77 protein-coding genes and 6 pseudogenes (1 of these 83 cut by a window edge) are annotated in these 103,575 nt (G+C 70.3%); 34 read left to right on the top strand and 49 right to left on the bottom strand.

Annotated features, from left to right (window positions below; all coding sequences use genetic code 11):
* Positions 1-148: 148 nt before the first annotated feature.
* From AB0K36_RS06825 to AB0K36_RS06810, 4 genes are all read right to left on the bottom strand, one after another.
* Complete coding sequence (locus AB0K36_RS06825; RefSeq protein ID WP_364589264.1) at positions 149-457, bottom strand: SCO5918 family protein; 309 nt, start codon at positions 455-457, stop codon at positions 149-151.
* A gap of 52 nt (positions 458-509) precedes the next feature.
* Positions 510-815, bottom strand: a complete 306-nt coding sequence (locus AB0K36_RS06820; RefSeq protein ID WP_364589261.1) for a CBS domain-containing protein — start codon at positions 813-815, stop codon at positions 510-512.
* Between the two features lie 54 nt (positions 816-869).
* The gene (locus tag AB0K36_RS06815; RefSeq protein WP_364589258.1) at positions 870-2,378 is read right to left on the bottom strand and encodes a DEAD/DEAH box helicase; all 1,509 of its coding nucleotides are present in this window, start codon (positions 2,376-2,378) and stop codon (positions 870-872) included.
* A 353-nt stretch (positions 2,379-2,731) separates the two neighbouring features.
* Positions 2,732-2,935 carry a cold-shock protein gene (locus AB0K36_RS06810; RefSeq protein WP_005310809.1) on the bottom strand — a complete coding sequence of 68 codons (204 nt, stop codon included), beginning with the start codon at positions 2,933-2,935 and terminating at the stop codon, positions 2,732-2,734.
* A 661-nt stretch (positions 2,936-3,596) separates the two neighbouring features.
* On the opposite strand from AB0K36_RS06810, the gene AB0K36_RS06805 reads away from it, so the two are divergent.
* The 4 genes from AB0K36_RS06805 (at position 3,597) to AB0K36_RS06790 (ending at position 9,708) form a co-directional block, all read left to right on the top strand.
* Entirely contained in the window at positions 3,597-6,971 is a 3,375-nt protein-coding gene (locus AB0K36_RS06805; RefSeq protein ID WP_364589255.1) for a pyruvate carboxylase, read from the top strand.
* 306 nt (positions 6,972-7,277) lie between these two features.
* Positions 7,278-7,880 (top strand): hypothetical protein, encoded by a 603-nt coding sequence (locus AB0K36_RS06800; RefSeq protein WP_189475784.1) that lies wholly within the window; start codon positions 7,278-7,280, stop codon positions 7,878-7,880.
* Entirely contained in the window at positions 7,877-8,704 is an 828-nt protein-coding gene (locus tag AB0K36_RS06795; protein ID WP_364589252.1) for an inositol monophosphatase family protein, read from the top strand. Before AB0K36_RS06800 ends, AB0K36_RS06795 begins: the two co-directional genes overlap by 4 nt.
* Positions 8,705-8,736: 32 nt before the next feature.
* Positions 8,737-9,708, top strand: a complete 972-nt coding sequence (locus AB0K36_RS06790) for a glycosyltransferase family 2 protein (RefSeq protein WP_364589249.1) — start codon at positions 8,737-8,739, stop codon at positions 9,706-9,708.
* 32 nt (positions 9,709-9,740) lie between these two features.
* On the opposite strand, the gene AB0K36_RS06785 is transcribed toward AB0K36_RS06790, so the two are convergent.
* Entirely contained in the window at positions 9,741-10,727 is a 987-nt protein-coding gene (locus AB0K36_RS06785) for a helix-turn-helix transcriptional regulator (protein ID WP_364589246.1), read from the bottom strand.
* A gap of 271 nt (positions 10,728-10,998) precedes the next feature.
* Between AB0K36_RS06785 and AB0K36_RS06780 the strand changes: the two genes are divergently transcribed.
* Together AB0K36_RS06780 and AB0K36_RS06775 are read left to right on the top strand one after the other, a co-directional pair.
* A complete protein-coding gene (locus AB0K36_RS06780) occupies positions 10,999-11,706 on the top strand; it encodes an NIPSNAP family protein (RefSeq protein WP_364589291.1) in 708 nt (235 codons plus the stop codon).
* Positions 11,707-11,968: 262 nt separating this feature from the next.
* Positions 11,969-13,480, top strand: a complete 1,512-nt coding sequence (locus AB0K36_RS06775; protein WP_364589243.1) for a carboxylesterase/lipase family protein — start codon at positions 11,969-11,971, stop codon at positions 13,478-13,480.
* 97 nt (positions 13,481-13,577) lie between these two features.
* Here AB0K36_RS06775 and AB0K36_RS06770 read toward each other — a convergent pair whose 3' ends face one another.
* Positions 13,578-14,648, bottom strand: a complete 1,071-nt coding sequence (locus tag AB0K36_RS06770) for a glycoside hydrolase family 43 protein (RefSeq protein ID WP_364589240.1) — start codon at positions 14,646-14,648, stop codon at positions 13,578-13,580.
* 388 nt (positions 14,649-15,036) lie between these two features.
* Between AB0K36_RS06770 and AB0K36_RS06765 the strand changes: the two genes are divergently transcribed.
* Positions 15,037-17,319, top strand: coding sequence for an AbfB domain-containing protein (locus AB0K36_RS06765; RefSeq protein ID WP_364589288.1), 2,283 nt, complete (start codon positions 15,037-15,039; stop codon positions 17,317-17,319).
* Between the two features lie 128 nt (positions 17,320-17,447).
* Here the strand turns inward: AB0K36_RS06765 and AB0K36_RS06760 are convergent, their stop codons facing one another.
* Positions 17,448-18,506, bottom strand: a complete 1,059-nt coding sequence (locus AB0K36_RS06760) for a vWA domain-containing protein (RefSeq protein WP_189475812.1) — start codon at positions 18,504-18,506, stop codon at positions 17,448-17,450.
* A 273-nt stretch (positions 18,507-18,779) separates the two neighbouring features.
* On the opposite strand from AB0K36_RS06760, the gene AB0K36_RS06755 reads away from it, so the two are divergent.
* On the top strand, positions 18,780-19,334 hold the full coding sequence (locus AB0K36_RS06755) for a hypothetical protein (RefSeq protein ID WP_364589237.1): 555 nt from the start codon (positions 18,780-18,782) through the stop codon (positions 19,332-19,334).
* Between the two features lie 293 nt (positions 19,335-19,627).
* On the opposite strand, the gene AB0K36_RS06750 is transcribed toward AB0K36_RS06755, so the two are convergent.
* The 3 genes from AB0K36_RS06750 to AB0K36_RS06735 all read right to left on the bottom strand — a co-directional run bounded on the left by AB0K36_RS06750 (position 19,628) and on the right by AB0K36_RS06735 (position 22,936).
* Positions 19,628-20,353 carry an endo-1,4-beta-xylanase XynA gene (locus AB0K36_RS06750; RefSeq protein WP_364589234.1) on the bottom strand — a complete coding sequence of 242 codons (726 nt, stop codon included), beginning with the start codon at positions 20,351-20,353 and terminating at the stop codon, positions 19,628-19,630.
* A gap of 695 nt (positions 20,354-21,048) precedes the next feature.
* Positions 21,049-21,519: an ArsI/CadI family heavy metal resistance metalloenzyme gene (locus tag AB0K36_RS06740; RefSeq protein WP_364589231.1), complete on the bottom strand. Its 471-nt coding sequence runs from the start codon at positions 21,517-21,519 to the stop codon at positions 21,049-21,051.
* 40 nt (positions 21,520-21,559) lie between these two features.
* Entirely contained in the window at positions 21,560-22,936 is a 1,377-nt protein-coding gene (locus tag AB0K36_RS06735) for an NAD(P)-binding domain-containing protein (protein ID WP_364589228.1), read from the bottom strand.
* A 104-nt stretch (positions 22,937-23,040) separates the two neighbouring features.
* On the opposite strand from AB0K36_RS06735, the pseudogene AB0K36_RS06730 reads away from it, so the two are divergent.
* Together AB0K36_RS06730 and AB0K36_RS06725 are read left to right on the top strand one after the other, a co-directional pair.
* Positions 23,041-23,487 (top strand): annotated as a pseudogene (locus AB0K36_RS06730) (NAD(P)-binding domain-containing protein); the annotation flags it as partial.
* 13 nt (positions 23,488-23,500) lie between these two features.
* Positions 23,501-23,734 (top strand): annotated as a pseudogene (locus tag AB0K36_RS06725) (hypothetical protein); the annotation flags it as partial.
* On the opposite strand, the gene AB0K36_RS06720 reads toward AB0K36_RS06725, so the two are convergent.
* A complete protein-coding gene (locus tag AB0K36_RS06720) occupies positions 23,686-24,666 on the bottom strand; it encodes an ArsR/SmtB family transcription factor (RefSeq protein ID WP_364589225.1) in 981 nt (326 codons plus the stop codon). The pseudogene AB0K36_RS06725 and the gene AB0K36_RS06720 overlap by 49 nt on opposite strands.
* An 89-nt stretch (positions 24,667-24,755) precedes the next feature.
* Here AB0K36_RS06720 and AB0K36_RS06715 point away from each other — a divergent pair, with 89 nt between their 5' ends.
* Both AB0K36_RS06715 and AB0K36_RS06710 read left to right on the top strand, forming a co-directional pair.
* Entirely contained in the window at positions 24,756-26,072 is a 1,317-nt protein-coding gene (locus AB0K36_RS06715; RefSeq protein ID WP_364589222.1) for an MFS transporter, read from the top strand.
* Positions 26,073-26,250: 178 nt separating this feature from the next.
* Positions 26,251-26,835 carry a DinB family protein gene (locus tag AB0K36_RS06710; RefSeq protein WP_364589219.1) on the top strand — a complete coding sequence of 195 codons (585 nt, stop codon included), beginning with the start codon at positions 26,251-26,253 and terminating at the stop codon, positions 26,833-26,835.
* A gap of 107 nt (positions 26,836-26,942) precedes the next feature.
* Here the strand turns inward: AB0K36_RS06710 and AB0K36_RS34700 are convergent.
* Positions 26,943-27,266, bottom strand: a pseudogene (locus AB0K36_RS34700) (Tn3 family transposase); the annotation flags it as partial.
* A gap of 110 nt (positions 27,267-27,376) precedes the next feature.
* Between AB0K36_RS34700 and AB0K36_RS06700 the strand changes: the two are divergent.
* Together AB0K36_RS06700 and AB0K36_RS06695 are read left to right on the top strand one after the other, a co-directional pair.
* Positions 27,377-27,739, top strand: coding sequence for an ArsR/SmtB family transcription factor (locus tag AB0K36_RS06700; protein WP_364589216.1), 363 nt, complete (start codon positions 27,377-27,379; stop codon positions 27,737-27,739).
* Positions 27,736-28,236: a GNAT family N-acetyltransferase gene (locus AB0K36_RS06695; RefSeq protein WP_364589213.1), complete on the top strand. Its 501-nt coding sequence runs from the start codon at positions 27,736-27,738 to the stop codon at positions 28,234-28,236. The genes AB0K36_RS06700 and AB0K36_RS06695 overlap by 4 nt, the downstream gene beginning before the upstream one ends.
* Positions 28,237-28,565: 329 nt before the next feature.
* Here AB0K36_RS06695 and AB0K36_RS06690 read toward each other — a convergent pair whose 3' ends face one another.
* The 3 genes from AB0K36_RS06690 to AB0K36_RS06680 form a co-directional block, all read right to left on the bottom strand.
* Positions 28,566-29,621, bottom strand: a complete 1,056-nt coding sequence (locus tag AB0K36_RS06690) for an ArsO family NAD(P)H-dependent flavin-containing monooxygenase (RefSeq protein ID WP_364589210.1) — start codon at positions 29,619-29,621, stop codon at positions 28,566-28,568.
* Positions 29,622-29,693: 72 nt separating this feature from the next.
* The gene (gene arsB / locus AB0K36_RS06685; protein ID WP_364589207.1) at positions 29,694-30,776 is read right to left on the bottom strand and encodes an ACR3 family arsenite efflux transporter; all 1,083 of its coding nucleotides are present in this window, start codon (positions 30,774-30,776) and stop codon (positions 29,694-29,696) included.
* A complete protein-coding gene (locus tag AB0K36_RS06680) occupies positions 30,773-31,081 on the bottom strand; it encodes an ArsR/SmtB family transcription factor (RefSeq protein ID WP_364589204.1) in 309 nt (102 codons plus the stop codon). The genes arsB and AB0K36_RS06680 overlap by 4 nt, the downstream gene beginning before the upstream one ends.
* 110 nt (positions 31,082-31,191) lie before the next feature.
* Between AB0K36_RS06680 and AB0K36_RS06675 the strand changes: the two genes are divergently transcribed.
* The 7 genes and pseudogenes from AB0K36_RS06675 (at position 31,192) to AB0K36_RS06645 (ending at position 48,368) form a co-directional block, all read left to right on the top strand.
* Positions 31,192-31,611 (top strand): arsenate reductase ArsC, encoded by a 420-nt coding sequence (locus AB0K36_RS06675; RefSeq protein WP_364589201.1) that lies wholly within the window; start codon positions 31,192-31,194, stop codon positions 31,609-31,611.
* 808 nt (positions 31,612-32,419) lie between these two features.
* Positions 32,420-32,911: pseudogene (locus tag AB0K36_RS06670) on the top strand (protein kinase domain-containing protein); the annotation flags it as partial.
* 208 nt (positions 32,912-33,119) lie between these two features.
* Positions 33,120-38,780 (top strand): DEAD/DEAH box helicase, encoded by a 5,661-nt coding sequence (locus AB0K36_RS06665; RefSeq protein ID WP_364589198.1) that lies wholly within the window; start codon positions 33,120-33,122, stop codon positions 38,778-38,780.
* 56 nt (positions 38,781-38,836) lie between these two features.
* Positions 38,837-41,805 (top strand): annotated as a pseudogene (locus tag AB0K36_RS06660) (DEAD/DEAH box helicase).
* The gene (locus AB0K36_RS06655) at positions 41,805-45,926 is read left to right on the top strand and encodes an Eco57I restriction-modification methylase domain-containing protein (RefSeq protein ID WP_364589195.1); all 4,122 of its coding nucleotides are present in this window, start codon (positions 41,805-41,807) and stop codon (positions 45,924-45,926) included. Before AB0K36_RS06660 ends, AB0K36_RS06655 begins: the two are co-directional and overlap by 1 nt.
* Positions 45,927-46,003: 77 nt before the next feature.
* Positions 46,004-46,519, top strand: coding sequence for a hypothetical protein (locus AB0K36_RS06650; protein ID WP_364589192.1), 516 nt, complete (start codon positions 46,004-46,006; stop codon positions 46,517-46,519).
* A 202-nt stretch (positions 46,520-46,721) separates the two neighbouring features.
* On the top strand, positions 46,722-48,368 hold the full coding sequence (locus AB0K36_RS06645; protein ID WP_364589189.1) for a hypothetical protein: 1,647 nt from the start codon (positions 46,722-46,724) through the stop codon (positions 48,366-48,368).
* A gap of 100 nt (positions 48,369-48,468) precedes the next feature.
* Here AB0K36_RS06645 and AB0K36_RS06640 read toward each other — a convergent pair whose 3' ends face one another.
* Together AB0K36_RS06640 and AB0K36_RS06635 are read right to left on the bottom strand one after the other, a co-directional pair.
* On the bottom strand, positions 48,469-48,660 hold the full coding sequence (locus tag AB0K36_RS06640) for a DUF397 domain-containing protein (protein ID WP_364589186.1): 192 nt from the start codon (positions 48,658-48,660) through the stop codon (positions 48,469-48,471).
* Complete coding sequence (locus AB0K36_RS06635; RefSeq protein ID WP_364589183.1) at positions 48,657-49,538, bottom strand: helix-turn-helix domain-containing protein; 882 nt, start codon at positions 49,536-49,538, stop codon at positions 48,657-48,659. The genes AB0K36_RS06640 and AB0K36_RS06635 overlap by 4 nt, the downstream gene beginning before the upstream one ends.
* A gap of 165 nt (positions 49,539-49,703) precedes the next feature.
* Here AB0K36_RS06635 and AB0K36_RS06630 point away from each other — a divergent pair, with 165 nt between their 5' ends.
* Positions 49,704-50,150: an ATP-binding protein gene (locus AB0K36_RS06630; protein ID WP_364589180.1), complete on the top strand. Its 447-nt coding sequence runs from the start codon at positions 49,704-49,706 to the stop codon at positions 50,148-50,150.
* A 53-nt stretch (positions 50,151-50,203) separates the two neighbouring features.
* On the opposite strand, the gene AB0K36_RS06625 is transcribed toward AB0K36_RS06630, so the two are convergent.
* The 9 genes from AB0K36_RS06625 to AB0K36_RS06585 all read right to left on the bottom strand — a co-directional run bounded on the left by AB0K36_RS06625 (position 50,204) and on the right by AB0K36_RS06585 (position 64,094).
* Positions 50,204-51,382, bottom strand: a complete 1,179-nt coding sequence (locus AB0K36_RS06625; RefSeq protein WP_364589177.1) for a restriction endonuclease — start codon at positions 51,380-51,382, stop codon at positions 50,204-50,206.
* A 251-nt stretch (positions 51,383-51,633) separates the two neighbouring features.
* Positions 51,634-52,740: a hypothetical protein gene (locus AB0K36_RS06620; RefSeq protein WP_364589174.1), complete on the bottom strand. Its 1,107-nt coding sequence runs from the start codon at positions 52,738-52,740 to the stop codon at positions 51,634-51,636.
* Positions 52,741-52,971: 231 nt separating this feature from the next.
* Positions 52,972-54,291, bottom strand: coding sequence for a hypothetical protein (locus tag AB0K36_RS06615; RefSeq protein WP_364589171.1), 1,320 nt, complete (start codon positions 54,289-54,291; stop codon positions 52,972-52,974).
* Positions 54,292-54,528: 237 nt separating this feature from the next.
* A complete protein-coding gene (locus AB0K36_RS06610) occupies positions 54,529-55,095 on the bottom strand; it encodes a PIN domain-containing protein (protein WP_494517653.1) in 567 nt (188 codons plus the stop codon).
* Complete coding sequence (locus AB0K36_RS06605) at positions 55,092-56,282, bottom strand: ImmA/IrrE family metallo-endopeptidase (RefSeq protein ID WP_364589165.1); 1,191 nt, start codon at positions 56,280-56,282, stop codon at positions 55,092-55,094. The genes AB0K36_RS06610 and AB0K36_RS06605 overlap by 4 nt, the downstream gene beginning before the upstream one ends.
* 95 nt (positions 56,283-56,377) lie before the next feature.
* The gene (locus AB0K36_RS06600; protein WP_364589162.1) at positions 56,378-57,490 is read right to left on the bottom strand and encodes a DEAD/DEAH box helicase; all 1,113 of its coding nucleotides are present in this window, start codon (positions 57,488-57,490) and stop codon (positions 56,378-56,380) included.
* A 5-nt stretch (positions 57,491-57,495) separates the two neighbouring features.
* Positions 57,496-59,370: a DrmB family protein gene (drmB, locus tag AB0K36_RS06595; protein ID WP_364589159.1), complete on the bottom strand. Its 1,875-nt coding sequence runs from the start codon at positions 59,368-59,370 to the stop codon at positions 57,496-57,498.
* On the bottom strand, positions 59,367-62,516 hold the full coding sequence (locus tag AB0K36_RS06590; RefSeq protein WP_364589156.1) for a helicase-related protein: 3,150 nt from the start codon (positions 62,514-62,516) through the stop codon (positions 59,367-59,369). The genes drmB and AB0K36_RS06590 overlap by 4 nt, the downstream gene beginning before the upstream one ends.
* 69 nt (positions 62,517-62,585) lie before the next feature.
* A complete protein-coding gene (locus AB0K36_RS06585; protein WP_364589153.1) occupies positions 62,586-64,094 on the bottom strand; it encodes a sigma-70 family RNA polymerase sigma factor in 1,509 nt (502 codons plus the stop codon).
* A 193-nt stretch (positions 64,095-64,287) separates the two neighbouring features.
* Between AB0K36_RS06585 and AB0K36_RS06580 the strand changes: the two genes are divergently transcribed.
* The 3 genes and pseudogenes from AB0K36_RS06580 (at position 64,288) to AB0K36_RS06570 (ending at position 69,522) form a co-directional block, all read left to right on the top strand.
* Entirely contained in the window at positions 64,288-66,105 is a 1,818-nt protein-coding gene (locus AB0K36_RS06580) for a DUF4357 domain-containing protein (protein WP_364589150.1), read from the top strand.
* On the top strand, positions 66,102-67,349 hold the full coding sequence (locus tag AB0K36_RS06575) for an McrC family protein (RefSeq protein ID WP_364589147.1): 1,248 nt from the start codon (positions 66,102-66,104) through the stop codon (positions 67,347-67,349). Before AB0K36_RS06580 ends, AB0K36_RS06575 begins: the two co-directional genes overlap by 4 nt.
* A gap of 36 nt (positions 67,350-67,385) precedes the next feature.
* Positions 67,386-69,522 (top strand): annotated as a pseudogene (locus tag AB0K36_RS06570) (UvrD-helicase domain-containing protein).
* Between the two features lie 53 nt (positions 69,523-69,575).
* Here AB0K36_RS06570 and AB0K36_RS06565 read toward each other — a convergent pair.
* The 3 genes from AB0K36_RS06565 to AB0K36_RS06555 form a co-directional block, all read right to left on the bottom strand.
* A complete protein-coding gene (locus AB0K36_RS06565) occupies positions 69,576-71,231 on the bottom strand; it encodes an N-6 DNA methylase (protein WP_364589144.1) in 1,656 nt (551 codons plus the stop codon).
* A 270-nt stretch (positions 71,232-71,501) separates the two neighbouring features.
* Positions 71,502-72,830 (bottom strand): class I SAM-dependent RNA methyltransferase, encoded by a 1,329-nt coding sequence (locus tag AB0K36_RS06560; RefSeq protein WP_364589141.1) that lies wholly within the window; start codon positions 72,828-72,830, stop codon positions 71,502-71,504.
* 125 nt (positions 72,831-72,955) lie between these two features.
* A complete protein-coding gene (locus tag AB0K36_RS06555; RefSeq protein WP_364589138.1) occupies positions 72,956-75,004 on the bottom strand; it encodes an APC family permease in 2,049 nt (682 codons plus the stop codon).
* A gap of 186 nt (positions 75,005-75,190) precedes the next feature.
* Between AB0K36_RS06555 and AB0K36_RS06550 the strand changes: the two genes are divergently transcribed.
* Positions 75,191-75,859, top strand: coding sequence for a potassium channel family protein (locus tag AB0K36_RS06550; RefSeq protein ID WP_159686004.1), 669 nt, complete (start codon positions 75,191-75,193; stop codon positions 75,857-75,859).
* A complete protein-coding gene (locus AB0K36_RS06545; protein WP_189474752.1) occupies positions 75,859-76,536 on the top strand; it encodes a potassium channel family protein in 678 nt (225 codons plus the stop codon). The genes AB0K36_RS06550 and AB0K36_RS06545 overlap by 1 nt, the downstream gene beginning before the upstream one ends.
* A 102-nt stretch (positions 76,537-76,638) precedes the next feature.
* On the opposite strand, the gene AB0K36_RS06540 is transcribed toward AB0K36_RS06545, so the two are convergent.
* The 8 genes from AB0K36_RS06540 to AB0K36_RS06505 all read right to left on the bottom strand — a co-directional run bounded on the left by AB0K36_RS06540 (position 76,639) and on the right by AB0K36_RS06505 (position 84,165).
* Positions 76,639-77,376: a DUF3159 domain-containing protein gene (locus AB0K36_RS06540; RefSeq protein ID WP_005310938.1), complete on the bottom strand. Its 738-nt coding sequence runs from the start codon at positions 77,374-77,376 to the stop codon at positions 76,639-76,641.
* Between the two features lie 3 nt (positions 77,377-77,379).
* Positions 77,380-77,805, bottom strand: a complete 426-nt coding sequence (locus AB0K36_RS06535; RefSeq protein ID WP_364589133.1) for an OB-fold nucleic acid binding domain-containing protein — start codon at positions 77,803-77,805, stop codon at positions 77,380-77,382.
* A gap of 33 nt (positions 77,806-77,838) precedes the next feature.
* Positions 77,839-78,522 (bottom strand): response regulator, encoded by a 684-nt coding sequence (locus tag AB0K36_RS06530; RefSeq protein WP_189474745.1) that lies wholly within the window; start codon positions 78,520-78,522, stop codon positions 77,839-77,841.
* Between the two features lie 68 nt (positions 78,523-78,590).
* Positions 78,591-81,134 (bottom strand): DUF4118 domain-containing protein, encoded by a 2,544-nt coding sequence (locus tag AB0K36_RS06525; RefSeq protein ID WP_364589130.1) that lies wholly within the window; start codon positions 81,132-81,134, stop codon positions 78,591-78,593.
* A 215-nt stretch (positions 81,135-81,349) separates the two neighbouring features.
* Positions 81,350-82,078 carry an ABC transporter ATP-binding protein gene (locus tag AB0K36_RS06520; RefSeq protein WP_364589127.1) on the bottom strand — a complete coding sequence of 243 codons (729 nt, stop codon included), beginning with the start codon at positions 82,076-82,078 and terminating at the stop codon, positions 81,350-81,352.
* 173 nt (positions 82,079-82,251) lie between these two features.
* Positions 82,252-83,031: a DUF3710 domain-containing protein gene (locus tag AB0K36_RS06515; protein WP_364589124.1), complete on the bottom strand. Its 780-nt coding sequence runs from the start codon at positions 83,029-83,031 to the stop codon at positions 82,252-82,254.
* A gap of 1 nt (position 83,032) precedes the next feature.
* Positions 83,033-83,545, bottom strand: a complete 513-nt coding sequence (dut, locus tag AB0K36_RS06510) for a dUTP diphosphatase (protein ID WP_037773579.1) — start codon at positions 83,543-83,545, stop codon at positions 83,033-83,035.
* A complete protein-coding gene (locus AB0K36_RS06505) occupies positions 83,545-84,165 on the bottom strand; it encodes a PaaI family thioesterase (RefSeq protein WP_189474737.1) in 621 nt (206 codons plus the stop codon). The genes dut and AB0K36_RS06505 overlap by 1 nt, the downstream gene beginning before the upstream one ends.
* A 58-nt stretch (positions 84,166-84,223) precedes the next feature.
* Here AB0K36_RS06505 and AB0K36_RS06500 point away from each other — a divergent pair, with 58 nt between their 5' ends.
* Positions 84,224-84,682 carry a DUF3093 domain-containing protein gene (locus tag AB0K36_RS06500; RefSeq protein ID WP_364589120.1) on the top strand — a complete coding sequence of 153 codons (459 nt, stop codon included), beginning with the start codon at positions 84,224-84,226 and terminating at the stop codon, positions 84,680-84,682.
* 18 nt (positions 84,683-84,700) lie between these two features.
* Here AB0K36_RS06500 and AB0K36_RS06495 read toward each other — a convergent pair whose 3' ends face one another.
* The 4 genes from AB0K36_RS06495 to AB0K36_RS06480 form a co-directional block, all read right to left on the bottom strand.
* Positions 84,701-85,687 (bottom strand): hypothetical protein, encoded by a 987-nt coding sequence (locus tag AB0K36_RS06495; protein WP_364589117.1) that lies wholly within the window; start codon positions 85,685-85,687, stop codon positions 84,701-84,703.
* Between the two features lie 13 nt (positions 85,688-85,700).
* Entirely contained in the window at positions 85,701-85,997 is a 297-nt protein-coding gene (locus AB0K36_RS06490) for a DUF4193 domain-containing protein (RefSeq protein WP_005310959.1), read from the bottom strand.
* A 380-nt stretch (positions 85,998-86,377) separates the two neighbouring features.
* On the bottom strand, positions 86,378-87,610 hold the full coding sequence (locus AB0K36_RS06485; protein ID WP_189474731.1) for a sensor histidine kinase: 1,233 nt from the start codon (positions 87,608-87,610) through the stop codon (positions 86,378-86,380).
* Positions 87,611-87,614: 4 nt separating this feature from the next.
* Positions 87,615-88,268, bottom strand: a complete 654-nt coding sequence (locus tag AB0K36_RS06480; protein ID WP_189474730.1) for a response regulator transcription factor — start codon at positions 88,266-88,268, stop codon at positions 87,615-87,617.
* 300 nt (positions 88,269-88,568) lie between these two features.
* Between AB0K36_RS06480 and AB0K36_RS06475 the strand changes: the two genes are divergently transcribed.
* Positions 88,569-88,736: a hypothetical protein gene (locus tag AB0K36_RS06475; protein WP_167306803.1), complete on the top strand. Its 168-nt coding sequence runs from the start codon at positions 88,569-88,571 to the stop codon at positions 88,734-88,736.
* A 331-nt stretch (positions 88,737-89,067) separates the two neighbouring features.
* Here the strand turns inward: AB0K36_RS06475 and AB0K36_RS06470 are convergent, their stop codons facing one another.
* Together AB0K36_RS06470 and AB0K36_RS06465 are read right to left on the bottom strand one after the other, a co-directional pair.
* The gene (locus tag AB0K36_RS06470; protein WP_364589112.1) at positions 89,068-89,868 is read right to left on the bottom strand and encodes an inositol monophosphatase family protein; all 801 of its coding nucleotides are present in this window, start codon (positions 89,866-89,868) and stop codon (positions 89,068-89,070) included.
* Positions 89,869-89,879: 11 nt separating this feature from the next.
* Complete coding sequence (locus tag AB0K36_RS06465) at positions 89,880-91,007, bottom strand: ferrochelatase (RefSeq protein ID WP_364589109.1); 1,128 nt, start codon at positions 91,005-91,007, stop codon at positions 89,880-89,882.
* Between the two features lie 108 nt (positions 91,008-91,115).
* Between AB0K36_RS06465 and AB0K36_RS06460 the strand changes: the two genes are divergently transcribed.
* From AB0K36_RS06460 to sepH, 3 genes are all read left to right on the top strand, one after another.
* Positions 91,116-92,366, top strand: a complete 1,251-nt coding sequence (locus AB0K36_RS06460) for an MFS transporter (RefSeq protein WP_189474727.1) — start codon at positions 91,116-91,118, stop codon at positions 92,364-92,366.
* Complete coding sequence (locus AB0K36_RS06455) at positions 92,317-93,645, top strand: D-arabinono-1,4-lactone oxidase (RefSeq protein WP_435877799.1); 1,329 nt, start codon at positions 92,317-92,319, stop codon at positions 93,643-93,645. The genes AB0K36_RS06460 and AB0K36_RS06455 overlap by 50 nt, the downstream gene beginning before the upstream one ends.
* Before the next feature lie 569 nt (positions 93,646-94,214).
* Positions 94,215-95,258, top strand: coding sequence for a septation protein SepH (gene sepH, locus AB0K36_RS06450; RefSeq protein ID WP_189474726.1), 1,044 nt, complete (start codon positions 94,215-94,217; stop codon positions 95,256-95,258).
* A gap of 54 nt (positions 95,259-95,312) precedes the next feature.
* On the opposite strand, the gene AB0K36_RS06445 is transcribed toward sepH, so the two are convergent.
* Positions 95,313-96,143: a sulfurtransferase gene (locus AB0K36_RS06445; protein ID WP_364589105.1), complete on the bottom strand. Its 831-nt coding sequence runs from the start codon at positions 96,141-96,143 to the stop codon at positions 95,313-95,315.
* Positions 96,144-96,380: 237 nt separating this feature from the next.
* Here AB0K36_RS06445 and AB0K36_RS06440 point away from each other — a divergent pair, with 237 nt between their 5' ends.
* On the top strand, positions 96,381-97,151 hold the full coding sequence (locus AB0K36_RS06440) for a VOC family protein (protein WP_364589102.1): 771 nt from the start codon (positions 96,381-96,383) through the stop codon (positions 97,149-97,151).
* On the opposite strand, the gene AB0K36_RS06435 is transcribed toward AB0K36_RS06440, so the two are convergent.
* From AB0K36_RS06435 to AB0K36_RS06420, 4 genes are read right to left on the bottom strand one after another with little or no spacing between them, the layout of a single operon-like run.
* Positions 97,123-97,833: a thymidine kinase gene (locus AB0K36_RS06435; protein WP_364589099.1), complete on the bottom strand. Its 711-nt coding sequence runs from the start codon at positions 97,831-97,833 to the stop codon at positions 97,123-97,125. The two genes, AB0K36_RS06440 and AB0K36_RS06435, sit on opposite strands and share 29 nt — an antisense overlap.
* Positions 97,834-97,870: 37 nt before the next feature.
* Entirely contained in the window at positions 97,871-99,064 is a 1,194-nt protein-coding gene (locus AB0K36_RS06430) for an alkaline phosphatase family protein (RefSeq protein WP_364589096.1), read from the bottom strand.
* Complete coding sequence (locus AB0K36_RS06425; protein WP_307708671.1) at positions 99,064-99,648, bottom strand: DUF5998 family protein; 585 nt, start codon at positions 99,646-99,648, stop codon at positions 99,064-99,066. The genes AB0K36_RS06430 and AB0K36_RS06425 overlap by 1 nt, the downstream gene beginning before the upstream one ends.
* Positions 99,649-99,685: 37 nt before the next feature.
* Positions 99,686-102,613: a bifunctional acetate--CoA ligase family protein/GNAT family N-acetyltransferase gene (locus tag AB0K36_RS06420; protein WP_364589093.1), complete on the bottom strand. Its 2,928-nt coding sequence runs from the start codon at positions 102,611-102,613 to the stop codon at positions 99,686-99,688.
* 163 nt (positions 102,614-102,776) lie between these two features.
* Between AB0K36_RS06420 and AB0K36_RS06415 the strand changes: the two genes are divergently transcribed.
* Complete coding sequence (locus AB0K36_RS06415; RefSeq protein ID WP_364589090.1) at positions 102,777-103,058, top strand: HPr family phosphocarrier protein; 282 nt, start codon at positions 102,777-102,779, stop codon at positions 103,056-103,058.
* A gap of 177 nt (positions 103,059-103,235) precedes the next feature.
* On the opposite strand, the gene AB0K36_RS06410 is transcribed toward AB0K36_RS06415, so the two are convergent.
* Positions 103,236-103,575 carry the 3' portion of a GntR family transcriptional regulator gene (locus AB0K36_RS06410; protein ID WP_189474712.1) on the bottom strand. Its footprint extends 338 nt past the window's final position, so the window shows 340 of its 678 coding nt (coding positions 339-678); its start codon lies beyond the right edge, outside the window; it ends in the stop codon at positions 103,236-103,238.

Here is a 103,575-nt window from a genome sequence, read left to right as displayed (position 1 = left end):
CGTTCCCATTGCTCACGCGTCAGCGCGTACTCGACGTCCCCCAGCTCGGAGCCCTCGATCTGCTCCGGCCACTCCTCGAAGAAGGTGCGGACGAATCTTCGTTCTTTGCTCTCCGGTGCCCTGTCGGGCCCGGAGGGTTGCCCTTAGGTCAGCCGGACACCGTGCTGCCGAGCGAGGCGTGCGCCTGCTGGAGCGGGGTGAGCACGCTCACGGGCGCTGCCTGGACGTGTGACCGGCAGGTGAAGCCGAGCCCCGTCATCGCCCGGACGACCTCGCCCGCGCTGAAGTCACGGCGGTCCTGCCGGGTGATGACCGCGCCCACCTGCTTGACGGGGTACTGACGGCGGCCGATGACCACGAAGTCACCGGTGATCGGCTCGGGCTTGACGCCCTTCATCGATTCCAGCACGCCACTCTTGGTCAGATCGAAGGGGAAGCGAGCGATGACGCAGCGCATGAGACCTCACAGGGAGAAGTGGGGAGGCGGAAGGGGAGTCCGCAAGGGGTGTTCAACGGGAGAGAGCGGCGACATCGCTCAGTCGCACCGTATCCGTGCGGACGGCGCTGTCGCGTACGGCGACGAGCTGCGCCAGGGTGACGGATCCGGTGCACTGGTCGTCCGCGTCGCAGATGAGCAGATGCCCGGCGCGGGCGCCGGCCATCACGGACAGCGCCACCTCCACGGTCATGTCGCCCCAGACCTTCACGGTCGTGTCGCCACGGACCTGCGGTCCGGCCGCCGCCACGAGGCCGGCCGCCGTCCTGCTGCCGGACGTCGTGCCGACCGGACGGAGCTTCAGCTGAACCGGTGCCAAGAGTGCCTCCTGCGACGATGGGTAAGGACCTTGATCGATGCCGTCCTGGCCGGCTCAGGCCGCCGTGCCGACGGCCGGCTGCCGTCGGGGAGCGCGGCGCGGCGCCTGCGACGAGCGGCTGCGCCGGGCTCGGGAGCCGGCGCTGCGCGCGGGGCGCTCGGTCACCGGTGCGGTGATGACGACCGGCGTGCCGGACGGGGCCTGAGCGCCGGTGATGCGGTTCAACTCGGACCCGCCCGACCTGACCTGAGTGGTCATCGGTCGGACACCGGCGTGCGACAGGAGGCGTGCCATGTCGCGGCGCTGGTTCGGGGTCACCAGGGTGACGACGCTGCCGGACTCGCCGGCCCGGGCGGTACGACCGCCGCGGTGCAGGTAGTCCTTGGGGTCGGTCGGCGGGTCGACGTTGACGACGAGGTCGAGGTTGTCGACGTGGATGCCGCGGGCGGCGACGTTCGTGGCGACGAGGACGGTGACATGCCCGGTCTTGAACTGCGCCAGCGTGCGGTTCCGCTGCGGCTGGGACTTGCCGCCGTGCAGTCCCGCGGCCCGTACGCCGCAGCTGAGCAGGTCCTTCGTCAGCCGGTCCACCGCGTGCTTGGTGTCCAGGAACATGATCACCCTGCCGTCGCGGGCGGCGATCTCCGTCGTGGTGGCCTGCTTGTCGGCGCTGTCGACGTGCAGCACGTGGTGCTCCATCGTCGTGACGGCGCCGGCCGACGGGTCGACGGAGTGCACGACCGGATCGTTCAGGTAACGGCGGACCAGCAGGTCGACGTTGCGGTCGAGGGTGGCGGAGAACAGCATCCGCTGACCGTCCGGGCGGACCTGGTCGAGAAGGGCGGTGACCTGGGGCATGAAGCCCATGTCGGCCATCTGGTCGGCCTCGTCGAGGACGGTGACGGCGACCTGGTCGAGTCGGCAGTCGCCGCGCTGGATCAGGTCCTTCAGCCGTCCGGGCGTCGCCACGACGACCTCGGCGCCGCTGCGCAGCGCACCGGCCTGCCTGCCGATCGACATCCCGCCGACGACCGTGGCCATCCGCAGCTTCAGCGACCGGGCGTAGGGGGTGAGCGCGTCGGTGACCTGCTGGGCCAGCTCGCGGGTCGGGACGAGGACCAGCGCGAGCGGAAGGCGCGGCTCGGCGCGCTTCCCGGCGGTACCGGCCAGCATGGCCAGGCCGAAGGCGAGGGTCTTGCCGGAGCCGGTGCGGCCGCGGCCGAGCACGTCACGGCCGGCGAGGGTGTTGGGGAGCGTCGCGCCCTGGATGGGGAACGGCACGGTGACGCCCTGGGAAGCCAGCGCCGCGAGCAGCTGCTCGGGCATGTCGAGGTCGGCGAACCGCTCGACGGCGGGCAGGGCGGGGGTCACGGTGACGGGGAGGGCGAACTCGCCCTGTGCCGCGGCGGGCCGGCGGCCGTAACCACCGGAGCGGCCACCTCCACCGGACCGGCCGGAACCACCCGAGCGGGTGGGGGCCGGCGAACCGAAACGGCTGCCGCGGCCGGAGCCACCGCCGCTACGGGTGCGGGAATAACGGTCATCGGTACGTGTGCGGTTCATACGGAACCTTCCTCGATGTGGCACGTATCAAGGAATTACCGCAGCAGAAGAGCAGCACGGAGAATCGCGAGAACGAGCCAGGCAGAAAGCGAAAACGAAAGCGAATCGGGCCGCTCGTGAGAAACCCCGGCAGGTCACCGGGCGGGCAGATCGATTCGGACGTCAAGGCCGGAATGAGTCCCTGCCGAATATTCGTCCGGAGGCGGGAGGGACATCCGCCACGCGAGAGAAGTCGCGATCTCCGGAGAGGGGCCGCGGCACGTCGGGCCGCGGTGTCGGGGCAGAGCCCCGCAACTGCAACGAGCCGGGACCCGCACCCCAAGGTGCGGGCCCCGGCTCGATCACGCCAAGCGTCAGGCCGGAACGATGTTCTCGGCGGTCGGGCCCTTCTGGCCCTGCGCGATGTCGAAGTTCACCTTCTGGCCTTCCAGCAGCTCACGGAAGCCCTGGGCGGCGATGTTCGAGTAGTGGGCGAACACGTCAGGGCCGCCACCGTCCTGCTCGATGAAGCCGAAGCCCTTTTCCGCGTTGAACCACTTCACGACGCCAGATGCCATGTCAAATCTCCTTCAGGGGCAGTACCCGGAGTCCACACCGTGCGGTCTCCGTGTCGCCGCAATGATCACCCCGTCCGGAAATGACCGGATACACAAAAGCGCTCACAACGACCTGAGGGGCCGCCGGGGCACTTGGATTTTTCGGGAACCACAACTGCAACTGATAACGACAGTAGCACGGTGAGATCGACCCCGCGCTGCAAGTAATTCTTTTCCGCCTGTTGCACGAGATACCCTCACCGCGCGTTGCGCTGATTTCTCACTCGGCGGTCACAGATATTCGCTCGCCCCGGACTGATCTCTGTGCCGGACGACGGCCGTCCACCTCACCGCGTGAGGGCGCCCGCCCCGGCGGGGGCCCGGATCCTGGCCGTCGCGCCCCGGCGGCGAACGGGCGAACCGCCCCGCCCGGCACCCGGCCGGTCCCGGCCCAGGTCACGTGTCGCAGATCACCGAGGAGCGGCGGTCCCCGCAGTGACGCAGGCCATCGTCTGCGTCCGCGATCTCTGGGAAGGTCTCCGATACGGTGACGAGCGCTTCGGGCCCAAGGCCCCCCGGCACATCGTCGCCGCCCACATGACCACCGGATGCCGGCACCGGCGTCCCGTGCGACATCGCCCGTCCTGAGGCCGCCCGGCCCGCGACACGACTGGGGAGTTTGATGTTCGGCAAGGTATTGGTCGCCAACCGCGGCGAGATCGCGATCCGCGCGTTCCGCGCAGCGTTCGAGCTCGGAATCTCCACAGTGGCGGTGTTCCCCTACGAGGACCGCAACTCCCTACACCGGGCCAAGGCCGACGAGGCGTACCAGATCGGTGAGCCCGGCCACCCCGTGCGGGCCTACCTCTCCGTGGACGAGGTGATCAAGGCGGCCCGGAAGGCCGGGGCCGACGCCATCTACCCGGGCTACGGCTTCCTGTCGGAGAACCCCGATCTCGCCGCCGCGTGCGCCGAGGCCGGTATCGCCTTCGTCGGACCGCCTGCGTCGGTACTGCACCTGACCGGGAACAAGTCCCGGGCGGTCGCGGCCGCACGGGAGGCGGGCGTACCGGTGCTGAAGTCCTCCGAACCGTCCGAGGACGTCGACGCGCTCGTCGCCGCCTCCGAGGACATCGGCTTCCCCGTCTTCGTCAAGGCCGTCGCGGGCGGCGGCGGACGCGGCATGCGCCGGGTCGCCGAGCCCGGGGAACTGCGCGAGGCCATCGACGCGGCCATGCGCGAGGCACGCTCCGCCTTCGGTGACGCGACGGTCTTCCTGGAGCAGGCGGTGGTCAACCCCCGCCACATCGAGGTGCAGATCCTCGCCGACGCCGAGGGCAATGTCGTCCACCTCTACGAGCGGGACTGCTCGGTGCAGCGCCGCCACCAGAAGGTCGTCGAGATCGCGCCCGCGCCGAACCTCGACCCGGAACTGCGGGCGCGGATCTGCGCCGACGCCGTCGCCTTCGCACGCCACATCGGCTATGTGAACGCGGGCACCGTCGAATTCCTCGTCGACGAGCGCGGCAACCATGTCTTCATCGAGATGAACCCGCGCATCCAGGTCGAGCACACCGTCACCGAACAGGTCACCGGACGCGACCTCGTCATCGGACAGCTGCGCATCGCCGCCGGCATGACGCTGCCCGAACTGCGCCTCACACAGGACGACATCGTCCTCAACGGCTCCGCCCTGCAGTGCCGCATCACCACCGAGGACCCGGCCAACGGCTTCCGGCCGGACACGGGCACCATCTCCGCCTACCGCTCCCCCGGCGGGCCCGGTGTCCGGCTCGACGGCGGCACCGTCCACACCGGCGCCGAGGTCTCCGCCCACTTCGACTCGATGCTCGTCAAGCTCACCTGCCACGGGCACGACTTCGCCAACGCGGCCCGCCGCGCGCGCCGTGCCATCGCCGAGTTCCGCATCCGCGGCGTGGCCACCAACCTGCCCTTCCTGGGCGCCGTGCTGGACCACCCCGCGTTCCGGGCCGGCCGCATCACCACCAGCTTCATCGACGAACACCCGGAGCTGATGCGGGCGCGTCCGTCGGCCGACCGCGGCAGCCGCATGCTCAGCTACCTCGCCGAGATCACCGTCAACCAGCCGTACGGTCCGCGCCCCGACGTCATCGACCCGGCGGACAAGCTGCCCGCCGTGCCGCTCGGAGAGCCGCCCGCCGGGTCGCGCCAGCGCCTCGCCGCCCTAGGGCCGGAGGCGTTCGCCGCCGAACTGCGTGCCCAGTCGGCCGTCGCCGTCACCGACACGACGTTCCGCGACGCCCACCAGTCGCTGCTGGCGACGCGGGTCCGGACCCGCGACCTGCTGGCCGTCGCACCGCACGTCGCCCGCAGCGCACCGCAGCTGCTGAGTCTCGAATGCTGGGGAGGCGCCACCTACGACGTGGCGCTGCGTTTCCTCGCAGAGGACCCGTGGGAGCGGCTGGCCAAGATCCGGGAGGCCGTGCCCAACATCTGCACCCAGATGCTGCTGCGCGGACGCAACACCGTCGGCTACACGCCCTATCCCACCGAGGTCACCGAGGCGTTCGTCGCCGAGGCCGCGAAGACCGGGATGGACATCTTCCGGATCTTCGACGCCCTCAACGACGTGTCCCAGATGCGCCCGGCCATCGACGCCGTACGTGCCACCGGCACCTCGGTCGCCGAGGTCGCCCTCTGCTACACCGCCGACCTCTCCGACCCCCGCGAGAGCCTCTACACGCTGGACTACTACCTGCGTCTCGCCGAGCAGATCGTGGACGCGGGCGCCCATGTCCTCGCCATCAAGGACATGGCCGGGCTGCTGCGCCCGCCCGCTGCCCGCACCCTCGTCACCGCGCTGCGCGAACGGTTCGACCTGCCCGTGCACCTGCACACCCACGACACGGCGGGCGGGCAGCTCGGCACCCTGATCGCCGCCATCGACGCGGGAGTCGACGCCGTCGACGCCGCGGTCGCCTCCATGGCCGGCACCACCAGCCAGCCTCCGCTGTCCGCGCTGGTCGCCGCCACCGACCATACGGAGCGTGCGACCGGCCTGTCCCTCCAGGCCGTCGGCGACCTGGAGCCCTACTGGGAGGCGACCCGCAAGGTGTACGCCCCCTTCGAGTCCGGTCTCGCCTCGCCCACCGGCCGGATCTACCACCACGAGATCCCCGGCGGGCAGCTGTCCAACCTGCGTCAGCAGGCCATCGCCCTCGGACTGGGCGACCGCTTCGAACTCATCGAGGACTGCTACGCCGCGGCCGACCGCATGCTCGGCCGGCTGGTGAAGGTGACGCCGTCGTCGAAGGTGGTCGGCGACCTGGCGCTGCACCTGGTGGGCGCCGGGGTCTCGGCGTCGGACTTCGAGTCCGACCCGGGCAAGTTCGACGTACCGGACTCGGTGATCGGCTTCCTGCGCGGTGAGCTGGGCGACCCGCCCGGCGGCTGGCCGGAGCCGTTCCGCACCCGCGCGCTCCAGGGCCGCCCGGCGAAGGCCGAGACGCCGCAGCTGTCGGACGAGGACCGCGAGGGCCTGGCGCGGTCGCCGCGCGCGACCTTGAACCGGCTGCTCTTCCCCGGCCCCACCAAGGAGTTCAACGCCCACCGCGAGGCGTACGGCGACACCTCCGTCCTGCCGACTCGGGACTTCCTGTACGGACTGGAGACGGAGACCGAGCACACCGTCACACTCGAGCCGGGCGTCACGCTGCTCATCGAACTGGAGGCCGTCTCCGACGCCGACGAGCGCGGCTACCGCAGCGTACTGGCCACGCTCAACGGGCAGTTGCGGCCGGTGTCGGTACGCGACAAGTCCGTCGCCACCGAGGTCAAGGCGGCGGAGAAGGCCGACCGCGGCAACGAGGGCCACGTCGCGGCACCGTTCGCCGGAGTGGTCACGCTCCAGGTGGAGGAGGGCGCGTCGGTGTCGGCCGGCCAGACCGTCGCCACCATCGAGGCGATGAAGATGGAGGCGTCGATCACCGCCCAGGCCTCGGGCACGGTGCGCCGTCTCGCGATCGGCAGGATCCAGCAGGTCGAGGCGGGCGATCTGCTCATCGAGATCGGCTGACCGACCCGTCCGGGACAGAACGGAAGGGCCGGGCCCGGTGCTTCGGCGCCGGGCCCGGCCCTTCTCCCGTCCCTCGTGAGGGACAGGGCGGCCGGAACTCGCAGGACGGGTTCACGGCGGACGTCAAGACATCGCAAAGTGTCGGACATACACCCATGATCGATTTTTGCGCGCAGATACCCTACGCCTGTCTTTCTGCGAGATTCACGCGACATGTCTCACCGAGTTCCCTGTGCACAAATCTTCCGATCGGTGGCACCGCGCCCTTCGTGAAGCACACAGATTGGGGCCAGCCCTGTGCCGGACATGAATTCCGCGATGACCGTGGGCGGCCTGGTCGTAGGGCTGGCCGGCGTGCTCCTCACCATCTTCTACGCACGAAAAGCGGAGCGCTTGAACAGCATCCGCAAGCGCCTGGACTGGTCCGACCTGCAGGCCGCGGCCTCCGATCTCTCACAGAAGATCAGGGCGGACTTCACACCGACAGCGGTCGTGACGCCGGGCCTGACGGGAGCCACCTTCGCGAACCTCCTCGTCACGGACCTCCCGAACCAGCCACCCGTCTATGTCGGCATACGGACCTGGAAGGAAGCGGCCCACTCCGCCGGGTACACCTCCGATTCCTTCCGGATCGAGACCAAGAAGTGGATCGTCGAGATCCCCGCATCCGTGTCGGCCCTCATAGAGAGTCAGGGCGACATACTCATCGTCGACGACTTCGCCATGTCCGGTGATTTCCTGGAGATGCTGAGGACAGAACTGGTCGCAGCGGGGTTCCAGAAGGAACAGATCCACTCGTGCTCGCTCGCGGTGACCAAGGTGGCCATCAAGAATCACAAGGCCCCTGACTACTACTGGTGGATCGCCGACGACGACGACTTTTACTTCCCCTGGGGGAAAGCACGATGACCCGGAGCGAAGATTTCTTCGCCATCTGCGAAGAGGTGGTCAGGACCGTGGAGAGCGAGGCCTCGCGTGTCCCTGACTACAGCACCTGCCACAGGAATCCACGGCAGGTTCAGACGAAGACGTCCATCGGCGACGTGATCACCCAGCTCGACCGGACCATAGAGACCAGCCTCATCGAACGCCTGACGGACATCCTTCCCGGTTCCCAGGTGATCGGCGAAGAGTCGGGCAAGCACGGCGAAGGGCTGCTGAACTGGGTCATCGACCCCATCGACGGATCGACGAACGTCCTGCACGGCATGCCGCACGCGGCCGTTTCCGTCGCCCTGTGCGAAGGGGCGATCCCCAGGGTCGGCGTGGTGCACAACCCCTTCACCGGAGAGAGCTACTACGCGGTGGCCGGTGCGGGCGCGTTCTCGCGCACCCGGCAGGGGGACGCCTCGCACAAACCCGTCGAGGTGTCACCGAACACACAACTGGAGCAGTCCCTGCTCGGGTTCGGGCTCCCCTACGACCGGAGCAAAGCACCCAGGATCTTCTCCGTCGCGGAACGCGCCTTCGCCCGGTGCCAGGACCTGAGGCGACGCGGCAGCGCCGCGCTGGACCTGGTCTCCGTCGCCACCGGGGAGCTCGACGGCTACTTCGAGTTGGATCTGCGCGTGTGGGACGTCGCCGCCGCCGGTCTCATCCTCCAGGAAGCGGGCGGCGCCCTCAGCTCCTGGGACGGCGCGGCCCTCCAATGGGATTCTCCGGAGAGAAAACTGGACGTTCTCGCGACCAACGGCGCGATCCACAACGCCATGCGGGGTTTCCTGCGGGAGTGACGGGGGCCGAAGTCACACTGCGAAGCGGGGGAATGATTGTGTCAGCGCGCATCAGCATCGTGGTCCCGACCTCTTTCCGCACGGACAAGGTGCGGAAGTCCGTCCGGTCGGTGCTCGCCCAGTCCATGCCCGACCTGGAACTGATCGTGGTGAACAACGGGCAGCCGCCGGCTGTCGCGTCGTCCATCCTGGGCGACATCACCGATGCTCGTCTACGCGTCGTCACCCTCCACCGGAACTCCTTCTTCTGTGCTCCCGTGAACCACGGCGTGTCGGTTTCCTCCGCGCCCTATGTGGCCACGCTGAACGACGACGCCTGGCTGGCCGGCGATTGGGCCGAGAACGTCCTTTCCACGTTCGAGAGAAACCCTGACGCAGGGTCCGTCGCCTCGCTGATCATCCAGGCGAACGACCCGACGCTGATCGACTCGGCAGGCAGCCACGTCGACCTCTGGGGGCGTGCGTCCAATCTCCTGTGGGGCGCACCACTGGCGTCCACCCCCGGCAGCCCGTCACCGGTCTTCTCCGTGTCGAGTTGCTGTGCGGCCTATCGCCGCGCGTCATGGGACGCGGCCGGCGGACTGGACGAGGACTTCACCGCGTACCTGGAGGACGTCGACCTGGGCTTCCGGATGCAGCTGATGGGTATGACCTGCCTTTTCGAGCCGGGCTGCCGCGCGTACCACTACGGCTCGGGCACGCCTACGCCGTCGGCCTACAAGGCGTTCCTCATAGAGCGCAACCACGTGTGGAACGTGGTCAAGAACTTCCCGAGCGCCTTACTGAGGCGGCGTGCACTGCCGATCATGAAGGCCCACTCCCGTCCTGTGGTCCTGCAGAACGGGAGTTCACTGGGTTCGTTCCTGTCCGGCAAAGCGGCAGCGGCCGTGCTGTCCCGGAGAATGCTGCGGAAACGGGAGACCGTCCAGCGGTCCCGGCGCATTTCCGTGTCGGCTCTGGAGGCCCTTCTGATGCCGACCGCGCCTCCGGTCTGCAAGCTCTGATCGCCGGGAAGCGGGACGGGAGCGCCGCGCGGTCAGCGCCCGTGGGCGACCCCGTAGGCGCGGGCGAGTGCGCCCACCGTGGTGGCCATCGCCTCGCGGAGTCCGGCCGGCGCGACGACCTCGACGTCCGTGCCGAGACGTAGCAGCTCGCCGCACGCGTGCTCGGTGCTCTCGGTCGGTACGACCGCCTCGATCCATCCCTCGTCGTCCGCGGCGGTCGCGGTGGAGTCGACCGCCTGCACCACCTCCGGCGGGACGTTGTCGGGCAGGCGCCGGCGTCCCCGCGGGGACAGACGGATGGTTGCCGTGCCGGTGTAGCGGCGGGCCTCGAAGTCGGCGAGGTAGGCGGCCCAGTACGTGGCCAGGTCGAAGCCCTCGGGCCGGTCGAACCGCTCGTCGCTCAGCGCCGCGTCGAGGACCTGGGTGACCCGATAGGTCGCGATCCGACTCCGCCCGGCGGCCACGAGGTACCAGACGCCGGACTTGAGGACCAGGCCGTAGGGGCGCAGGCGGCGATCCACCTCCTGCGGCGCGCGCCATCGCCGGTAGCGCACGTCCACCGCACGCCGGGTGAGCACCGCGTCGACGAACAGGGGCAGATGCGGCGTCCGTTCGGGCTCCCGGTACCAGCCGGGAGCGTCGAGGTGGAACACCGCCGCGGTCCGCGACGCCTCCTCCCGCAGTCCCGCCGGAAGCGCGGCCAGCAGCTTCAGCCGGACTGTCGTCATCTCCGCCGCGAGCCCCAGGTCGGCGGCCGGGCCGGGCAGTCCGGCGAAGAACAGCGCGCGTGCCTCGCCCTCGCTCATCCCGGTGAGACGGGTGCGATAGCCGTCCAGCAGTTGGTATCCGCCCCCGGGGCCGGGCTCCGCGTAGACCGGGACCCCGGCGGCCTGGAGCCGGGCCAGGTCGCGGTAGGCGGTCCGTACGGACACTCCCAGGTCGCCGGCGATCGCGCGCGCGGACATGCGCCCACGGGATTGCAGCAACAGCAGTACCGACAGCAGTCGTCCGGCAGACATGGAGGCATTCTCCTCGGAAACACTGACAGCCCCTGGCACACGGCATGCCTACCGTCGGTCCTGCCCGGCTCCGACCGGAGGACGGGCCGCGACTCCGTACCCGGAGATCGAAGCGAACAGGAGTTCCGCCGTGCTTGCCACCGATCCCATCGACCCCGCCGACCCCGCCGAATCCGCCGAATCCGCCGCTCCGACGGGTCCCGCCGGCGCCGTCGGTCCCACCGAATCCGCCGGTCCCACCGATCCCGCCGACGCCGTCGGCCGTCCCGCCGTGCTCGAGCTTCGCCGGTACACCCTGCGTCCCGGCCGGCGCGAGGAGCTCATCGAACTGTTCGACCGGGAGTTCGTCGAGACCCAGGAGGAGACCGGGATGGCCGTGCTCGGCCAGTTCCGGGATCTCGACGATCCGGATCGCTTCGTCTGGCTGCGAGGGTTCCGGGACATGGCGGCACGACACCGCGCGCTGACGGCCTTCTACGGCGGCCCCGTCTGGGCCGAGCACGGTCCGCGGGCGAACGCCACGATGGTCGACTCGGACGACGTCCACCTGCTGCGCCCGCTGTCGGCCGGCACCGGCTTCACCGTCTCGTCGTCCCGGCGGCCCCCGGCCGGCGCTCCGGCACCGGACCGATTCGTGACCGCCACCGTGTGGTCCTTCCCTCCGGGACGAGACGACGGCCTCGCACTCGTCCGGGACGGTCTCCTCCCCGTGCTCCACGGGACGGGACCCGCGCCACTCGCCGTCCTGACCACCGAGACGGCGCGCAACACGTTCCCCGCGCTGCCCGTCCACACGGGGACGAACGTCGCCGCGGTCTTCTCCTCGTATCCCGACGAGAGTGCGTATCGCCGGCATCTCGCCGCCGTACGGGCCCTTCCCAGCGCGCGGGACGAGATCCTGCCGGGCATCGAGCGGGAACAGACCGCGGCTCCCCGAACTCTGCGGCTGGCACCCACCGGCCGCTCGCTCATCTCCTGACCTGCACCGACGCCTCGGGAGCGAGGGTTGCCCACCGGGCGGCCCGTACCAGGGCGACGTCAAGACCGGTGATTTGCACGATGCCCGCGGGTGCGGTGTGCGGCGAAACTCCCCTGGAGTTCTCCGTCCCCTTCTCCACGGAGGTTGCACGATGTCCGGTCCGCTCACTCTGCTCACGCTTTGCCTGGCGAGAAGTCGCCGGCGATTATCACGCAGGCGACGCATACGTTCGCGACGCGTCGGGGCGCTGTACGGCGTCCTGGTGCTGTCGATCACCGCCACGGCCTTCGTGCCCGCCGCCGCCACGGCGGCCGAAGGACCGACCGTCACCACGCGGTACGGGCAGGTGCGAGGGAAGGCGGGCGAGACCGCGAACTCCTACCTCGGCATCCCGTACGCCGCACCGCCGGTCGGGTCCCAGCGGTGGAAGCCGCCGGCCGCGCCCGAGCGCTGGCCGGGCGTGCGGGACGCCACCGCGCCCGGCAACCCCTGTATGCAGGCTGCCGGGTCCAGCCCCTGGGGGGATCTCGCGGGGCCCGGCACGCCCAGCGAGGACTGCCTGTACCTGAACGTCCACACGCCCGCGCAACGGTCGCTCCAGAAGCGGCCGGTGATGGTGTGGATCCACGGCGGCGGCTTCACGGTCGGCTCCGGGACGTTCTACGACGGCAGCAAACTGGCGGCCAAGGGCGACGTCGTCAACGTCACCTTCAACTACCGGCTCGGCGCGTTCGGTTACCTGGCCCACCCCGGACTGGCCGAGGAGTCGTCGCACGGGTTGTCCGGCAACTACGGTCTGCTCGACCAGCAGGCCGCCCTGCGCTGGGTGCAGGAGAACATCGCGGCCTTCGGCGGCGACCCCGACAACGTCACGGTCTTCGGCGAGTCGGCGGGCGGCGGCAGCGTCTGCCAGAACCTGGTCTCGCCCCGCGCGATCGGCCTGTTCGACCGGGCCGTCGCCCAGTCGGGCTGCGGGTTCCCGCTGCCCGCCCAGGAGTCGCAGCAGAAGAACGGCACGGCCTGGGCGGACTCCCTCGGCTGCGCCGACGTGGCCTGCCTGCGCACGACGCCCGCCGCCGAGGTGCTCAGGGCCTCGCTGAGCCCCACCGCCCGCTGGACGCCCAACGTCGACGGCAAGGTCCTGCCGCTCCAGGTGCCGGACGCTCTTGAACGCGGCCGGTTCCACCGGGTCCCCGTCCTCCAGGGCACCACCGCCGACGAGGGCCGGCTCACCGTTGCGACGACGTACGACCTGGCCGGCAGGCAACTCACGGCGGCGGGCTACCCGGTCGCGGTCCGGGCGCTCTACGGCGAACGGGCGGACGAGATCCTGGCCCGCTACCCGCTGTCGGACCACGGCACGCCCGCGGAGGCCCTGGGCGCCGTCTTCACGGACTCCCAGTTCGCGTGCCTCCAGTCGCGGACGGCGAGCCTGATGGCCGCGCACACCCGGTCCTACCAGTACGAGTTCGCCGACCGTCACGCCATGGACTATCTGAACCTGCCGATCAGCTTCCCGATCGGCGCTCCGCACGGTTCGGAGATCAGGTACGTCTTCGGCAGCGTCTCCGGTACCCCGGCGCAGAACGCCCTGGCGGACACGATGCTCGGCTACTGGACCAACTTCGCGAAGACCGGCGTCCCGTACGCCGCGGACGCACCGCGCTGGAACGTCTTCCCGAAGGTGCAGACCCTGGCCCCCGAGGCGATCACGGGGAGGACGACCTTCCCCGAGGACCACAAGTGCGACCTGTGGAACCGGCCCGCCTCCTGACCCCTGGGTGACGACCGCTCGTGTGGTGCGACGGCCACGGCCGTCGCACCACTGCTCCGTTCTCCTTCCGCTGCTCGAACGACTCGCGCTGTTCGGGCTACTCGAAGAACTTCAGGCTCCAGCCCGTGTCGGTGTTCGGGCCGGGAACGTTCGCGCGGCTGTAGGTGGTGTTGCCCCACCAGCAGAACGTGCCGGTGTACCAGTACCGGTTCTCCCACGCGTAGGGCGTTCCCTTCGGAACCGCGTGGAACATCAGGGGAAACCTCGGTCCGGCGGGCGGGCTCGTGTCGATGTCACCGTCGAGCAGGACGAAACTGTGGTGGCCGGGGCCGTTGACGTGCAGCGTCGGGTCCCAGCCCCGCATCATCGTGGCCGAGTCGGACCCGAACAGGCAGCCGTTCGACTTGTACCAGTCCCATACGTACGTCGGGTCGCCACCGGCCCGCAGCCGCAGGTCGGCCAGACAGTACTGCTCGCTCCAGCTTCCGTTGGCCGAGTACACGATGTGCAGCCGGCCGTTCGGGTCCTTGATCGCCTCAGGGGCCTCGTTGATGAACGGGTTGCCGACCACCCGCTCCCAGCTCTCCCTCGGCTGCGAGATGACGTGCCGTGCGCCGGTCGGCGTGGTGGGGCTGCTCATCCGGGCGATGTAGAGGTTCTGCTCGACGTTGGTGTCGCCGGCCCAGCCCGACCAGACGAACCAGCGCTGCCCGTCGAAGGTGAACAGCGTCCCGTCGATGGCCCACTTGTCGTCGGGCAGAGCCAGCTTCGTCTCCGCGGTGTATCCGCTGTCGGGGGCGGCGGAGCTGATCACGTACATCCGGTGGGCCGCTCCACGGCCCGCCGCGAAGTAGATGTAGTAGCGGCTGCCGTCCCGCACGATCTCCGGGGCCCAGACCTCTCCGAGATCGCGGGAGTCCGACCAGACCTGCTGGGCGGGGGCCGAGGCCAGACCTGCCGTCGACGGGGCCTGCCGCACGGCGATGCCGCCGCCGGTCGACTGCACCGAGATGTAGGTGCCACCGACCCGCAGGACGCTGGGGTCCGCGGCCCGCAGACCGGTCTGACCGGCTTGGGCAGGCTCGGCGGACGTCAAGGACATCACGGCGGCGAGGACGCCGGCCAGCACGAAGGCCGCCGCGCCGGTAAGACAGCGGGAGAGTCTCATGTACCTGCACTTCCATGCCGGGTCACATCGTGAGAGCGCTCTCGCAGCATCCTGGCGAGTAGTGGACATGTCAATCCCATGGAAGGAAGAAGCGCATCCCCCAAGGGCTTTACATCAGCCTTTCAACGATGTAAAACCCCTGCGAGGGTGCCCCGCCGGGTGACCCCCGGCCGCTCAGTGGAGGCTCCTCAGCGCTGCTCCACCCGTCCGTCGCCCGTTCGGGACGACGTTTCCCCGCACACTCGACAGAGGAGCACTGATGCGTTCGTCGTTACCCTCCTGGCCGTCCTCACGGCCGCCCGCGTGGCCTTCGTCGCGGCCGTCCTCACGGCCGTCCTCGTCGTCCCGGCGGTGGCGCCGCGTGACCGCACTGCTGGCCGCGCCGCTGATGCTGTGCGCGGGCCTGCTGCTGTCAGGCGGCCCGTCACAGGCAGCGAATGCCTCGGCAGCCGCCTGGACACCGAAACCCGCGCCCATGACCACGCCCTGGACGAACCAGGTCCCCGTGGACAAGCCGCTGAACGAGTACCCGCGTCCGCAACTGACCCGCTCCGACTGGCTCAACCTCAACGGGATCTGGGACTTCGCGGTCACCGGCGCGGACGCCGGGCAACCGGCCGTGTTCCCCGAGCAGATCCGGGTGCCCTTCCCCGCGGAGTCGGCCCTCTCCGGGATCCAGCGCAAGGTCACCCAGCACGACAAGCTCTGGTACAAGCGCGCCTTCACCGTGCCGGCCGGCTGGAACGGCCGGCGGGTGCAGCTCAATTTCGGGGCGAGTGACTGGCGTACGACGGTGTGGGTCAACGGCCGGCAGGCGGGAGCGCTCCACAGCGGTGGCTTCGACGCCTTCTCCTACGACATCACACCGCTGCTGAACGGCGGTACGAACACGATCGTCGTCTCCGTCTTCGACCCGACCGAGACCGGGAGCCAGGCGGTCGGCAAGCAGCGCATCCGGGAGACCACTCCCCGGCCCGGCGGCGGCATCTTCTACACCGCCGCCTCGGGCATCTGGCAGACGGTGTGGCTGGAGCCCACGGCTCCGGCTCACATCACCCGGCTCGACATGGTGCCGAACCTCACGAACAACACCCTGAAGGTCACCGTGCACGGTGCGGGCGCCGGTGGTCATCAAGCACGCGTGACCGTCTCCACCGGCGGCGGCACTGTGGGCAGCGCGACCGGCCCGGTCGGCTCCCAGTTCACCGTACCGATACCGAACCCGCGCCTGTGGACCCCGGAGGACCCCTTCCTGTACGACGTGAGGACCGAACTCCTCAGCGGATCCACGGTCGTCGACTCCGTCGGGAGCTACACCGGCATGCGCTCCGTCTCCGTCGGAAACGTGGGTGGCGTGCAGCGCCTGCTCCTCAACGGCAAGTTCGTGTTCCACAACGGCACCCTCGACCAGGGGTACTGGCCCGACGGGATCTACACCGCACCCACCGACGAGGCCCTCCGCTTCGATCTGCAGAAGCACAAGGACCTCGGCTTCAACATGGTCCGCAAGCACATCAAGGTCGAGCCGCAGCGATGGTTCTACTGGGCCGACAGACTCGGACTGCTGGTGTGGCAGGACATGCCCTCCATGGACCTGCGCACCCCGGACACGGCGGCCCGCGTGCAGTGGGAGGCCGAGTACGACCGCGTCATCGACCAGCACCGCAGTTCCCCGTCCCTGGTGATGTGGGTCAACCAGAACGAGGGCTGGGGCCAGTACGACCAGGCCCGTATCGCCGACGAGGTCAAGGCGTACGACCCGTCCCGCCTCGTCGACAACATGAGCGGCGTCAACTGCTGCGGCTCGGTCGACGGCGGCAACGGCGACGTGATCGACCACCACGTCTACGTCGGCCCCGGCGTCACCCGCCCGTCCGGCAACAGGGCCGCCGTCCTGGGCGAGTTCGGCGGGCTCGGCATCCGCGTCGCCGGCCACGAGTGGTACCCGGGCGGTGGCTTCTCCTACGAGAACCAGCCCACTCTCGCGCACCTCAACGACCGGTACATCGGCCTGATCGACGCCATGCGCGAGACTCAGATGCCCCTCGGACTCTCCGCCTCCGTCTACACCGAGATCACCGACGTGGAGAACGAGGTGAACGGCCTGCTGACCTACGACCGTCAGGTCGTCAAGGTCGACCAGGCACGCGTCAGGGCCGCCAACCAGGCCCTCATCAATGCCTCCAGGACCCCGACGGCTCCCGTGACGCTGCCGAGCGGCCAGAACCGGTCGCTGCGCGTCACCACTCCCGGCTTCACCGACCGGTACCTGCGCCACCAGGACGGCCTGGGCTTCACCGAGGTCGTCAACTCCGCCAGCAGCGCCCTGCTGAAGAACGACGCCACCTGGAAGATCGTCCCCGGCCTCGCCGACGACAAGTGCTACTCCTTCGAGTCGCGCAACTACCCGGGTCAGTACCTCCGCCACCGCGACTTCCGCATCTACAAGGAAGGCGGCGACGGAGCGCTGTTCCGCGCCGACGCCACCTGGTGCACGACGCGCGGCGACGGAGGCGTGCGGCTGGCCTCCTACAACTTCCCCGACCAGTACCTGCGCCACTACCGGTCCGAGCTCTGGCTCGCCACCCCCGGCGGCACCCACGCATGGGACAACCCCGACCGCTTCCGCGAGGACACCGTCTGGGCGGTCGAGAGCCCCTGGGCAACGTGACGCGTCCCTGTTCCGGGGCGTCCGCGCCCCGGAACAGGCCCCCGGCCGCGCCCGCCGCCGAAGGTCCGTGACCGGCCGACGCTCGCGGCTGATCACGGACAACCCCCTCTTCGCTCTCTCCTTGTGTTTCAGAGCATGATGAGCAGACGTGTCTGCGGCTTCAGCTTCCTGTTCACGGAACGGCTCTGCACATACACCTCCAGCTTGGGATTGTTCCCCGCCTTCACGGAGACGGTCCCCTGGATACCCGTTCCGAACAGAAGGCTGCGTGCGGCGTCGCCCGTATACGCGCGATCGGTGTCCTTCTCGACCACGATGACTTCCTTGTTGGGCTGAACCTGAGCCCGCGTGCCCAACTGGTAGTAACACGCGCCGCGTTCGTACGTCACGCCCGGATGCGAATCGACGAAGGGGCGAATTTCGATCTCCTTGTCGACCTTCAGGAGTCGGTACTTGTCGGCCGGAATCGGTTCGAGATTGGCCCGAACCTCGTCGATCGATATGTCCTGGCCGACGGCGAACAGGTTCTTCGTGCCGCGCACGCCTTTCTCGCGGCCCCGGAGGAAGCTGGTGGCGGCAGCGCGCACGGTACCGATCGCTTCCTCGACACCCTCCTGCGAATCCGCGTCCCAGATGGCGATGTTTCCGGCCGGGAAGCCGTAATTCTGGGCGGTGCGCTTCGCCAGGGAGTTGGGGACGAGGATCGCGGACGTCCAGTGGCCCGGAAGCCCGCCCATCTTCGCCGCGATCTTGTCGAGCCAGGGTCCGAGAATGGCCATGTCGCCGTCGTGGCGCCTGTCGCCGCCGGACGCGTTTTCCTCGCCGTCCGTCACCACGATCTGGAGGAAGCTGTGCTCGCCGTATTCCTCCCAGATGTGACCCAGGTCGTCCAGGGACTTCAGCGAAGCCTCGATAAGGGCCGTAGCGCCATTGTTGACCTTGTACAGGCCGCGCATGGACGGCAGATGCTTCACGTCCATGTCCCAGACCAGGTTCTCCACCTTGTGGTCGAAGGAATAGAGGCTGATCCGGGTCTCATGGCCGAGGCTGTCCGATTCGGCTTTCAGGCCCGCTACGAATTCGTCCACGACACGGATGAGCTGACTCTGGTGCTGACGCATGGAACCCGAACAGTCCACTACCAGCGCGACGTGATTCACCTTGTGCTGGATCTTGTTGGCGGACATGCTTCTGCTCCTTCTCCGAGGCTCCCCGAGTGATAGTTGAACTCTATGGGCAGGCACTGACAACGGCGTTTGACGCAGGATCACCAGACGGCTCCTGGTGAGGTGTTCGGTACCGCGGCCCCGGAGGCCGGCCGCGAGGCTGAGCACTTGGGCGACGGTTCGGCCGAAGGCCGGGGGCGGAGCGTTGCGGAACCTCGAGCGGGCCCGACGCCGGGACCATCTGCGCAGCTACGCTTCCACGGTGCAGCCGACACTGAGCAGAACCGGGGGATCGTGAACCGACCACTGCTGTTCCTCGACGTCGACGGGCCGCTCAACCCCTATGCGGCCAAGCCGGAGAGGCGCCCTGACGGTTACACCACGCTCCGAGTGCCTCGGGACAGCGGCACCTCGGAGGACCAGACCGGACTCTCGGCCCGGCGGCGACCGTTGCGGGTCTGGCTCAATCCGGAGCACGGGCGGGCCCTGCTCGGGCTCGGCTATGAACTCTGCTGGGCCACCACGTGGATGGACACCGCAAACCGGTGGATCGCCCCGGTGCTCGGCCTTCCCGAACTCCCTTTCGTCGACTTCGGCCACGCCCTGTTCCAGGACCGCCCCGACGGTGTCCATTGGAAGACCGGCCCCTTGGTCGCCTACGCCGACGGCCGTCCCTTCGCCTGGGTGGACGACGAACAGAGCGACCTGGACAACGCGTACGTGACTGCCCACCACCGCGGGCCCGGGCTTCTGCACCACGTCAACCCGCGGATCGGTCTGCGCGGGGACGACTTCCGGATGCTCACCGACTTCGCCCGGTCCCTGGACATGTCACCAGCCGCCGACTGAGCCGGCTCCGGCCGGGTCCCGTGATCGTCACCCCCACCGCCACGCCGACCGACGCCTCCGGGCGGCCTCACCAAGGCGATGGCCAAGCCTCTACGAGTTGCCGGGCACGGCCGCCCCGGCCGCCCCACGATTGATCTTGGGGTCCTGCGCGGCCAGGGGTGGGATGTGGGCGATCGCTGTGTGGAGGTGCTGGCCGTCGAAGCGGTCGCCCCGTCCCGTGGTGGCGAGTTCGCCACGGTTGCGGGACCCGCCACGAGGACGGAGCCCGCAGCCGGGTGTTCGCCGGACAGAGGTCAGCCGCTGACCGTGATGTTCGAGCTTCCGCTGCTTTGGTAACCCTCGGTGGCCATGATCATGTAGTACCTGAACTGGCCCATGTTCATGCCCGCGCGCGCCCAGGCGTCGAAGTGGTTGCCGGTGGTGATGGTGCCGGAGCCGCTGGTCACCTTCGACTGCCGGACGCTCCAGTACTGGTCGAAGGTGCGGGTGCCCTCGACGGAGGGGGCGTTGTACCGCGTCGTCTTGTAGATGTCGTAGGTACCGCCGTCGCTGTAGACGGTGCCCTTGTACTGGCCGGTTGGCCGGTAGCTGCCCCAGTTGTCGACGATGTAGTACTCCACCAGCGGATTCGACGTCCAGCCGTAGAGACAGCCGTAGCCGTTGCCCGACGGGTTGAAGTAGCCGGTGTAGCGGACCGTCCTGCGGCCGCCTGTGTTCCAGCCCTTGCCGGCGACGAAGTTGCCGCAGTTGGTCCACCGGGTGCTGTAACTGCCGCCGCCGTTGAGCGTCATGGAGACGGAGCCCCCGCCGTCGGTCCAGAACGAGTAGTACATGCCGTCGTAGCCGGTCTGGTTGGTGGTGATGGTGGTGGCGGCGTGGGCGGTGCCGGGCAGCAGCAGTCCGGACGCGGTGGCGAGCGCGACGGTGCCGGCGCCGCCGAGGAAACCTCGTCGGCTCAAGCCGCTGAAGGGGGCTGGGTTCTGCTGGATCTGGTTCTGCTGCGTGCCGTCCTGCTGCATGCGTCCTCCCGATGAAGGCTGGTGGGGGCGGGCAGCTTCTGCTGCCCGCGGCCTTGCATGGAACACGACGGGGGTCGCCCGCCGTCGTGCCGCAACGACCGACCGCCGTCCCCGGTCACATGACGCGAGGGGAACGACGGTCTCCTGTCGTTCGGTGGCCACAGTTTTGGTAAAGCGTCATGACCGTGTCAACGCTTTCGACAACCTTTCGGAAACATTTCCATCGCACGAATAGACCCTGGCGAGTACGCCTTGGCTGGTCAAGCCACCTCTCGCACGAACCGTTGCGAGGGATGGAAGAAGATATGGAAGGGGCGTAACGCAAGCATGTGCCCAGCGTTCGAAACTTTCGGACCCGCCCACACCGACGGGACACCCCAGGCGGTCGTACGCAGTCGGCCCTTCCTGCTACCGGCCCTCGCGTTCACGTTCTCGGCGTTCGCGATGTACGCCGTCGTCACCCTCGTCCCCTCTTACTCGGACGCGGCTACACCAGCCAGGCAGCCTGGGCCCTCGGGCATGGCGAATCCGGCCAGTGCCCGTCCGGCGAAGAACACCGGCAGATTCGGGGCGAGGGTCAGGTCAACAGGCCCAAGGTCCCTGCTGCCGAGCCCATGGTCATGACGTGCGGGGGCCGCGACCGGTCCCCGGTTCCGGTCGCGGCCTCGCGAGGGTGAAGGTGGGTCATCGGGCGATCAGCAACAGCCACCGGCGGTGGCCGTGACCGGTTCACCCGCCGGGACGGCAGCGGTGGCCGAGGTGGAACAGCATGGGCTCGCCGGACGCTTGGCCAGGGTGTCGGCGTCGGCCTTGACGACGTACACCTCCCACGGTTCACGGCCAGGGCCGTGGACCCACACTTTGTCCTGGAGGGCGTAGCAGCAGGTGGTGTCGTTCTCCTCGGTGGTGACGAGACCTTCCTGGGCCAGCCGGGTGGTGGCGGCGTGGACGGCGTCGGTGCTGTCGACCTCGACACCGAGGTGGTCCAGGCGGGTGTCCTCGCTCTCGTCGCCTTCGATGAGGACGAGCTTGAGTGGCGGTTCGGCGATGGCGAAGTTGGCGTAGCCGTCGCGGAGTTTGGCCGGTTCGGTGCCGAACAGCCTGCTGTAGAAGGCGACGGATGCCGCCAGGTCAGGGACGCGCAGGGCGAGCTGTACACGAGACATGAGGGTCCTCCTGCTGTGAGTTGTGATCCGTGCAGGCGGGTCAGCAGCCCCCGGAGGTTGCCGGGGAGCCGACGCCGAGTGGGATGAGAGCGGGAGCCGGGGCGCAGCAACCGCCCTCGGCCGCGTCGTCGTTCTGGGGCTGGTCGAAGAGGCCGGCGCCGCCGCACACCCCGGTCTCGGGAAGCACGAGTTCGACACGCTCGGCCGACTCCCGGTCGCCGGCGATCGCCGCGACGACGGAGCGGACCTGCTCGTAACCGGTGAGCGCGAGGAACGTGGGCGCGCGGCCGTACGACTTCATGCCGACCAGGTACACCCCCTCCTCGGGGTGCGACAGCTCCTTCACGCCGTGCGGGTAGACCGTGCCGCAGGAGTGCTGGTTCGGGTCGATCAGCGGAGCCAGCTCGACCGGGGCCTGGAGCCGCTCGTCCAGGCCGAGGCGGAGCTCGTCGAGGAAGGACAGGTCGGGGCGGAAGCCGGTCAGGACGATCACCTCGTCGACCGGGTCGAGCCGGCGCCCGTCCTCGGCGACCAGGACCAGCCGTTCGCCGTCGGGTTCGACGGCCTGGGTGCGGAAGCCGGTCACGGCGTCGGCGTGACCCTCGTCGACCGCGGCCTTCGCGGCGAGGCCCAGTGCGCCGCGGGCAGGGAGCTGGTCGGCCGTACCGCCGCCGAAGGTCGAGCCGGAGATGCCCCGGCGCAGGATCCAGGTGGCGTGCGTGCCCGAGCTGTCCTCGGACTTCGCCAGGTCGGCGAGGGACGCGAGAGCCGTGAAGGCGGAGGCCCCGGAGCCGATGACAGCGGTGCGCCTGCCCGCGTAACGGGCCCGGACGGCAGGGTCGTCGAGATCGGGGACGCGGTAGGAGATCCGGTCGGCCGCCGCGCGCTCCCCGATGGCGTGGAGACCGTCACCGCCGGCCGGGCTCGGGACGGCCCAGGTTCCGGAGGCATCGACGACGGCGCCGGCAAGGATCCGCTCCTCGCGGCCGTCGGAGTACTGGACGTGGACACTGAAGGGCTGAGACTCACGGTCGGCGTCGACGATCCGGTCCCGGCCCGAGCGCGAGACGCCCGTGACGCGTGCGCCGGTCCGCACCGTGTCGCCCAGGACCTCGGCGAGAGGCTGCAGGTACCGCGCCGCCCAGTCGCCACCGGTCGGGTAGGTCTTCGCGTCCGGCTTCACCCAGCCCGTCGGGGCGAGGAGCTTCTCGGCCACCTGGTCGGTGACCTCGCCCCAGGTGGAGAAGAGCCGCACGTGCGCCCACTCGCGCACCGCCGCACCCGCCTGCGCACCGGCCTCCAGGACCAGCGGCTCCAGGCCCCGGTCGACGAGGTGGGCGGCAGCGGCCAGACCGGCGGGCCCGGCCCCGATGACCACGACGGGCAACTGCTCGGTGGCGGTGGCGGTGGCGTTCATGACGATTCCCCTTGTGTTTCGACGTCCGTCGATCTCTTGCGTCTTCAGCATTGCACCTGTATCGATAGGCGTCAACATAGACATTCATCGAAACGGAGTGGTTCATGGAGCACGTCGACGTCGCCGTCATCGGGGGCGGCCAGTCCGGCCTGGCTGCGGCGCGCAGCCTGATGAACGAGGGCCTTCGGCCCGTAGTCCTGGAAGCGTCGGAGCAGGCGGCCGGGTCGTGGCCCAGGTACTACGAAAGCCTCACTCTGTTCTCGCCGGCCCGGTACAGCTCACTGCCGGGTCTACCGTTCGGCGGAGACCCGGACCGGTATCCGCACCGGGACGAGGTGGTGGCCTACCTGCTCCGGTACGCCGAGCGACTGGACGCCGACATCCGTGCACGACAGCGGGTTGCCGCAGTGCGTGCGGCCGGAGAGAGCTTCGAGCTCGACCTCGCGGACGGACAACGGTTGGGCGCACGGGCGGTGGTCACGGCGACGGGCGGCTTCGGCCGGCCGCACCGCCCGACGCTGCCCGGCCGAGATACCTTCACCGGCACGGTGCGGTACCGCACTCACCGAGCACGCAAGCGGCCTGGGCAAGAACCGCTGGGTCGTCGAAGCGGCCTTCGCACTTCTGCGCCGGCTCCGCCGACTGCGTATCCGCTGGGAAATCCGCGCCGACAGCCACCAGGCCTTCCTCACCCTCGGCTGCGCAATCATCTGCTGGCGGCACCTCGAAAACAGTGCTGATCCGCGCCCTCAGCCCGAACCGGCGACCAGTGCCTCGCCGAGCGGGGTGCGCCGGTAGAGCACCGACCGTCCGGACCGGGCGCGGACGAGCAGCCCCGCGCCTCGCAGGATGGCGAGGTGGTCTCCTACCGCGCCAGGTGCCATGGTGAGGCTTCGGGCGAGGTGACTGGTACTGGCCGGGGCGTCCAGCGCCACAAGCAGCCGGGCTCGGGCCCGGCCGACCAGAGCGGTCAGCGCGTCCGGTTGGGAGACAGTCTCCTGTTCGTCCCACAGGGCGGCGGTGCCGCGGGCAGGATAGACCAAGGTCCTGGGCCAGGGGGCTTCCAGGTGGGCGGCGATATTCCCGACGAAGACCGAAGGGATCAGCAACAGCCCGTCGCCGGCGAGGCGGACTGTTCCGACTTGGGCGAAGTGGCCGATCTCGATACCGCCGGCTTGCCAGGCGATGCTCGGGTGCAGGCTCTCGATGGTCGTGGCCCAGCCGTGTTCGCCGATCACCCCCACCCGGTGCACGACATCACGCTCACAGATCGCGCGCAGTTGCGGCCAGTCAGCGGCGAGCAGCTCGTGCCACGCCTGGTCCATCGCCTCGGCGATCCTGGAGACGGCGTCCGGCGACTCCAGCACCGCTCGTACGCGGGGATCACGTGCGGACGGGCCGGTCGCGTTGGTGGCGATTTCGTGGCGGGCCGCCTCCAGCGGTGCCGCCCGGATCATGGCCAGGTCGTCTGCCCAGGTCTGGCTGAGGCCGCGCGGGGGCGGGGCGACGAAGTCCGGTCCGGATCGCGTGGTGTGCAGGGCGATGACGGCGTTCAGTTCGGTCTCGCGGCGAAGCCGTTCAAAGGCCGGCATGAGCCGGGTGGCCCAGGCTCGCGGCAGCGGCCGGTCTTGGCCGGCGAGCGAGCGCAGAAGTAGGCAGAGGTCCAGCGCGGGCGACAGCGCGAAGCGGCTGCGCAACAGGTCCTCGACGGAGATCTCGAAGCGCAGCACCCTGCGAGGCTACCGCGGCACGTCAGTTCCGATTCGTCGAGCGACGAATCATTGGTGAGTGGCGTGGGCGCACGCCGAGGCTGGGCGCCATGACCCCGACCGCCGGACCCGCGCAGGGCAATCACCGTGCCACCTACCGGGAGGTGCTGGCCGAGCCTCGATTCCGGCTGCTCTTCTCGACCCGCACCGTCGCGATCACTGCGGACGCGCTGCGGATCACCACGTTCTCGGTTCTGGTCTTCTCGGCCACCGGCTCCGCGCTGCTGAGCGCACTGGCCTTCGGCATCGGCTTCATCCCGCAACTGTTCGGCTCGCTGCTGCTGGGTTCGCTGGCCGACCGGCTGCCGCCCCGCGCGCTCATCACCGGCGGCTACGCCTTGACGTGCGCCGCCGCCCTGCTGCTCGCCCTGGTGCGGATGCCGATCGCGGCAAGCCTCGGTGTCGTGGCCTTGGTCGCCGTCGCCACACCGGTGTTCCACGGCGCGTCGAATCGGCTGGTCGCGCAGTCGCTGGAGGGCGACGCCTATGTATTGGGCCGTTCACTGAACAACATCGCTTCCTCCGGCGCGCAATTGTTCGGTCTGGCGCTGGGAGGTGCGGCCGTCGCGGCACTCGGCCCGCGCCGGGCGCTCGCGGTCAGCGCCGCCCTTTACCTCGGCTGCGCGCTTGCTGTCCGCATCCGGCTACCCCGGCTGCAGCCGGCAGAGTTCGGCGGCACACCCGGCAGCGCTCAGGGCGATGGCGGGGCCGTTCGGGCGAGCCTGCACGGTGCCGGCCTGCTGCTGCGCGGACATGCGGTGCGACGGCTGATGCTTGCCCAGTGGCTCCCGCCCGCGTTCGTAGCGGGCGCGGAAGGCCTGATCGTCGCCTACGCGGGAGGACGCCACTTCACGCCCGGCTGGTACGCGGTGCTGATGGGCTGTCTGCCGGTCGGCATGCTGGTCGGTGACCTGCTGGTGGGTCGACTGCTACGGCCACCCACCCGGGAGCGACTGGTAGTCCCGCTGACCGCGCTGATGGGACTGCCACTGCTCGGCTTCGCCACCGAGCCCGGAGTGGGCGTCTCGTCCTGTCTGCTGTTGCTCTGCGGCTTCGGATTCGCCTACGGTCTTGGCCTGCAACGGCCGTTCCTGGACGCCCTGCCTCAGGATGGCCAGGGCCAGGCCTTCGGTCTGCTCGGCTCCGGCAGCATGACGCTGCAGGGCGTCGGGCCGGCCTGCTTCGGCTCGGTGGCCGCAGGCATCGGAACAGGTGGCGCAATCGCCCTGGCAGGCGGCGCGGCGTTGCTTACCGCCGGCTGGATTCTCACCTGGCACCCGCCCACCTCCCCGGTCCCCGTCCCGGACTACTCAACAGGATCAGAGAACGGCACTGCACAGCATGCGTGCAGTTTTCCTGCGCAGTAACCGTCGAGGTCGGGTCGGCCGCGAGCCGTCACGCACCCCACCCCCCACGTCTCTCTGACCGGCAGTCAAATCCCGATAGCTCCTCGTGTCAGGACTTCCAAGCCTCGGCTCTGGCAGCCGTTGCGGACCGCGTACGGGATCTTGAAACCACGAACAGCCCATGGAAGGTTCATGCCGCATGATCGATGAATTCGCGAAGGACAACCTGCACGGGAGACTGCGGCGGGACCGCGAGGCGCTGCTCTGGAAACTCGACGGCTTGTCCGAGTACGACGCCCGCCGGCCTTTGACAGCGACCGGGACCAACCTCCTCGGCCTGGTCAAACACGTGGCCACCGTCGAGGCCAGGTACTTCGGTGAGGTCTTCGACCGCCCTTCCCCGGAACCGCTGTCCCGGTGGCAGGACTCCGACGGCAGCGATCAGTGGGCGACCGAGGACGAGACCCGCGATCAGATCATCGGGTTCTACCGGCGCACGTGGGAACACTCGGACGCGACGATCAACGAGCTTCCCCTCGACGCCCCCGGCCACGTGCCGTGGTGGCCTGAGCCTTCTCCCAACACGAACCTGTTCGCCGTCATGGTCCATGTCCTCGGCGAGTCCGTCCGGCATGCCGGGCACGCCGATATCCTGCGCGAGGGCCTCGACGGCCGGACCGGGCTGCGCGCCGAACACGAGAAGCAGATCGACGAACAAGCCCGTGCCGCCTACCGCGCGAAGATCGAGCAGGCCGCCAGGTCGGCCGCGTCGATCAAGGCTTAGTCGGCCGTACCAGGCGGCCTGACAGCCTGACATCAGCTCCCCTGCCGGCGCTCGCGACTTCCGAGCACCCGGCCACCTGATACGCCCGCGTCACCCGATGTGGGCGTTCAGTCCGCGCCTGCGTCGTCCTCGTCCGGCTCGAGCGCGTCCGCGTCGCTCAGCGGGCGCAGGGCGCCGGCGGCCGGGGGCGAGGCGGTGAGGTTGTAGCGGCCGAGCAGCTTCAAGTTGCGGTGCTTGGGGATGTCCTCCTCGCGGATAGCGTGGCCCTCTGCCTGGTCGCCGGGCGACGGCGACGTAACGGGTCGTCCAGAGCACGACGATGCCGAGGACCAGGCTGAGCGAGCCGTGCCGGCCTCCACGCCGTCCCGGTACGCCTGGTGGATGGTGCCGCGCTTGCCGTGGCGCACGTCCCGGGCCAGCTTGTGGCGGGAGATCGCTGGCCGAGAACGATCAATCTCAGCGGCACCTTCTGTACCGCGGCTACTCACATCCGCGTTCCCAGCCCCTGGGTGACTGGTTAGACATGTGTCAACATAGACGTATGTCGAATGTGAAGGTGCTGCCTCTCCTGGAGCCCGCCGTCGAGCCCTGCTGCCCCCCGCTGAGCGAGCGGCCGCTGACAGCGGAGGAGGCCGAGCGGACCGCCGTCATGTTCAAGGCGCTCGGTGACCCGGTACGGCTGCGGCTCTTCTCCGCCGTCGCTTCGCACGAGGGCGGAGAGGCGTGCGTCTGCGACATCTCCGACGTCGGCGTCTCGCAGCCCACGGTCTCCCACCACCTGAAGAAGCTGAAGGAGGCCGGGCTGCTCTCCTCCGAGCGGCGCGGCACCTGGGTCTACTACCGCGTCGAGCCCGCCGTGCTTGCCGCCATGGGACAGCTGCTGACGAAGGCGGCCGCCGCGTGACCGCCTCCGCCCTGGTGGTGCCGCTCACCGCCGCACACGCCGCCGAAGTGATCGCGATCTACCAGGCCGGCATCGACGAGGGCGACGCCACCTTCGAGACCACCGCCCCCCCCTGGGGACAGTTCGACGCGGCCAAGCTGCCCGAGCACCGCTTCGCCGCCGTCGACGAGACCGGCCGGGTCCTCGGCTGGGTCGCCGCGACCAAGGTCTCCGACCGGTGCGCGTACGCGGGTGTCGTCGAGCACTCGGTCTACGTGCACCCCGACGCCCGTGGCCGGGGCGTCGCCTCCGCCCTTCTCAAGGCGCTCATCGACTCCACCGAGGCGGCCGGGATCTGGACCATTCAGTCCGGCATCTTCCCGGAGAACGCGGCAAGCCTGGCCGTGCACGAGCGGGCCGGGTTCCGGGCGATCGGCACCCGCGAGCGCATCGGCCGCCACCACGGCGTGTGGCGGGACGTGGTTCTCGTCGAACGGCGCAGCAGCACTCTGGCCTGAGCCCCGACGTTGAAACTGCGCCCCGCTGCCGGTGCCTTTCCCCGAAGGTGGAGCCGGCCATGGCGGGCGGCGTGTGAGGCGACGAAGGATCCTAGCCATGCCCGTGGACAGGACCTCGTCCCGACGTCGACACACTCGGCTTCGCCGCGCTGTCGGCCGTGATCCTCAACAAGGCGATGAGCCTGATGGTGCTCCTCGTGGCGCTGCCCGCCCAGCCTGTGGCTGCTGGTGTCCCCGCCGACCAAGGTGGTCGCGTTCGCCCGCGCGTGGTCCTGCTCGCCTCCGCCGTCAAGGTCGCCCGGCACGCCTGGACGCGACGAAGCCCGCTGTCATCCGAGAAGATCCGCGATCTGTCGGACGGCATCGCGGGCCGGGCGCCCGACGCCGATGAGGGTGGCGGAGGCGGGACCGGTCCAGTCGCCGTAGCCGAGGAGGTGCAGGTGCGGCTCGCCGAGGGCCTGCGTCCCGGCCGTGGGGACGTGGCCGCGGGGGCCGCGCAGGCCCAGTGGGGCGAGGTGGGAGAGAGCGGGGCGGAAGCCGGTGCACCAGATGATCACGTCCGCCTCCGCGGTCGTGCCGTCCCCCCAGGCCACCCCGGTCGCGGTGATGCGGTCGAACATCGGCTGGGCCTTGAGCAGGCCCGCGTCGCGGGCGGACCGGACGGGTGGAACAGCGACGATGTCACCGAGGGAGGCGACGCCACCGGTGTCGGTGCGGCCCTCGTCGAGGGCACGACGGCGGGCGGTCGCCGCGTCGAAGAGGACGCGGCCGTCGACGTCGTCGGCGAGGTAGCGCGGTTCGCGCAAGGTGACCCAGGTCGTTTCCGTGTCGTACGCGAGGTCAGCGGCGATCTGGGCGCCGGAGTTGCCGCCTCCGACCACGACGACCTTCTGGCCTGCGAAGTCGGCGGGGCTGCGGTACTCCACGGTGTGGAGCTGGGCGCCCCGGAACTTCGTACGACCGGGGACGGCGGGGACGAAGGGCCGTGACCAGGTGCCGGTGGCGCTGATGACCGCCCGGGCCCGCCACGTACCGGAGTCGCTCTCGATCCGCAGGAGTTCGCCGTCGCGGTGGACACCGGCCACGCGGACAGGGCGGTGGACCGGGAGTTCGTACCGCTTCTCGTAGTCGGTCAGGTACGAGACGACGTGGCCGGCATCCGGATAGGTCTCGCCCTGCTGGGAGGGCATGAGCCGGCCGGGCAGGGACGAGTACGCGGCCGGGGAGAACAGGTGAAGGGAGTCCCAGGTGTGCTGCCAAGCACCGCCCGGCGTGGGCTGCGCGTCGAGTACGGCGAACTCCAGGCCCGCGCGGCGTAGGTGGTAGCCGGCCGAGAGCCCGGCCTGGCCGCCGCCGATCACCACGACGTCGAGCGGTCCGCGCATACGGCATCCCTTTCGTACACGGGTGCCCCGTCCCGCGGAGGGACGGGGCACCGATCGATGACGCTGCCGCTTCTACTGCTGTGCGGCGGCGAACTTCTTGCGCCAGGCCAGCGACACGTACACCAGGGCCACCAGGACGGGGACCTCGATGAGGGGTCCGACGACGCCGGAGAGGGCCTGGCCGGAGGTGACGCCGAAGGTGGCGATGGCGACGGCGATGGCGAGCTCGAAGTTGTTGCCGGCGGCGGTGAACGCGAGGGTGGCGGTGCGGTCGTAGTTCAGGCCGATCGCCTTGCCGAGCGCGAAGGTGCCGAACCACATGACGGCGAAGTAGGCGAGCAGCGGGAGCGCGATCCGGGCGACGTCCAGCGGCTGCGACGTGATCGTCTTCCCCTGGAGGGCGAAGAGGATGACGATCGTGAAGAGCAGGCCGTAGAGGGCCCACGGGCCGATCCTCGGCAGGAACTTCGCCTCGTACGACTCGCGGCCCATCTTCTTCTCACCGATCCGGCGCGTCAGGAAGCCGGCGAGGAGCGGCACACCGAGGAAGATGACGACGTTGAGCGCGATCTCCCCCATCGAGATGTCGAGCGTCTCCCCCTCGCCGAGGCCCAGCCAGCCGGGCAGGAGGTCGAGGTAGAACCAGCCGAGCAGGCCGAACGCGATGACCTGGAAGACCGAGTTCAGGGCGACCAGGACAGCGGCGGCTTCGCGGTCGCCGCAGGCCAGGTCGTTCCAGATGATGACCATGGCGATGCAGCGGGCGAGGCCGACGATGATCAGACCGGTGCGGTACTCGGGCAGGTCCGGAAGGAAGATCCAGGCCAGGGCGAACATGAGCGCCGGGCCGAGGACCCAGTTGACGACCAGCGAGGAGACCATCAGCCTGCGGTCCCCGGTGACGGCGTCGAGCTTGTCGTAACGGACCTTGGCGAGGACCGGGTACATCATGATCAGCAGGCCGACCGCGATCGGCAGGGAGATCCCGCCGGTCTCGACCTTGGCGAGCGCGTCGTCCAGCCCGGGAACGAGTCGGCCGAGCCCCAGGCCGAGACCCATGGCCAGGAGGATCCAGACGGCGAGGAAGCGGTCGAGCGTCGACAGCTTCGCGACGACCGAAGGCTCCTCGGTCGTCGCAGGAGCGGTGGGGGTCACGGACAGGCCCTCTTGTTCTCGGCGGCGGTACGGGCGGTGGCGGCCAGGTCGGCGAACTGGCCGGCGAGCTGTTCGATGACGTCCGGGAGGAGCTTGTAGTACGTGAAGCGTCCGCACGGCTCGGTCTCCACGACCCCGGCCTCGCGCAGCACTCTCAGATGGTTGGAGAGGTTGGTCTGCTTGGCGCCGGTCTCCTCCACCAGGTGGGTGGTGCACAGCGTCTCGCGGGCGAGCAGGGTCACGATCTGAAGCCTGAGCGGGTCTGCGAGAACCCGGATCAGGTCAGTGTCGACTGACGTCATCATGGGCTGATACTGTCACATCACCCAAGACTGATACCAGTTCGGGCTGATCTCACGTGAACCCGTCGAAGGGTGCGCGCTCCGCGCCGGACCCTGACGTGAAGGAAGAACGCATGTCCTCCTCCCCGCTCGCCTCCGTGCTCTTCGTCTGCGTCCACAACGCCGGCCGCTCCCAGATGGCCGCCGGATTCCTGCGCCACCTGGCCGGCGACCGGGTCGAGGTCCGCTCCGCCGGCTCGGTCCCGGGCGACCGGGTCAACCCCTCCGCCGTGGCGGCCATGGCCGAGCTCGGCATCGACATCGCCGACCAGAAGCCGAAGGTCCTGACCACCGAGGCCGTCCAGGCGTCCGACTACGTCATCACCATGGGCTGCGGTGACGCCTGCCCGATCTTCCCCGGCAAGAAGTACCTCGACTGGGCCCTCGAAGACCCGGCCGGCAAGGGCGTCGAGTCCGTCCGCCCCATCCGCGACGAGATCAAGGCCCGCATCGAGGCGCTTGTCGCGGAGATCGACGCTCAGCAGGGGGCGTGAGCGCCGCGACGAAGCCCTGCCCCAGCCGTACAACTCCCTGGTTGCGGACAGGTGTTGAGCGTGCATTTGCATGCCCGTCCGTACCGGTTCGACGAGATCCCGGACCGGCGCTTCCGCGCTTGCTCGACGCGGTCGGTCGAACGGCGGCATGAACCTGCCGCTGCGGACGGACGGCGTGCACCGCCGCCGCGCGACGGTTCCTGCTCACCCTCATCGACTCGACTACACGCGCTTCGAGGGCCGCGAGTACTCGCTGCGCCCCCGCGTGCTCGAGATCGGGCGCCCCCACCCCTCGAGCTGCGCCTGCCCGACGTGGCGCTCCCCCGCCTTGAACAGCTCGCCTCCGAGGTCCGTGAGACCACCTCACTGACCATGCTCGACGGCGACGAGGTCGTCCACGTCGCCCGCACAGCTTCCGCATCCAGGCGGTTTCGATCGCCGTCCGAACCCGCTGCTCCGCGTACGCGTCCTCCACCGGCCGCGTCCTGCCCGCCGGCGTGGAACAGAGCGAACTCCACGCCCACCTCTCCGCCTGGGCCCCCTGCCCGCCGAGCGGGGGCAGCGTGACGGACCTACTCACCGATGACGGCATCACAGCGGGCCGTCTCAACGCCTTGTCGTCGAGACGGCGGCCGCATATGCGTTGACACTGTAAACAATAAGTTGTCACTCTGACTGAGCGACCAAGGTGTACGCTGCCTGGGGGATTTACCCATCTTGCACGTGACGGGCGAAACGGGGAGGGCAAGTGGGCCTGGAGACGGTGGACGGACGGTTCCGGATCACGGGAATCGTCGGGCGCGGGAACATGGGCGAGGTGCACCGGGCCGAGGACCTCCAGGCCGCTCCCGACTCCCCGCACCGCGCCGTGGCGGTCAAGACCGTGCTGCGCGGCCGGACCGGAGTCGCGGTCGACACCTCGGGGTCCGGCAAGGAGACCGACCGTTTCCGCCGCGAAGTGCGGATCATGCGCATGCTCTCCCAAGGACACCCAAACCTCACCCTGCTGATCGACGGCGGCGTCGACGAGGCGCCGGGTGGCAGCGGTCTGCCTTACCTGGCCATGGAGCTGCTGGACGGTCATCCGCTCGCGGACCTCATCGACGAGGAGCCCCAGCTCCCGGTCTCCTGGGCCGCCGCGATCGGGGCGCAGATCGCCGCCGGCCTCGCCGCCGCGCACACCGCCGGGGTCGTTCACCGCGACCTGAAGCCGGCCAACGTGATGCTGACCCGCGACGGCACGGTCAAGGTCCTCGACTTCGGCATGGGCTCGATCGTCGACGATCCCGACCAGACACGGCTGACCAGCACGGGCGTCAGCGTCGGCACGGCCCGCTACATGGCGCCCGAGCAGTTCCGCGGCCGAGCGGGTCTCCGCGCCGGCCGACCTCTACGCGCTCGGCTGCATCCTGTACGAGCTGCTGATCGGGCGGCCGCCGTTCTCCGCCAGGACTGCCTTCGAGCTCTCCGAGCAGCATCTGCGCGAGCAGCCGCCGCAGCTGACGCTGGTGCGCCCGGATCTGCCCGCCGGGCTGGTCCGGCTGGTGGACCGTCTTCTGGAGAAGGACGCCGAACTGCGCCCGGAGAACGCCGCCCTGGTCCGCGAGGCGCTTGCCCCCCTCGCGCTCGCGCCGGACGACACGGCAGCCCTGCTGGCTCCGCACTGGCAGGTGATGGACCCGGTGGCACGACTGCGCGCCCTGCTCCCCGAGCCTGCCTCCGCCGCGCCGGTTCCCGTGCCGCGCAGGCAGCCGCGCGTGCCCGAGGCGATGGACGTCTTCGGCATCCACGCCGACCTGATCGGCGAGTACGAGAGCTTCACCAGGAGTGCGACGGTGATCCGGGACGCCCGGATCACCGGGTTCGTCGAGGACGACCTCGCGGCGAAGTCGCAGTGGCCCGACCCGTGGCTGTCGCTGAACCCGTTCTTCGCCGACGGCGGCCAGGTCACCGACCTCGTGCGGGACGGCGTCCTGCACCCGAAGTGCGCGGAGATTTTCCAGGCGGGCAAGAAGGAGACCTCGCCGCGCCCGGACGGCCGGCCACTGACCTTCCACCTCCACCAGCGGCAGGCCGTCGAGGCCGCGCAGGCGGGCGACTCCTATGTACTCACCACGGGCACCGGTTCCGGCAAGTCCCTGGCGTACATCGTCCCGATCGTGGACCGCGTGCTGAAGGAGCGTCAGGCGGCGGGTCCGGGCGCGGGGGGCCGGGTGCGCGCGATCGTCGTCTACCCGATGAACGCCCTCGCCAACTCGCAGCTCGGGGAGTTGGAGAAGTACCTGCGCCACGGTTTCGGGAAGGGGCGCGAGCCGGTCACCTTCGCCCGCTACACCGGCCAGGAGTCCAGCGAGGAGCGCGCCGAGCTGCGCAAGAACCCTCCGGACATCCTGCTGACCAACTACGTGATGCTGGAACTGATGTTGACCCGGCCCGACGACCGGACCAGCCTGATCCGCATGGCCGAGGGACTGCAGTTCCTCGTCTTCGACGAGCTGCACACCTACCGGGGCCGGCAGGGCGCGGACGTGGCGTTTCTGATCCGCCGGGTCCGTGAGGCCTGCCGGGCCTCCGCCTCCCTGCAGTGCATCGGCACCTCCGCGACCATGTCCACCGAGGGTTCCTGGGACAACCAGAGGCGCGAGGTGGCCAAGGTCGCGGGCCGACTGTTCGGTACGACGGTGCTGCCGAAGCGGGTCATCGGCGAGACCCTGGTCCGGGCGACCGAGGAGGCCCCCGAGACCGTGCCCGCCGAGCGGCTGCGGGTGCCGGCGGCGCCCCGCGCGTACGAGGCGCTGACGAAGGACCCGCTGGCCCGCTGGGTGGAGTCCCGGTTCGGTCTGGAGCACGAGGAGGGCACCGGACGGCTGCGCCGTTGTGCGCCGACGACGGTCGAGACGGCCGCGGCCGAACTGGCCGCCGAGTCCGGGGTGGCCGAGGAGAGCGTGCGCGAGGCGATCCGGACGACCCTGGAGGCGGGTGCGCAGGCCAAGCATCCGCTGACGGAGCGGCCGCTGTTCGCGTTCCGGCTGCACCAGTTCCTCTCCAAGGGCGACACCGTGTACACGACGCTGGAAGATCCGCTCACCCGGCCACTGACCCGCACGTACCAGCTGGAGCAGCCGGACAGTGACGGCAAGCCGCTGTTCCCACTGGCGTTCTGCCGCGAATGCGGCCAGGAGTACCTGACCGTCTGGCGCACTGAGGAGCACGGCGCGTTCCGGTACGAGCCGCGCCGGGACACCTTCGCCTCCGGGGGCCGCGAGGGCGAGGGCTATCTGTACCTGGGCATGCCCGGTCAGGACTACGAGTGGCCGGCCGACCCGCAGAAGGCCGTCGACGACCGGCGGCTGCCGGAGTCGTGGCTCGAGCCGGACGCGCAGGGCGTGATGGTCGTCAAGAAGTCCTACCGGCCCCGGGTGCCCAAGCGGGTCGTCGTCGATGCCCACGGAAACGAGTCCGGCGAGGGCCTGGTGGCGGCGTTCGTCCCGGCGCCGTTCCTGTTCTGCGTGCACTGCCAGGTCTCCTACGAACAGACCCGCGGCCGGGACTTCGCCAAACTGGCCACCCTGGACCAGGAGGGGCGCTCCTCCGCCACCTCGCTGATCTCCGCGTCGATCGTCAAGTCCCTGCGGGCGGTGCCAGAGGAGAGCCTGGGCAAGGAGGCGCGCAAGCTCCTCACGTTCGTCGACAACCGGCAGGACGCCTCGCTGCAGGCCGGGCACTTCAACGACTTCGCCCAGGTGACCCAGTTGCGCGGCGCCCTCTACCAGGCCGCGGTGCAGGCGGGCGAGGAGGGGCTGCGCCACGACGACCTCGCCGAGGCCGTCACCGAGGTGATGGGCCTCGCGCCGCGCGAGTACGCGGCCGGCACGGACCTGCCTCCGTCCATGGAGCGCCGGGCGACGAAGGCTTTCCGCGACGTCGTCGGCTACCGCCTCTACCGCGACCTGGAGCGCGGCTGGCGCATCACCATGCCCAACCTGGAGCAGACGGGCCTGCTGCGGATCGACTACGAGGACCTGGACTGGGTCGCCGCCCGCACCGAGCGCTGGCAGTCCGCGCACGCCGTGCTGCGCGACGCCGACCCCGCGCTGCGCGAGGAGACCGCACGGACGCTGCTCGACTACATGCGCCGTGCCCTGGCCGTGGACGTGCAGTATTTCCGCGACGACTTCGACACCCTGCTGAGGGCGAGCGAGGAGCGGCTGAGCGGCCCGTGGGTGCTGGGCGAGAGCGACCGGCCGGCCGTCGGCACCGCCTATCCGTACGGCTCACGCCCGGGTATGGAGCGCTCCGCGCTGTTCCTGTCGGCTCGCGGCAAGTTCGGCAAGTACCTGCGGCGGAACATGCCCGAGCTGCGCGACCTTCCCCTGGACGACGTCCAGTGCGTCATCGAGGACCTGCTGAAGGTGCTGCGGGAAGCGGAACTCGTGCGCGAGGTGGAGGCGACGCCCGAGCAGTCCGGCCCGGCCTTCCGCCGCCGCGCGGCTCAGAAGCGCACCGGCTTCCGGGTGTCGGCCGCGGCCCTGGTCTGGCGCGCCGGGGACGGCGAGCGGGGCGCGGTCGATCCGCTGGCGCGCACCTACAGCAGCGGCGAGGGCCCGCGTGTCAACCCGTTCTTCCGCGACCTGTACCGGACGGCGGCGGCCGAGCTCGCCGGTCTCTATGCGCGGGAGCACACCGCGCAGGTCACCCCGGAGGACCGGCTGGAGCGTGAACGGCAGTTCCGTGACGCCGAACTGCCCCTGCTGTACTGCTCGCCGACGATGGAGCTGGGCGTGGACATCTCCTCGCTCAACGCGGTGATGATGCGCAACGTGCCGCCGACGCCGGCCAACTACGCGCAGCGCTCCGGGCGGGCGGGCCGAAGCGGCCAGCCCGCGCTGGTGACCACGTACTGCGCGACGGGCAACAGCCACGACCAGTACTACTTCCGCCGCTCCCAGGACATGGTGTCGGGGCAGGTGGCCCCGCCGCGTCTGGACCTGGCCAACGAGGACCTGGTCCGCTCCCATCTGCAGGGCATCTGGCTGGCCGAGACCGACATGAGGCTCGGCACCTCGATCCCGGACGTCGTCGACGTCGCCTACGATCCCGACGCCGGCGACCGACCCGATCCGCAGATGGCGCTGCCGCTCCTGGCCGACATCAGCGCCAAGTCCTGGGACGAGGACGCCCGCAGGCGCGCGGCCGCCGCGGCCCGTACCGTCCTCGCGCCTCTGATCGCGGACTTCGAGTCGACCACCTGGTGGTACGACGAGTGGATCGAGGACCGGATCGAGCGGGCCCCCAAGGAGTTCGACGCGTCCTTCGACCGGTGGCGCCAGCTGTTCCGGGCGGCCGTCATCGACCAGTACGAGCAGAACAAGCGCGTCGTCGACCACACCCTCTCCCCGGGTGAGCAGATCCGCGCCCGCACCCGCCGCCGGGAGGCGGAGACGCAGACAAACCTGCTGCTGAACCGCTCCACCGACAGCAAGTCGGTGATGAGCGACTTCAATCCGTACCGCTATCTGGCGTCCGAGGGGTTCCTGCCCGGCTACAGCTTCCCGCGCCTGCCGCTGGCCGCGTACATCCCGCGCTCCGGCAACCGCCGCAACGCCGACGGGGACTATCTGCAGCGTCCCCGGTTCCTCGCGATCCGCGAGTTCGGCCCTGGCGCGCTCATCTACCACGAGGGCGCCCGCTACCAGGTCACCCGCGTGCAGCTGCCGCCGGACGCCTCGGGCGACCTGGCCACGGCGGAGGCCAGGCGCTGCGACGGCTGCGGATACCACTACGACGTCAAGGCCGGATCGGACGTCTGCGCGATGTGCGGCGAGCAGCTGAGGGGCAAGCGCGTCGGCCTGCTCCACCTGCACACCGTGTACACCACGCCGCGCGAGCGGATCTCCTCCGACGAGGAGGAGCGCCGCCGGGCCGGTTTCCGCCTGGAGATCTCGTACGCGTTCCAGGACCACGGCGCCCGCAGGGGCCGTCTCACCTCGCATGTAGCCGACGCCGACGGCGCGCCGGTGCTCGATCTCGACTACGGCGACTCGGCGACGGTCCGCATCACCAACCTCGGCCGCGTTCGCGACAAGGAGGGCGAGCCGGACGGCTACTGGCTGGATCTGGGCGACGGCCGCTGGCTGAACGACCGGGCCGCCGCGGACGCCATCGAGGGCACCGGCATGGCGGTGGTCGACGAGGACGGCAACGAGAAGCGCCGCAAGAGGCGGGTCCTGCCCTATGTGGAGGACCGCCGCAACATCCTCGTACTCACCCTGGACGAGCCGGAGCCCGAGCCGGTGGCCCTGTCGTTCCTGTACGCCCTGGAGCGGGGCATCGAAGCGGCGTTCGAGCTGGAGGACTCCGAACTGACCGCGGAGCTTCTGCCCCCGGACGACGGCCCGCGACGGCGCATGCTGTTCACGGAGGCCGCCGAGGGCGGCGCCGGTGTGCTGCGCCGGATCCAGCACGACAAGGACGCCCTCGCCGAGGCTGCCCGGACCGCTCTGGAGATCTGCCACTTCGACCCGGAGACGGGTGAGGACCTGGGCGGGCCGACGGACGACGAGAAGTGCGCCCGCGGCTGCTACGTCTGCCTGCTCACCTACGCCAACCAGACGCACCACCGCCGCCTGAGCCGGCACGCCGCCCGCCCGCTGCTGCTACGACTGGCCGGCGCTCGCACCGAACGGGAGGACCGCGGCGAGTCCCGCAGCGAACGGTTCCGCAGGCTCGCCCCGGCGGCCGGCGGCGCACCGGCGGCGCAGGGCGGCGGCTCCTCGCCCGACGTCGCACCGGCGGGCGGTGCGCAAGCCGCTCCGGCAGCTTCCGCCGGCGTCCCGGCGTCCTCTCCGACTCCGTTGGAGGCGGACCTCGCGGCCCTCGTCGCGCAGGGTGACCTGCTCGGCTGGCTGCGGGCGAAGGGCTACCGGCTGCCGGACGAGGCAGGCGTCTTCGTCGACGGGGCGGCGGCCTGCCCCGACCTGGTCTTCCGCCTGGACGGCGCCAATCTCGCCGTGTTCGTCGATGTACCCGGCCATCCGGCCGACTCCACCCGCGACACGGACGCCGGCTACCGCCTGGAGGAGGCCGGCTGGGACGTCGTGCGCTTCCCCACCGACGCGGACTGGGACGCCATCGTCGACGTCAACGCGGGCTTCTTCCGCGACCGCTGACCGCCTCGCCCCTCTCGACTCCCGCCTCCTCGACCGCATAGGAACCGATACATCTCATGAGCCCCACGTACACAGCCGGCTCGCTGGTCGCCGCCCGTGGCCGGGAATGGGTGGTGCTGCCCGAGAGCGCCGCCGACATGCTGGTGCTGCGCCCGCTGGGCGGCAGTGAGGACGACATCGCGGCCGTCTTCCCGGCGTTCGAGGACGTGCGTTCCGCCGAGTTCGCCGCGCCGAGCCCGGACGACGTGGGCGACCAGCGGGCCGCCGGTCTGCTGCGCACGGCGCTGCGCATCGGGTTCCGGTCCGGTGCGGGCCCGTTCCGCTCCCTGGCGTCGATCGCCGTCGAGCCTCGTGCCTACCAGCTGGTGCCGCTGCTGATGGCGCTGCGGCAGCGCACCGTGCGGCTGCTGATCTCCGACGACGTCGGTATCGGCAAGACGGTCGAGGCGGGTCTGATCGCCAAGGAGCTGCTCGCGCAGGGCGAGGCGACTCGGCTTGCGGTGCTGTGCTCCCCGGCGCTGGCCGAGCAGTGGCAGGGCGAGCTGCGGGAGAAGTTCGGCATCGACGCCGAACTGGTCCTCGCGTCCACGGTGTCGCGCCTGGAGCGAAACCTCGAGCTGGGCCAGTCCCTGTTCGACAAGCACCCGTTCACGATCATCTCCACGGACTTCATCAAGTCGACCCGCCACCGCGAGGACTTCGTACGGAACTGCCCCGACCTGGTGATCGTCGACGAGGCGCACACCTGCGTCGCCGCCGACGACCCCGCGCAGGGCGGTGCGTCCTCCGCCTCGAACCAGCTCCGCTACGAGCTGCTGCGCAAGGTCTCCGCCGACGCCGACCGGCATCTGCTGCTGCTGACGGCGACCCCGCACTCCGGCAAGGAGTCCGCGTTCCGCAACCTGCTCGGGCTGGTGCGGCCGGAGTTGGCGACGCTGGACCTGGAGACGCCGGCGGGGCGGGCGAAGCTCGCCGAGCACTTCGTGGCCCGTAAGCGCGCCGACGTCCGCACCTACCTCACCAGGGAGGACGGCCTCTCCGATGACTCACTGGCCGAGCGGACCGCCTTCCCGTCCGACCGCTGGACGAAGGACGAGCCCTACAAGCTCACCCCCGCCTACCGGGCGCTGCTCGACGACGCCATCGCCTACGCCCGCGACCGCGTCGCTGCGGCCGGCGAGCAAGGCCGGCGGGAGGCCCGTATCGCCTGGTGGTCGGTGATCGCGCTGCTGCGCTCGATGGTCTCCTCGCCGGCCGCCGCCGCCCAGACCCTGAAGACCCGCTCCGAGTCCGCCGCCGCCCGCACCGCGCACGAGGCGGACGTGCTGGGCGCCCCGGTGGCCGCCGACTCCGCCGACAACGACCGGCTGGAGGGCATGGACGTCGCGCCCGGTGCCGCCGAGTCGGAGGACGCGGGCGCGCGGCTGCTCGAACTCGCTGAGCGGGCGGCGCAGTTGGTCGGCCCTGCCGAGGACGCGAAGCTGAAGGCGCTCACCCGGCACCTGAAGGGCCTGATCGCCGAGGGCTACCACCCGATCGTCTTCTGCCGCTACATCCCCACCGCCGACTACCTCGCCGAGCAGCTCGAAGGCAAGCTCGGCAAGAAGACGAAGATCGCCGCCGTGACCGGCACCCTCTCCCCGCAGCAGCGCCTGGAGCGGATCGAGCAGCTCGCCGCCGAGGCCGCCGAGGCGGGCGACGACCCGGCCGTGCGTCGCGTGCTGATCGCCACCGACTGCCTGTCCGAGGGCGTCAACCTCCAGCACCACTTCGACGCCGTCGTCCACTACGACCTGGCGTGGAACCCGACCCGCCACGACCAGCGCGAGGGCCGCGTCGACCGCTACGGACAGAAGCGTGACCAGGTCCGCGTCATCACCATGTACGGCGAGGACAACGGCATCGACGGCAAGGTCCTGGAGGTGCTGTTCAAGAAGCACCGCCAGATCATGAAGGACCTCGGCATCTCCGTCTCGTCCCCGACGAGACCGCGTCCGGCGTCACGGACGCGGTGGTGGAGTGGCTGCTGCTGCACGGGCGGCAGGGCAGCCAGGAGAGCCTGTTCGAGATGGACGGCCACCAGGAGTCCTTCGACCGCATCGAGCGCGAGTGGTCCTCGGCCGCCGAGCGGGAGAAGACGTCCCGCTCCAAGTACGCCCAGCGGGCCATCCACCCGGAGGAGGTGGCCCGCGAGGTCGCCGCCGTACGGGCCGCGCTCGGCGGTGCGGAGGAGGTGCGCGAGTTCACGCTGGAGGCGCTGCGCGACCTGGACGCGCTGGTCCGCGACCCCCGACACTACTCCGGCGACTTCACCGCCCAGGTCGGCGGCACCCCGGCCGGCCTGCGCGACGCGCTCGCCGCCACCCTCGGCAGCCGGCTCGTCGAGGAGGACCGCGAGATCCCGTTCCGGACGACACCGGCCATCGGGCGCGGCGAGGCCGCCCTGGTCCGCACCGACCCGGTGATCGGAGCCGTCGCCTCGTACGTCCTGGACTCCGCGCTGGACACCAAGGCGCTCGGCCCGCGTCCGGCCCGCCGCTGCGGCGTGGTCACCACGGACGCCGTCGCCAAGGTCACCACGCTGCTGCTGGTCCGCTACCGCTTCCACCTCACGCTGCCGTCCCGCACCGGCGAACGGCAGGTGGTCGCCGAAGACGCCCGCCTGCTCGCTTACGAGGGCCTGCCGCAGCGTGCCCGCTGGCTGGACGACGACGCGGCCGCCGCGCTCCTCGCGGCCCGCGCCACCGCCAACACCGACGAGACGACCGTCAGCAAGCGCATCACCGGCGCCCTGGACGGCCTGCCGGACCTGGCCGCCCACCTCACCGAATACGGCACCCGCCTGGCCGCCGAACTCGACGCCTCGCACCGCCGGGTGCGCAAGGCCAACGAGGAGATCGTCCGCGGCCTGAAGGTCGTTCCGCAGGAACCGGCCGACGTCCTCGGCGTGTACGTGTACCTGCCGCAGCAGCCCGCCGTCTCCCCCGCCGCGTCCGCCTCTACCGTGTCCGGAGCCGAAGCCTGATGTCCGCCGCCACCCGCACCGCCCTGGCCTTCACCGCCGTCACCACGGTCGGTGGACTCCTCCCCGCCGACATGCTGCTGCGCGTCGCCGAGGCACGGAACCTGCCGGGCACCAAGTCCGCCGACTACGGCCTGCCCGCGTCGGTGCCCGTGCGCGACGAGGCCGAGCGCGCCTGGGAGTACCTCAAGCCGCTCTGGCGCGAGCTGCGCACCGCCCTGCCCTCGGACCCGGTCACGGGCGCGCCCGCCGCCGACCCGACCGGCCGGGCCGGCACCGACTGGCTCGCCCAGCTCTTCCGCAAGCTGGACTTCGGCGCGCTGACAGAGGTCGGCGCGCCAGGTATCCCGGCCGACTCCGACCCGGACAAGCACTTCGCGGTCTCCCACCGCCACGGCCCGGCCCTCGTCCACCAGATCCGCTGGAACCAGGAGCTCGACAAGCGCCCGGCGGCAGGTCAGGTCCCGCCGCAGTCCATGCTCCAGGACTGCCTCAACCGCACCGAGGCCCACCTGTGGGCCGTCCTCACCAACGGCCGCCGGCTGCGCCTGCTGCGCGACTCGTCGTCCTTCGCGACGGCGGCCTACGTCGAGTTCGACCTCGAGGCCATGTTCGACGGCGAGCTGTTCAGCGAGTTCGTGCTGCTGTACTGCGTGCTGCACGCGTCGCGCTTCGCGGTGGCGGAGGGGACGGCGCCTTCGGGGTGCTGGCTGGAGAAGTGGCGTGCGGAGGCGGTCACTTCAGGGGCCCGTGCCCTGGACCAGCTGCGGCTGGGCGTGCAGAACGCCCTGACCGTGCTCGGCACCGGATTCCTGCGGCATCCGGACAACGCCCGGCTGCGGGAGGACATCGACCCCAAGGCACTCCGGGACGCCCTGCTGCGGCTCGTCTACCGCCTGCTGTTCGTCTTCGTCGCCGAGGACCGAGAGGCCCTGCTCGACCCGGAGGCCGGCGAGCGGCAGCGGGCGGCGTACGAGCGGTACTTCTCGTCGGCGCGGCTGCGCGAGCGGGCCCGCCGACGGCAGGGCACGGCGCACGGCGACCAGTACGAGGCGCTGCGGATCGTCCTCGACGCGCTGGGGGCGGAGGGTGGCCGCCACGAACTGGGGCTGCCCGGCCTCGGCGGCCTGTTCTCCCGCACGGAGGCCGACGCGCCGCTCGACGGCCTGAAGCTGTCCAACGAGGCGCTGCTCGCCGCGGTGCGCCATCTCGCCCAGGTCCGCGACCCGGGTGCGCGGCGCTGGCGCTCCGTCGACTACCGCCACCTGGACGCCGAGGAGCTGGGCTCGGTCTACGAGTCCCTGCTGGAGCTGGAACCCAAGCACTCGGCGACGGACCGCTCCTTCGAGCTGATCGAGGTGGCGGGCAACAGCCGTAAGACGACAGGTAGTTACTACACCCCGTCCTCCCTCATCGAGTGCCTGCTCGACACGACGCTCGACCCGGTCATAGACGACGCCGTCAAACGCGGCGAGCAGCGGGCCACGGCGGCCGGCCGTCCCGACCCGGCCGACGACATCGTCAAGGAACTGCTCTCCCTGACGGTCTGCGACCCGGCGTGCGGCTCCGGACACTTCCTGGTCGCCTCGGCCCGCCGCATCGCGAAGCGTGTGGCATCGGTGCGCGAGCGCAACCCGGAGCCGACGGTCGACGCGGTGCGTCATGCGCTGCACGAGGTCGTCGCGCGCTGCATCTACGGCGTGGACCTCAACCCCATGGCCGTGGAGCTGGCCAAGGTGTCGCTGTGGCTGGAGGCCATGGAACCGGGCAAGGCGCTCGGCTTCCTGGACGCCCACGTCAAGCGGGGCAACGGTCTGATCGGCGCGACGCCGAAGCTGCTGGCGGACGGCGTCCCGGACGACGCCTTCAAGCCGATCGAGGGCGACGACCGGAAGCACGCGGCCGGACTCGTCAAGCGGAACAAGGTTCAGCGCGGCGGCCAGGACGAGCTTCGGTTCGACACGGACACGCTGCCCGGCAATGAGCGGTACGCCGCCGAACTCGCGCGCATCACCACCGCCCCCTCCGACCTACTGGAGCAGGTTCGCGAGCAGGAGTCCGCCTACCGTGCGCACAGGGAGTCATCCTCCTACGCCGACGACCTGCACGCAGCCGACGCGTGGTGCGCCGCGTTCGTCTGGCCCAAGCACGCCGGCGCCCCGGAGGCCCCGACCGACCAGGTGTTCCGCGCGCTGCGGGGCCGGGACCGTTCTGTGGTTCCGGACACCACGCACGCCACGATCCGGGAGCTGCGGGACCAGTACCGCTTCTTCCACTGGCACCTGGAGTTCCCGGAGGTGTTCGCGGTCCCGAAGTCGGGCGCGGGCGTCCAGCCGGGGACAGGGTGGGCCGGGGGGTTCGACGCGGTGGTGGGGAACCCGCCGTGGGAGCGGGTCAAGCTCACAGAGCAGGAGTTCTTCGCCCAGCGGGACGCCAAGATCGCCGAGGCGAAGAACGCGGCGGCCCGCAAGCATCTCATCAGCGCCCTCCGTGAGGATCAGGACCGCGCCCCCCTATACGCCGAGTTCGAGGCCGCCAAGCGCCGCGCGGAGGGCGAGAGCCACTTCTTGCGTGTCAGCAACCGCTATCCCCTGACTGGGCGCGGTGACATCAATACATACGCAGCCTTCGCGGAGACGGATCGAGCTCTTACGGGGCCACGCGGCCGGACCGGTGTGATCGTTCCCACGGGCATCGCGACGGATGCGACGACCCAGTTCTTCATCAAGGACATCGTCACAAAGGGTCAGCTCGCAGCGCTATACGACTTCGAGAACGAGGACAAGGTTTTCCCCGAGGTCCACAACCAGCTGCGGTTCTGCCTGTTCATGCTGCGCGGTTCGGGCAGCCTCCAGGAACCGATCCGGATGGTATTCAAGGTGCGACAGCCTGAGCAGATCGTCGATCGGAGTTACCTCCTGTCAGCCGAGGACATCCTGGCCATGAACCCGAACACCGGGACCTGCCCCGTGTTCGGGAGTAGGCGGGACGCAGACATCACTCTGGGCGTGTACCGCCGCGTGCCCGTCCTGATCGACGAGACGAAGGAGGCGGGCGGCAATCCCTGGGGCATCTCTTTCATGAGCATGTTCCACATGTCGAACGACTCGCACCTGTTCCGTCCGGCTGCGCAGAGCGGCGAGACCTTCGACGACCTCATCAAGAACGGTTGGGGCCTCGAAGGCAACGTCCTCGTACGCGACGAGGAGCACCTACTGCCGCTATACGAGGCCAAGATGATCCACCATTACGACCATCGCTTCTCGACGTATGAGCACGCGACCGAGAAGCAGCTAAACAAGGGCACACTCCCTCGCTTCACGGTGGAGCAGCACCAGGATTCATCCGCGGCTCCGATGCCACGCTACTGGGTGCCAGAGAATGACATCCCTACGGGCGAGTTCGACAAGGGCGGTGAGGAGATCAGGCATCTCGGGGTGCGCAGCCGGCTGGCAGCCAAGCAGTGGGATAGGAGTTGGCTGTTGGGGTGGCGAGACATCACCAACAAGAGCAACGAACGCACAATGATCGCCTCGGTTGTGCCTACCCACGGTTTCGGGAACTCGTTCTTCTTGGCACTCCCGGCTCAGCCACGCCAAGGTCCACTCCTCGCAGCCGTCTGGTCATCCATGGCCTGTGACTACGCCGTCCGCCAGAAGATCGGCGGCACGCACCTCACCTTTGGCTACGTCCAGCAGATGCCGGTCCCCGCGCCCACCCAGCTCGCCCCCCACGCGCCCTTCGTCGTCCCGCGGTTTCTCGAGCTGACCTACAGCTCCGCCGACATGAGGGCGTTCGCCCGCGATCTCGGCGACACCGGCACCCCCTTCCGCTGGGAGCCCGACCGCCGTGCCGTCATCCGCGCCGAGCTGGATGCCCTCTTCTTCCACCTCTACGGCATCACCCGCGACGACACCGCCTACATCCTCGACACCTTCAACGTCACGCGCGACAACGACATCAAGGCGCACGGCGAGTACCGCACCAAGAACCTGATCCTCGCCGAGTACGACCGCATGGCCGCCGCCGGCCTGACCCTCGAGAACCCGCTCATCGAGGGCGAGTCCGGCTCCTACCGCTCCACCCTCACCCCGCCCCCCGGCCAGGGCCCCCGACACGGCTGATCTCCCGATCCCTGGGTGGCCGACCAGGCGAAGGCCGCCCAGGGGTGCCCGCCCCCTCGTACAAGGAACCAACGCACGTGGTACGTCGAAGCCAGACCAGCAACCCCCGCTCGGCCGTCGTCCTTACCTCGGGCGCCGACTGGGGCACACGTGCCGCCCGGCAGCGGCGAAGCAGCGGGGCCGAGTCCCCGATACCCCGGCGGCAGCCCGCGAAGATCAAAGCCCTGCAGCAGACCATCGGGGTGGCGCGCATGGCGATCAACAACAAGCGCTGGCACCAGGCGCGTTACGCACTCAGCCGGGCACGGGCCCTCGTCAACGCTCTTCCCGCCAACCTGGCCGTCCAGGAGCGCGAGCAGTTGTCGCAGCTCCGCAGGAAGTTCGCGGCGCGCAATACACCGGCCGCCAGAAGCGGCAAGAAGCCGACTCCCGCCGCCCGTGCGGCCGGGAAGAAGCAGGCCTCGAAGTCCACGGCGAAGAAGTCCACCGCGAAAGCCGCATCCCAGAAGCCGAAGCCCGCGCCCGTTCGCGACCTCGGCGACCGCTACATCAACCGCGCAGCCCTCGGTTACACGCCGACCGGCGAGGCGTAAGGCAACCGACAGAGAGCACTTGCCCCGGGCGGCTCGCCCGCCGACCTGACTCCGCGCCACCGGGGGGGCGCAGAAGCGCGAAGCGGCACTCCAACGCTTCCGTGCCCCGACTACGGACCTGTCAGCGACGTTTCCGGCCTCATAAGACTGGGCCCGCCAAGAACCACAGGGCCGGCCCCACTTCCCGCAGCGAGGAGAGCTCATGGAGCCACGCGGCTACCGCATGGTCGTCTCGACCGAGCGCAACTACGTCGACACATGTGCCGTCGCGGAGCGCCGGCTGATCGAATGGCTCCGTGACAAGGGGTACGACCCTTCCGGAATGGACGAGGGACGGACCGAAGTCGCCTCCCACGCCATACTCGACCGGGACTCCGAGTCCGGAAGGAACGGCGCTTACAGCCGGTGGCGCATGCGCGAGACACCCACCGCCACCTCGGGCACCTGGCAGTCGACGCTCGTCGTACGCTCCGGCCTGCCCGAGGACAAGGGCCGCACCTGGGTACAGGTCGACATCGAGCACCAACCGGCTCACGAGGGCGAATTGCCCAAACGAGCCAACACTCCGAACATCGTCCGGTCCCTCCTGGACTCGTTGGAGGCACGCGACGGGCAGGCCGACGTCGCCGCGGAGCCTGCGTTCATCGAGACCGACGACGTGGACGACCTGATCGAGGAACTGTGCGACGCCACACGCCGGTTGCCCGTCGTCATCGCCACGGTGCCGTACGGAAGAAACCCCGACGACTGGTCGCACTCGGTCGTGAAGCCGCTCTTCCGCTATTTGCACGGGCTGGCCGTACTGTACGTCCTCGCCCCTGAGGCAGAGCCCAAGTTCAACACAGCACTGGAATACCACCCCGTGTTCGGCGGCGGCGTCCGCACCTACGTGCCCGGACTCGACCCGGCCTGGAAGCCCGACGGGCAGCGGCATCCTGTGATGTCGCGCCGGACGATTGAGGGCAACGTCCGCCGCGCCGCGTCCATACTGGCCGCGCTTCCGCAACGGATATCCTCGCGCCACACGCTGCCCGCCGCCCTGCTCAGCGTCCCGCGTCACCGAGCACGCCCCCGGCCGACCACGGACGGCACGGACGTCCTCCAGCTCCGTGCGGACAACTCCGCCCTCACCGCGCTCCTGGACGAGGCGGAGCAGGCGGAGGTGATGCGGGTCAACGAGATCAACGATCTGTACGCAGAACTCGCGAAGACCGAACAGGGAAGCGACGAGCTGCGAGGCGAGAACGAGGACCTGTACGACAAGGTCCAGGAGTCACAGCGCCTCATAAGCTACCTGCGCGAACGCCTGCGCGCCGTGGGCGAGTCCGCCGCTGCCTACGCCCCGACCGACACACCGGTCATCAACTATCCGACGTCTTTCGAGGACCTGCTGGAACGGCTGGGCGAGCTGCCGTACCTCTCCTTCACGGGCAACCGCAAGATCACCCAGGCTCTGGACAGCCAGTCGGTGGACAACTGGCTGAGCGTGGCCTGGGACGGCCTGCTCACGCTGAATCACTTCGCCGAAGCCTCGGCCGACGGCACGGCCGGCGGAGACTTCCTGAGCTGGTGCAAGTCCGACGACTCCAGCGCGTTCCCCTTCCCGGCGGCCAAGGTGGCCATGCGCGAGTCCGACACCGTCGCCAGGAACGGGAAACTGCGCGGCGAGCGCACGCTCCCGGTCCCGGTGTCGGTCGACCCGAGCGGCCGGACGTTCATGCAGGCTCACCTGAAGATCGGCCGCGGCAACACCATCGCCCCGCGCCTCCACTTCTACGAGGACGGCCCCCGGTCCGGGAAGGTCTACGTCGGCTACCTCGGCCCGCATCTGCGCAACACCCTCACCTGAGCGCCCGCCGGTCCATCGGGGCACGCGCTCGGGCCGGAGTGCGCACGCCGCTGTGCCGCCCGCCCTCCGGCTTCCCGGAAACAGGCGGCACCCCGGTTGCTCAGTGCTCCGACACGAACCGCATGAACGATGTCCACTCGGCACGTGCGACCACGAAGGCCGGGAGTGTCACGTCCTTGGAGTCCCGGACGTGGACGCCCTGTTCGGCGATCGCGACCTCTATGCAGCTGTCACCCTCACTGCCGCTGTAGCTGGACTTGAACCAGGCGAGTTCCGTCGTACCGCTGTTCATCGCTCTCCTCGAAGTCGCTCCAGCAGGTCCCGGGATTCTGTGGGACTCAGGGCCTGCGAGCGCAGTGTTTCATAGCGTTGGCAGACGACACTCACCTCTTTCGGGTCGGAGATCAGCCGCCCGTTCTTCTGCCCCTCGGAGTACCCCAGCCGCCGCCCCTCCCGAGTTTCCAGAACCTGCACCGGCCCGTCCAGGCATGCGTGCAGCCCGGCGTCCAGCGGAACCACCTGAAGCGTCACGTTGCGCGGCGCGGTCAGCTCGAGAACGTGGTTCAGCAACTCGCGCATCGCCTCCGCGTCCCCGAACCGCCGCCAGAAGACGTGCTCCTCGACGATGAAGCTGAACGGCACGGTCGGCCGCTCCCGCATCATCGCCTGCCGCTCCATCCGGGCGGTGAGCTGCACCTCCAGCTCCTCGTCCGTCCGCAGCGGGATCGTGCCCTCGAACACCGCCCGCGCGTACGCCTCCGACTGCAGCAACCCCGGCACCAGTCGGCACTCGTACGTGCACAGGCTCACCGCCTCCCGCTCCAGCCGTGCCCACCGCCGGAACCACGCCGCGAGCCCGGCCTCGCCCCGCGTGAGATGCCGCGCCGCCTTCCGTAACGCACCCGTGTTGCCGAGCGCTTCCTCCGCGCGCTCCACGAACGCCTCGTCCGGCATCCGCCGCCCCAACTCCACCGACTCCACGGTGTGTTTGGAGTACGCGACCTGGGCGCCGAGGTCGACCCTGCTGAGCCCCGCGTGCTCGCGCAGGGCCTGGACGACCGCACCGAACGTGCGCAGACTGTCGGACGGTGAGGGCTCGCGCTCCCAGTCCCCCGCCTCGGCCGCCCGCGTGTCGATGCCTCCGGCCGCGTCCCCATCGACGATGCCCATCCGCCGCCCCTCTCCTACCGCACGGCAGCCCATTGCGCCGCCCGCACTCACGACTCAGCGTGACGGAGCGGCGAGCGTACTGTCCACTCCATGTGCCCGTACGCTGACTCCGCGTACGAGGCTCGGGGCTCGCCCACCCCCGGACCGGACGGCCACGCTGGCTCCATGAATCACCCCTCCCTCCAACTGAAGGCCCAGGTCCGGACGTTCTCGCAGCTGCTGTCGTCCACGCGGCGGGGCGCCCGGCTGGCGCGGCTACTCGCTACGACGGAGCTGCGCTCCTGGAGCGCCCCACAGGACCTCACGGAGCGTGCCGAACTCATCGTCGCGGAGCTCGCCGCCAACGCCGTATTCCACGGCCGCCTGCCCGGCCGCTGCTTCCGGCTCACGCTCACCTTCGACCCACCCGCCGGCCGGCTCCGCGTCGAGGTCAGTGACGCCCGCGGGGACCTCCACCCGCTCCCCCGCCCCACGGACACCGCACCCGACCCACTCCCCACCAGCGGACGCGGCCTGACCCTCGTCACCGCCCTCGCCGACCACTGGGACTGCGCCCCCTACCCACCCAGCGGCAAGACCGTCCGGGCCGAGCTGCTCGACACCACTTCATGATCACATCGGCGGGAGGGCGGCTGCCGTACCCCGTGCGGTGAGCGCCTGTTCCGTCAGGCACGTATCCCCAGCTTGAGGGCGGCTTCATGAGCCTTCTCGTCGGCCATGGCGATGAATCGCTTACGTCCGCCATGGGTCTGGAACTCCGCCCGCGACCTGACCAGGAGGGATTCCGCCTGCTCCGTCAGCTTGTGTGCCGCTTTCAGCGCCTTGATGTGGTCCTTGGTGTAGCGATTGGACGGCAGGGCGTGGACCTCACTCGTATGCGCACGGACGCGAGTGATCAGGCGACGCACGGTCTGCCGCTGAGCTTCCAGCTCGGCGGCACGCTGACTCGCCCGCAGGTTCGACGTCTGCCCGCCCCACGCAGCCGCCCGGCTCTCGCTGGACACCGTCCGGCTCCATCCGGAGGCCGGGGCCGGGGCCGGACGAGCGGACAGGCGAGCCGCTGCCTCGTTCAGCGCGGTGATGTGACCGATTTCCTGGAGGGAGAAAAGCGCGATCCCTCTGTCTTCGGCGAACTGCCGGGCGGCGGCCGTGTAGCCGCCGGACGCGTAGAACAGCAGATGCTGGTGCGCGTCCGCCACTCCCCGCAGTTCTCGAACGGGGCCGACACCGATCGGCTGGCTGTAGTGCTTCACCTGCGCGACGGCGTCTCGGGCGATCACGTCGATGCCCCCGTCCGCGCCGGCGGCCGTCACCTGCGCGTCGGTGAAACCGAGACCGCGCATGTGGTCGACGGCGGCGAGCTCTGCGTCCTGCCACGTACGGATGGCTCTCGCGCGGTACACCGTCTCCTGTGAGCCGGCGCTTCCCTCCGCTCGCCATGCTGCTGATGTCTGACCGACCGCCGAGCGGTGCGCTTCAGGCCTCCCCTCGGCACCCCCGTTGTCCTGCGTGACATGTGGAGGAGCAGGTGGGGTGTTGCCCTCGGCTAACCGGCCGGCGTCGGCCAAGGCGCGGGCCGCAGCCGTGGAAAGGGGCTTGAGCTCTATCGCGCCTTCGGGCCCGTCGAGCACGACCGCCTCGACAAACCGGGACTGACTCCCGCTCTCCAGGACGGTGAGGGGGCGGCGCAGTTCCGTGTGTTCCACCTTGAAGGTGCCCTTCCACAGGAGGAGACGCCGACCGGTCAGCGCGCCTTGGAACCGGACGGTGGCGAACAGCAGCTCGACCCGTTCACCGGGCGCCAGACGCGCTAATAACTGTTCAGCCTGCGGTGAGTTGCTCACCCAGCCGCTGCCCCGAACAGCGGCGGAGGTACGGGGGTCGCTGCGAAGATTTGACACCGGACCATCTTGCGCCAATCACCCGCGCTGGGCGTAGGCCGCGGCGCGGACTTCGCGCTCGGAAGCCCCTCGCCGGGCAGCGCTTCCCTTGCCGAACGCTGGCTGCGGGCACGCATGGAGCAGCCACGCCTTCTTCCCCATCCGGCATCGGCTGCACGGGGTGATGCCCTCGCCGAGACGGTCACACCTCTGGATCAGAAGAGATTGGATGTCTCGTCGAAGTCGCTGACCGGAGGTCTCGGCCTCCCGCTGGCCTCGCGGAACTCGTCCGGGCTGTAGCGAAGCCGGAAGGTATGGGTGTGGTCCTCGTCAACCCAATACAGGGTGATGGCGGAGAGCAGGTTCCGCGCCATCCAATGAGTACGGGACCGGATTCCCTCCTCCTGGTCAAGAATCCATGCCTCCACCTGCTCCGGCAGGCTGAAGGTCAGCCTGTAGCCGACGCCTTCGCGTGGTTCGATGGACCACAGGGGATGCCCCACCGTCCGATGGTTCCTGCGCACGCGGACGGCGTGGGTGGGCTGTTCGCGCGCGTGCCTGAGAAAGGCTCGGAGATCGTTAGAGCCAAGCCCGAGGACGAAAGGAGCGGCGGGAAAGGCCAGAACGAGTCCCAGTGACGACCGGCGCAGACCCGCCGCCAGCGCGTCGAGCGGACCGGTCACGGAGGGAGAACGGGCTACGGGTTCTTCCCACAGGTCCAGCAGATGCCGGCGCAAGTAGTTGCGCATCTCGTAAACGGTGGGCCGCTGACTCGGCGGCATCGGCATCGCGGCGTCGTAGACCGACTTGGCAGCCGCCCCCACCAAGTTGCGCATGGACTGGAAGTCGGGCAAAGACAGGTCGATGAGAGAGATCTGATGGGCGAGCGCGAACTCCTGCGCATCCCGCGTGAACCCTGAAGTCGAGAAGATCGCGTAACTGTAGTGATAGCGCGCCCTCGGGCGGTGAGGGCCCGAGCCGTTGCTCCATGTGGTGACGACATTCTGATTCAGATCGTGCACGACACCATGACCGTTGCGCACGACAGGGAGACCGACCTTTGAGCTGGTGAACTTCGCCTCGGTGAACAGACGTATCGGGAGCGAGAACGGGGGCACGTAGGGGAACTCGCCCAGACTGTCCGCTTGGTGCCAGGCCCCGCGGCCCCGCACCACCAGTCCGTGTGTGCGTTTCTCCAACACCTTCCACGGCGGCCTGGCCTGGTCGTCCTGCTCTGTCAGCAGACGGTACCCACTGGACCTCAGCAGCCAGGCAAGGACCTCTTCGAGAAGGTATCCCCTCAGTGTTCTCAGCCCCACCATGGCGTGACCTTATGCAAGCCGCTCCTGATTAATCATCAGAACGGTGAAGTTTCGCCCCCGAGAAGCGTCGTCCCTGCCCGAGATCCGGGACGGCACCGCCGGCAGCGGTGCGTGGTGCAATCTGCAGGAGCGACAAGGCGGCGCCTGGCGTGGGCGTGCCCGTCGCAGCAGGCACGCATCCCCAGCCACTCGCCGCATCCGCGCCGGAGCCGCACACTCGTCTCAGCAGGCCTACGCCTCCGCGGGCAGCGCGGGGAACACGACCACCGAGCCGTCCTTGTCGCGGGCGATCTCGATCGCCACATCCGTCGGGCGGCCGCCCACCGCGACGCCGTCGCCCAGCCCACGGATCTGGTACGCCGTACGCATCAGCCGGTCGACCTCACCGTTCGTCAGGACGGGACGCACACTCTTCGGGCGCGCCAGCTCCAACGCCGACAGGCGCAGCAGGACACCGGCAAGGCCCTTCTCCAGCTCGTCGAGGCGCTGCTCGTCATCCCTCAGCGCACGGGTGAAGTTCTCGAACAGGTTGTCGGGCTCGCTCTGGGCCAGCTCGACCGCCTGGAGGACATTGACACGCCGCTTCAACGCGATGGCCAGGGCGGCCAGTTCGAGGTGGGTGCGGAACGTGCCACCCTGTTCGTCCACACCGGGGAACGACTCGGTCAGCGTGCCGATGTCGACGGGCTCACCGTCGGGAAGTTTGTCGAGCGTGCTCGTCCACCGGGCCAGGCGGATGTCGGCCTTGCTCAGCGCGGTGTCGATGGCGTGCACCGCCGAGTCGAGTCCCAGCGAGACACCGAGCTTGCCCTGGTCCAGCAGGATGGCCGTGGCCTTGTCGATGGCGGGATGGCAGCCGTTGAGCGCGCTGTGCTCGTCGTCGAGCTTGTCCGCCTGAAGCTGCTCCAGCAGTTCCGTGATGTGCTCGATGGCCTCCTGCCGCTTGGCGTCGGCGTGCGCGCTCACCCCGACCGCCACGGCCATGAGCACGAGCGGTGCGGCCACGGTGAGCAGCGTGCCCCCGGCGGCCGCGGCACCGGCGGTCGCACCGGCCCCGCCGGCCGTACCAGCCGCTGCCGCTCCTCCGGCAGGCACGAACGTGGCTTGGGCGGCGATCTTGCCCGTCGCCGGATCCACGATGGGGCCACGGATACCGCCGGCCACCGCCTTCGACCTCATCGGGCGGAGGATGCCCTGACCGACCTGCTTGGCGACCTTCGCCGGAACCACCATGACGTACAGCCCCTCGCCAGAAGCCGTCGCCTTGGCCGCCGCGGAACCGCGCGCCGACTGTGTGACCAGCTGCGACAGGTGCTGCGCCAGCGGACTCGCGGCGTCGAGCGAGATGCCCCGGCTGCGGTCGAGCTTGTCCGGTAGCGGATGCAACTCGAGTGTGGCGATCGGCCGGTCGGCCAACGCGGCCAGCACGCCGCGCAGTTCGGTCAGACGCTCAGCCGTCATCGGCCCGTCCCCGGCCACCGACGGCACCTGGACGTCACCTGTCGCCAGCGTCCACACCGGAACGGTCGTTGCCTTGCGGTAGTCAATCATCGTCTCCCCTAGTTTCCCATGACAGCCTACGGCTGACGCCCGACGAGCACGGTGGACTCTCGTCCTCCCGGATCGCAGCACTCGGACGTCATTCGCCGCACATCGCTACCCGCGCCCAACGCCGACTGCCGTCCAAGCGGTGACGCCGCCGAATCCGATGTGGTGCGGGCCCGTTCGGTCCTGCACAGCACGTCCCGAGGGCCCTGATCCCCTGCCCCCCCATGGCCCTCTCCGGGCTCAGTCGAGCAGCCGCTCCGCGCGCTCCGGTACGCCCCGGATGTGGCGGCCGCCGGCGACCATGGCGCGCAGGAGCCCGTGCGCTTCGGTGCAGGGGATCAGCCCGGACACGGCGGCTTCGCGCATGAGGGTGACGGTGTTCTTGACGGGAATGCCGTGCGTGGTGGCGTACTCACCGGCGTCGCGGTCGTCCGTGATCCAGACCGCCCCGGCGAACTCCCGTCGTGTTTGGATGAGGGCGAGAGTTTCGGCTTCGCCCAGGTGGCGCAGGGGTTCGCTCGCGGAACCGCCGAAGACCGCCCGGCGAAGCCGGTCCGCGAGGGCGATTTCCGCGTCGGTGGACAGCTCGATCGGCTCGCCCAGCCAGCCGTCAAGCGGGAGTTGGACGAGTTCCCTCACGTGGGCGGCTGAGCGGCGGGCTTCCTCCGCCACCGCTTCGGTCCATCGGCCGCAGCCGTCCAGCACCTTGCGGAGCAGATCGAGACGGTTCACGGTGCCGAAGTTGCAGAGGACCGTGTTGTCGGGGAAGAGGCTGACCCGACCGAGGAGGGGTTGAGGGCTTGTCACGGCTGGAATACCGGGTCGCCCTTCTCGTCCTCCGGCAGAGGGCGGGGCGGCGGTGCGGGTTCCAGTATGGCTCTCAGGTCGTCGACCGTGCGGTTCAGGTAGGCGGCCAGCGGGCGCAGCGTCGTCTCGCCGGCCTCGTAGGCGGCGTGCAGCAGTTCCATCGGGACGAGCGGCGGGCGGGGCGCCGCGGATTCGGCGCGGTGCCGGTAGTGGTCGTCGAGCCGGCCCGCCAGTACGTGGCAGATCTCCGTGGTGAAGCCGCGGAAACGGTCGCGGCGGGCGGTGTCGAGAAGTCCGAGCCGGTGAAGGCGCGCGGCCAGCGCGCTCGGCGAGACCTTGAAGGCGACGACGAGTTCGCTGAGTTCGGCGTCGGTGGGGTTGCGCGGGTCGGTAACGGTGCGTTCCCAGGCAGCTCGCACTTCTGCCTCCGGCAGCAGGAAGTGGGCGGCGAAGACGTTGGCCCGCACCTCTGTGTAGTCCTTCTGCTTACCGGGTTCCGGTGCCGTGTCGGCGCGCAGGTCCTGGGCGTCGTGGGCGAGGAGGTGTCCGACCTCGTGGGCCAGGGTGAAACGCGCGCGAGTCCACTCCTGGGTGGTCGCGAGCAGGACGATGCGGAAGGCGTCCGACTGCCATGTGGCGCCCGACAGGGCGGCTTGGGAAGGGAATTCGACGAGGGCCACGTCGATGCCGCAGTGGTCGCCGAGGAGCCGAATGAGGTCCGCAAGGTCCATACCCGCCGGGGAACCCGCCCCCAGCTGTTCCAGGTGTTCCGTGAGATCGGCGGCGAGCTGCTCCCCCTGGTCGACATACCGTTCGAGCTCGGTGCGAAGTTCGGGGAGGTGCGGCATCGGGCGCGGACGGCCGAGCAGGTTCAGAACGTCGTAGGCGTTCTGGAAACGGCAGGCGATCTCCTCGATCTCGGCCCATCTGGTCCCTTCGGCCACGGCCCCGGCGGGGCGGGCTGCGGAGCGGGGGCGCACCGGCTCGCGTCCGCTGAGCAGCCAGTCCACGGTCGTGTCGAAGGCTTCCGCGATACGGGCGAGATCGAGGGAGCTGAAACGGCGTACGCCGCTCAGCGACTTGGACAGCTTGTCCCGGGAGAGGCCCACCCGTTCGGCGAACGCCGCTTGGGAGAGGGAGGCTGCGTCCATAACCTTGCGCACACGGTCGTTCACAGTCTCGGTCATATCCGCACCATAATGACGTGTTGCGAAAATCGCAACACATGAGCGGCGGGTGACAGGACTCAAGAGGGTGCGAAGATCCATCGTCGCTTCACCTCTCACTTCGTCACCACCCAACCGCCCAGCCTCTCCAGGTGCCGCGGCAGCCCACTGCCCTGCCAGCCCAGCACCAGCCGCTCACGGGCGCGGGTGATCATGACGTAATAGGCCATGCGCAGGGCGGCTGCAGTGGGGTCGTTGTCGGCGTCGGTCTCGCAGTCGGGTACGACGACGGTGTCGAAGTCGAGGCCCTTGGCGCTGGCACGGTGGACGACGACCACGCCGGGGCGAGCGAGGTCGAGGTCGCGGTAGCGGCCGGCGGAGGCCGCCGAGCTGTAGAGCTGGGGCTCCTGGGCGAGGCCCGCCCGTTCCAGGCGCCGCATCAGATCGGCCGCCGTGCGGAGGGAGCCGACGATGACGCCGATGCGGTGCCGCGGCTGCCGGGCCGCCATGGTGACGACGTCCTCGGCGAGGTCCTGGCTGCCCGAGTAGTGGCGCAGGACGGGGAGGACGCCGCTGCGCAGCGGTATCTCGGGCTGGGGGCCGCCGGTGCGGAAGTGTTCGGCCAGAGAGGCGATCTCACGTGTGTTGCGATGATTGCCGGCGATGTCCACACGTCCCGTGGCACGACCGAGGGCGTCGGCGATCTCGGTGAGGGTGGAGTTCGTCTCGGTGAGGCGCTGGCACTCGTCGGCGAACACGGTGACGGATGCGGCAGCCAGGCGGGCCACGCGGTAGAAGGCGGGCGGCAGGTCCTGGCCCTCGTCGACGACGAGGTGCGGTGTGGAGGGATCTCCGTTCCCGAAGGTCGCTGCGGCCCGATGCGTGAGGGCCGTCCAGTCGAACCAGCCGTCCTCGGTGGACGGGGCGTCACGCCCGAACCGGCGCAGGACCCAGCTGTGGACGGTGGACGCCACGGCGGGCGCGCCTGGGACCGTGAGTCCCTGGAGCATCCCGTGCAGGAGCTGGCGCAGAAGGTTGGAGCGGGACAGCAGCAGGGTGGGACGTCCGGTGAGGGCGAGGTGGACGGCGCGGTGTGCGGCGAGCAGGCTCTTGCCGCTGCCGGGCGGGCCGCTGACGACGTGGTGGCCGGTCAGCGGCAGAGAGTCCAGGCAGTCGCGCTGCGCCGGGGTGAGGTCGGGGTGGAGAACGGGGGCGTTCGCGGTGGTCATGGGCGTCATCCCAGGGCGGTGGCGGCGGCCGCGTACTCGCGGCTCGCGGTGAGGACGTCGGTGAAGTAGCCGGGGACGCGGGCGGAGCCGACGACCAGGGCACGGTCGAGGAGGGTGTTGCCGGTCTGGCAGCTCGTCTCGGGCAGCAGGGTGCAGGCGTGGCAGGCGGCCCGGTTGAGGTTGCCGAAGCCCTGGCCGGTGTGCTCGGCGCACAGCGGGTCGGCCGAGCACCAGGCGGCCGCTTCCAGCATCCGGATGAGCGTCTCGGCGAACCGCGGTGCCTCTCCCTGCCGGACGAGGCCGCCAAGGGTGCCTTCCGCGTCGCCTGCGGCGGTGTAGATCAGCAGGCCGTGCTGGCCGTACTCGGGGCGCCCGTACACGCGCTCGCGCAGGCTGGCAGTGGTGTAGCCGGAGTCGAACGAGAGCTGGCGGATGAGCAGGTGGGCGAGGGTGTGCAGGAGGAGGAAGCGGGGGGAGAGTTCACTGCCGGCGGTCTCGGCGAGCTGTTCGTCTCGGAACGACACGTCGAGGTCCGCTCGGACGCCCTGGACGTGGGACCGGACGCGGGGGTCGCTCTCCCAGGCGGCCAGGCGCTGCTCGTCGAGGGTGAGGACGATGCCCTCGCCGTACACCTCGGTCGCGGGCAGCCAGCGCAGACGCCCGCTGGTGTCGGCGGGCACGAGGGTGCCGTGCGGCGAGTGACGGCGGAACCCGGTCAGAGCCCGTACCTCGCGGAGGCGGTCGACGAGGACGACGCTGCCGACGTGTGTGTCGAGGGTGGCCCAGGGTTCTTCGGTCTCGCCGTCGAGACCGAGTCCGCTGCGGCGGATCGCGAACTCCGCTGTGGGTTCCGGGAGCTGGACGGCGTCGAAGGCGTACCACTCGTCGCGGCTCAGGTCGAGCTTGTCGGCCTGGGGCGCTCCGGCGCGTGGCGCGGGGGCACCCGTGGCCTCTGAGAGCAGTTGGTCGATGAGGGTGTCGGGCGCTTCAGTGTCGGATTTGATCATGTTGCGGAAGAGGTCGGCTCGATCCGTGCCGAGGGCGTCGAGCAGGATCGGCCAGTACGGGTGACCGAGGACGGTGTCCGCCGTGTTCAGTTCCGCCCGCGGGGGTTCGGCGGACTGGGGGATGTCCAGGGCCGAGTAGACGAGCGGGTAGTAGACGTTGCCGGCGGTGCGCTGCACGTTGTGCACCTGTTGGCCGCAGGAGGCGTGCTCGCTCCATCGCTGCCAGGGGTTGCGGCCGGAGCAGCGTCCGCCTTGAGGTCCGAGGATGTCGAGCAGGTCACGCTGGGCGCCGCAGGGTTTGCCGCCCGCCCCGGTCGCTTGGCAGCGCACCGAGAGCGCTTCGAGCCCGGAGGCGCGGTCGGCGACGCGGAAGCTGAGGCGGCGGGCCTTCCAGGCGTTGTCCGCCTCGGAACAGGCGGCCCGCTGCGCGGGCGCAAGGTGCGAGTGGGCCCAGTACCACCAGTCGATGTCGTCCAGATGCCCGTCCGGGCAGATGCGGACGAAGCGCATCGGGGTGAGGCGCGGCCCGGCAGCGCACGAGGTGCAGACAGGCGGTTCACCGGACTTCTCGTGCTCGCGCAGGAAGCGCACCATGGTCCGGCACGCTCCGCAGAACAGCCAGCCGGGAAAGCGGACGTACGGCACGCCCGGCCTGTCGGCCTGGTCATAGCGGTCGTTGAGGGTGTGGGGGGCGGCGAAGAATCCCGTCACGCCGAGCCGCGTGGCGAGCCTCTCCGAGACGACGGGGGTCTTGAGCTGCGGCCAGGATCCGATGCCGGCGGCGACGAAGGACTCGCCTTGGACGTCGAGGACGGCGCCCACGCCGAACGGCAGCACGGTCTGTGCCTGGCGGACCCTCAGTTTGCGCTTCACTGTCCTGCCCCCGTCACGGTGATCTGGCATTCCCGGTCGACGCTGCGCATGGAGTTGAGGGTCTCCCACAGGCCGTAGCGCTGCTCGAAGCCCTTCAGCAGGTTGTACTGGCCCTTGCCCTGGCTGCGGTAGTAGAGGTCCTTGCCCTCGGCGGCTGCCGTCGTGGCCTGCCGGTACCAGTCCTCCAGTAGGTATCCGAGTTCTGTGCGGACATCGGCGCGCACGGCGTCGGACCCGGCTCCCGTGGCACCGCTCTCCGCGGTCGCGGCCCGCTCGGCAAGAGCGTCGGCGATCCGCTCGGTTTCGTCCCGGTGGGCGGTGATGTGTCCTGCCTGGTTCTCCGCGGCCAGGCCGAGCCGGTGGCGTACGAGGACGACGAGCGCGGCATGCAGGGCGCGGCGTCGGGCGGGCAGGGACCAAGGGGTGATGCTGGCGGGTTCCACGTAGCGGTAGAGCGCCCGGTGGTAGTCCAGGAAGGTCTCGTAGTGGGACCGGTCGCGCGGGCGGGTGGCGTTGAAGTAGGTCACGACGAGTCCTGGCACTTGATGGCGGCCGACGCGGCTGGTGGCCTGGATGTACTCGGCGGTGGTCTTGGGCTGCCCCTGCATGAGCATGTAGGCGAGCCGCTTCACGTCGACACCGACGGAGAGCATGTTGGTGCACGGCAGGAAGGAGACGGACCGGGGATCGGTCCACGGCTTTTCGAGGCGGTCGAGCAGGATGGGCTGCTCGGCGCGCTTCAGGTTGCTGGTCAGTTCCTGTACGTCGCCGTCGCCGAGCAGGCGCACGCCCGCGCCCTGGTCGAGGCCTCGGAGCTGGGCCGGGATGTCGTCGCCGGCGGCGGTGACGGTCCGACCGAGCTCCCGCAGGCTGTGGTGGTAGGCGACAAGGGTCCAGTAGTCGTCGCGGTGTTCCTCGGGAAGCTGATGGACACCCTGGAGCATCGCGGCCGTGGTGGCGACCGCGCCGCGGCCCGCCGTGTGGCCCTGGGCCATCACGCCGAGGTAGAGACGGCCGGGCCGGCCGCTGTCGGGGACGGCGAAGAAGCTGTCGCGGGCGTCGAGCCCGGACGGCGGGAAGAGCTGCACGTCCTGGTGGTGGAGAGCCCGGACTTGTTCGGCCGAGCGCCGGATGGTGGCCGTGGCGGCGACGATCTTGGGCGGCCTGCCCTTCGCGTCGGTGCACAGTTCGAGGATTGCCGACTCGTAGAGGCCGACGGTGGTGCCGAGCGGTCCGGTGAGCAGGTGCAGCTCATCCTGGATGATCAGCGACGGGGGCGGGGTGGCCGTGCCGGCGCCGAAGAGCCGACCGGAGGACGGTTCCCAGGCGAGCCGGGCGAACTTGTCGACGGTGCCGAGGACGAAGGTCGGCGGATCCTTGTAGAGGTGTTGGTCGACGACGGCGACCGGCAGGACGTCGTGGAAATCGCACTCGTCGCGGGTGCAGTGGAATGCGAAGTCGTCCGTGTCGGCACGGACTCCGTAGTCGGATCGCATGCTGGACCGGTTCGCCGGCAGGATGCGGGTGCCGCACCACGGGCAGCGGTCGAGGATGAACACGTCCTCGGGGTGGGTGGCCTCGCGCTGCTCGTCGAAGGCGATTTTGGCCGCCAGGAAGCTGTTGGGAGTGGTGGTGTCGCCGACCCACAGGCCGACGGTGATCGGCTCGCCGCCGAGACCGAGCGCGGGTTCGGTGCGACGCAGGTGCTCCAGGGCGCAGATTGTGGTGGCGGCCCGCTGGAACTGCTGGGTGGTGAGCAGGCTGAGGGTGTATCGGCTGAGGACGGTCGTGCCGTCGCCTTCGCCGCGGATACGGCGCAGGGCGATGGTGAAGGCGGCCAGGAGGAGATACGCCTCGGTCTTGCCACCGCCGGTGGGGAACCAGATCAGGTCGGTGGTCCCGCGGTCGCGGTGGTCCGGGTCGGCGACGCCGTCGAGGGCGAGAAGGAAGTAGGCGAGCTGGAAGGGACGCCAGGTGGCCTCGGGGTCGACGGGCGGGTCGATGGCCACGGGGTCCGACCGGCGGCGTCGCAGGCCGGCCTGGTCGGGGGCGGAGTGCCGCATCTGCAGCAGCATGGCCCGCTGGGCGATGCGGAACGCGGCGAGGACGTCGGGGCGGTTCGGGTCACACAGGGTGCGCACGCCCGCCTCGATGCGGGTGACTGCCTGGCGGACGCGTTCGAGGATGCGCTCGGCGGCTTCCCGCCCCCAGGCGGGTACCTCGACGGATCGCTGGCCCACGTACCAGGCACGGTAGGAAGCGGCGAACTCGGCCAGTTCTTCACGGAGCTGGTCACGGGACACGCCCGGGTCCGCCAGGTGGGCGATCGTGAGCGCGGGGGCGTCGAGCGGTCCCCCGGCGCGGATGGCGGGCACCTCGGCGCGGGGCATGGCTTCACAGACGAGCAGGGCGACGGCATCGTCCTCGCAGCGGTCTTCACGGACCGCGCAACCGTGGCCGACGGCGTGGGTGACGACGTGCCGGTACTGCAGGCGCAGTTCGCGTTCCTCGGGGTCGCGGCTGGCGAGCCGGACGCTGGGGTAGGGCAGCACGGCACCGTCGGCGGGACGGACGGTGAGCTCGCACTGGAACAGCATGTCGTCCCAGCTCGGAGCCTTGCCGTCGGAGCCGTCGTGGCGCTTCTCGTTGACCAGGGCCACGGTGACGAGCGTGCCGTCGCCGTAGGAGCGGCGGGTGACCTGGATCTTCGCGCGGTCGTCGAGGACGGCCACCTCGTCCCGCTCAGGGCCGATCTTGTGTGTCTCGGACGTGAGGGGGACGCGCTGCCAGCGCCGCCCGCGGCCGGGTTCGTTCCTCTGGGTCTCGTAACGGGCGGCGGCGCAGGTCACTTCGATGTGAGCGGCGTCCGTGTAGAAGCTGAGGCCGAGCGAGGCGGGCAGCCAGCTGTTCGCCTCCGGCACCGGGTCGGGGGCCGGGTCCACGTCGGGGGCGGCGGGTTCGGCACCAGGCGCATCGGGGTCCTCGGCCGCGAGGGCGAGCTGCCTCTGGAGATCAGCCTGTTGGGGGTAGAGCGTCCCCATGAGGTACTGCCGGTCGGGCGGCGCGTCGAGAACCTCGTGGTCATCACCGGCGGGTCCGACGAGCTGGCGGGTGAGGTAGTCGACCAGCTCCTGGCGCGGGTCCATGGGCGGTTCCTTGAGGTCGAGTTAAGGCATGGAGAGGGCAAGGCAGGCAGATCGTGCGATGCGGCCGGTCTACAGGTGTGATGGCAACATCCGGTGGCGGATGAGCTGGCCACGGAACTTCGCCTTGGCCTTGGATTCGACCTGGCGGATTCGTTCACGGGTGACACCGAAGACAGTTCCGAGGTCTTCCAGGGTGTCCGGCTCGTCGCCGTCGAGACCGGTGCGCCGGACGAGGACGTGCCGTTCGCGCTCGGAGAGGTGCCCAAGTACGTGCCTCAGGCATGCCTGAAGCTCATTGCGGAGCACCACCGTGAGGGGTCCGGGGAGTCGGCTCGGTCCGATGACCAGGTCACCGAGAGCGGTGTCGTCGCCGATGATCCGGTCCAGAGAGTCGGTGGGCCGGCTTATCCTGCGCACCTGTTCAACCTCGGCGAAGGTCAGACCGCTCACGAAGGCCACGTTGTCGACGGTTCTGGCACGGCCTTCACCGAGCAGCTTGCGCTCAGCGACGGCGACCTTGCTGACCTTTTCGTGTACGTGCACAGGCAGTCGGATGAGGGTGCCCTCATCGGCGATGGCCCGCGTGATGGACTGCTTGACCCACCACGTCGCGTAGGTCGACAGCTTGAAGCCCTTGGTGGCATCGAACTTGCGGACCGCGCGCATCAGTCCGATGGTGCCGTGCTGGACGATGTCCTCGATGTCCAGGCCGCGGCCCTGGTAGTGCTGGGCGATCTTCCACACGAGCCGCTGGTTGTGCAGGACGAGGCACTCGTGAGCCCTTCGCTGCTCGCTGCCGCAGGGAAGCGATGCGATCTCCTCTGCCGGCACGTCGCGCTCGAGTCCGCCGACACCACCCCGGAGGAGAACGGCGAGCCCCACTTCCTCCTCCGCCCTGAGCAGCCTCGTGCCCAGGTTCCGTCGCCATCGGTCCTCTTCCAGCACAGTCCGGGCCGCGCGGACGGCGTCCGTGAGCCCCTCGTCCCGGACTGAAAGCGCACGTCGACTCTTGGCGCCCTGCGCCACAGCGGATGCGGGCACGGTCTTGGCAGGCACCCCCGGCGTGGCCGCTGCACCGAGCGGCCTGGGGCGAGTGATGGGAAAACCGGCCGTCAGCTCACGCGCTTCGGAGGGTCCGAGTCCGTGCAGCCGTACGACCCCGTCATGAGCGAGCTTGCTGATCGTGCCGTCGGCCTCCGCGTAGCGAGCGAGCATCCGCCGGGCCTGAGCCAAGCGCCTCGCCGCCTCGGAGGGCACCAGATCGGACTCCGGAGCGACGGTGTGCCATGCCCGACCGTCGTCATCCGCCACGGCGGGGCTCGCCACAGGCCGGTCGGCACTTCGCACGACTGCCGACTGACGCTTGGCCTTCACGTGCAGGCCGAGTGCTCCCAGCCCGTTCCGGAGCCGCCGCTGCTGCTCGTCGGTCGTGAGCCCGAGCCTGGCCGCTTCCAGAGCGAAGGCCCGTCGGCTGACAACACCCGCAGGAGATGCCGAGCGTTTCAGCCTCGCGATAACCGACGGCAACTCCGTTCCGATGGCACGACGTTCGGCCTCGGCCGTTGGATCCCCACCCATTGCGCCCCCACTCTGGCCACCAAGCGCCAGTCCCGCCCGAAGAGTCGACCGGGTACACCGCCACGGTAAGGGAGTTACGTTTACACCGTCAACACACTGACCATATAGGACCACTTCTGATCGGTGCTCCATTGACAACGTCAACAGGTATGGTTGCCGCAACGCTTGCCAAGGCCGAACCGGAAGGTCGCCCATGCCGCACCCTGACCGCCTCCCCGGCACGCCCGAGTTCCACATCAAGCTCCCCAAGGACGCGGGTGAGGCACGCGGATGTCTGCTCACCGAGTTCGGCGGCAACGGCACGCACAAGTTCGCCCTGCTGGCAGGTTCTGTGGTCGCCGCCGAAGCCTGGCCCGGGCTCGGCGACCACGCACGCCGCCTCCGTGCGGAACTGCGCGAGAGCGGCGCGCTGGCCGATGCCTCGACGGATCCCGAACGGCCGCAGGCACCACCGCGATGGGTGGCAGCCCGGGACATCGAGTGCAACTCCTCCTCGGCCGCCGCTGCGCTGGTGTACGGCTACGACGCTTCCGGCCCGGAGTCCTGGCGAACCGCCGAGGGACACCCGCTGGCCGACTACCTGACCACCGGCTGGCGCGCCCCGCGCAAGGCGTGGCTCGTGCGGGGCTCCAACGTCTCAGGGCGCAACCTCGTGCGGCAACTGTGGCTGGAGGAGGGGCTGGTATCCCTCGCGGGCGCGCATCTGCCGCCGCTGGAGGAAAGCGATCCGACGAAGAGCATGCTGCGCCGCTTCGTCGAGGACGGGTATGAGGGCGCGGCCTCGTACAGTCAGAAGCGGGGCCTCGTCGACGAGTTGCACGCCTTCCTGACCCAGATGCGCGTCGGTGACACGGTGGCCACCATCGGCGACGGACGGCTGCACGTCGCACGGATCACCGGCGAGGCCGTGCAGACCGCCTCCCCGGACGGCCTGTCCAATCTGCGGCGAGCTGTGGCCTGGCAGCACGACAGCCACCCGTACGAGGAACTACCGGAGGAAATCCAGCAGAAGCTGTCCGTGCAGCATGACGTCGTCGACCTGACCGGCGTCCTGGAAGCACTGGACGGGCTCACCGGACTCACCGGCCCGACTGCGACCCACGTCCGCACCCGGCAATCCGCCGAGCGGCCGGCACAGCGTGAGTTGTCGCTGCCGGACGTGACCGATGCCCTCGCGGCCGACCTCCTCGTCCACGACCGGACCTGGTTGGAGGAGATTCGGGAACTTCTCACGGACGAACGCCAGTTGGTTCTGTACGGCCCGCCGGGGACCGGCAAGACCTATCTGGCGATGAAGCTGGCCGAGCACTTCGGCGGCGGCCCCGAGCAGGTCAAGATCGTGCAGTTCCATCCGTCGTACTCGTACGAGGACTTTTTCGAGGGGTTCCGGCCCGTGGAGGACGCGGAGACGCGGGAAGTGGCCTTCCGGCTGACGGCGGGCCCGCTCCGGGAGCTCGCCGATCTCGCCTCCCGCGAAGGCAATCGGCACATCCCGCACTTCCTGATCATCGACGAGATCAACCGTGCCAATCTCGCGAAAGTCTTCGGTGAGCTGTACTTCCTGCTGGAGTACCGGACGAGGTCTGTCCGTCTCACCTACTCCGGGGACGACTTCGCGCTGCCCCCCAACCTCTTCGTGATCGGCACGATGAACACCGCCGACCGGTCGATCGCGTTGGTGGACGCGGCCATGCGACGCCGCTTCGCATTCGTGGAACTCTCCCCCCGCGCCGAGCCGACCGCCGGGCTGCTCGCCCGATGGCTGAAGCGCGAGGGCAGGGACCTGGAACCCGCTCACCTTCTCGACGCTCTCAACGCCCGCATCGACGACAGGGACTTCGCCATCGGCCCCTCGTATCTGATGAAGCCGGGCGTGCACCGCGACGGCGGCCTTGAACGGACCTGGCGCACGAAGATCCTCCCGCTGCTCGAGGAGCACCACTACGGAGAGGGTCTCGACGTCGTCGCCCGCTACGGCCTCGCCTCGCTGCGCCGCGAGCAGCACCCATGACCTTGCTCGATGTGACGCTGCATGAGTACGGGCCCGCGGTCTCCGTCCCCCTGTGTGTCGAGGCTGGGCGGGCCCTCGCCGACGCCGGCATCCTGCAGAGCGCGACTCCTGATCCCGGCCGCGAGGGTCACTGGCTGCTACGGGCGGGCAGCCGGGTCGGCGCTGTGCGCACCCCTGGCGGTCCGGTTGTACGGATCACGCCCAAGACCCCCGTGAGCCGGCTGTTCTTCCTCCTCGGCTTCAGCCTCGACCCGGCGCGCGCCTGGCGTGACAGCCGGGAGGGAACCGTCGACACCGGCGCGTACGACGACGTCGTCCCCGCCCTCGCGCACGCCGTGGAGCGGCAGATCGACGCGGCGCTGCGGCAGGGCGTCCTCCAGGGCTACCGGGAAGTGGAGGAGTCCGGGATGGTCGTGCGCGGGCGGCTGCGCGAGGCTGAGCAGATCCGGCGGCACTTCGGCCGTACGCCGCCCGTGGAGATCGCCTACGACGCGTACACCGCCGACACCGCCGAGAACCGCATCCTGCACGCCGCCGCCGATCGGCTGCTGCGGCTGCCGGGAGTCCCTGGCCCGGTCCGACGGCGCCTCTCCCATCAGCGCGTACGTCTCGCTGACGCACGGCCGTTGATACGGGGACAGCAACTGCCGCGTTGGCAGCCCTCACGCCTGAACTCCCGCTACCAGCCCGCGCTGCGGCTGGCCGAGGCCGTCCTGCACGGCACCTCCCCGGAACACCGGCCGGCCGGGGCCGACGCCCTCAGCGTGGACGGCTTCCTGCTCGACATGAACAAGCTGTTCGAGGACTTCGTCACGGTCGCTCTGCGCGAGGCGCTTCGGGAGCACGGCTTGAACGCGCGCCTCCAGGACCCCCACCACCTCGACACCGCGGGCCTTGTGCGGATGCGCCCCGACCTCGTCGTACGCACCGGCGACGGCCACACTCCGCTCGCCGTCGTCGACGCCAAGTACAAGGTGGAGAAGGCCGACGGACTCCACAACGCCGACCTGTACCAGGCCCTCGCGTACGCGACGGTCCTCGGTCTGCGCGAGGCGCACCTCGTGTACGCGGCGGGACGGCAACCGGAGCGCTTCCACGAGGTACGCGGAACGACTGCCAGGCAGGACGGACACGGAGTGCGGCTTTACCGGCACACCCTTGACCTCTCCCGGGAACCACCACAGATCCTCTCGGCCCTCCGGGAAATCGCCGGAAGGCTGGCCGGGGCAACACCGCATCCATGATCATGAAACACCGTCAGGCAGGAAGGAAGGGACCTCATGCCCCGACTCGCCTTCGCCCAGAGCTTCTGGGACGGCTACGACACGTTGGAGAAGCCGGTGCGAGCCGGAGTACGCAAGGCCATGGGGAAGTTCCAGGCCCTGAGTGCCGCCGAACTCAACGCGGACAAGGGCCTGCACCTGGAGTCCGTCCAGAACGCCCGTGACCCGCGGATGCGCACCATCCGGATCACCGACTTCTGGCGAGGTGTCGTCCTCGCACCCGATGACGGTAGCGATGTGTTCCTGCTGGTCAACGTCCTGCCGCATGACGATGCCTACACCTGGGCGGCGAAGCGCCTGTACAGCGCGAACTCTGCGACCAGGGCCCTGGAGGTGCGCGACGCCGTCGCTCTGGACGAGCTGACCCCGCTGTACGAGACGGCCGCACGCGACGCTCCCCGGCTGCTGTTCGCCGGCGTCTCCGACGGCACTCTGAGCGATCTCGGCATCGACGACCAGGTACTGCGCGCCGCTCGTTCCCTGACGGACAAGGCCCAGCTGGACGCGTTCGCCACGCTTCTCCCTGAGGATCAGCTGGAAGTGCTGCAGTACCTCGCCGAGGGATTCACACCGGAACACGTGTACCGGGACGTCGTCGCCGTCCGCCGGCCCGCCGACGCGCCCGCCGAGCCGGTCGAGGACCTGGCCACGGTGATCGCCAACACTTCCGCACGTATCCGCCTGGTCACCGGAGCGGATGAGCTGGAGGAGATCATGGACAAGCCGTTCGAAGCCTGGAGGGTCTTTCTCCACCCGTCACAGCGTCGCGTGGCCTACCGCACCTCGTACGGGGGACCTGTCCAGGTCACGGGCGGCCCCGGGGACGGGTAAGACGGTCGCCGCCCTGCACCGGGTCAAGCACCTGCTCGGGCGCGGTGGGGACGGCCGCATCCTCTTGACCACGTACACGAACGCGCTCGCCGCCGGCCTGCGCCAGATGCTCGGCCTTCTCCTCGACGAGGACGAGGGTCTGCTGGCGCGGGTGGATGTGACGACGGTCGACGCCTACGCGAACGGCGTCGTGCGCACGAAGTCCGGGGCCGCGCCAAAGCCGGTCGGCGACCGGGAGCAGCGTCAGCTCTGGGAGAAGGCCGTCAAGCAGCTCGATCTGCCGTTCACCGCCCAGTTCATGGCCCAGGAGTACCGGCACGTCATACTCGGCCAGGATCTCCGCGATCTCGACTCCTATCTCGGCGTGAGCCGCCGCGGCCGTGGCACCGGCCTCGGCCCCGCGCGCCGTCGCGAGGTGTGGAGCGGTGTGGAACGGTTCGAACAGTTTTTGCGCGACCGAGGGGAGACCACTCACCTCGGGGTCTGCGCCCGCGCGGCGGAAGTACTCTCCGGGGAGCCGGCTCCGTATGCCCACGTTGTCATCGACGAGGCTCAGGATCTGCACCCCGCCCAGTGGCGTGTGCTCCGCGCTGCCGTCTCCCCAGGGCCCGACGATCTGTTCGTCACGGGTGACCCGCATCAGCGGATCTACGACTCCCGGGTCTCGCTCGGATCCCTGGGTATCGCCACAGTCGGCCGTAGCTTCCGGTTGCGAGTCAACTACCGTTCCACGGAAGAGATTCTCTCGTGGTCGGCGAGGCTCCTCGCACCTGTTGTCGTCGACGCACTCGAGGGAGAGGGAACGGACTCGCTGGCCGGGTACCGCTCCCTGCTGCATGGGAGCCGCCCCCAGGTACTGGAGTACGCGACTAGACAGGCGGAGACCGAGGCCCTGGTGGACCGGGTCCGATCGTTGCTCGACGAAGGCCTCTCACCACACGAAATCGGGGTGTGCGCCCGCTTCAACCTCGCTTTGGACGCGGCCGAGGAGAAGCTGAAGGCCGCCGGCATCCCGGTGCTACGCGTCAAAGGGCAGACCGCGCAGAGGACCGAGGGGGTGCGGCTGGCGACCATGCACGCGATGAAGGGGCTGGAGTTCCGGGCAGTCTCCGTCCTCGGTGTCAACGAAGGAGCCGTCCCGTTCGCACGTGAGATCACGCCGCGCGAGGCGGACGCGTTGCAGCACGACGCCGACCTGCTCCGGGAACGCTGCCTTCTCTTCGTTGCCTGTACGCGCGCCCGCGAGGCACTGAGCGTGTCATGGAGCGGAACCGCGAGCCCGTTCCTGCCACGCGCCGCTTGAGCGGCCACCCGGCGCAATCCAGGCGGGGGCCCGATGGGGCACCCGCCCCGCCCTCACTCCCCCGGTGCCAAGGCACCCGTGGCCAGGCCGTCACGGGCTACGTCGGCGAGCTGTCGGCTCAGCTCATCGACCTTGCGCATGCCCTCCTCGAAGGCGGACAGGGCTCTGAAGGCGGACCCATAGCGACGCTGATCGTCGATGCCCATACGAGGAATGCGTGAACCCCTGCCGTCGAGGCGGTAGGTCCCGCTGGCACTGGTGGAGCGGCGGGCGTTGACGGAGCTTCGCAGAAATCCCTGCAGATAGTCCGTGTCCAGCTGCTCGCTGGCCGACACTGGTTCCGGACCGTCGTACGTGACAAGTCCGGCGCGGGCAAGATCCGCAACGCTGGTGGTGGCGCCGTCCAGTGAGCCCGGTCCGCCACCCGGCGCAAGCTCGGGCAGGAGTGCGGCAAGTCGGCGGATCTGGTCCTCCAGCTCCCTTCGCAGGGTGGCGTACTCACCGGGATAGTCGCGATGCAGGACCCGCAGACGGCTGCCGGGAGACAGGTCGACGGTGTCGTCGAGAAGCTCGATCAGTGGCACGTCGGCGACCTGGTCGGGACGCGGTTCCAGGCTCCCGTCGGGACTGTTGTCGGTCAGATCGACCATACGTACGGTGTGGTTTGTCTCCGGGCTTGCCGTGATCCCAGGACGCTGCAGACACCACAGATGAACGGGCAAAGCATGAGAGGTTGCCGTCCCTGATGGCAGCGCAATCACCTGTCGCAGGATGCCCCGGCGTACAACTTCCGCTCGGATACGGCGGCCTGCCTTGCGGTAGGCGACTGAGGCAGGCATGACCATGAGAACATGACCTCCAGGCTCAGTGTGCGCATAGGCATGTTGGAGCCATGCGAGCTCCCCCTCGGCCTTGGAGGGGGTACCGAGTTCCCAGCGGGAGTCGAGCAGCAGTTCCTCCCGTCCCCATTCCGTCACACCGGCCGGCGGGTCGCAGACGACCAGGTCCGCAGTGAGATCTTGCCATTCGTCTGCGCGCAGGGAGTCGCCCGCGACGATGCGCACATCTGACCGTTCTAGGAGGTCGGCGCGGAGCTGTGCGAAGCGGGCGCTGTCGGCGTCGATCTCCTGCCCACGACAGACCGTTCCCGCTTCCGTAGCGACGGCCAGGAGCAGTACACCGATCCCGCAAGCGGGATCGAAAATCGTGGCGTTGGACGGTAGCTCAGGAGCGAAGTGGCACACAGCCCGCACCACGCGCTCGGAGGTCACCTGCTCAGATCCCGCACGCCTGGCGGAGTCCATGAATCGTTCGGTCAGCCCGTTGACAATGTCGACTGGGGCTTCGGTGCCAGCGAGTGTCCGCACACGACTGGAGACGTCGTCCGGCAATTCCGACGCCTGCGCTCCGGCCAACATCCCCGCTACGTCGGCCAAGCCCGCGATCATCTGCTCCCCGTACGCAGCCCGCATGGCCTGCCACAGCTCGACCTCGGGTGACACCTCTTGGCCTTTGCGCTGCTTGTCCAGCCAAGCCTGGACGTCGGCGAGTGCGTAGAGCGGACTGTTCACGGCGCCTCCCGCCTGCGCGGGAAAGTCACCGTAGCGCCGCCGCCAATTTGAGACAGCGGCCCGCGTGACACCGGCCAGCCGAGCGATCTCGGAACCAGTGACAAGGGGGCCCACCGGTGAAGCGGCTTTCTCTGTCATAACCTCAGCGTACACGGGGCGCAATCAGGCCTCCATGAAGAAGTGCGTTGACAGGATAAACAGCTCTATCGCACCCCATTTCCCGCACGATGCCCCGACGCCACCACGCTCCGGGTACGGGCGCGAGTAGCGTCGGAGCACTGTTGTGCCGCTGTCGGCAGAGTGATGACCCTCGTCCTAGGACTGACCTCGAGCGTCAAGAATTGCTCGCCGATACCCGATCCTGTCACCGATGCCGTTCATGTTCTGCGGTGCTGCCCGACGCGCAGGTCAGGCGTCCTTCTTCACCGGCTCCAGAATCGCCACGCACTCCACGTGATGCGTCATCGGAAACAGGTCGAACGCCCGCAGCGTCCGCGGCTTGTAGCCCGCCTCGGCGAAGTACGCCAGGTCGCGCGCCAGCGCCGCCGGGTCGCAGGCCACGTAGGCGATGCGGCGGGCGCCGAGCCCGGCGAGGTGGCGGACCGTCTGCTTGCCGGCGCCCGCGCGGGGCGGGTCGAGGACGATGAGGTCGACGCTGTCGATGCCCGTGCGCGGGAGGACCGCCTCGACCTTGCCGTGCTCGACGCGCACGCGGTCGAACTGCTGGAGGTTGTGGCGGGCGTCCTCCACCGCGCGCTTGCTGGTCTCGATGCCGAGCACCGCACCCTTGTCGCCCACCCGGTCGGCGAGCGCGCCCGCGAAGAGGCCGACGCCGCAGTAGAGGTCGAGCGCCATGTCGCCCTTGCGGGGCAGCAGGCCCTGCATCACGGCGCGCATGAGGGTGTCGGCGGCCTGCGGGTGGACCTGCCAGAAGCCGCCGTTGCCCACCCGGTGGGTGCGGTCGTCGGCGCGCTCGCGCACGAAGGCGCGGCCGTGGACCCGGTGCACGCCGCCGTCCTTCTCGTCGACGCGCAGCACGGACACCGGCTTGTCGAGCTCGACGAGCGGCAGCCGGGCGCCTGGGCGCGGGGTGAGGATGACCTGGCGGTCGCCGGAGCCGGAGGCGGCGATGGCCTCGACGGTCGCCATGCCCTCCCAGAGGCGCTCCTCGATGCCGAGCTCGCTCACGCCCTGTGCGGCGATCATGCAGTGCTCGATCGGCTCGACCTCGTGCGAGCGGTGGCGGCGCAGGCCGACGTGGCCGGCGTCGTCGATGGCGTACTGGACGCGGGTGCGCCACTGCGGGACCTGGCCGGGCGGCAGCTTGTCGCCCTCGGCCGGCATGACGGTGCCGTCCCAGCCGGCCTCTTCCGGGGTGAGGCCCGCGAGACGCTGGAGCTGCTCGGCGATCACCTCGCCCTTCAAGCGGCGCTGGGCGCCCGGCTTGGCGTGCTGCCAGTCGCAGCCGCCGCACTTGCCCGGACCGGCGTACGGGCAGGGCGCCTCGACCCGGTCCTTGGAGGGCTCGAGCACGCGCACCGCGTCGGCGCGCAGGAAACGGGAGCTCTCCTCGCCCTCGGTGACGCGGGCGACGACCTTCTCGCCGGGGAGCGTGTGCCGTACGAAGAGCACGCGCCCCTCCTCGGTGCGGGCGATGCAGTGGCCGCCGTGTGCGACCGGGCCGACCTCGACCTCGTACTCCTGCCCGACCAGCGACGACTCGGGTGCGTTCTGCATGGTGGGGTGACTCCAGAGATCAAAGGGGTGCAGCACTACGGGCGAAAGGACAACGACCGACCAGTCTACGTCCGCCGCGGAGTGCCTCACGCCTTGCCGCTCGGCTCCGTCCGCCGCGGAGTGCCTCACGCCTTGCCGCTCGGCTCCTTCGGCCGGCGGTCGACCGGACCGCGCCGCACGGAGCCCGGGGCGTTCCAGTCCTGGCGCTTCCTGGCCCGCTGCTTCGCGGCCTCGGACGACGCCAGCTGGTACGGCACCGAGGTCACCATCACGCCGGGCGTGAACAGCAGCCGGCCCTTGAGCCGCAGCGCGCTCTGGTTGTGCAGCACGTGCTCGTACCAGTGGCCCACCACGTACTCCGGGATGACCACGCTGACCACGTCACGCGGGCTCTCGCGGCGCAGGCCCTTCACGTACTCGATGATGGGCCGGGTGATCTCGCGGTACGGGGAGTCGAGGATCTTCAGCGGTACGTTGATTCCGCGCCGCTCCCACTCGGCCTGCAGCGCCTTGGTCTCCGCGGGGTCGACGCTGATGCTGATCGCCTCGAGACGGTCGAAGCGCATGGCCTTCGCGTAGGCGATGGCGCGCAGGGTGGGCCGGTGCACCTTGGAGACGAGCACGATCGCGTGGACACGGGACGGGCGCACGCTGTCGTCGCCCGGCTCCTCCGGTGCCGCGATCTCCTCGGCGACCCGGTCGTAGTGCTTACGGATCGCGCTCATCGTCCCGTAGAAGATCACCATGCCGAGCAGGGCCACCCAGGCACCGTGGGTGAACTTGGTGGCGAGCACGACGACGAGCACCAGACCCGTGAAGAACGCGCCGAAGGTGTTGATGGCCCGCGAACGGATCATGTGGCGGCGCTTGGCCTTGTCCCGCTCCGTCCTCAGGTGCCGGTTCCAGTGCCGGACCATGCCGGTCTGGCTGAGGGTGAAGGAGACGAACACGCCGACGATGTAGAGCTGGATCAGCTTGGTCGAGTCGGCTCCGTACACCCAGACCAGCAGGATCGCGGCGCCCGCCAGCAGCACGATGCCGTTGGAGAAGGCGAGGCGGTCACCACGGGTGTGCAGCTGCCGCGGCAGATAGCGGTCCTGCGCGAGGATCGAGCCGAGCAGCGGGAAACCGTTGTACGCGGTGTTCGCCGCGAGGAACAGCACCAGCGCGGTCGCGGCGGCGAGCAGGACGAAGAAGAACGTGCCGTCGCCGAAGACGGCGGCCGCGACCTGCGAGATCACCGGATTCTGGACGTAGTCGGGGCCGACCGGGACGCCGTTCGCGATCAGGTCCTTCGCCGGGAACTCCGCCATCTTGACGTCGGTGGCCATGGCCAGGCCGATGATGCCGCAGAACATGGTGACGGCCAGGGCGCCCATCAGCAGCAGCGTCGTCGCCGCGTTCCTGCTCTTCGGCTTGCGGAAGGCGGGGACACCGTTGCTGATGGCCTCGACGCCGGTCAGCGCGGCACAGCCGGAGGAGAACGCCCGCAGCAGCAGGAAGAGCAGCGCGAAACCGGCGAGGCCCTCGTGCTCCGGCTTGATCTCGTAGTCGGCGGTCGGTGCGCGCATGGATTCGTCGAGGACGATGCCCTTGAACGCGCCCCAGGCGATCATGATGAACACGCCCGCGACGAACACGTATGTCGGAATGGCGAAGAGCTTGCCCGATTCCTTCACACCACGCAGGTTCATCAGTGTGAGCAGAACGATTATCCCGATGGCGCAGAGCACCTTGTGCTCGACGACGAACGGGATCGCGGAGCCCAGGTTCTCCACTCCGGAGGAGATGGAGACGGCGACGGTGAGGACGTAGTCGACGAGCAGGGCGCTGGCGACGGTGAGGCCGGCCTTCGGACCGAGGTTGGTGTTGGCCACCTCGTAGTCGCCGCCGCCGCTGGGATACGCGTGCACGTTCTGCCGGTACGACGCGACGACCGTGAACATCAGCACCACGACGGCGACCGCGATCCACGGGCTGAAGTGGTACGCCGACACACCGGCGACGGAAAGGACCAGCAGCACTTCGCCCGGCGCGTATGCCACGGAGGACAGCGGGTCGGAGGCGAAGACGGGGAGGGCGATGCGTTTCGGGAGAAGCGTCTCCCCCAGCTTTTCACTGCGCAGCGCCCGGCCGATCAGGATCCGTTTGGGAACGTCGGTCAGTTTGGACACGCTGAGGATCGTAAGCGCTGGATATGAGCCAGGCCCAACCAGAGCGGCACAACCTGCGGGATCTTAACGCTTCCCATTCGACCGGCCCTCTCGGCGGACCGTGCGTGTCCGGTCCGGGCCGTGGTCTGAGACCCTGTATTGGCTTGTAAGGCTTGTACCGCAACTGATTGAGCCGGAAGGACGGTCGTGCACATCGTCATCATGGGATGCGGGCGAGTGGGAGCAGCTCTCGCGCAGACCCTGGAGCAGCAGGGACACACGGTCGCCGTCGTCGACCGGGACCCCACCGCCTTCCGCCGTCTGGGATCCGGGTTCGGCGGCCGCCGCGTCACCGGGGTCGGCTTCGACCAGGACACCCTGCGTGAGGCGGGCATCGAGGACGCCGGTGCGTTCGCCGCCGTCAGCAGCGGCGACAACTCCAACATCATCGCCGCGCGGGTGGCACGCGAGATGTTCGGCATCGAGAACGTCGCCGCCCGTATCTACGACCCCCGGCGTGCCGAGGTCTACCAGCGTCTCGGTATCCCGACGGTCGCCACCGTCCGCTGGACCGCCGACCAGATGCTGCGCAGGCTGCTCCCGTCGGGCGCGGAGCCGCTGTGGCGCGATCCGAGCGGCGGGGTCCAGCTGGCCGAGGTCTACACGTCACCGGCGTGGATCGGCCACAAGGTCAGCCGGCTCCAGGAGGAGACGGGGGTACGGGTCGCGTTCCTGACCCGGCTGGGAGAGGCGATCCTGCCGACCTCGCAGACCGTGCTCCAGGAGGGTGATCTTGTGCATGTGATGATGCGCACGGACGAGATCGCGAAGGTCGAGGAGGCCTTCACGGAAGGTCCTGAGGAGGGCGGTCACTGATGCGTGTCGCAATCGCGGGCGCCGGTGCGGTGGGCCGTTCCATCGCGGGCGAACTTCTGGAGAACGGGCACGAGGTCCTCCTCATCGACAAGGCGCCGACCGCGATCTCGGTGGAGCGCGTGCCGCAGGCCGAGTGGCTGCTGGCCGACGCCTGCGAGATCACGTCGCTCGACGAGGCGGCGCTGCAGCGCTGCAACGTGGTGATCGCGGCGACCGGCGACGACAAGGTCAACCTCGTCGTGTCGCTGCTCGCGAAGACCGAGTACGGGGTGCCGCGCGTGGTGGCGCGGGTCAACAACCCGAAGAACGAGTGGCTCTTCAACGAGTCCTGGGGCGTCGATGTCGCCGTTTCCACACCGCGCCTGATGTCGGCGCTCGTGGAGGAGGCGGTGAGCGTCGGCGACCTGGTGCGCCTGCTGCGCTTCAGCCACGGCGACGCGAACCTGGTCGAGCTGACGCTGCCGCCGGAGTCGGCGCTGGCGGGGACTCAGGTGGGCGACGTGGCGTGGCCCGAGGACACCTCGCTCGTCACGATCATCCGCGGTTCGCGGGTGCTGACGCCGAGCCCCGAGGAGACGCTCGAGGCGGGCGACGAGTTGCTGTTCGTGGCGGCACAGGCCCGGGAGGAACAGCTGGAGGACCTGCTGTCGGTCCGCCGTGAGGTCCCACTGGACTGACCGCCCTTCCCGTGTGACGGCCCGGGGGCGCGTCCACCCTCGCCGGGGTGGACGCGCCCCCCGGGGTGCGTTCACGGCATGGCCGCGCGGGCGGCGGGCGGTCTACGCCTCGCGCTCCGCGGCCTGCTTGCGGGCCTCCTCGGCCCGTTCCTCCGCTTCCATCTCCGCGAAGACGTCGATGGGCGGCGGGGCCTTCGCCAGGAAGACCCAGGTGAGATAGACCGCCAGCAGGAACGGCGGGATCTTCAGCGCGACCAGGACCCAGCCGAGCTGTGTCGTGTCGGCCCACCAGTACAACGGGAAGAGGATCGCGCACTTGGCGAGGAGGATCAGACCCCACGCCCAGCTGGCCTTCGCGTACGCCTTCTTACGGCCGGGGTTGCGGGTGCGCCAGGAGAGGTTCTCCTTGAACACCGGCCCGAGCATCAGGCCGATCAGCGGGACACCGGCCAGCGTGGTCACGATGTAGGCCAGTGCCAGGCCGAGCGTGTAGAGCATGCCCGGCAGGTAGAAGTCCTTCGCGTTGCCGGTCATCATCGCGAACACGACACCGAAGGCCACGCCGAAGACGCCGCTGAAGGCGTGCTTGACGGTGTCCTTGCGGACCAGCCGGACGGCGACGAGCACCAGGGCGACGGCGAGGGCCGCGATCGCCGAGAGGTGCAGGTCCTTGTTGATCGTGTAGATCGAGACGAAGAGCAGGCCCGGCAGGACCGTCTCCACCATGCCGCGCACGCCGCCGAAGGCCTCGAACAGCGCGGCCTCCGTCACGGTCTTCACATCCGCGTCGGTGTCCTGCTGGTCGTGGGTCGTAGGGGTCGGCTTGTCGACAGACGCCACCGGCTACTCCTGTCCGAGTGGTCGGAGTTCGTATTTGGGATTGAACAGCACCCGGCGGCCCTGGCTCATGGAGACCCGGCCGGAGGCGATCAGTCTGCGGCCCGGCTCTATGCCGACGATGGAACGCCGGCCGAGCCAGACCACGTCCAGCGGCGCCGTGCCGTCGAAGAGCTCGGCCTCCAACGCGGGCACGCCGGCCACCGGACGCAGGGTGACCGTGCGCAACGTACCAGCGACTCTGACGATCTGACGGTCGCCGCAGTCGCAGATGCGGGTACACCCCGATGCCTGTGCGTCCTCCTGGAGCTCCTCGGACTCGAGGTCCTGCTGTGAGCTGGAGAGCCGGCCGAGCATGCGCCGGAAGCGGCCGGCCGGTCTGGCCGACGTCTCGTCCTTCGCCGCCTTGGCGGAACGGGGTACAGCACTCATGCAGAAAGCCTACCGGCCCGCACCAGGGACGGATCAACGTTCGAAGCGGTATCCCATACCGGGCTCGGTGACGAAGTGCCGGGGATGCGACGGATCGGCCTCCAGCTTGCGGCGCAGCTGGGCCATGTAGACGCGCAGGTAGTTCGTCTCGGTGCCGTACGAGGGGCCCCAGACCTCCTGGAGCAGCTGCTTCTGGCTCACGAGGCGCCCGGTGTTGCGCACCAGGACCTCGAGGAGATGCCACTCGGTGGGTGTGAGGCGTACGTCACGGCCGTCCCTGTGCACCTTCTTCGCCGCCATGTCGACGGTGAAGCCCTCCGTCTCGACCGTGGTCACGTCGTCCTCGCCGCCGACGGGCTCCGCCCTGCGGACCGCGGCGCGCAGCCGGGCGAGGAGTTCGTCCATGCCGAAGGGCTTGGTGACGTAGTCGTCGGCGCCGGCGTCGAGCGCCTCGACCTTCTCGTCGGAGGAGTGACGTGCGGAAAGGACGAGGATCGGGACGCGCGTCCAGCCGCGCAGTCCCTTGATCACCTCGACCCCGTCCATGTCGGGCAGCCCCAGGTCGAGGACGACGACGTCGGGATGGCGTGCCGCGGCCAGTTCGAGGGCGCCGGCGCCGTCGGAGGCCGCGTCCACCTCGTACTTGCGTGCCTTCAGGTTGATCACGAGCGCGCGTACTATCTGCGGCTCGTCGTCGACCACGAGCACCCTGGTCATGTGCTGCCCGCCTTTCCGCCCGTGTGGGCTGCTGCTGTCACCGCTGGTCGCCGGGTTCGGGCGCGCTGTCATGATGTGGCCTCTGCCGTAATGCCTGCCGCGGTCGCGCCGTGGCCGGAGACGGCCGTGAGGGTGAGGACCATGGTCATGCCGCCGCCGGGCGTGTCCTCCGCGCTCAGCGTGCCGCCCATCGCCTCCATGAATCCGCGGGCGACGGCCAGTCCGAGGCCGACGCCCGCCCCGCGTGGGGCGTCGCCGTAACGCTGGAACGGTTCAAAGATCCGCTCCTTCGCCTCGTCGGGCACGCCCGCGCCGCGGTCGACGACCCGTAGTTCGACCCGGCGCCCCAGGGAGCTGGCGGCGACCGTGACGGGGACGGTGTCCGGGCTGTACTTGACGGCGTTCTCGACGATGTTGGCCACGGCCCGCTCGAGCAGCCCGCGGTCCACGGCCACCATCGGCAGCGACTCGGGGATGTCCAGCTCCACGCTCTGCGCCGGGACGCCGACGAGCGCCAGCGGGATCACCTCGTCGAGCGACGTCTGGCGGATGAGCGGGGTGACGGTCCCGGTCTGCAGCCGGGACATGTCGAGCAGATTGCCCACCAGGTGGTCGAGGCGGTCGGCGCCCTCCTCGATGCCGGCCAGCAGCTCGGCCTGGTCCTCCTCGGACCAGGCGACGTCGTCGGACCGCAGCGAGGTGACCGCCGCCTTGATGCCGGCCAGCGGGGTACGCAGGTCGTGGCTGACGGCGGCGAGCAGCGCCGTGCGTATCCGGTTGCCCTCGGCGAGCTCTCTCGCCTGCTCCGCCTCCCCCACCAGCCGCTGCCGGTCCACGACGACGGCCGCCTGCGTGGCGAAGGCCGCCAGCACACGCCGGTCCTCGGCGGGCAGCACCCGACCGGAGAGCGCCATGGCCATCCGGTCGCCGACCGGCATGTCCACGTCCGCGTCGTCGGGCCGGGTCGCGGGCCGGGGGCCGACGCTCGCCGTGCAGGTCCACGGGTCGACGTCGCTCTCGCGCTCGAGCAGGGCGACGGACTCCATGGCGAACGTCTCCCGCACCCGTTCCAGCAGGGCGTCCAGGGCGGTCTGGCCGCGCAGGACGCTGCCGGCGAGGAACGAGAGGATCTCGGACTCGGCCTTCAGCCGGGCCGCCTGGTGGGTGCGGCGCGCGGCGAGGTCGACCACGGAGGCCACCGCCACGCCCACCGCGAAGAAGATCACGATGGCGACGAGGTTCCGCGGCTCCGCGATGTCGAGGGTGTGGGTCGGCGAGGTGAAGAAGTAGTTCAGCACCAGCGATCCGACGGCGGCGGAGGCCAGCGCCGGCAGCAGCCCGCCGAGGAGGGCCGCGATCACGGTCAGGAAGAGGAAGAGCAGGACGTCGTTGGCGAGTCCCGGCCCGTTCTCGAGGCTGGTGAGCAGCAAGGTGAGCAGGGCCGGGCCGGCCACGCCGACCAGCCAGCCGCCGACGATCCGGGAGCGGCCGAGCCGGCTCCCGCGGGCGCCGGGCAGGCCCCGGCCCTTGCCCGCCTCGTCATGGGTGACGATGTGGACGTCGAGGTCGGGGCCGGAGTCGCGGGCGACGGTGGCGCCGACGCCCGGCCCGAACAGGTACTGCCAGGCCTTGCGTCGGCTGGAGCCGAGCACGACCTGGGTGGCGTTGACGCCGCGCGCGAACTCGAGCAGCGCGGAGGGCACGTCGTCACCGATGACATGGTGGAACGTGCCGCCGACGTCTTCGACGAGGGTGCGCTGTACGGCGAGTTCCTTGGGCGAGGCGGACGTCAGTCCGTCGCTGCGGGCGATGTAGACGGCGAGGACCTCGCCGCCGGCGCCCTTCTCCGCGAGCCGCGCCGCGCGCCGGATGAGGGTGCCGCCCTCGGGTCCGCCGGTGAGGCCGACGACGATGCGCTCGCGGGCCTGCCAGGTGGAGCGGATGTTGTGCTCGCCGCGGTACTGCTGGAGATACTCGTCGACCCGGTCGGCGAGCCACAGGAGGGCCAGCTCGCGCAGCGCGGTGAGGTTGCCGGGGCGGAAGTAGTTCGACAGGGCCGCGTCGACCTTGTCCGGCTGGTAGATGTTGCCGTGGGCCATCCGGCGGCGCAGGGCCTGGGGCGCCATGTCGACGAGTTCGATCTGGTCCGCCCTGCGGACCACGTCGTCGGGGACGGTCTCCCGCTGCCGTACACCGGTGATCGTCTCGACGACGTCGCCGAGCGACTCCAGATGCTGGATGTTGACGGTCGATATGACGTCCGTCCCGGCCGCGAGGAGCTCCTCCACGTCCTGCCAGCGCTTGCTGTTGCGTGAGCCGGGGACGTTGGTGTGGGCGAGTTCGTCGACGAGGGCGACCGCGGGGCGGCGTTCGAGTACGGCGTCGATGTCCATCTCGGTGAAGAGGGCGCCCCGGTGGGTGATCTCCCGGCGTTCGATCTGCGTGAGGCCGTCCAGCAGGCGCGCGGTGCGGGGGCGGTCGTGCGTCTCGACGAGCGCCACCACGCAGTCGGTACCGCGTTCCGCACGGCGGTGCGCCTCGGAGAGCATCGCGTATGTCTTGCCGACGCCCGGTGCCGCGCCCAGGTAGATCCGTAGCTTGCCGCGTCCCATGGCCTCATTGTCTTTCGAACACTGCGTTGCGCAGCGTCGACCTTACGTCGAAAGAAACGGGCGAACCGGACGGTCCGGGACCACGGGGTGCGTATTGACGCGATTCTGATACGGCGGCGCCGGCCGGCCCGGCGCCCCCGGGCACTCCGCGGCGGGGTGCGGGAACCTCCCGTGGCCGACAGGTCAGGCTTCGAGGACCGCCCGGGGCCGACAGGTCAGGCTTCGACGATCTCGCCGTCGGCCAGTTCCAGAACGCGGTCGGCGAGGCCCAGGAGCTGAGGGTCGTGCGTGGCGACGAGGGCGGTCACGTTCTCGCCGCGGACCACCGCGCGCAGCAGTTCCATCACGGCCAGTCCCGTCTCCGCGTCCAGCTGCCCGGTCGGCTCGTCCGCGATGAGCAGCTTGGGCCGGTTGGCGAGCGCGCGGGCGATGGCGACGCGCTGCTGCTGTCCGCCCGACAGCTCGCCCGGGCGCTGGGCGGCATGGTCGGCGAGGCCCACCAGGGCGAGCAGGAGCGCCACGCGTTCCTCGCGCTCACGCGGGTCCGCCTTGCGCAGCCGCATCGGCACACCGACGTTCTCCGCCGCACTCAGGATCGGGATCAGCCCGAACGACTGGAAGATGAAGCCGATCCGGTCGCGCCGCAGCTCCAGCAGGCCGTTCTCGCCGAGTCCGGAGAGGTCGGTGCCGTCGACGGTGATCCGCCCCTGGTCCGGGGTGTCGAGCCCGCCGACCAGGTTGAGCAGCGTGGTCTTGCCCGAGCCCGAACGGCCTTTGAGGGCGACCAGTTCGCCCCGCGGGATCTCGAAGGAGACACCGCGCAGCGCGTGGACGGCCGCCGCTCCCGTGCCGTACGACCGGTGCAGGTTCTCGACCCGCACCATGTGCCGCGACGCGTCGTCGACGACGGCCGTGCCGGACTGTGCGCTGCTGCTCTCGGTCATCTGGATGTCCCCCCGTGCCGGATCGTGTCCGGCACAGTATGTGCAGGGCCACGCGCACGGGCAACGGTCGCGCCGGAACCCATGGTGAGCAGTCCGGAACGGCCCGTGGGCCCGCACCCATGGGGTGCGGGCCCACGGGCCACAACGCTGTCGTACGAGGCCGCCGACGGCTGTCAGCGCACCTCTGTGATCTCGGGGCCGCGCTGGAGCTGGCCCATGCCCCCGGAGAACCGGGAGCCCTCCTGCTCCTCCTGCTGAACGCCCTCGGGCACCATCTGCGCGTCTTCCGGCAGCTTGAGGACGATCGGGTCGCGAGGCGCCATCGGCCCTTCGCCGCGCACCACGACGGTGTCCCTGAAGATCTGCTCGAGCAGACCGGCGGCCTGCGGCTGCACCGCGCCCTGCCCGGAGATCACTCCACGCAGGAACCAGCGGGGGCCGTCGACGCCGACGAAGCGCACCAGCTGCACACCGCCGGTGCCGTCCGGGAGCTGTACGGGCACCTGGGCACGCAGCTCCCAGCCGAGCGGGCCCTCGACCTCGTCGATGATGCCGCCCTGCTGGGTGATACCGGAGGCGATCTCCTCGCGGACCTCGCCCCAGATGCCCTCCTTCTTGGGCGCCGCGAAGGCCTGGAGCTGTACGGCGCTGTCGCGCAGCACGACGGTGGCCGCGACGATGGCGTCACCGGCGACCTCGACCCGCAGTTCCATGCCCTCGACCCCGGGCACGAACAGGCCGCCGAGGTCGACCCGGCCCTCGCCGGGCCTGGAGACCTCGGAGACGTCCCAGGGGCCGTCGGGCCGGGGCGCCGGCGGGAGGTTCACCCGGCGGGCGCCGCTGTCCCCGGCTTCCGTGCCGAGCTCGGCAGACTCGTCGGCGACTCGCTCGGCGCCGTCCGCTGCGTCCGCCGCGTCCCCGGCGGAACCACTCTTCTTGCGACGTCCGAACACGTCACTGTCCTTCCCGGTCGGATACGACCGAAGCGTATCGATTCCCACCCGTTGAGCCGTCCACGGCGGCATGACCGCCGGTGGACCCGAAGCCCCCCTCGGCCCGCGCAGATCCGGGAAGCTCCGCCACCTCGTGGAAGCGCACCTTCTCGACCTGCTGGACGACCAGTTGGGCGATCCGGTCGAACCGTTCGAACCGCACGCTCTCGCGTGGATCGAGATTGACCACGATCACCTTGATTTCCCCACGGTACCCGGCATCAATCGTCCCTGGGGCATTCACGAGGGCGACTCCGCAGCGGGCGGCCAGCCCGGACCGGGGGTGAACGAAGGCCGCGTACCCGTCGGGCAGGGCGATCGACACTCCGGTGGGCAGCACGGCACGCTCACCGGGGGCGAGTTCGGCGGCCTCGCACGTCACCAGATCGGCACCCGCATCACCGGGGTGCCCGTACGCGGGCAGCGGCACCTCGGGGTGCACGCGGCGGATGAGCACGTCGACGGGATCACGCATCAGGGGTTCACCTCGAAGGCGCGTGCGCGCCGGACCTGGTCGGGGTCGGCCATCGCCGCCTGGATCTCTGCGGGGCGGCCGTTCTCGATGAAGTGGTCGACCTTGACCTCGATGAACAGGGCGGACGCCCGCACGGCCACCGGCCCGTCGGGGCCTCCGATGCGTCCGGTGGCGGTCGAGTAGATCTTGCGGCCGGCGACGGCGGTGACCTCGGCGTCGAGGTGGAGCACGGTGTCGACCGGCACGGGCCGCACGAAGTCGGTCTCGAGCTTGCCGGTCACCGCGATGACCCGCAGCAGCCAGTTCAGCGAGCCGAGCGTCTCGTCGAGCGCGGAGGCGAGCACGCCGCCGTGCGCGAGACCGGGGGCGCCCTGGTGCGCGGCCTTGACGGTGAACTCGGCGGTGACGCGGACGCCTTCCTGCGCCCGTGCCTCCAGATGCAGGCCGTGGGGCTGCTGCCCGCCGCACCCGAAGCAGTGTCCGTAGTGCGCGCCGAGGAGTTCGCCCGGGGCGGGCGCGTCGGGGTGCCGCACAGGCGCCGTGGCGTCGGCCGGCGGGCTCAGGGCCGAGGAACCGGCCGGGGGTACGGGGGTCGCCCCCCGGGAGTTCGCGTTGCTCACAGGCGCAGACCTTACCCGCGCGGCTACCCGCCGGTCGCACCGTGCCAAGCTTGGATTCATGCAGCCTTCCGCCCCGCAGTACGCAGAACGTCTGACCGCGCCCCGATCCTGGTGGGCCGTCACCGCCCTCGTCGCCCTGTCCGGCGGTCTGATCCTGCTGCCGCTGGGCACCCTGCCGATGCTGGGCGGGGTCATCGCCGCGGGCGCGCTGGCGTCGGCGCTGGTCAGCTCCTACGGCTCGGCCCGTATCCGGGTGGTGGCCGGCTCCCTCGTCGCGGGGGACGCGCGGATCCCGGTCTCCGCGCTCGGTGAGGCCGAGGTGCTCGACGCGGAGGAGGCGCGGGCCTGGCGGCTCCACAAGGCCGATCCGCGGGCCTTCATGCTGCTGCGCAGCTACGTCCCGACAGCCGTACGGATCGAGATCACCGATCCGGAGGACCCGACTCCGTACGTCTATCTGTCGACACGGGACCCGCAGGCGCTGGCCGCCGCCCTGACGGCCGTCCGCGCGGTGTAGGGCCCGTTCCGCCGCCGGTCAGGCGCCGTCCGGTCCCAGGGGCAGTTCCGGGTGCCGCAGAGGGTGCCGCGGCTGCTCCAGGGGCGGCAGCGCGGGGAGCGCGTCCCACGGGACCTGCCTGTCGCGCAGGTCGGCGCGGATACGCTCGGCGAGCTTCCTGGTGTCACGGCGGTTCATCACGGCGCCGACGGCCGCGCCGACCATGAACGGCATCAGGTTCGGAAGATTGCGCACCATGCGCTTCATGATCTGCTGGCGCAGCTGGCGCTTGAGCTGGCCGCCCATCGAGACGTTGTACGTCGAGGGCTTGGTGACCTCGATCCCGCGCTCCTGCGACCAGACGGTCAGATACGCGGTGCTGCGGTCCTTGAGGGAGCCGGGCGGCCGCACCCCGTAGACCTCGTGGAGCTCGGCGATGAGCTTCAGCTCGATGGCGGCGACGCCGACGATCTCCGCCGCGAGCTCGGTCGGCATCGCCGGCGGCACGGGCATCATCGCGGCGGCGCCGATACCGGCGCCCACCGTGGAAGTGGCGTTGGCCGCTCCCGCGACCAGCTTGTCGGCAAGCTGCTCGGGGGAGAGGCCGGGGAACTGCTTGCGCAGTTTCTCCAGGTCACGCACCGGAATGCGCGGCGCGTTGTCGATCAGCACGTCGGCGATGTGCGCGAGCGCCGCCTTGGCGCTCTCCTTGCTCCTCACGAGCCTTGTGCGCGCGCCCTGCCCCCGCCGGGCGAGGCCCGCCCTTGCGCTCTCACCGCCCTTGACGACGCCCTTGGTGACCGTGGCCAGGCGTCGGGCCCTGGTCGGGGACCCTGCCTGGCCGGACGTCTCGAGCGAGGCCGTCAGGCCCCGCTCCACACCCTCGGTCGCGTCGTACGGCAGCGATGCGGACGAGTCCTCCGCAGACGCCGCAGCGTCCTGTGAGGGGCCCGTACCGCCCTGGTACGCCTCCGGCTGTCCATGACGCCGGAAGCGCCGCTTCCCGGACGGTTTCTCGCCTGCCACTGGCGGCCCTGCCTCAGTCGCAGTCGCGGCAGATGGGCTGGCCGTTCTTCTCGCGCGCCAGCTGGCTGCGGTGATGCACGAGGAAGCAGCTCATGCAGGTGAACTCGTCGGCCTGCTTGGGCAGGACCCGGACGGCGAGCTCCTCGTTGGACAGGTCGGCCCCGGGGAGCTCCATGCCCTCCGCGGCCTCGAACTCGTCGACGTCGACGGTCGAGGTGGACTTGTCGTTCCGCCGGGCCTTCAGTTCCTCAAGGCTGTCGGAATCGACGTCGTCGTCGGTCTTGCGTGGGGTGTCGTAGTCCGTTGCCATGTCGCTCTCCCCCTCTGGGTGGTTGCGGTGTCTCAGCGCACGTAACGCGTGAGAGGCCGGACTTGTGCCCGACCTGAGGCGGAGATTTTGCCTCACATCAAGGTCTGTTACTCAATCGACACCCAACCGGACCCCTCGAGAGTGATCGGGTTGGATGGCGATGGGGACCGTACACGGTCCGCGGGCGTGCTTCACGGGCGCCACCCCGTGTACTTCCCGTGATGTCACCCCCCGGAAACCCGGGCTTTTACCGGCTTTCCGCACGATCATCGATCACGGAGCGTAGAGCGATCCGATTCGTCCCCTGTGATTGATCGCACATGGATTCGCCGGATGCCGTTTCCGAATATTCCGCTTAAAGCGAACATCGGACGAGAAACTCAGACCGGAAGAGTGACACGCATCACCAGCCCGCCTCCCTCGCGCGGCACTGCGGAGATGCGGCCCCCGTGAGCGCGGGCCACCGAACGCGCGATGGAGAGCCCCAGGCCGACCCCCTTGTCGCTGCCCGTGCGCTCCTGGCGCAGGCGCCTGAACGGCTCGAAGAGGTTGTCGATCTCGTAGGCGGGGACCACCGGTCCGGTGTTGGTCACCAGCAGGACCGCCTGGCCGTGCTCGACCTCCGTGGTCACCTCCACCCAGCCCCCCGGCACGTTGTACCGGACGGCGTTCTGCACGAGGTTCAGCGCGATCCGCTCCAGCAGCACGCCGTTGCCCTGGACGACCGCTGCCCGGCGCTCCCCCCGCACCTCCACGCCCTTCTCGTCCGCCTCCGAGCGGACCTGGTCCATGGCGCGTGAGGCCACCTCCGCCAGGTCCACGGGCTTGCGCTCGACGATCTGGTTGTCGCTCCGGGCGAGCAGCAGCAGGCCCTCGACCAGCTGCTCGCTGCGCTCGTTGGTGGCCAGCAGCGTCTTGCCCAGCTGCTGGAGCTCCACGGGAGCTCCCGGATCGGAGAGGTGCACCTCGAGCAGCGTGCGGTTGATCGCCAGCGGCGTACGCAGCTCGTGCGAGGCATTCGCCACGAACCGCTGCTGCGCGGTGAAGGCCCGCTCCAGGCGGTCCAGCATCTCGTCGAAGGTGTCGGCGAGCTCCTTGAGCTCGTCGTCGGGTCCGTCCAGCTCGATCCGGCGCGAGAGGTCGGAACCGGCCACCTGGCGCGCGGTGCGGGTGATCCGGCCCAGCGGCGACAGCACCCGGCCGGCCATCGCGTAGCCGAAGGCGAACGCGATGATGCTCAGCCCGAGCAGGGCGAACAGGGAGCGGCGCAGCAGGTCGTCCAGCGCCAGCTCGCGCTGGTGCTGGAGGCAGGCGGAGACGGCCTGGTTGAACTGCTCGCCGGAACCCTCCTCCGGGAGGGTGCACCAGTCCGTGGTGGGCTGGACCTTGCCCTCGACGATCTTGAACGGGAGATCCGCGACGCCGACGTGCAGCGCCTGCGCGGTGAAGAGATAGATGATCGACAGCAGCAGGATGCCCGCGATCAGGAACATCCCGCCGTACAGCAGGGTGAGCCGTATCCGGATGGTGGGGCGCAGCCAGGGGCGGACCGGCTCCCTGGGGTCCCAGGTCGGTTTCGGTGGTGCCTCCGGCGGCGCGGGAACGGTGGCCATGCGATCAGATCCGGTAACCGGAGCCGGGCACCGTGACGATCACGGGCGGTTCGCCGAGCTTGCGGCGCAAGGTCATCACGGTCACCCGCACCACGTTGGTGAAGGGGTCGGTGTTCTCGTCCCAGGCCTTCTCCAGCAGCTGCTCGGCCGAGACGACCGCGCCCTCGCTGCGCATCAGGACCTCCAGGACCGCGAACTCCTTCGGGGCCAGCTGGATCTCCTTGCCGTCCCTGAAGACCTCGCGACGGTTCGGATCGAGCTTGATGCCGGCGCGCTCCAGCACCGGCGGCAGCGGCACCGTCGTACGCCGCCCGAGGGCACGCACACGGGCGGTGAGCTCGGTGAACGCGAACGGCTTGGGCAGATAGTCGTCGGCGCCGAGCTCCAGGCCCTCCACGCGGTCACTGACGTCCCCCGAGGCCGTCAGCATCAGCACCCGGGTCGGCATGCCCAGCTCGACGATCCTGCGGCAGACGTCGTCCCCGTGGACCAGGGGAAGGTCGCGGTCGAGCACCACCACGTCGTAGTCGTTGACCCCGATGCGCTCGAGGGCGGCGGCGCCGTCGTACACGACGTCGACCGCCATGGCCTCCCGGCGCAGTCCGGTGGCCACCGCATCGGCGAGCAGCTGCTCGTCCTCGACGACGAGTACGCGCACGTCGCTGTCCTCTCTCGGGAGCCCCGTCACCGTGACAGGGCAGGTCTGCGCACTGACTGTGCGGCTCCATCCTGCCCGTTACGCGCGTAAACCGGCTGTAAGGCGAACAGGCTCGACAACCGCACCAAGGAATAACGAGGATTTCCGGGACAGTTGAGGTTTCCACCCGGGAAGGCCTGGGGAGGACGACTGCACATCCCGATCACGCCCTGTGTGTGGCGCACCACGACCTGTTCCAGGGTTGATCAACCCACCGTCGGCACACCCCCGTGCCACCGACCTACGACGAGGGGGCGCATCATGGACGCTTTCACTGCCGGACTGCTGCAGCGCATAAAGGCCGCCGAGGACGACCTGACGGTCGCCCGGGAGACGGGCGACGACTTCCTCGCTGACGTCGAGCAGGCGGAGCTGGACGATCTCCACCGCCTCGCCGCCGAGCACGGGGTGAAGCTCACCGCGGCCTGATCTCCGACCGTGCTGCACCGAGGCCCGGCCCCGCGCGAAGCGGGGCCGGGCCTCTGGCGTGGGGGCGTGGCCGCTGCGGGGCGGGGCCGCTGCGGGGCCCGGTCTCCGCGGTGCGGGGCCGCCGCGCGGGGCCGTTCCCCTACCCGCCCCTTCCCGGAACCGGGGGCTCTGCCCCCGGACCCCCGCGCCTCAAACGCCGGCGAGGCTGACAGAGTCAGCCCGCCCGGCGCTTGAGGGCACCGCGCGGAGCGCGGTACGGGTCCGGGCGGAGCCCGGTTCGGGAAGGGGCGGGGAGGGGAACACGCCCGCCGCAGGCGCGGCCACGCCTGCCTCAGTCGTGCCACGCCCCCATTTCCTCCAGCAACGCCTGCAGCGGCTCGAAGACGCCCGGCACCGCCGCGACCGTGAGGTCGCCGGACGGTCCGTCCCCGGGGCGGCCCCCGGTCAGCGCCCCGCCCTCGCGGGCGATCAGGTCGCCCGCGGCGAGGTCCCAGGGGCTGAGCCCGCGCTCGTAGTAGCCGTCCAGGCGGCCCGCCGCCACGTCCGCCAGGTCGATCGCCGCCGAGCCGCTGCGCCGGATGTCGCGCAACTGCGGGATCAGCCGCTGGGCGACGTCCGCCTGGTGGGTGCGGACGGTGTGGACGTAGTTGAAGCCGGTCGAGACCAGGGCCTGGTCCAGCGGGGGCGCCGGCCGGCACCGTACGGGCCGGTCGTTCAGGAACGCGCCGCCGCCGCGCACCGCGTGGAAGGTCTCGCGCCGCATGGGGGCCTCGACGACGCCGACCACGGTCTCGCCGTCGAGCTCGGCGGCGATGGAGACGGCCCAGGTGGGCAGTCCGTACAGGTAGTTGACGGTGCCGTCGAGCGGGTCGATGACCCAGCGCACACCACTGGTGCCCACCGTGGCCGCGCCCTCCTCGCCGAGGAAACCGTCGTCCGGGCGGTGCTCGGAGAGGAAGCCGGTGATCAGTTTCTCCGCCGCGATGTCCATCTCGGTCACGACGTCGATGGGGCTGGACTTGGTCCTGGCGACGCCCAGGTCGTCCGGGCGGCCGTCCCTCAGCAGGGCGCCGGCTCTCCGGGCGGCCTCCAGGGCGAGGGTCAGCAGTTCGGACGGGAGCGGGTCGGTCACAGGGGTCTCCTTCACGCGTACGGGCTGTCTGCGCCTGCCGCCGCGGGCCGGGCCGCGCGGGCCGGGCAGCACCCGACAGGGCAGAGGTCGTGGCTCGGGCCGAGCGCTCCCAGCGCGCAGCGTTCCGCCGGGATGCCGCGCTCGGAGGCGGCCCGTTCCAGCAGGAGGTCGCGTACAGCGGCGGCGAACCGCGGGTCGGCGCCCACGGTCGCGGAGCGGCGCACCGGCAGGCCCAGCTCCGCGGCCTTCGCGGTGGCCTCCGTGTCGAGGTCGTACAGGACCTCCATGTGGTCGGAGACGAAGCCGATCGGGACCATGACGGCGGCCGGCGCACCGGCGGCGTGCAGGCTCTCCAGGTGGTCGCAGATGTCCGGTTCCAGCCAGGGGATGTGCGGGGCGCCGCTGCGGGACTGGTAGACGAGCTCCCAGGGGTGCTCGACGCCGGTCTCGTGGGCGACGGCTTCGGCGACGGTCCGGGCCACGTCGAGGTGCTGGCGGACGTAGGCGCCGCCGTCCCCGTGCTCGGCGGCGGGGCCGGAGGCGTCGGCCGCGGAGGTCGGGATCGAGTGCGTGGTGAAGGCGAGGTGCGCACCGGCGCGGACGTCCTCCGGCAGGTCGGCGAGGGAGGCGAGGACCCCGTCGATCATGGGCCGTACGAAGCCGGGGTGGTTGAAGTAGTGCCGCAGCTTGTCGACGCGCGGCAGTCGCCGCCCCTCCGCCTCCAGCGTCGCCAGCGCGTCCGCGAGGTTCTCCCGGTACTGGCGGCAGCCGGAGTACGAGGCGTAGGCGCTGGTGGCGAGGACGGCGATGCGCCGGTGTCCCGCGTCGGTCATCTCGCGCAGGGTGTCGGTGAGGTACGGCGCCCAGTTGCGGTTGCCCCAGTGGACCGGCAGGTCCAGCCCGTGCTCGGCGAAGTCCTTGCGCAGGACTTCGAGCAGCGCCCGGTTCTGGTCGTTGATGGGGCTGACGCCGCCGAAGAGGAAGTAGTGCTGCCCCACTTCCTTCAGCCGTTCCTTCGGGATGCCTCGGCCGCGGGTCACGTTCTCCAGGAACGGGACCACGTCGTCCGGGCCTTCAGGGCCGCCGAACGAGAGCAGCAGAAGGGCGTCGTAAGGCGCTGGGTCACGCAGATCGGACATGGGGTCGATCCTGCCACCCGTCTCCGACGGCGGAAAAACCGCGGTGCGCCGGCCGAGGTGGGGCGCGTAATCTGTGAAGGCTGCCCTTACGCCTTACCGGAGTCCCTGTTGCCCAGTCCGTACCGCGCGATCTTCGCCACCCCCGGCTCTCTGGGGTTCTCCACCGCAGGCCTCCTCGGCCGGATGCCGCTGTCCATGCTGGGCATCGGGATCATGACCATGGTCTCCGAGCTCACCGGACGCTACGGCCTGGCCGGCACACTCACCGCGACGCTCGCGCTGTCCGCGGCCGTGCTGGGCCCGCAGGTCTCCCGTCTGGTCGACCGCCACGGCCAGCGCAGGGTGCTGCGTCCGGCCACTCTCGTCACGCTCGCCGCCGTCACCGGACTGCTGATCTGCGCCCAGCAGGGAGCGCCGGACTGGACGCTGTTCGCCTTCACGGCCGTCGCGGGCTGTGCGCCGAGCGTCGGCGCGATGACCCGGGCGCGCTGGGCGGCGCTCCTCGAGGGTTCACCCCGGGAACTGCACACCGCCTACTCGGTCGAGTCGATCATCGACGAGGTGTGCTTCATCTTCGGGCCGATCATCTCCATCGGGCTGTCCACCCTGTGGTTCCCGGAGGCCGGTCCGCTGCTCGCCGCCGGCTTCCTGCTGGTCGGCGTCTGGTGGCTGACGGCTCAGCGGGCCACGGAGCCGAAGCCCCACCCCGCGTCGCACGACTCCGGCGGCAGCGCGCTGCGCTCTCCCGGTCTCCAGGTGCTCGTGGCCGCGTTCGTCGCCACCGGGGTGATCTTCGGCGCGGTGGACGTGGTCACGGTGGCGTTCGCGGAGGAGACGGGCCACAAGGCCGCGGCGAGCTGGGTGCTCGCGGTCTACGCGCTCGGTTCCTGCCTCGCGGGCGCCGTCTTCGGCCTGTTGCACCTGAAGGGTGAGCCCGCCCGCAGGTGGGTGCTGGGCGTCTGCGCGATGGCCGTGAGTATGATCCCCCTCCAACTGGCCGGGAGCCTGCCGTTCCTGGCCGTGGCGCTCTTTGTCGCGGGCCTTGCCATCGCGCCGACGATGGTGACGACCATGGCCCTCGTCGAGGCGCACGTACCGCGCAGCAAGCTGACCGAGGGCATGTCCTGGACCGGTACCGGGCTCGCGGTCGGCGTCGCTCTGGGTTCCTCGGCCGCCGGCTGGGTGGTCGACGCGCAGGGTGCCGCTGCGGGGTACGCGGTGCCCGGCGTCGCGGGGGTGTTCGCGGCCGTGGTGGCGTTCCTGGGGTACCGCCGGCTGCGCAGGCCGGTGCCGATGCGGGAGGGGCAGCGTGAGCAGCGTGATCAGGACCCGGAGCAGCGGGAACAGCCCGTGGCGTAACTGGGCGGGGACCGTTGTCTCCCGGCCCGCGAGAGAGGTCCGCCCCGCGTCCGTGGAGGAGCTCGCCGACGCGGTCCGCTCGGCGGTCGCGGAGGGCCTCCGGGTCAAGACGGTCGGCACGGGGCACTCGTTCACGGCCATAGCGGCCACCGACGGGCTGCTGATACGGCCGGACCTGATGACGGGGATCCGCCGGATCGACCGCTCGGAGATGACCGTCACCGTCGAATCGGGCACCCCGCTCAAGCGGTTGAACACCGCCCTCGCCCGTGAGGGGCTGTCGCTCACGAACATGGGCGACATCATGGAGCAGACCGTCGCCGGCGCGACGTCGACCGGCACCCACGGCACCGGCCGCGACTCCGCCTCGATCGCCGCGCAGATCAAGGGCCTTGAGCTGGTGACCGCCGACGGGGCCGTGCTGACCTGCTCGGAGAAGGAGAATCCCGAGGTCTTCGCCGCGGCCCGGATCGGCCTGGGCGCACTCGGGGTCGTCTCGGCGATCACGTTCGCGGTGGAGCCGGTCTTCCTGCTGACCGCCCGCGAGGAACCGATGTCCTTCGACCGGGTCCTGGCGGACTTCGAGGCCCTGCACGCGGAGAACGAGCACTTCGAGTTCTACTGGTTCCCGCACACCGGGAACTGCAACACCAAGCGCAACAACCGCAGCTCCGGCCCCGCGGCGCCGCCCGGCAGGGTCGGCGGCTGGATCGAGGACGAGCTGCTGTCCAACGGGGCCTTCCAGGTGGCCTGTTCGCTGGGCCGCGCGGTGCCCGCGGCCGTTCCCGCGATCGCCAGGCTCTCCAGCCGCGCGCTGTCCGCCCGTACCTACACGGACATTCCCTACAAGGTCTTCACATCGCCCCGCCGGGTGCGGTTCGTGGAGATGGAGTACGCGGTGCCCAGGGAGGCCGCGGTCACGGCGCTCCGCGAGCTCAGGGCGATGATCGAGCGCTCGCCGCTGCGGATCGGGTTCCCTGTCGAGGTGCGCACGGCCCCCGCCGACGACATCACGCTGTCGACGGCCTCGGGCCGGGAGACGGCGTACATCGCGGTGCACATGTACCGCGGCACGCCGTACCGTTCCTACTTCACCGCCGTGGAGTCGATCATGACGGCGCACGGCGGACGGCCGCACTGGGGAAAGATCCATACGCGGGACGCGCGTTACTTCGCCGAGGCCTACCCCCGGTTCGGCGAGTTCACCGCGCTGCGCGACCATCTCGACCCGGACCGGGTCTTCCAGAATCCGTATCTGCGCCGGGTGCTGGGCGACTGACGCCGGCCGGCCGCGCCCGCTCACCGCGGGCCGTTCGCCGCCTTTCTGACGCTCCGTCCATGAATCGGGCTTCTGACGCGCCTTCAGCCACCTTTCTCCGTCTGCCCGCCATGCACCGAGATAGGACATTTGAACGAAGAGAATAGTTCCGTTTCTGGTGTTTCCGTGAAGCACAACACCTGGTCACCCCGCGTTCGAGCGCCAATCCGGTACCCCTCTGCCGAAGTTCGGCGGCGCGGCTGTCCACCCGGATGGCCCGAATGGAGTACTGTGGCGAGCCCTGGGCCCGGCCTCCCTCGTGGTGTCCGGATCCCAGGTTGGGGGCCGAAAGCGGCGCTCGATCCGGCGGCACCGCGGTGAAGCATGGAGATCTATCGCTCAGAGTGACGACCGATCACGCTGAGTGGCGAATAGATCACCGTGCCATAACGGCGATCCAGGGCTCGCGCCCGACACGCCGGGCAACTCGGCAAGGTTGTGGCAGGCTGCACCCGGGCAGGCCACACTCGACTCGACTAGCGGAAGCAGCGACGCAGGTGACGTCGGCAGGCACCACCCGGGAGGTCCCCATGCCCGAACTGCGTGTCGTGGCCGTCTCCAACGACGGCACACGACTGGTGCTCAAGGCTGCGGACAGCACGGAATACACGCTTCCGATCGACGAGCGCCTGCGTGCCGCCGTGCGTAATGACCGTGCCCGGCTCGGCCAGATCGAGATCGAGGTGGAGAGCCATCTCCGCCCCCGTGACATCCAGGCGCGTATACGTGCCGGTGCCTCCGCGGAGGAGGTCGCTCAGCTCGCCGGCATCCCGGTCGACCGGGTGCGCCGCTTCGAGGGCCCGGTCCTCGCAGAGCGGGCCTTCATGGCGGAGCGGGCCAGAAAGACCCCCGTACGCCGCCCCGGTGAGAACACCGGTCCGCAGCTGGGCGAGGCCGTGCAGGAGCGGCTGCTGCTGCGCGGTGCCGAGAAGGACACCGTCCAGTGGGACTCGTGGCGCCGCGACGACGGCACCTGGGAGGTCCTGCTCGTCTACCGGGTCGCGGGCGAACCGCACTCGGCGAGCTGGACCTACGACCCGCCGAGGCGGCTCGTCCAGGCCGTCGACGACGAGGCGCGCGCCCTGATCGGCGAGACCGACGACACGATCGCGCAGGAGCCGAGCTTCCCGTTCGTCCCGCGCATCGCGCGCCTGCCCAGGGACCGGCCGCTGGACCGCGCCCTGGACCGGCAGATCGAGCGCCCGTCCGCGCCCTCCGCCGACGCGGACGACAAGGACGAGCGGGATTCGCTGACCAGCCTGCTGGAGGCCGTGCCGAACTTCCGCGGCGACATGGTCGTGCCCGAGCGGCCCGTGGCGTCGGAGCCGCCCGCCGTCGAGCCCGGCCAGGAGGTCGAGGCCGAGGAGGAGCCGGTGGCGCCCGCCGCGTCGGCCGGCGCCGGTTCCGCGTACGCGGACGTGCTGATGCCGCGCTCCGTGGCCGGCCACCGGGACCGGCTGACGGGCACCACGGACCGGCAGGCGGAGGCGGACGGCGTCCGTCCCGGCCGCCGCGCCGCCGTACCGAGCTGGGACGAGATCGTCTTCGGAACGCGCCGCAAGAAGCAGGAGTAGGAACGTTTCGCACGAAGGGCCGGCCCCGCGGGGACCGGCCCTTGTGGCGTGCGATCAGCCCCGCCGCGGACCCGTCGCGACCGGACGCTCCGGGTCGCGGGACCACTCCGACCAGGAGCCCGCGTACAGAGCGTGGTCGAAGCCGGCGATCTCCAGGGCCAGCGCCTGCTGGGCGGCCGAGACGCCGGAGCCGCAGTAGACGCCCACGGGACCCGCGTCCGCACGGGCCCCGAGCTCCGCGAACCTGGCCGCCAGCCACTCGGCCGGGCGGAAGCGGCCCTGGTCGTCCAGGTTCTCCGTGGTCGGCGCCGAGACCGCGCCCGGAATGTGCCCGGCGACCGGGTCGATGGGCTCCACCTCGCCGCGGTAGCGCTCCCCCGCCCGGGCGTCGAGCAGGAGCCCGTCACGGGCCGTCGCCGCGGCGTCGTCGGCGTCGAGCAGGGGCAGCGCACCCGGCTTCGGCTCGAAAGTGCCCTCCTGTGGGACGGGAACCGTCGTCTCGAGCGGCCCGGTCCACGCCGCGAGTCCACCGTCCAGCACCCGGACGTCGTCGTGCCCGGCCCAGCGCAGCAGCCACCAGGCGCGTGCCGCGCCCCAGCCCTTGTCGGCGTCGTACGCGACGACGGGGGTGCCAGGACCGATGCCCGCCCGGCGCATGACCGCGCCGAACGCCTCGACGTCGGGCAGCGGATGACGGCCGGCGGCTCCTGGCGGTCCGGCCAGTTCGGCGTCGAGGTCGACGAAGACGGCGCCCGGGATGTGCCCGGCCTCGTAGTCGGGCCGACCGTGCGGCCCGCCGAGCCGGTAGCGGACATCGAGAAGGACCGGCGGGGTGGGGCCGGCGAGCTCGTCCGAGAGACCGGCCGCGGAGATGATCGGATTCATACGGCCATCCTCGCGCACCGGCCTGGCGCACCGGAACGCCCCCGAAGAGGATGAGCGGCCCCAAAACGGGCAACCTCCGGCGGGAACCCGCCATATCCGGCGCGGCCAGGGCGCACCGGGCCCCTGGTGATGACAACATCGGCTCGAGCGCAACGGTCTCCGCAGAGCCTCCCCACGACCGTGGACGCGCCAGGTCCCCCCGTACGGCCACCACGATGGTCCGAGGAGAGAGTGACGATGACCGAGGCGACTCGGCGCCCCCCGGGCACGCCCTGCTGGGTGAGCCTCATGGTGCACGGCCTTGACGCGACACAGGAGTTCTACGCGGCGCTGTTCGGCTGGGAGTTCTCACCCGGCCCCACGCAGCTGGGGCCCTACGTCCGCGCGATGCTCGGCGGGAAGGTGGTGGCCGGCATCGGCCGGCTGCCCGCCGACAGGCATCTGCCGGTCGCCTGGACCGCGTATCTGGCGAGCGACGACGCCGACGTGACCGCGGAGGTGATCCGCAGCTGCGGCGGCACGGTCGGCGTCGGGCCGCTCGACGCCGCCGACGCGGGACGGCTGGTGATCGCATCGGACCCGGCGGGCGCGGTGTTCGGCGTCTGGCAGGCGGCGGAGCACACCGGCACCGCCGTGTACGGCACGCACGGGACGCCCGTCTGGAACGAGCTGCGGACCAGGGACACCTCGTCGGTCGGCAAGTTCTACCAGGCGGTCTTCGGCCACGAGGCCAAGGAGGACGGATCCGGGCCGGACGGACTCACGCTACGGCTCGACGGCCGTCCCGTCGCCACGGTGCGGGGGATGGGCCGGACCCTGCCCCGCGAGCGCGGTCCGCACTGGATGACGTACTTCGAGGTCGAGGACACCGACGCGGCCGCGCACCGGGTGGTGGAGCTGGGCGGTCACGTCATCGAGGCGCCGGGACCGGGCCCCCGCGGGCGGGCGGCGACCGTCTCCGACCCCGAGGGCGCGGTGTTCACGATCGTACGGTCGGACGTCCCCTGACATCACGGGCGTCACGGGCGCCGACGGCGTCCGGGTCGGCCTCGACCGGCAGGACGTCCGGGGAGAGGGCGGCCGCCCGGGCGGAGGCCGCCGTCATCCGCCGGCGGTGGTGACGCCGGCACAGGACCTCGTAACCGACCTCGTCCGGTGACTGGTTGACGTCCCCGACGACGACCTGCGCGCCCTCGACGACCATCACACCGCCCACGGTGCGGGCGTTGTGCGTGGCGCGCGCACCGCACCAGCACAGCGCCTCGACCTGGAGCACCTCGACACGGTCGGCGAGTTCGACGAGCCGCTGCGAGCCGGGGAACAGCTTGGAGCGGAAGTCGGTGGTGATACCGAAGGCGAAGACGTCCAGTTCCAGGTCGTCGACGACGCGGGCGAGCTGGTCGACCTGGTCCGGCGCGAGGAACTGCGCCTCGTCGGCGATCACATAGTCGCAACGGCCGCCCTTGGAGAAGCGGTCGACGAGATACGCGTAGAAGTCGAAGCCCTCTGCGGCCTCTACCGCGTCGGTGACCAGCCCCAGCCGCGACGAGAGCTTGCCCTCGCCGGCCCGGTCGTCACGCGTGAAGATCATGCCCTGCAGGCCGCGCGCGGACCGGTTGTGCTCGATCTGAAGAGCGAGGGTGCTCTTTCCGCAGTCCATCGTTCCGGAGAAGAACACCAGCTCGGGCATGAGGAGATGAGACCTTTCGGGTCTGGGTGGAGGGCTTTCAGGAACGTACTTCGAGGAGCGGCACGAGCTGCTCCGCGGGGGTCATGGAACCATGCATGCCCACCATGGCGGACTCGTTCGGTTCGTTGACGGAGGCGATGATCACCACATCGTCGTGGGCGGCCGCGACGACGTCGCCGATCCGCCCGTACACCCGGTCGTCGATCTGCGGGCCGAACCAGCCGGCGGCGACGGCCTCGTCGCGGCTCGCCACCCAGAACTGCTCCCCCAGCACCTCACGCCACACGGCGAGGACGTCGTTCTCCGCGCCGGGCACGGCGTACACATGGCGTGCCCTGCCCTCGCCGCCGAGCAGGGCGACACCGGCCCGCAGTTCCCAGTCCTCGTCGAAGTCGATGCGGGACTGCTCGTCGAAGGGGATGTCGATCATGCCGTGGTCGGCGGTGACGTACAGCGCGGCGCGGGGCGGCAGCTGGTCGGCGAGCCGCTCCACCAGCCGGTCCGCGTACATCAGTTGTCCGCGCCAGGCGTCGGAGTCGATGCCGAACCGGTGCCCCTTGCCGTCGACCTCGCTGTAGTACGTGTAGACCAGCGAACGGTCACCGGCGGCCAGTTGCTCGGCGGCGAGGTCCATGCGCTCCTCGCCGGTCAGGCGGCCGTGGAACGTGCCGCCGCTGAGCGCGACCTTGGTGAGCGGCGTCTGCTCGAACGCGGGGGACGACACCTGGGCGGTGTGCACCCCCGCCCGGTCCGCCAGCTCGAAGACGGTGGGATACGGCTGCCAGGCCCTCGGCGAGGTCCACGGCCTCCACCGGAGCTGGTTCATCAGCTGGCCGGTCTCGGGATTGCGCACGGTGTAGCCGGGCAGGCCGTGCGCGCCGGGCGGGAGGCCCGTACCGACGGAGGCGAGCGAGGTGGCGGTGGTCGCCGGGAACCCGGCCGTGATCGGCGCTCCGGTACCGCCGCGGGACGTGCCGAGGAGCGAGGTCAGGAACGGGGCCTCGTCGGGGTGGGACCTGATCTGCTCCCAGCCGAGGCCGTCGATCAGGAAGACGCAGTTCCGGTCGGCGGGCGTGAGCTCGGCGATGGACTGCTCGAGCCCCGGGACACCCTGGCCGGCGGCGAGGGTGGGGAGCAGGTCGGCGAGCGAGCCGCTGCCGTACTCGGGCGCGGGCGCCGCGTACACATCGAGCGAGACGGGGTCGTCCGGCCACACTGCGGGCTGGGCCATCAGCGCGTGGCTGCCGTGGCTTCGGAGAGCGCCTGGGCGAAGACCAGGGTCTGGCGGACGGTGTCGGGCCCGTCACCGGCCTCGCTGACGCGCAGGCTGAGGTCGTCGGCGGTGGAGCTGCCGGTGTAACCGTGGTCGGCGTCGCAGTTCGGGTCGCCGCAGGCGGCGGGCTCCAGGTCGAGGCGCGAGACCGCGCCCCAGCCGATGGTCAGGACGACCTCGCGCGGCAGCGTGCCGGGGGTGTACGACTCCGGATTGGCGACCACGCGGCTGACCACGACCGACGAGATCCGGCCGAGCTTCACCGACTCGGTGGAGGTGGTCGCGTACGGGGTCGGGGAGCCGGAGTCGGCGGCCTGCTCGTCGGTGTGGCTGACGATGAACCGGTTCGCCGTCAGGACGAGGACGGTGACATGGCGGCGGACCTCGTTCGCGTCGAACGTGGTCTCCTGGTGCACCAGGTACGACGCGATCGGCTCGCCGCCGACGGCGGCTTCCACCGCCTCGGCCACGAGTGCCGGGTAGTAGCCGCTGCGCTCGATCGCGGCGCGCAGCCCCTGGGTCGTCGTACCGGTCTTCGCCATGCGGTCCATCCTACGGGGCCCCAGGGGCACCGGGCGCTCAGTAGCTGGGGAGCCGGCGGGGGCCGAGATCGCTTCGGGGCGGCGGCGGCGCCAGCCGTACGGACGCGTCCAGCACGGTGAGGCCGTGCTGGGCGACGACGACCGGCTCGAGGCTGATGCCGACCACTTCCGGGTGGTCGTCGACCAGTCGCGACACGCGCAGCAGCAGTTCCTCGAGCGCGGAGGTGTCGACCGGCGCGGATCCGCGCCAGCCGAACAGCAGCGGCGCCGCGCGGATGGTGCGGATCAGGTCGCCCGCGTCACGGTCGGTGGCGGGAACGAGCCGGTGCGCGGTGTCGCCGAGCAGCTCGGAGGCCACACCGGCCAGCCCGAAGGAGAGCACGGCTCCGACGGCGGGGTCGATGGCGGCGCGCACGACCGTGTCCACACCACGCGGCACCATGGCCTGCACCACCGGCTGGAGCTCCGCGGGCTTGCCGAACGTCTCCGTCAGCTCGCGGTACGCCTGGCGCAGCTGTGTCTCGTCGGCCAGGTCGAGGCGTACGCCGCCGAGATCGGCGCGGTGGCGCAGGTGGGGGGCGGTGGTCTTGAGCGCGACCGGGTAGCCGAGCCGCGCGGCGGCCTGCACGGCGGCGCCCGGGTCGGGAGCGGGCAGGGTCGGCCGCACATGGACGCCGTAGCGCGCGAGGAGCGCGTGGGCGTCGGCCGCGGCGAGGGTGAATCCCCTGTCGTCGTCCGCCGCCGCGAGCAGCCGCTCGATGTGCGCGGCGGCTCCGGCCTCGTCGATGTCGTCGTACACAGGGACCCGGCCGGGCTCCGCGGCCTGCCGTCGCCACTGGGCGTACCTCACGGCCTCGGCGAGGGCCCGCGCGGCGCGCTCGGCGGCGGGGTAGGCGGGGATCCGGCGGGTGTCGGCGCCGGGCGACGACGGGTCGCTGTCGTCGGCGGCCTCCGTGCCGCCGGTGGCCGCGGACCCGGGCCGGACACCGTCCGGACGGGGTACCTCGCTCAGCGTCGCCGCCGTCGCCGCGCCGGGGCGGGCCGGCCCGTGATCACCGTCGCGTTCGGCGGTGTCGGCCCGCCCGGAGTGGTCGGACGGCGGGGCGGTGCTGGCGGCCGCCGCGAGGGCGTCGGCCAGGGCGCCCATTTCCACGTGGACGACCGCCACGGGTTTGGCCGGAGCGGTGGCCGACGCGTCGCGGAGGGCCGCGGCGAGGACCTCGCCGTCGCCCGATTCCGTGACGCCGTTCTCGCCGACCCAGGGGATCGCCGTGATGACCACGGCGTCGCACCCGTCGTCCTCCAGGGCTTCCGCCAGGGCCGCGCGGAAGTCCGAGGGTGTGGCCGCCGTCGTGAGGTCGCGCGGCGGGAGCGGACGCAGGCCCTCCGTCAGGCAGGCGTCGTAGGTGAGCAGGCCGAGCGACTCCGAGTTGCCGAGGATCGCCACCCGCGGCCCGCGCGGCAGCGGCTGCCCGGCCAGCATCAGGCCCGCGTCCACGAGTTCGGTGACCGTGTCGACGCGGATCACTCCCGCCTGGCGCAGCAGCGCCCCGACGGTCGCGTCCGGGATACGGGTGAACGGCACCGCGTGGCCCGGCGGCACGCTGCCGCTGTGCCGGGCTCCCTTGACCACGACGACCGGCTTGACCGCGGCGGTCCGTCGGGCGAGGCGGGTGAACTTGCGGGGGTTGCCGATGGACTCCAGGTACATCAGGACGACGTCGGTGTCCGGGTCCTCGTGCCAGTACTGCAGGAAGTCGTTGCCGGAGACGTCCGCGCGGTTGCCGGAGGAGATGAACGAGGACAGGCCCGCACCACGCCGGTGGAGTCCCGAGAGCAGCGCGATGCCGATCGCCCCGGACTGGGTGAACAGGCCGATCCGCCCGGGCACGGGGGCCTCGGGGGCCAGGGAGGCGTTGAGCCGGACGGCGTCCGAGGTGCTGATGATCCCGAACGAGTTGGGCCCGATGATCCGCATTCCGTACGACCGGGCCTGCCGCACCAGCTCGCGCTGGCGTTCCCTTCCGGCCCGGCCGCTCTCCGCGTATCCGGCGCTCAGCACCACGAGCCCTTGCACACCGTGCTCGCCGCAGTCCGCGACGACGTCGGGCACCCGCTCAGCCGGGACGGCGACGATCGCCAGATCGACAGGTTCCGCGATCTCACCGACCGAGCGCACGGCGGGCACGCCGTCGATCTCGCGCTGGTCCTGCGGGAACGCGCGGTTGACCGCGTACACCCGGCCGGTGAATCCGCCGTCCAGGAGGTTGCGCAGCGCGGTGCGCCCGACGCCGCCGGGCAGCCGGCCCGCGCCGACGACGGCCACGGAGCCGGGCGCGAGCAGCCGCTGGACCGAGCGTGCCTCGGCGCGCTGCTCGCGTCCGCGCTGCACGGCGAGGGACTCCGCCGTCGGTTCGAGGTCGAGGGTCAGATGGACGGATCCGTCCTCGAAGCTGCGCCGCTGTGTGTATCCGGCGTCGCGGAACACCTTGATCATCTTGGAGTTGGCCGGCAGCACCTCCGCGGCGAAGCGCCGGATGCCCCGCTCCCGTGCCACCGCCGCGATGTGTTCGAGCAGCGCGGACGCGACGCCGCGCCCCTGGTGCGCGTCCTGGACGAGGAAGGCGACCTCCGCCTCGTCCGCGGGGGCGCTCGCCGGCCGGCCCTGCGCGTTGATCCGGTCGTAGCGGACGGTGGCGATGAACTCGCCGCCGACCGTGACCGCGAGTCCGACCCGGTCGACGTAGTCGTGGTGCGTGAACCGGTGGACGTCCTTGTCGGAGAGCCGCGGGTAGGGGGCGAAGAAGCGGTAGTACTTCGACTCGTCGGAGACCTGTTCGTAGAAGCTGACCAGCCGGTGGGCGTCCTCGGGGGTGATGGGCCTGATCCGGGCGGTGCCGCCGTCGCGCAGCACCACGTCTGCTTCCCAGTGAGCGGGGTAAGCGTGCTCCTGCGAGGTCTGCATGGGGGAAAGCCTACGCGCGGGCCACCGGTCGCGAAGGCGGTTGCGCGCGGGCAGTCTGAGGGGGCCGACGGCGGTCCGCACCCCCGGCAGGGTGGGCGGGGAGCACGCCGGGACACATGAGAGACTGGTCTAGACAACCCGCTAAGACTTGAAGGGCAACACCATGGCTGAGCGCCGCGTCAATGTCGGCTGGGCCGAGGGCCTTCACGCCCGCCCCGCGTCCATCTTCGTCCGTGCCGCGACGGCTGCCGGCGTCCCTGTGACGATCGCCAAGACCGACGGCAAGCCGGTCAACGCGGCCTCGATGCTCGCTGTGCTCGGCCTGGGCGCCCAGGGTGGCGAGGAGATCGTCCTCGCCTCCGACGCGGACGGCGCGGAGGCGGCGCTCGACCGCCTGGCCAAGCTGGTGGCCGAGGGTCTCGACGAGCTTCCCGAGACCGTCTGAGCCCGGCGGGCCCTGTCGCCCGCCGCCATTCACAGAAAAGCCGCGGCGTTCCGGGTCCGGAGCGCCGCGGTTCTGCATTTAAGACCGTATTCCGCATTCCGCGTTCCGGGCCCGGACAGAAAAGGAATGCGGAGAAATGGCCGACCCCATCACGCCTTCTTTTGTATACGCCCTCTGTTAATTCCGGCCGCTCGTGGTGTTTACGGCATGTTGCGAAGTCCTCACCCGTACGGTGCGGCGCAGCCGGTGGGCCGCGGCGGCACGCTCGGCGTGCGCGGCCGTCAGCGCGCGCGCACGCTCCGCGTCACCGCGGGCCACGGCGTCGACGATCGCACCGTGCTCCGCCCACGACTCGACCGGGGCGAGCGGCTGCTCCACCGAGTACATCCAGGCGATCTTGTGCCGCAACTGGGTCAGCAGCGCGGTCAGCCCGGGGCTGTCGCAGGACTGGGCGAGTGTCTCGTGGAACCAGGAGCCGAGCGAGCGCAGATCCTCGCCCTGCCCCCGGCGGGCCCGC

This window comes from Streptomyces kurssanovii (assembly GCF_040677245.1).
In the GTDB taxonomy this organism is placed as follows: domain Bacteria; phylum Actinomycetota; class Actinomycetes; order Streptomycetales; family Streptomycetaceae; genus Streptomyces; species Streptomyces kurssanovii.
The sequence above is the reverse complement of the archived record's forward strand: the minus strand, read 5'-3'. Positions and strand labels throughout refer to the sequence as shown.

Coding starts and splice junctions, on each gene's coding strand:
- AB0K36_RS06600 (WP_364589162.1), bottom strand. CDS start 57,490: ATGACCACCGCGAACGCCCCCGTTCTCCACCCCGACCTCACCCCGGCG.
- AB0K36_RS06700 (WP_364589216.1), top strand. CDS start 27,377: ATGTCGAATGTGAAGGTGCTGCCTCTCCTGGAGCCCGCCGTCGAGCCC.
- AB0K36_RS06655 (WP_364589195.1), top strand. CDS start 41,805: ATGTCCGCCGCCACCCGCACCGCCCTGGCCTTCACCGCCGTCACCACG.
- AB0K36_RS06565 (WP_364589144.1), bottom strand. CDS start 71,231: ATGACAGAGAAAGCCGCTTCACCGGTGGGCCCCCTTGTCACTGGTTCC.
- AB0K36_RS06485 (WP_189474731.1), bottom strand. CDS start 87,610: ATGGCCACCGTTCCCGCGCCGCCGGAGGCACCACCGAAACCGACCTGG.
- AB0K36_RS06425 (WP_307708671.1), bottom strand. CDS start 99,648: ATGGCGAAGACCGGTACGACGACCCAGGGGCTGCGCGCCGCGATCGAG.
- AB0K36_RS06560 (WP_364589141.1), bottom strand. CDS start 72,830: ATGCAGAACGCACCCGAGTCGTCGCTGGTCGGGCAGGAGTACGAGGTC.
- AB0K36_RS06585 (WP_364589153.1), bottom strand. CDS start 64,094: ATGGGTGGGGATCCAACGGCCGAGGCCGAACGTCGTGCCATCGGAACG.
- AB0K36_RS06635 (WP_364589183.1), bottom strand. CDS start 49,538: ATGGGCATCGTCGATGGGGACGCGGCCGGAGGCATCGACACGCGGGCG.
- AB0K36_RS06795 (WP_364589252.1), top strand. CDS start 7,877: ATGACCCGGAGCGAAGATTTCTTCGCCATCTGCGAAGAGGTGGTCAGG.
- AB0K36_RS06500 (WP_364589120.1), top strand. CDS start 84,224: ATGCAGCCTTCCGCCCCGCAGTACGCAGAACGTCTGACCGCGCCCCGA.
- AB0K36_RS06435 (WP_364589099.1), bottom strand. CDS start 97,833: ATGCCCGAGCTGGTGTTCTTCTCCGGAACGATGGACTGCGGAAAGAGC.
- AB0K36_RS06520 (WP_364589127.1), bottom strand. CDS start 82,078: ATGACCGAGAGCAGCAGCGCACAGTCCGGCACGGCCGTCGTCGACGAC.
- AB0K36_RS06465 (WP_364589109.1), bottom strand. CDS start 91,007: ATGTCCGATCTGCGTGACCCAGCGCCTTACGACGCCCTTCTGCTGCTC.
- AB0K36_RS06430 (WP_364589096.1), bottom strand. CDS start 99,064: ATGGCCCAGCCCGCAGTGTGGCCGGACGACCCCGTCTCGCTCGATGTG.
- AB0K36_RS06645 (WP_364589189.1), top strand. CDS start 46,722: ATGGAGCCACGCGGCTACCGCATGGTCGTCTCGACCGAGCGCAACTAC.
- AB0K36_RS06680 (WP_364589204.1), bottom strand. CDS start 31,081: ATGATGACGTCAGTCGACACTGACCTGATCCGGGTTCTCGCAGACCCG.
- AB0K36_RS06580 (WP_364589150.1), top strand. CDS start 64,288: ATGCCGCACCCTGACCGCCTCCCCGGCACGCCCGAGTTCCACATCAAG.
- sepH (WP_189474726.1), top strand. CDS start 94,215: ATGCCCGAACTGCGTGTCGTGGCCGTCTCCAACGACGGCACACGACTG.
- AB0K36_RS06415 (WP_364589090.1), top strand. CDS start 102,777: ATGGCTGAGCGCCGCGTCAATGTCGGCTGGGCCGAGGGCCTTCACGCC.
- AB0K36_RS06420 (WP_364589093.1), bottom strand. CDS start 102,613: ATGCAGACCTCGCAGGAGCACGCTTACCCCGCTCACTGGGAAGCAGAC.
- AB0K36_RS06815 (WP_364589258.1), bottom strand. CDS start 2,378: ATGAACCGCACACGTACCGATGACCGTTATTCCCGCACCCGTAGCGGC.
- AB0K36_RS06590 (WP_364589156.1), bottom strand. CDS start 62,516: ATGGACCCGCGCCAGGAGCTGGTCGACTACCTCACCCGCCAGCTCGTC.
- AB0K36_RS06525 (WP_364589130.1), bottom strand. CDS start 81,134: ATGGGACGCGGCAAGCTACGGATCTACCTGGGCGCGGCACCGGGCGTC.
- AB0K36_RS06825 (WP_364589264.1), bottom strand. CDS start 457: ATGCGCTGCGTCATCGCTCGCTTCCCCTTCGATCTGACCAAGAGTGGC.
- AB0K36_RS06785 (WP_364589246.1), bottom strand. CDS start 10,727: ATGTCTGCCGGACGACTGCTGTCGGTACTGCTGTTGCTGCAATCCCGT.
- AB0K36_RS06710 (WP_364589219.1), top strand. CDS start 26,251: ATGATCGATGAATTCGCGAAGGACAACCTGCACGGGAGACTGCGGCGG.
- dut (WP_037773579.1), bottom strand. CDS start 83,545: ATGCGTGATCCCGTCGACGTGCTCATCCGCCGCGTGCACCCCGAGGTG.
- AB0K36_RS06490 (WP_005310959.1), bottom strand. CDS start 85,997: ATGGCAACGGACTACGACACCCCACGCAAGACCGACGACGACGTCGAT.
- AB0K36_RS06445 (WP_364589105.1), bottom strand. CDS start 96,143: ATGAATCCGATCATCTCCGCGGCCGGTCTCTCGGACGAGCTCGCCGGC.
- AB0K36_RS06750 (WP_364589234.1), bottom strand. CDS start 20,353: ATGCAGCAGGACGGCACGCAGCAGAACCAGATCCAGCAGAACCCAGCC.
- AB0K36_RS06675 (WP_364589201.1), top strand. CDS start 31,192: ATGTCCTCCTCCCCGCTCGCCTCCGTGCTCTTCGTCTGCGTCCACAAC.
- AB0K36_RS06620 (WP_364589174.1), bottom strand. CDS start 52,740: ATGGTGGGGCTGAGAACACTGAGGGGATACCTTCTCGAAGAGGTCCTT.
- AB0K36_RS06810 (WP_005310809.1), bottom strand. CDS start 2,935: ATGGCATCTGGCGTCGTGAAGTGGTTCAACGCGGAAAAGGGCTTCGGC.
- AB0K36_RS06530 (WP_189474745.1), bottom strand. CDS start 78,522: ATGACCAGGGTGCTCGTGGTCGACGACGAGCCGCAGATAGTACGCGCG.
- AB0K36_RS06690 (WP_364589210.1), bottom strand. CDS start 29,621: ATGCGCGGACCGCTCGACGTCGTGGTGATCGGCGGCGGCCAGGCCGGG.
- AB0K36_RS06545 (WP_189474752.1), top strand. CDS start 75,859: ATGCGTGTCGCAATCGCGGGCGCCGGTGCGGTGGGCCGTTCCATCGCG.
- AB0K36_RS06740 (WP_364589231.1), bottom strand. CDS start 21,519: ATGTCTCGTGTACAGCTCGCCCTGCGCGTCCCTGACCTGGCGGCATCC.
- AB0K36_RS06640 (WP_364589186.1), bottom strand. CDS start 48,660: ATGAACAGCGGTACGACGGAACTCGCCTGGTTCAAGTCCAGCTACAGC.
- AB0K36_RS06715 (WP_364589222.1), top strand. CDS start 24,756: ATGACCCCGACCGCCGGACCCGCGCAGGGCAATCACCGTGCCACCTAC.
- AB0K36_RS06805 (WP_364589255.1), top strand. CDS start 3,597: ATGTTCGGCAAGGTATTGGTCGCCAACCGCGGCGAGATCGCGATCCGC.
- AB0K36_RS06760 (WP_189475812.1), bottom strand. CDS start 18,506: ATGTCCGCCAACAAGATCCAGCACAAGGTGAATCACGTCGCGCTGGTA.
- AB0K36_RS06440 (WP_364589102.1), top strand. CDS start 96,381: ATGACCGAGGCGACTCGGCGCCCCCCGGGCACGCCCTGCTGGGTGAGC.
- AB0K36_RS06575 (WP_364589147.1), top strand. CDS start 66,102: ATGACCTTGCTCGATGTGACGCTGCATGAGTACGGGCCCGCGGTCTCC.
- AB0K36_RS06735 (WP_364589228.1), bottom strand. CDS start 22,936: ATGAACGCCACCGCCACCGCCACCGAGCAGTTGCCCGTCGTGGTCATC.
- AB0K36_RS06800 (WP_189475784.1), top strand. CDS start 7,278: ATGAATTCCGCGATGACCGTGGGCGGCCTGGTCGTAGGGCTGGCCGGC.
- AB0K36_RS06605 (WP_364589165.1), bottom strand. CDS start 56,282: ATGACCGAGACTGTGAACGACCGTGTGCGCAAGGTTATGGACGCAGCC.
- AB0K36_RS06790 (WP_364589249.1), top strand. CDS start 8,737: ATGATTGTGTCAGCGCGCATCAGCATCGTGGTCCCGACCTCTTTCCGC.
- AB0K36_RS06765 (WP_364589288.1), top strand. CDS start 15,037: ATGCTGTGCGCGGGCCTGCTGCTGTCAGGCGGCCCGTCACAGGCAGCG.
- AB0K36_RS06535 (WP_364589133.1), bottom strand. CDS start 77,805: ATGAGTGCTGTACCCCGTTCCGCCAAGGCGGCGAAGGACGAGACGTCG.
- AB0K36_RS06475 (WP_167306803.1), top strand. CDS start 88,569: ATGGACGCTTTCACTGCCGGACTGCTGCAGCGCATAAAGGCCGCCGAG.
- AB0K36_RS06615 (WP_364589171.1), bottom strand. CDS start 54,291: ATGATTGACTACCGCAAGGCAACGACCGTTCCGGTGTGGACGCTGGCG.
- AB0K36_RS06770 (WP_364589240.1), bottom strand. CDS start 14,648: ATGAGACTCTCCCGCTGTCTTACCGGCGCGGCGGCCTTCGTGCTGGCC.
- AB0K36_RS06630 (WP_364589180.1), top strand. CDS start 49,704: ATGAATCACCCCTCCCTCCAACTGAAGGCCCAGGTCCGGACGTTCTCG.